This is a genomic window from Candidatus Moraniibacteriota bacterium, assembly GCA_035390125.1.
GTDB lineage: Bacteria > Patescibacteriota > Minisyncoccia > Moranbacterales > GWC2-37-73 > DAOOTD01.
The window spans coordinates 1-115,343 of sequence record DAOOTD010000001.1 but is presented as its reverse complement, the minus strand read 5'-3'; the positions used below and the strand labels follow the sequence as shown (position 1 = coordinate 115,343).

The following is a 115,343-nucleotide window of genomic DNA, read 5'->3' as shown; positions in this document are numbered from 1 at the left end:
GACGCTACTCATGCCATTGTAAAAAATCTTAAAAAAGGACAGCTTATCGTCATTGAATCTACGATTAACCCTGGCGTGTGTGAAGAAGTCATTAAGCCTATGTTTGATGAAGCTGGATATGAAATCGGCAAAGATTATGAACTCGCCCATTGCCCTGAAAGAATTAATCCTGGAGATCCTAAATGGAATGTAACCAACATTCCCCGCGTCGTCGGTTCTTTCACTAAAAAAGGATTGGGTGCTGCAGTAGATTTTTATAGTGATGTTATTGATGCCGAAATAATGCCAATGAAATCTATCCGCGAAGCCGAAGCAACAAAGATTGTTGAAAATTCTTTCCGTGACATAAATATTGCTTTCGTAAATGAACTGGCAAAGTCTTTCGATGTACTTGGCATTGATGTTGTTGATGTCATCAAAGGCGCCTCCACTAAGCCTTTTGCTTTTATGCCTCATTGGCCAAGCCGAGGGATTGGAGGACATTGCATTCCGGTTGATCCATATTACTTGATTGAACGCGCTAAAGCATCCGGATTTGATCATGAATTTTTGAAAACAGCCCGCAAAGTCAATAATTCCATGCCGGAATATACTGTAGAACTTCTGCAGGATGCTCTTAACCAAATTAGAATGCCTCTTAATGGGACAAAGATTGGGCTTATGGGTATTTCATACAAAGCTAATATTGCTGATCTCCGCGAATCACCAGCCTTAAAGATTATAAAATTCCTAAAAATACACAAAGCAGATGTTTTAATTTTTGATCCCCATACCGAAAAGCATTCAACGGTAAAATCTCTTGACGAACTATTGGAAAAGTCAGACGCACTTATCCTGGCAACAAATCATAAGGAATTTCTTGAAATCAATCCAGAAACTTTCAAAAAGAACGAAATCAAAGTCATTATTGACGGAATGAATTGTCTTAATAAAGAAGAGATCGCAAAACATGGTATAATATACAAAGGAATAGGACACTAATTTAAATTTTTATGTTTCATTTATTAAAATCAATAATTTGGATGGCAGGAATTGTTGTTGTCGGAATCTTTATTCTCAATTATTTCGGATATAAATTTAACACCCATTATTTCAATGAAAGCAAGGCGGATTGCCAAAAAAGGCTTGAGGAATGTTCGAAAGAATTGGTAGAGCAAGGAACTAAAAATGCTGAATGTAATCTTAATTGCCTTGATCCTAAATTAATAATTAAGAAAAAATAATGAGACTTATAGTAAATATCCCGGCTTATAATGAGGAAGAAAAAATAGCCGAAACTATCCATAAAATTCCGCGTGGATTTCAGGGAATTGATGAAGTTCTCATCCAGGTAATTGATGATGGATCAATTGATAAAACTGCTGAAAAAGCCCGGGAAGCCGGAGCTGATTTAATAGTTTCTTATAAGCCTAACAGACGCCTGGCTTATTCATTCAAAAGGGCTATTGAAAATTCACTGGAAAACGGCGCAGACATTATGGTGAATATAGATGCGGACGGGCAATTTGATGCCAATGAAATTCCTAAACTATTAGAGCCTATTCTTGAAGGACGAGCAGACATGGTCATTGGCAACAGGTTTGGAGAGACAAAGGCTGAAAATATTCCTTGGATTAGAAAGACTTTGAATAAGTTTGCTGCCGGTATAATCGGTTTTTTCCTGGGGCACAAAACTAATGACCTGACTTGCGGATTCAGGGCTCACAATCGTGAAACTATGCTCAGGCTCAATCTGGTCAATACTCATTTCACCTATACACAGGAAACGATCATTGATGCGATCGGAAAAGATCTCAAATTAGTTTGGGTGCCAATTAGCGTTACTTACTTCGACGACAGGAAAGCAAAAATTACAAAATCTATCTGGAAGTTTGTCGGGAATTCAGCCAAGATAATTTTAAAAGCTATCCGTGATGTCCGACCGCTCAAATTTTTTGGCTGGCCTGGATTATTTTTTATTTTTCTTGGCCTTATTGGCATAATATTTTTTGCCGTCAATTATTTCCAGGATTTTAAGATAACACCTTATAGGAATTACATTATCTTTTCATCTATAAGTATTTTCCTGGGAATCCAGCTGACTATTTTTGCCCTCATAGCTGATATGATTAAATCTAATCGCCGGATAGAAGAAGAGATTATGTATCAGCTAAAAAAGGAAAAATATAAGAAATGAACTATTCTTAAATTAAAACCGCCTTTCATTTGGCGGTTTTTTTCTTGAAAAAAAAGTTGTTTTAAGGTACAATGTTTTTATGGATAAATTGAAAATTTTGTTTATTTCCCACACTTTTCCGCCTATTGTCGGCGGAGTTGAAACGCATAATTACGAGCTTTCATCCTGGCTTTCCAAGCAAGCTGAAGTGAAAATTATAGCTAATAAAAAAAGATGGCTTATTCCGTTTTTTTTAGTGTATGCTACTATCCGCGCTGTTTTATCAGCTCGAAAATATGATGCGATTGTTTTGGGCAGCTGCCTGCTTTCTAATGTCGCTTGGAGACTAAAACTTTTCGGCAATAAGAAACCTGTGATTGCAGTCGCCCACGGGCTTGATCTAACTTTCAAAAATTTCTTTTATCAAAAATTATGGATTGGGATTTTTCTGAAAAAAATAGACAAAATTATTGCCGTTGGAAATGAAACCGCGAAAGTTGCCAAAGAAAAAGGAATCCCGGAAGAAAAAATTATTTTCATTCCAAATGGCGTAGACACTGAAAAAAATTTAGTTTCAGCCACTAAAGGTGCTTTAGAAAAAATTATCGGACAGCCAATTGCTGGTAAAAAAATCCTTTTGACTTCAGGAAGATTGGCTAAAAGAAAAGGAGTGGCTTGGTTTATTTCCAATGTAATTCCGAAACTCGGAGAAGAATTTTTATATGTTGTTGCCGGCAATGGACCCGACAAGGAAAATATAGAGGATGCGATAAAGAATACTAATTTAGAAAACCACGTAATAGTATTGGGGTATGTTTCAGACGAAAAAAGGAACATTCTTCTGAATACTGCTGACCTTTTTATACAGCCGAATATAAAGGTTCCTGGAGATATGGAAGGTTTTGGAATATCTGTTGTTGAGGCTGGCGCCTGCAGACTTCCTGTTTTAGCTTCAGAAATTGAAGGTCTTAGAGATGCTATTAAAGACGGAAAAAATGGATTCCTGACAGAATCTGCTAATGCAGACATGTTCGTACAAAAAATAAATGAACTTTTCAACCAAGGCAGCCCACGGGAAATTTACGGTGAAAAAGTGCGCGAATATGTGGTTCAAAACTACAGCTGGGAATATGTTTCAAATTTATATTTTAAAGAAATAGAAACAGTGATAAAAAAATAAATTATGTCTTCATTTATATACTCACAAATTTTATTATATGTTTCGATGGGAATAGTATTATTTATTCCTGGATATTTTTTGGTCCTCGCAACATTTCTTAATAAAAAAATGTCTCCTATTGAAACTTTTGTGGTTTCATTCGGCTCAAGCATTATAATTACAGATTTGATTATAATTCTTATTGGAAAATCTCCCCTGCCTATTACCAGTGCTTCTATCCTTGGTATGATCCTTTTTTTCAGCTTAGCGTGCCTTGCGATTTATCTTTTCAGAAAAAAAAGAAAAAATGAAATTATTGGAAATAAACAAGGCATATCTCATGACAGGTTTCCAATTAAGTCGGCTGCTATGATTTTATTGATTGTTTTTTTAACAATTTTTATAAGGACAATATACTTCAAGGATACTATATTTCCAACTACTACAGATCTCGGACATCACATGTATTGGAGCAAACAAATTGCAATTACTGGTGATCTTCCACAATATGAAAAGGCCGATATTGGGCAAGACTTTACCATCGGAGAGCCTCAACCGATAGCCGATTTTATAATCGGTGAACATCTTATTTTTGCCGCAATCTCAATTATTTCTGGAGCAGAATTTATTTCTGCCTTCCCTGGCTTAGTTCTTTTTTTAATCCAAATAATATCACTATTGGCAATATTCATTCTGACCCGTGAAATTTTTAAAAAAGCAGAACATAGGTATGGAGACACTATAGCAATAACTACCCTATTCCTTATCGGACCCCTATACGCATTCGCAACGCCTCAGGCCAAATTTGTCAGCGGAGGAGTCATAGGAAACATTATTGGCAATCTTTTTATTCCACTAGCTATCTATTTTTATGTGCGGGCTTTTTCAGAAAAAAAATCATCATTGCTTGCATGGGCTTTATTTTTCAGCTTCGGATTAGCCTATACGCATCATCTCAGCACTTTTGTATTTATTTTTATCGCTTTCTTCAGTCTTATTTCATTCGCTGCACTCAATTTTAGAACAGTATTCTCGGAAGCACGCAGATTATTAAGATTAATAATTTCTCCGAGCGTATTGACAGTCATAGCTGCAGGAATAATTTTCACTTTTTTTGTTTACACTCCGAGCTACTTTAACCAGGAAGCTATAGATACCGCTGTTGGAACACCAAGTAAGTCAACACGGACGGGGCTAACCTTAGGTCAGCTAAAAACTACTGCTGGAGAGGCTCGATTTGCCTTTGCTGTCGCAGGAATCATAATGCTATTTTTTGTGCGTAAAATAGGAAAATACAGACAAGCTTTCATGATTGGATGGATTGCAGCCCTTGCGCTTATGTCACTCAGGCCTGATTGGCTTTTTGTGGACATCCCTTCAAATAGAATTGCAAGTTACGTAGTCTTTCCTATAGCCATAATAGCTGCATGCATGCTTGTACATATTTTCATATTATTTAGGAATAAAAATGAAAATACAAACAAAAACTATATTGGTCCCGTTTTTATCTTAATAACTTTTTTTGCTTTTATGATGTTTGTTTCGGCAGATGGCTTTAATGACAATGCAAATTCTTTAAATACGGATAACAGTGCTAACAAAGCCTTGCAAACCTATGCTGCTGCTCAATATCTTGCTGAACATTCTGGTTCTGATGATATTATACTTAAAGATCACAATTATCTTTCAGGTGACACATGGATAAAACTTTTTTTCATGCGTGGATATAATTATCCTCTTTCAAGAGGTTATTTTAAAAGATATGAAGATTCTCCATCCCGGGAACAATGCACTAATTTAATGATATCTGCACCAAGCAGTCCTGAAGCTAACAAGTGTTTTATTGGAACAAAAACCAATTTCACCATGATTAATCCAAAAATTGACAGCGGCCAATTTAATAAGCTGGATAATTTCTGGCAAGTTTATTCATCGGATGAGGTGGGAATTTATTATAGAAAAGATAATTAAAAAAATATGAACAGCAAACTTATTCCAATATCAATTATGGGTATGCTACTGGCAAGTTTTATTTTCTTGTCAGCTTTCGAAACAATCCAGGGAGATATGAGCAATAAAAATATCTGGATGCTTTATTTTTCAAGTCCTAAAGACAATTCATTGGATTTTATAATAGAGAATAATTCCCAAAACAAAATTTTTCACTGGCAAATATTGCTGGATAAAATAGTAGTTACTGAAGGAGATTCCTCCGTTTCACTGGGAGATAAAAAAACCATCACAGTGCCGAATGATGATATTGATCTTTCCAATAGAAAAATAACTATCGTGGTTTCAGATGTTAATAATAATAAAAAAGAAATTTATAAGCATTTTTGACAAAGAAAAAAGGCGCCTTATTTGGATTTATTTTTTACAAGAAGATTTCAAGTAAAAGATTCGAATTATCGAAAAATAAATCCAAATTGTTAAGCGCCTTCAGTTTCAGTCTTGGAACCAGAGATTTTCTCTGAATCCCTCCTTTTGCTGTTGTTAATGAAAAAAATATTTACTACTTACAAAATAGCATAAAAAATTATTTTTGTAAACAAGTTTCCTAATTAACCTCTAAATAAAGCCTTAAAATCAATTATGAAAAAGATACTATTGATCACTCGCCCTATTACTCCCCCTTGGGATGAAGCTTCAAAAAATTTCGCTTTTTTTCTAGCCAAAAACATTTCTAATTTTACAATCGGACTTTTGACTAAAAGCCATATTTCTGAATTATCAGATAACGTAGAGCAGAAACCTGTTTACACTTCGAGTAATTTCTCTTTTTTGCAGAAAATAAGATTACTTTTCGGTTTGAAATTTTTAAAAAGCAAATTCGACATATTACATTTTTTGTTTACACCTACACGACTGAATTCATTTCTGATAAAAAAAATTCTAGGATGCGGAAATAAAAAATTCCGCACTATCCAGACCATTGCTACTTTGCGCGAAGATCTATATTCCGATGAAGAAATAAAAAAAATGATTTTTGGAAATCTTATAATTACTTACTCCGATTATGCTAAAAACAAATTGGCTTCTTTGGGTTTTAAAAATATTGAAAGAATCTATCCTGGAATCGATTTGGATCTCTACCGCAAAAAAGAAAAAAATCCTGAACATATGAAAAAATACGGTTTATCTGATTTAGATTTCATAATTAATTTTACCGGTGAATATTCAAGATTGGGAGCTATAGATGACGTAGCTTTAAGTTTTATTGAAATTTCTAAACTAATTCCCAATTCCAAATTATCATTGGCTGTCAGGATAAAAAATTGCGAAGACATTGAAAAGAAAAAGTGGGTTATTGAAATTTTTAAAAGAAACAATCTGCTTGACAGAGTTATTTTCCACGATGACGGAACATATGAAATGTCTGATATTTATAATCTCTGCGACATCAGTATTTTTCCGGTTCAGGACATGAAAGGAAAATTTGATGTGCCTTTGGCTGTTATTGAAGCTATGGCCTGTGAAAAACCGGTTATAATTTCCAACATTCCCATCTTGGAAGAATTCGCAAAGGAAGGAAATTCTGTTAAAATTGAAAAAGGGAATTTGTCTGAACTAAAACTAAAAATTCTGGATTTATATGACCATCGCGAAAAATGCTATCAGATCGGCAAAAATGCACGCCAATATGTGGAAGAAAACTTTGATATCAAAAAAATAGCACAGCAATATAAAAATATTTACAATAAGTTATAGCATATGGCATACAATTTAAAAAAGATATCTGAAAATAAACAAGAATTGATAACTGAAGAAATGAAACTTCCGGCAATTTTACATGTTTCGGAAGATTTATTGCCAAACGATGAAACTCTTGAGCAAATTGAAAACATAGCTAAAGATGAAAGACTTTTCCACCATATAGCCGAAATGAGCGATGTACATTCAAAAAAAGGACGCAAAGTTCCTACTGGCAGCGTAATTGCAACTGAAAATTTTTTTCTTCCTCAAATAAATGATACGGCTCCTAATTGTGGCATGCGGCTTGTTAAAACAGACTTGACTGATGAAAACATAACTCCAGAAATAATCGACAAACTTTTCCAGGAATTAGTCAAAAAGATTCCGACTAAGAAATATATAGGCACTCCTATCCCCTATGATCTGGCTTTTAAAATTTGCAAATCAGGTGCAGAAGTTTTGACTGACCATTTTAAAATCCGGACTAAAAACGAAATTGAAAATACTTTTTCCAGGGGAAATTTTTTCCGCAATGAAGAAGTCTCTAATCGTGACATATTGGATGCTATTCCCGAACTTTTCATAAAAATCGGGAGTTATCGTCTGGGAATTCTGGGTGCAGCCGGAAACCATTTTTTGGATCTAATGAAGATATCTGAAATTAAAAATAAGGAAATCGCAAGGAAATTTGGATTAAATAAAGGTCAATATGTCTTCTTGATTCATACTGGCAGCGGACTTCTCGGACAATACGCATCATATATGTACACCCCGAAAATAAAAGAACACCTGAGCCAACGCATCGTTTTAAAAATGGGCACGACCTTTTTTGGCAGCCAGATGAGAAAATTATATCAAAATCTTTCCAAAAAAATCGAGAGTTATAAAAACAAAAATGAATTTTTCGGGTATGAAGACGCGAGCTTAGAAGGAAAAATGTTTTTTAATGCCCATCGGGCAGCAGCTAATTTCGGTTTCGCCAATAGAATGGTCATAACCCACCATCTTGATCAAGCTTTGGAAAATATTTTCGGCAAAAAAATTGATCTTGATCTGCTTTATGATACAACTCATATTTCTATTGAAAGAGAAAATCATTTCGGGAAAGACGTCTGGGTTCACCGCAATGGCAGTGTCAGAGCTAATGGACCAAAGCGCATGCAGGATCATCCTATTTTTTCTGAGACGGGCGAGCCTGTTTTTATTCCATCCTCTATGAGCGGATCGGCCTATATTGCCGTAGGAACAAACCGAAATGAATCAACTTTTTTCTCCGCACCGCACGGAACCGGAAGACGCAAAGTTTTCAAAGAAGACGCTGCTAAAAATAAGGAGGAGCTTTTCAGAAAAATGCAACAAAACAATGTACGCCTTTACAATGCAAAGTCTGACGGGGTTGTCCTGCAGGATGGTTCGTATTATAAAGATGTAGAGGAAGTTATCAGAGGAATGGAAGATAATGGAATCGTTGAGGTTGTGGCTAAAATGGAACCCATGGCGGTGTTAATGTATTAAAAATATGAAATTAATCACGATTTCCGGCCTGGATGGCAGCGGAAAATCAACCCAAATAGAACTGCTGAAAAATTACCTTGAATCGCAAGGCAAAAAGGTTTTCTATTTCCATGCAATTCAATTCGGATTGGCCAATAAATTAAAAAATAGAGATGAAATCTCAGCTGAACAACAAAGTATAGTTAGAGCGAATTTTTTTCAGATAATTCTGCGCCGGATATTTTTGATGATTGATATATTTCGTTTCAAAAAATTAATTAAAAAATTAGAAAAAGAAGGTTTTGATTATATTGTCAGTGATAGATATTTTTATGACAGCGTGATAAACATAAAATATCTTTCTGGAAATGATAAAAAAATACCCTGCGAAAAATTCATAATCAAACCTGATTTGGGCATCTATCTGCAGTCCGATCCGGAAATAATCATGCAAAGAGAAAGAAAGCCCGACCAAGGCATTGATTATTTAAAAAATAAAAAAGGATTGTACAATAATGCCGCAACAATCTGGATTTTAAAAATTATTGATGGCAATAGGAATAAAGAAGAAATTTTTGAGGAAATAAAAAGCATACTTTAAAAACAAAAAAAGCACCTTCAGACGTGATAATCTAAAAATGCTTTAATCTTTATAGAGTTTATTTCTTTTTATTTCTTGCAGCCTGCATTTAAATAAACTAAATATATAAAAAAAACTACAAAAAAAATAAAAAAAATAAAAACAAACATTGAATAAATCAAGTGGTTTTTCCAATTAAGGAAAAAGATTACCTGTAATATATATAAAATCAATATCACAGCCACATGAGGAACAATTTCAATGAATGCCTCTCTGCCTTGCTTTTTAACTTTTTTGCATGATATTCCCCAAAAAAAACCTGCTGGAGAAATTGCTCCTAAAAATAAAAGAACTTCATTCATTCTTCTCCCCTCCTTTTTTATAAAATATATTTTTTATAACACTATATAATACAAGATAAATTAATTTATGTCAAGCAATCTCGCAAAATCAACATTCTGGCTTGTTGTTTCAGAAATAATATTCAATCTTTCCGGATATATAATCCACTCTTTTGTCGGGCGGATTTTGGGTCCCGCCGATTATGGAAGGTATGGATTAGTTGTAACCCTGACCACCATGGTTATAATCCTGATCGGCAATGGAATTCCAACTGCAATGGCCAAATATATCAGCGAGATTTTCGAAACCAATCCCCGACTGGTGCTTGTCATTAAAAAGAAAGCGATCATCCTGCAATCGATTCTGATTGGCGGAATTACAATAATATTTTTCCTTTCAGCTCCCCTGATTTCTTATGTATTAGGGGATACCACTCTGACCCCCCTCTTCAGAATTTCAACATTGATTATTCCTGCCTTTGCTATGGCTTCTTTCTATTTTTCCTACTACACAGGCCTGCATAAATTCAATATTCAATCAATTCTCAAAACATTGCGTTCTGTTCTAAAGGTTGTGGCAATTATTGGCTTAGCTTATACTTTCCGGGTTCCAGGATCAATTGTCGGATATGCTTTGGCCGCATTTTCGGTCTTTTTAATCGCCTTTACTTTAGATCAGTTCAAATACACCAAAGAGATAAAAAAGGCTGCTGAAGGCCAAAATTTGAGCTTACAGAGCACTTTTGAGACCAAAAAGCTCGTCAGTTACGCTTGGCAGGTAATCCTCTTCTTTTTGGCTTATGAACTGCTTATAAGCATTGATTTGTATCTGGTTAAGGGTATTTTGCATAATGACTATTTGACTGGAATATATAATGCTTCTTTGACTGTTGGCCGCATTCCCTACTACATTTTTTACGCTTTGACTATAATGCTGCTGCCGGTAATTTCTAAATCAACAGCAGAAGAAAATCATGAACAGACAAATTTGGTTATAAGCCAATCATTAAGACTGATGATAATCCTGCTTGTTCCCTCTGTAATTCTTATGTCAGAATTTTCACGGCCAATTATAAAAATATTTTACAGCACTAAATATATTGAAGCAGCTTATCCGATGTCTATTCTCGCTTATGGCGTCGGTTTCCTGACAATTTTTTATGTCATGAGTTTCGTGCTCAACGGCGCCGGCAAGACAAAAATTCCGATGTGGATTTCCATTTTTGGCGTTATTATCAATACCATTCTCAATTACATTCTTATCAAGCGTTTTGGAATTGTCGGATCAGCTGTTGCAACTACGATCACATCCTTCGTAGCAATGTTAGCTATTTTATATTATATCCAAAGAGATTTCGGAGTTTTAATTAAGTTTAAAAATCTCTTAAAAATTTCCCTAGCCGGAATTGCCATGTATGCCGCTTCCCTGCTTTTTGATAAGGGAGAATTCATTTTTCTTCTCTGGTCGGCAATACTATTTGCATTGTACCTGGCAATTTTATATTTCTTGGACGGAATAACGAAGAATGATATTGACTATCTGAAACAGATAATTTCCAAAAAGAAAAAGAAGACTGAAATTCAGGAAGAACTTTCAGGCAATGAGCCCCAGTCATAGAAATTATAAAAAAACAAAATTCAAAATTAACTTAAAACCATTCCGCAATAGAAATGGTTTTAAATTAATTTATAAAAAAAGAAAAAATTGATTGTTACTTAAAAAAATTTTTAGATTTTCAATTTTATTTTTCACTTATTGTTAAAATTATTATTCCGTCTATTTTTTTTATTTCGGAAATATATCCGAATTGATAAAAGTCACCGATATGATAATCTTCCCCTGAGTCATTCACGATTCCAAATAATGGGATCAACCAATCTATTTGCGAACTTCGATTTAATTCCACAATTTCAATTCCTTTTTCATCGGTGAAATAAGATATTCGATTAGAAAACCTGGCCAAATTAGATTTTGAACCATAGATTTGAATTTTTTTTGCGTTTTTGGATCCAGCTATGATGTAATCGGAAATTTTCTCAACTTGAACAGAAGATCCATCTATCATATCTCCTCCACCCCTCGACCAATCGGCAAAAGCCGTTTTGATAGCCCAAACATTAGCTACTGACAAAATTAAAGAAATAATCAAAATTACTAATCTTGAGAATTTTCCTGCTTTCAATATTAATTCGATCCAAAATCCCAAAAAAATGAAAGGTACAAAAGACAACATAATGAAATAGCGAAGTGACATTTCTTGGGCTGCCAAAAACATAATCGCCATTATTGAAACAATGTAAATTGAAATCATTAAAATAAAATTTTTCTTTTTTGTTTCCGTTTCTTTTTTGAAGTTCCAAGCTAGAAAAAAATATCCACCCAGGGAAAAAATAAAAGAAAAAACAAACAAAGCGATTTTCCCAAAAAGTTCAACTCCGCTGCTTTTTTTTAATTTTTTATATTCCCATGAATCCATAAATTGGCAGTCAGCTTTTTCGCCCATGTTCCCCACCGGTAATATTATTTTCAAATTGGATCCAAATTGGCAGTTGATTGCTGTGGCAATATTTTTGGGAAGCGAGCTTTGGTTTTTATTTTTCGTTTCTGCTCCGCTTTTGAAAGCTTCGAAATTCGCCCCCTTGGTTCTAACTTCGCTTATTATTTGAGAAACATTCAAAAGCAAAGCAATCAAAATTATAACCGACCAATATCTAAAATTTAAAAATTTTCTTTTCAGCCAAATTATTGAAGATAAGATAAAAGATAGAACAGCGCTGATCAACAGAATTGTATGCAGTTGTACCAAGATTCCCAAAGAAATGCCACAGAGAATTGACCAAAATATTTTTTTATGGTCATTGGTTTTCGCAATTTTTAACATCGAAAAAATGAACAGCATTCCAAAAAAAGAAGCTGCATTTGGATTCCAGGCAAACCTGGAATAAAAAATGGCAAAAAAACAAATCGAATATAAACCAGAGAGCAAAAGAGAAATTTTCTTTCCAAAATATTCGTTGATCAAAAAATAGATTAATAAAATGGAAAGAATTCCCCAAAGTAAATCAGGATAGGCCATTTTGTCAGGAAAAATTCCGAACAACTCAGTGCTTATGTATTGAAAATAATAAAATGCCGGTCCTAGATGAAAACTGGTCCCTCCGGCAATTGGTCCAAGCAATGGAAATATTTTTTCTTGCGCCATTAGCCTTACAACTCCAGCATCCCGAGCTTGATCGGAATTAAAGCGTAAATATTCAGAAAAATGAAATGTGCACAAGAAAATCCCAAAAGCAATAACAATTACAAAAACCCATATCTTCCATGAAACTTGTTTGATTCTGAAAATAACCTTATTTTTCATGTAGTTTTGCAATAGATAATCTTCCAAAAATTTGAGGGTCATTTGCTTGATATTTTGCCCTTGTTTTTTTATCTAATCTTCCACTATTTTCCGCATTTTCCAGAAAGAAAATAGTTGCATTCTCAGGTAATTTTTCTTTTTTGGAATACTCTTTAATCATGATTCCTTCTTTTTTTGTAAAATAGTCAATTGATCTTGCATATTTAAAAAGATACAGCTTCTTGCCTTTAAGATAGACTGCCTTTTGATCACTTGTGTGATAGGCTATATAATTAGCAATAAATTCTGTTTCACTTAGCGTGATAAATAGGCTTTCATTATTTTCAATTTTTTTATGCAAAAAAAAGTCTCTAAACATTCCACATGTTTTATATATATTGACTACTGCAAGCGCGATAAAAAACAATGTCAGAATTACGATTACAATTTTTGTTTTTCTATCTTTCGTCCATTTCAAAATCTCATCCACCCAAAAACCGAGCAGTAAAAAGGGCAAGAATTCCAAAACTAAATAAAATCTTGTTGAAATTTCATTTGCCAATAAAATTAAAAATACAGAAACTGTCAAAAAATAAATTCCCAGAAGCATAAGAAATTTATTTTTCTTGTCATCATTTTCTCTTCTGGCATTTTTAACCCATAAGATAATTCCGCCTATTGTAAATATAAGGCCAAAAAGAGTTTCCGCAACTACAAAAACCTGCCTCTCGAGTGGCCTGTGTTTTTTAAAATTTTTTGCGACATATTTAATTCCGCAATCCCCATTTGGTCCTATGGTAGAGATTATGTAATTATTGCCCTGTATTTGGCAAAGTATGTTTTCAGTAAATTTTTCAGCAATGCCGATTTCATTATCAGTTTTTTTTGCTGTTCCTTCCAAAAATGCCTGGATGTTCTGACCACCACTTTGAATTTCTCCAAATATCTGCGGAACATTTAAAAATAATGCGAACAAAAAAATAACAACAAATTCTTTGGCCATTTTTCTGCCACTCACCCTATAAACATATCCTAAAAAAAACAGCCAGCTTAACGGCATTGCAACCAAAAGTAATGTGTGGAGTTGCATGCCTATTCCCATGGCGGTTCCGGTCAAAGCTGCCCAGATAAATTTCTTTTTTGCGCCATCATCCGAAAGCATCAGCAGTGAATATAAAAAAAGAGAAACAAAAAATGGAGCCGAATTGGGATTCCAGGCAAAACGGGAATACTGGACGCAAAACATTGAAACAGACATGAGGCCAGTTAAAGCAATCGAAAGGGATTCGTTGAAATATTTTTTAAAAAGCAAATAGAGAAGCGGGATTGTTAGGATTGAAAAAAACAAATCAGGATAGGCCATTTTATCAGGATAAATTCCGAATATTTTAGCTGAAATGATCTGAAAATAATAAAAAATTGGACCAAGGGCAAAACTTGTGCCACCCGCCAAAGGTCCGGACAATGGCAGAGAAATTTGTCCTTCCAAAAAATCTCTCACAATCCCAGCATCTCTTGATTGATCGGCATTAAAGCGAAGCAAGTCATGAAAATTATAAACGCGGAAAAAAATACCTGTCACGATTATAGCAAGCAAAAACAGCAATTTTATATATTTTTTTTTAATAATTTCAGCATTATCACTCATATCAAAAAAATAAAAAATTTTTTCCTATTTTTTTCTTTATTTCAAATTCCTGAGCATGTTCTCCATGTTTTTGAATGATTATTTTTGCTTCCTTGGTGTATTTGTTGTATTTAGCATTAAAAGAAATAAAATTACCCAAATATTTACTTGTGGCTAAATTTCCAGAAATTATATAATTCAGCCCTTCTATATTGGCAAATTTATATCCAGTCTCATGACCAGAGGCAAAAAGAACAAGATTTTTATATTGTTTGAGAAAATTATGAAGTTCAATTCCTCTTGAAATATTTTTTTTATAGGAAACAAATTGTCCGTTTAATTCTGATGGGACTGAACTATGATGGGAAAACAAGATAGTGGGTTTGTCAGTGTTTAGAGCTTCTCGCAACCATTCGAATTCTGATTTGCTTACATATCCGTTTACGTATTGGTTGGGACCAAGGTCAGATCCGTCAGTTTTGAAATTTGTATCCATCAGAACAAATCTCCAATCGCCTAAATCAAAATATTTATGGTTAGCATCTATATCAAGTATTTTTCGCAATTCCTCTTTGTTTAAATCGCGTAAATCATGATTCCCGAAAACATATTCCCTTCTTGATTGCAGTTTTGAAAAAATATCGTTTATTTCTTTAAATTGTCGGATTGTTGTGTCTTTTTTGGAAGTAGAACTTTCCACCATATCCCCTCCGGAAATTACAATTTCCGGATGAAAATCATTGTTGAAATATTCAACTACTTTTTCCAAAGCTTCAGGAGCTTTGTTGGTCAGCTTATTGCCGACTTTATTTCTATATCCATACTCAAAATCAGCAACAAAGCCAAATTTTAAGCTGGTTTCAGCTGCTAAAATAACTTTGGTCCAAAGCAAATAACCTGATAAAGCCAAAATTGCAAAAAAAACTATCAATATTGTGGATAAAAAGATTACTTTGTGAAATTTTTTGTTACTTTCCATTTCTTTTTATTAAAAACCAAAAATCCGTTCATCAAAAACGACTCAGATTTTTTTGAATTATTGATTTTTGCGTGAACGAAAAAAATGTCTTAAAAAATTTTTATAGCTAAAATACCTAATAATTTTATACGATTTAAGGTTTAAAGTCAAAATTGTTGCTTAAATAGACCGCTCCTATCATTTAGTATATAATTCAGTTAGTATATCTAAAATAATTCAAGGATAATTATATGAAAATACCTATAAAAATTCTGCTGTTTTTTTTGACAACTTTGATAATTTTTTTCTCTTTTGGTTTTAATCACATCGGAAAGTTTATTACGGCCGATGAGCATCTTTGGATATATGATCGTATTCCAAAATATTGGAAAGCTATCCAGGAACAAGCGTGGGAAAAGACATATGTCCATGAAAAGCCCGGGATAACTTTATCCATAATTTCAGGGACAGGATTATTGAAATATCCCAACCCGTCAGACTACCTGAAGAAAAATAAAGCCAGTGAGGTCGGAACAACGCAGCCATTGGAAAATATGCTCGCTGCTTTCAGAATTCCGATTCTTATTTTTAATGCACTTTTCTCTTTATATTTATTTTGGATTATCAGAAAAATAACCAAGAATTATTGGATAGCCATCTGGTCAATCATTTTCACTCTTCTCTCGCCTATCATTCTTGGAACTTCACAGATAGTAAACGCCGACTCTATTCTTTGGTCATTTTCAATCGCCACATTGCTTTCTTTCATTGCATATCTGGAAAATAATGAAAAAAAATTTCTCATTTTAACGAGTTTATTTTTGGGACTTTCAATGCTGACAAAATTCACAGCAACAATTCTTATTCCTTTTCTTTTTGTTGTTCTGCTTATTTTTTATTTAGAAAAAATACATGAAAACAAAGAAAACGATCTGGCAAAAAAAATATTCCGGTTTTCTTGGGAATATTTCCTCGTAGTTGCAGGTTCCATGGCAGTATTTACAATTCTTCTTCCAGCAAGTTTTTTCAGATTAAAACGCTACCTGTATGACGGAACTATTGGCTATTCAACTATGCCTTTTGTATTGCTACCTATAACAATTCTGGTAATACTTTTAATCATTGAGTATGTTTGGGTAAAAAATAAATTCAGCCTCATATTTTTGCAAAAAATAGGACCATTCTGGGAAAAATATTCAAAAATAATCTATTTAACCCTCTTGCTTATTTTTTTGATCACGATTTTAAATTATATTTTTGGAAAAGATTTTTTGAACTTAGAAAAAATACCGTTTGATGCACGCCAGGGCGGAATATTCAAGAAAGAAAACATTTTCAAGAAAATAATTTTAGAAGCCAGACCTACTGTTTTCTCGTTGACCCCGCCTGTCATCTTATTCTGCCTGCTTTTGTGGGCTAAATCATTATTTTTAAATTTTAAGGAGAAATTTTTAATTCTTTCTCTTTCACTTTTTGTTATTGTTTATAACGCGGCATTGCTTCAGCAAAATTTGCTAAATATTATCCGCTACAATGTAATCATATACCCGATATTTTCAATTCTGGCAGCTATTGGAATTTATTACGCCATACCGGAAAATAACAAAGCTAAATATTTTCGGCCGGCCACAACAATACTTTTGATTATTTTGAGCTTAATAAGTCTTCGAAGCATCAAACCTTTCTATTTTAATTACACCAATTTTATGCTTCCAAAAAAATATTTAGTCACTGATTCATGGGGATATGGAGGATATGAGGCCGCACAATATCTGAATCCATTGCCCGACGTTGAGAATAAGTCTGCCTGGTCCGACTATTACGGCTTCTGTGATTTTTTTCGCGGAAAATGCACTTCCGATTATTCGGTTCTTCAAAATGAAATTCCCCCTTCTTTTGATTATTTTGTTTTTACTCGCCGAGGAGAAATAATATATAATCAAAAAATGAGCAAAAAATCATACGTCAAAAAACACAAAAATATGCCCCAAATAAAAACATATTACGAAAAAACATCCCCCAAATGGGAAATGAAAATTGGAGAAAGACCAGAAAACTACATTAAAATATTTGCAAAATAATTTAAATATACAGGAATTGATTTCAAATAATTCATACGCTATTCTTCCCCTGTTATATTATAAAGATTGTCATCTCGATCTTTTTTATTGAAAACATCTTTCCAGAAAAGACGGTCTGTTTTAGTTTTAGGGCGGTTGAACCTGAAATCTGCCGAAATGTTTCTATCATTTATCATAATTTTTGAAACCATAAGCTGTCCGAATTCTTTCTGTTCAATAACAGTTATGTTATCGCCGAATTTTTTTATAACCGGTTCAGTGCCGTTCTTTGTCGGAGTTATGGCAAAATACTCCGCATTTGGATCATCATTTATTTTCATAGTTTCATAAACTAAGTCTTTATCTCTTTTTTTATACAAAAGATAATCTATTGGGCGCACATGCTCCGGCTTTACATAATAATATAAGGTTTTGCCTTTTTCATGGTGTGCATACATCCAGTCTGCAACAGATTGCAAATGCCAAAGCAAGACACCATCTTTTGCTTTCAGAATAAGCGACCTTCTTATTTCAACAGTTTCTTTCTGTGAATTTGCCTGCTCCCTGAACCAAGCATAAGTCCCATAGGAGTTCCAGACAATTATCAGGGATGAAACAACTATTCCCGTCCAAACAGCCTTTTTATATCCAATTTTTTCCTCCAAATATTCATAAATCATGCCTAAAAGAATGAACGGTACTGCAAAAACAACAATAAAAAATCTCGGGCGAAGTTGAAATGAAACCGGAATCATAAGGATAAAATAAACACTTATCCAGATTAAAAGAAGAGCCAAAAAATCTTTTCTTGAATCATTTTTTTCTTTTCTTAATGCACGTAATAGAATAATGACACCTGAAATTAAAATTATTGTTGTCAAGAACATAGCAAAATTTTCCTTGTTATTCTCTTCCCCATAACACTGCGACGTTGTTATTAAACAATAATAATTCAGATTTTCAGAAATATTTTTGGAAATTTTTTCTATAAATGGCTTGCTCTCGGGTTTCGAACTCAGAGCTGTGATGAAATTTTTGGTATTTTGCCCATTTTCTTTAATGTCACTGATTATTACAGGCATATATAGCAAAATAAAAACAAAAAATGCAGCTGCGACATATTTGGAAAATTTTACAATATTTTCTTTTTTGAAATATGAAAATATTTTTTCTTTCTTCCAGAATTCCATTTTAAAAAGTACGAATAATCCAGAGATTCCGACTAATCCGAAAAATCCGAAGAAATGCAACTGCGACCCGATCACAATTCCCAAAATCCAAAGAATGAGCCAGAGATATTTTTTCTTTTCATTCTGCTCCCTAAAAAACTTAAGCAGGCCATAGAAACTCAAAAGAAGGAAAAATTGAAGCGAGTTCGGATTCCAGGCAAAACGCGAATACTGGATTATGATGAAAGAAAAGGCATACATCGCCGTTATCATCAGTGAATATTTCCTGGAAAAATAAAGTCTTGCAAAAAAGAACAGAAGTATTATGGCTGCAATTGAAAAAAACAGGTCCGGATAGGCTAAAACTGGGGGCTGAGATGAATTAAAGATGAGAGTTGAAATATATTGAAAATAGTAAAAAATAGGCCCCAAACGCAAGAAGCCCTGATCTACTTCTGTTGCTCCGGCTCTGGCTCCCAAAAGAGGCATATAGCCTGGCCCATTTTCCACGATATTATCAATGAGGAAAGCATCTCGTGCTTGATCCATTTTAAAGTATAGCCAATCATCAAATTGATAAGTCCTTAAAAGAAAAGATGCTATTATAATTATAAAAAAAAATAAAGGCACTAATTTATTTTTCATAATAATTTTCATAATATAACTATTTCAGTATACATTTTTTGCTTGCAAAGTCAAAATGTCACCAAATAGACTACTCAATTAAAATATGCTATCTTTGTGAGGTAATTTGATTATTTTTTTAAAAAATAAATGCTCAAAAAAATCATCACACCACTTGTTATTTCGCTTGTTATAGCCATAAATCTTTTTTTAGGATTATCCAGATTAGACAAATATTCTGCTGTTGACGAACCCTATTGGACATACGGACGAACTTCTAAGTTTTGGACTGCCATAGAAAATCACAACTGGAAGTCAACGAATGTAAATGACAAACCAGGTATAACTGTAGCGATCCTTTCTGGTTTTGGTCTGCTTAAATATGATCCGATGCAATATGAGTCCTTGAGAGAAAATGTAAAGACCGAGCAACAGCTCCATGATATAAGAGCGATTAATTTCTATTTCCGCCTGCCGATTTTCCTTTTCTGCACTTTAATTCTATTAGCTTTCTATTTCCTTCTTAAAAAACTTTTTGGAGACATCATTGCGCTTTTGAGTTTTATTTTTATAAGTTTTTCTCCGATTATTTTTGGCATTTCATTGATTATAAACCCTGATTCACTGCTCTGGATATTTCTACCCCTTTCAATTCTCAGTTATTTTGTCTTTAAAAAAGAGGAAAATAAAAAATATCTTGTCTTAAGCGGCTTTTTCATGGGACTTTCCCTTCTCACAAAATATGTTGCCAATATTCTGTATATTTTCTTTTTTGCACTTCCTTTTCTAGAATACATCTTCATCGAGAAAAAACCAGTTCTTTCTGAGTATCTTAAAAAATCTTTTGTTAATTATTTAACTTTAGTTGCATTTTCGATGCTAACTTTCTTCATTCTTTTTCCCGCCTCATGGACAAATTTGGAAATACTTCTAGAAGGCACTTTTCTGAGTAAAGCATTTGAAACAACCTGGCCTGTTTTTGCATCAATTTTTACTCTTGTTGCATTGGACATCATTCTTCTTAAAAGTAAGGTTATGGGATTGATTTTAGGTTTTATTTCAAAACACAAAACAATTATCGTGCAGATATTTTCCTCATTTTTTATTCTATTCACCCTGCTTGTTCTCATAAATACATATTCAGGAATGAAATTTATTGATTTTGTTTCCTTCCTTTCTTCACCCAAGGGAATAGGTGCAGATAACATTCTAGAATCATATGCTGGAGCAATTCTGTCCGACACTTACAGCCTGATTTTTGGAATGTGTCCTTTTGCCTTTCTTGCTTTTATTTTTGCGTTATTTTTAAGTGTCAGGGGAAAAACCTCTATCGATCTTGAGTTGCAGATTATTTTTTATTTTTTAATTTTTATTTTTCTCTACTATTTGGCTTCTTCAGTAAATGAAGTTACAGCCACCGTACGCTACCAAATTGTCACCTATCCGCTAGCTATGATAATAAGCGCCATAGGTATATCAAAATTCATATCCTGCAAAAAAGTAGAGAAATACATTCCAAACACATTAGCTATTGTTTTTGTTTTAGCGGTTTCTTTTCTTGCACTTTTTTCTGCCCGTCCTTTCTATTTGGCCTATGCTTCCCCGCTCCTGCCGGAAAAATACCTTTTGAACTACAAGGATATGGGTGACGGCAGTTATGAAGCAGCAGAATATCTGAATTCACTGCCTGATGCGCAAAATCTTATAATCTGGTCAGACAAAGGCTCCGTTTGCGCTGAATTTTTGGGAAAATGCGCAATTGGATATAACAAGAAAAAACTAAAGAACTTTAAATTCGATTATGTTGTCGTTTCTTCAGGAAGAGAATCAAAAAGTTCCAAAAGTTTTGGGAGTATTGATGATGTTATCGATATTGAAAAAGCTTATAAGACTGAGAACTACTTACAAAAAATTATACTTGGTCGCAATAATTCAAATTTCGTGAAAATAGTCGAGACAGATTCTTTGAAAAAGTAACTGGGATATTATATTCTAATTCATTTACAATAGCCCTTTTTTGGCTTACAATTAAAGCATAAGATAATTTTTCAAGCATTGTAAAATGAAGCAAAAAATCATTGTTTTTTTGGTATTTTTTTCCATATTCATATCTTCACTTTATTTCGGTTTTCCGCGATTGGAAAAGTTTTCCGGAGTAGATGAACCCTATTGGTCATATGACAGAGTTCCTAAGTTCTGGAATGCAATAAAAAATATGAAATGGGAGAAAACGCATCTTTGTGATAAACCTGGAATAGTTATTGCGGCAATTTCTGGAATAGGTCTTCCTTTTGACAATGAAGATTTCAATAGCATAAAAAAACTTCAAAAAATACGCTATGAAAAGAAGACTCTGGGAGATATTCAAAGAATAGAAAATCTCTACTTCCATCTACGTTTGCCTGTTTTTCTTTTCACTTTGTCCATGCTACCTATATTTTATTTCCTCATCAAAAAATTACTTGGGCAAAAAATTGCCATATTTTCAGTAATTTTCATCGGACTTTCACCGATTTTGCTCGGCATCTCACTGATAATAAATTCAGATGCGATGCTCTGGATTTTGGCAGGACTTTCAATTTTAAGTTTTTTCAATTTTCTAAAAGACGGACAAAAAAAATTCCTCATCCTTTCCGGTTTTCTTCTCGGACTTTCTGTCATAAACAAATTTGTCGCCAATATTCTTTTTGTATACTTTTTCTCAATATTCCTTATGGAATATTTTCTATACACCTATCAAAAAACAGAGATTGATGAATATCTGAAAAAATCTTCCGTCAATTATCTTATTCTTTTTGGAGTTGCAATAGTTTCGGCTTTCCTATTTTTTCCAGCCACTTGGGAAAAAATCTATATACTGTTCAAATATACTGTCGGTCATCCTGTATTCTCTTCTACTTGGCCAATTTATGTCGGAATCATAGCCATTCTAGCTTTAGATCTAATTATATTCAAAGCAAAATTTTCTAAAATAATTTTTGGCTTTCTGGCAAAACATCGCAAAATTTTGATAAAAACAATTGCTGGAATTTTCCTCATACTGATAGCCATTGTTTTTCTCCATGTCTATGCCAAATTTAATTTTTTCAACATTCAAGAAATCATCGCTTCGCCAAAAGGAATAGGCACTGGCAATTTAGCGCAAAAATACATTGGGGCAATATTAGCCGACACATATAGCTTGATTTTCAGCATTTCGCCTCTTGTTCTTTTCTTTTTAATTTTCTCGGTCTTTTTTTCTCTGCGCAAAAAAAACGAGCTTGATCGAAAATCCATAACTAAATTTTATATACTCATTTTCATCCTGATTTTCTATATGGGTGCAGCTGTAAATGAAGTCATTGCTACCGTACGCTACCAGATTATGGTTTATCCGCTGGTTTTCGTTTTGGCTGCCATTGGTGTTTCGGAATTTTTAGAAATAAAAAAGATTGAAAAATATGTTACTTCTTTTTTTGCAATTATAGCAATCTTTGCTATTCTTGAAGGAAGCTTATTTTTCATAAAACCAAACTTTTTAGCCTATGCATCGGAAATTTTGCCAAAAAATTTCATTGTCAACCTAAAAGGCATGGGTGAAGGAAGTTATGAGGCTACTCAATATCTCAATCAGCTTCCAAATGCCGGCAATATGGTAATTTGGTCAGACAAGGGAGCTGTTTGCGAAAGATTTGTCGGCAAATGTTTTGTTGATTTTAAAATAGAAACTTTCTTAGACAATAAACTTGATTATTTTATTATTTCTACAGATAGAAGGTCGCGCACAGTTAAGTTATCAAAAGAACCTAAAGTTATTAACGGCATAGAAACTACAGAAAATGTCGCATCTTATGTAAATTTCGAGGAAATGTATCAAAAGAAAAATGTTGAATTTGAAACAATCATTAGCAACAATCCGAATAATTTTGTTAAAGTCATAAAAAATAATAATATACTATAAAAGATTTATGTTAATAGCTGATTTCATTGATAAAATTGTCAACACTATCGCTGAAAAAATACTCAGGAGAAAAATAAACAAGGGCTTGCTTCAGTTTTTCCGTTATTTAATTTGCGGCGGAACTTCCACTCTTGTTGATCTTGTCATGCTTTATTCTTTGACCCATTTTATTGATGTGCATTATTTGATCGCAGCACCAATAGCCTATGTCACCGGAACTGCAACAAATTATACTATGAATATTCTTTTAGTTTTTAAAAGTTCAGGCAACATCAAGAAGGAATTCCCTCTCTTTGCTATTATCGGTATTGGCGGCCTTCTTTGGACTGAAATTATTATCTGGTTCTTTGTCGACCTGCTGGATGTTTATGTGATGATAGCCAAAATTATAGCGATTGTTTTGGTTCTGAATTGGAATTTCTTTATGCGCAAGAAATTCGTCTTTTCTTCCGGATCGGCTTCAAAAGAGCCATAAAAAAGCAATCCAAAAAATCACTTACTTTCAAAATGATTTCAGGAGCAGCTAATAAAATAAAAACACTCATATTAATTATGAGTGGTTTTTAAAAATATTTATAAAGTATGTTTATTTTTTAATTTCTTTATTTTTTAAATAAATCGGTAGCGCTATTATATTTATAAGACCTTGAAAAAAACGATTTAGGAGTGCAACAATGACTGCAGCAGAAATATTTATACCCATCATCCCAAAAAAGAAAATATAGGCCCATTCTTTTAGCCCGACACCTGCAGGAATCGATGAAAGAATGCTGATTATGAAAACAACAGAAAAATAATCAAGAGGATTCATCTGAACTCCTATGCTCCAAAATAAAATAATATTTGCCAAACCAACGCCGATAACATTAAAAATTACAGAGTATATCATTGTTTTTGCAAAAAGTTTTCTGTCTTTACCAAAGCTTCCGATCTCCTTGATATAAACAAGCATTTTTTGTGGAATAAATTTTATCTCTTTTCCAGTAAAAAAATATTTTAATAGCTTAGGTAGAAAAGGAATCAGCACCAAGACAAAAATAAAAAAAATGTTTATAAGCACCAAGGTTGGTATTTCAGAAATAACCCTGAGATTAATAAGCGAAAAAAAGGGAGTCATTAAAAAAAGTGCCAATAGTCCAGTCAATCTATCGTCAACAACAGTTGCAGTAGCTTCAGGATATCTTTTGTCTTTCTTGCCTATTTGATAGGATCGAAAGATGTCTCCTCCTATAGTTGAGGGCACAAAATTATTTATAAAAGCACCAGTTATATAAAGCTTTAAAAAAGTAGATAATTTTTCCTTAAAACCTTTGCTTTCAGCTAGGCACTTCCACTTGATTGAAGAAATTATCAGCCCGAAAAAAACAACTACCAGATAAAAAATTATATACAAAGCTGATATGTCTTTGAGATAAGAAAGGGACTCTTGCCAGTCTATTTTCAAGATTATCCAGATTATAAAGACAAGGCTGATAAGAATTTTCAGAAAATTTATTAGAATTTTTTTATTACTTATCATTTTTAAAAAATATCTTTTTTATTTCTTAACTATTATTATTTTTACTTTTAATATTTTTCAATTCAATCGCATTACGGTATAAATCAATATATTCTCCAGCAACAACCGACCAATCAAACTTCTCAGATAATTTTCTGCTTTCATTGCCCATTTGAATTTCCAAATTTTTATTGATCATAATTTTTTCAATTTTTTCAGCTAAGTCATCTGGATCTTTCATTTTGACGATAAAACCATTTTTTTCATTTTGCACTAATTCCTTAGTTCCACCTGTATCGGTTGCAATTATTGGCAAACCGCAAGACAAGGCTTCTAGCATAGTATTGCTCATTCCTTCATTAAGCGATGGTAATACAAAAATATTCGATTTTTGGTAATATTCTAAAATATTTTCATGCAAAATAGGCCCAGTGAAAGTAACTTCCGATCCAATTCCTATTGTTTGTACTAAATTTTTGAGAGAATCGCATTCATCCCCATCCCCTACAATAAATAACTTTATGTTCTTGTATTTTTTTAGAAGATTTCCAACCGCCTGAATCAAAAATTTGATTCCTTTTCTTCTGGTAATACGGGAGATACACACTATAGTGAATTTATTTTCGTCTTTTTTATTTGCATCCGGAAAAAAATCACCTGTGTCTATGCCGTTATAAATAATTCCTATTTCTTTTTCTGTTTTTGATTTAAGTGCAAGCTCCCGCAGTCCACAGCTATTTGCAATAACAAAGCAGGCACTTTTCCATATTTTTTTTATGATCGGAGTGATGAATTTGTATAAAATAGTGAATCTTTCACTATATCCCGGAACATCAGATCCGCGCAGTGAAATTATATAAGGAATTTTGAATTTATTCTTTAAAATAAAAGATGCTATGCCGCATGGAACAGTAAAAAATGAATGAGTAAGATCATACTTATTCTCCCTTACCAGCTTTTTTGCGAATTTATAGGAAACCCAGGCATACTTTAAAAGCTCCTTTTTTGATTGATAGTGAATATTTTCAGCATTTTTACCTATTGGAAGCTTATGAACAGTAATATTTTCACTTAATTTCAAAATCTGGTGTTTTTCGTTGATTGAAGAAGTGATAAAATCAACTTTAATTTCCGAATTTTTAGCGTATTCCTTTAGCAAATAAAATGAAGCATTCCCTGCACCCCCACCTAAAGGAGGATATTCATAGTTGAAAAATAGGATTCTCATTTCTAAATAAGATTAATTTTATTCTTAATTGCGTCCGACGCCATAATATTCGAACCCCAATTTCTTTATATGCTCAGGCTCATATACGTTTCTAAGGTCTACAAAGATACTTCCTTTCATGAGCTGTTTTATTTTTTCAAAATCTAATGAACGATATTCATTCCATTCAGTCATAAGAACAAGGCAATCAGCATCTTCAACTGCTTTATATGGATCAGAAACATAGTTTATTTCTGGCATATTTTTTTTGGCTTCTTCCATTCCATGTGGATCAGTAGCTACAATTTCTGCACCTTTTTCTTTAAGTGCTGGCAATATCATAAGTGCTGGAGCGTCGCGCATATCATCTGTTTCTGGTTTGAAGGTTAAACCTAAAACAGCAATTTTTTTGCCCGCTTCGCTTCCACCCAAAGCCTTTCTTATTTTCCCAACCATTCTGGCTTTCTGTGCAGCATTAACTTCAATAACAGTTTCAATGATGCGTATCGGGCTTCCGTGTTCCTGTGCAATTCTGCAAAGTGCTAAAGTATCCTTAGGAAAACATGAACCGCCATATCCCGGGCCAGCATGCAAGAATTTTTTTCCGATACGGTTGTCCAACCCTATGCCTTTAGCCAGATCAATAACATTGGCCCCAATAGTTTCGCATAGGTTGGCAATTTCATTAATAAAACTTATTTTAGTCGCTAAAAATCCATTGGCGGCATACTTGATAAGCTCGGCTGTTTGCAGGTTAGTGAAAACAATCGGAGTTTCAATCAAGTATAAAGGCTTATAAATTTCTCTCATAATTTCTTGCGCTTTTTCACTTTCAACTCCTACTACTACTCTATCTGGCTTCATGAAATCACTGATAGCCGCACCTTCACGAAGAAACTCAGGGTTAGAAGCTACATCAAAATCAGCTTTTGGATTATTTTCTCTGATTATTCTTTTTACTTCCTTGGCCGTACCAACCGGTACGGTACTCTTATCTACGATTACAGTATAATCTTTAAGTAAAGGCGCTAATTCTTTAGCTACAGCATAAACGTAAGTAAGATCTGCATAGCCATCTCCCCTCCTGGATGTTGGAGTTCCAACTGCAATAAAAATTGCATCAGCATCACCTGCACATTCTTCGAGCTTTGTACTGAATTTTAATCTTCCAGATTCAACATTCTCCAAAACCATGTCATCTAAACCTGGTTCATAAATCGGAATTATGCCTTTTTTTAAGTTTTCAATTTTTTGTTCATCTTTATCAACACAAAATACTTCGTGGCCAAAAGATGCAAAGCAAGTTCCAGAAACAAGGCCGACATAACCACTTCCAATAACTGTAATTTTCATAAAAAATTTAATTTTAATTATTAATTATCTCTTTTATTGAATAATTCATGGATTTTCTACTTTTGTAATATACTTTAAGTAAAATGTCAGCCAAAAGTCCGAAAATAAATAGTTGAATACCAATCATAATCAGGAATACTCCAACAAGAGGCCATATTTTTTCCGATAGAGAAGCGCCGAGAAACATTTTTTCTATTAACATCCAGGCTAAAATTGCAAAGCCGGCAAATATGCAAAACATTCCTCCGCCTCCGAATAAATGTACCGGGCGATTGGAATATTTTCTCCAAAACCAAATAGAAACCATATCTACAATGCCTTTTATCCCCCTTCTCCAGTTATATTTTGTTTTCCCGTGAATTCTGGGAAAATGATTAACCTTTACTTCTCCTACTTTATATCCGTCAAATTGCAGTATGGCCGGCATAAAACGGTGCATTTCACCGAAAAGATCAACCTCTGAAAAACATTCCCGTTTGTAAGCTTTTAGGCTACAACCGCTATCATGAATATTATCTTCAACCAAAACCTTGCGCAAAATATTTGCCATACGGGAAGAAAGCTTTTTCATGAAATCATCTTTTCTTTGCCATCGCCATCCCGAAACAACGTCATAACCCTCGCTCATTTTTTCAAGCAATATTTTTATATCTTTAGGATCATTCTGCAGATCGCCATCCATCGTGATTATTATTTCTCCCCTTGCATTTTTTATCCCAGCATCAAAACCGGCAGTTTGGCCATAATTTTTCCTAAAGCGGATTAATTTTAGCGGTTTTAGCCCCTCACAATCAATGAACGTTTTGTCTGTTGATCCATCATCAATAAAAATAATTTCATAAGGTTTGCTAAGTGATTCGCAAGCTTCAACAATACGCTTATGAAGCTCACGCACATTTCCTTCTTCATTGTAAAGAGGAACAACAACTGAAATATAGGGTTTTTCTTCCATATATTTAAAATTTAAGCCTTAATTTAAAAAACTCAATTACTGTCTAATTATACAGGAAATAATGCCTGTGGGCAACCCCTATTGAGAAAAAAATAAAAAGAATCTTATCAATCCTTTTTATCATACCTAATTTCATATTTAAACTAGATAAACTAATTTCTTTTAAAGGCAATCTTTGCTTCTGCGAGGCTTACCTGTGGAATTTCCTGTTGGCATATTTCAGCATATCCTTTTACTGCGATAACTACGGGATTTTTTTCGGAGGAAAGATTCAGATTGTTTTTAACCTGCGGAGTGGGATCTATAAGTCTCACTGCAAAGTTTTCAGATTTTTTAGCATTTCTTATAGGCAACTTTTCAATATCCTCATCTTTTACGCGTATAACAATGCTTTCTTCTTCATTTTGGTCAGATGGGTTCTTCCATCCACGAATCATGCCTTCGCCTTCATAATAGTGAGACTCACAAAAATTTTCGTTTTCATCACTTTGCGTGGCGGATATTTGTTTTTCTGAAACTACTGGCACTTGATAATTATTCGGAACATTCTTTTTGCTGTAAATCCAATAAAAACCGCCTATTACCATTAAAGCTAACAAAATAATTATTATAACTAATTCACTTATATTTTTTTTATACATTTTTATATTATTTTTTAATTTTGAATATAAAGGTTGAAAGGCGAACCATATAAAATCTTATTTATATTATACCATTTATTTATAATAAAGTAAAATAATATTTCAAATATTGCTAAATTTTTTTGCTTCTAGTTATATACATAGGCCTTTTTATAACCTCACTATGTATATTGGCTATATAAAAAGCCAGGAGACCTATAGATATCAGTATTATACCCACCAGAAAGAGAATGAGAATTGCAAGGTTTTCTGAGTCAGAAAATGTTGATGCAAAAGGCGTGTGAAAAAAATATTTTCCAAGCATAATATAAAGTCCCGCTACTCCCGAAATTAGGGTGATTGCCATACCCAAAAATCCTGCCAATTTTAGCGGCAATAAACTGAGCGATACAAAACTGTTTAATGCTAATTTAAAAAGTTTCCAGAAACTATAGCTGGCATCTCCGTTTATTCTTTTGTTTGCGTCAAAATAAATATATCCCCTTTTAAAACCAAGCCAGTCAATCAGGGCTCTGGTCATTCTTTTGCTTTCGGTAAAACGGTTAAACTGTCTTATCACTTCTTTATCGATTAGTCTGAAATCTGTTGCGTTTGGAGTTATCTCAACTTCAGATATCTTATTTATAATAATATAAAAAATCTTAGACCCGAATCTTTTTAAGAATCCGGCGTTCTTGTTTGTTTTTCTGACTCCAACAACAACCTCAAACCCGCTCTCCCATTTATTTATAAATTCAGGTATCATCTCGACTGGATGTTGCAAATCGGCATCAACCATTATGCCAGCATCTCCTTGGCAATTATTAAGAGCGGCTGTTGTTGCTATTTCCTTGCCAAAATTCCTGGAAAAATCTATATATTTTACCTGAGCGTCAGAATCAGCTAATTTTTCGATTTCTTGCATGGTCTTATCGGTACTTCCGTCATTGATAAAAATAATCTCAAAAACATAATTATTTTTCAGATTTATGAATATATCTTTCAATCTTGCATATATAAGCGGGATATTTTTTTCTTCATTATATGCCGGAACAATTATTGATATCAATTTCATAGCTTTTATATTTTATCCCTAAAAAATATTTGAAAATATTTTTAAAAAATTTTCAACTAAGATTTCTGCGTTAGATTTATTTATAGTTTCTTCTATATCTGTATCTTCAACGCTTGAATTTTCTGAATAAACTAAGGTTGAAGCAGCTTGATCGTCAATCATCGGATCTAGCTTAAAAACCGAAGCGGCTTGATTATCAATCATTGGGCATAATTTAAAAATTGGAGCAATTTTATTTATATTATTAGAATCTATGCAAGAATCTGGAACATTTTCGATTTTACTTGCAACAGCCGGCTTTGGAGGTGGAGTTTTTTTTGCGACACGCCTGACATAATTTGTAGTCATTCTGGCAGTTTCATTCTTATAATTAAATTTAATATTAATTGTTTCTCCTGGATGCGCTGTAACCGTAATTGAAGCAAAAAGCTTTCCTCCCTTGTGAGTTTCATGATCTTTTATGCCTTTATAAGCTTTTATGGTATAAACTCCATTTTTAGCATCATCAAAAACTCCCTTTTGGCCATATTCGACTTCCACATATTTTCCCTTACTGTCAAACATAACAGCTTTCCAGTTATCCGCTTCTTTGGAAATATCTTCTATCTGCCACCTTATTATTGTTCCTCCATTTTTTAATATCCAATCAAATGATTTGGAGCCATGACCCCACCATGCATCGGCCCATGCCAAACTTGATGGCATCAGAATAAGCCCAATAAAAAGTATTATTTTGGAAGTAATATTTAGCATTTATTTTGGATATTGTGCTTTTTTCTTTTAATTTCTGTTTTTTATTTTTAAATAAATTTTCTTGCCTACCCTGTAGATCCCCCAGATAATCAGTACCCAGACAAGCAGGAATGGAACAACAACTATAATCAACCTAATGACAAAATCAACCAGACCCTGCATTACTTTTATCAGGGAATTGAAAGATTCTTTGACAACCTGCCATGGCCTCCATGAATCAGCAATTGTTATATTTTCATCCTCGGTAAGATTAGCCGAGATTGTGGACATATCAGTCTGCGAGTCAAGATATTTGATTTTACCCTGAATCTGCTCTATGGTTCCTCTGACTCTGGATAACTGTTGCGTGACAGCCAAAACATCGTCTATTTTTTGAGCCTGACCAAGAATCTTTATATAAGACTGTTCTTCAGCCTGGCGGTTCGTAAGCTGTGCCTTAAGATCGACATATTGTTCCGTAACATCTTGGCCTGAAATCGACTCGCGTATAACCAAAGAGGATACTTTTTTAATCTCAGAAAAAGTTTTTTCAAAATTAGCTACCGGCACCTTGATTGTTATCGTTCCGCTCTTTATGCTCTTCGCACTTTGATAAAAATTAGAAGAGAATATTTCTCCGCCATTGTCTTTGGCAATTTCTGAAATTTTTTCTGCAGTTTCTTCAGCACTTTTGACTTTTAATTCAAGGTCGCCATTTTTTATAATCTTTTTATCTGCCTGCAAAAAATCTCCGGATTCTACAGCATCATAAGAAGATTCGGATGGAATGGAGTAAGAAGATGGCGAACTGCTATTTTTCATACTTGCTGCTGGCGATTGATTGGAAAAACCTAATTTTGCACTAGGAAGACCTAACGCCGAGCTCCTGCTTGTTTCATTTGAGAAAGAACTGGATCCAGAAAGAATGCTTTTTGAAGCCCTTAAAACAATGGCGGCTACAAAAAGAACTATCAATATACCCAGCAAAATTCCTCCGATTTTTAAAAATTTGTTCATATTTTATGTTTTAATATTTACTTATTAGATTATACTATAAAAAAACAGGGCTTTATAATTTTCGTATTTTTTTATTAACAACATTATAATTTTACTATATTTAACTACTTTAGACAATAAAAAAACCTTTTTTCAAGATTTATATAAACTTACAAATCCTTTATTTTTTTCCTTCTAAAAACCACCTCATCTCTGAAACAATTATTTTGTGTCTGCTTTATCTAGCGACCATCGCTTTCGCTGATAATTTCCCCCTCTTCGAAAAATTACCAGCTTGGGCATTTTAAGCTTTTGCTTGTCTCCCCAGAGGTGGTTTCACTATATAATACAATGCTTACCTTAAGAATATATCTATGATATAATTGTAATATAAGCATTAATAAATAGAAAATTTATATGATATTAAAATTATTTTATACATTTTTTTTAGGCTTGCTTGTCGCCCTATTCGTAGGCTTAGGCATTGACGCTTTTTATGAAGGACCGCAGGCCCCTGATTATCCATCTGAGTTAAATCTGCAAAAAACTGATTGCGGAGAATATGCTGATTTAAAAGCAGAACAGGAGAAATTCGATCAGGATATGAAGAGTTTCAACGAAAAATCAAAGGCTTATAATCGCAATGTTTCTATAGCTTCATTAGTTTTTGCCATTTTGATTATGATTGTCAGCTTGACATTTTTTGCCAAAATCAAAATGATTGCTGACGGGATTCTTTTGGGAGGAGTTTTCACCACCGCTTACAGCATAATCAGGGGTCTAATGAGTGAAAATTCCAAATTCAGATTTATAATCGTGACCATAGGATTGATTATCGCCCTTATTCTCGGATATATAAAATTTATCCGTCCAAAAGAAAATAAAGAATAAAAAATCTTCATTAAAAAATAATAAAAATAGCCTCTTGAGGCTATTTTTATTTAAGATTGTCAAAAATATCACAGAAAAACTACTCGCTTGTCTGACCGTCAAATTCAGCCTCATTAGCTTCAGCTTCTTCCTTGGTTGACCTGAGGATACCATCTTTGTGATGGGCAGGAGAATAAATTGTGTAAAGCTTCAATTCTTCAACCTCAGAGGTATTTATAATATTGTGCTGTGCACCGGCAGGCACAACAATCGCGACACCATCTTTCAAGTCATATTCATTGCCATCAATGATGCATTTCCCTTCTCCTTTTTCAAATCGGAAAAATTGGTCATTTTCTTCATGGACTTCCATGCCGATTTCCTCTTTTGGCTTAAGGTTCATAAGAACCAGCTGGCTGTGTTTGCCAGTATAAAGCACTTTGCGAAAATTTTCGTTTTCCAAAGTGTCTTTTTCAATGTTGGCGCAAAATCCTTTCATATTTTTTATTAATTATTTAATTATTATTTACTTATATTTTTATCCAATTCCGCTTTTGATTTTAAGAAAAAATAGCCCACTACAATAAAAGTAAGTGCAGGGGCAAGCCAGCTTGGAATATGGAAACCGAAACTATCTAAAAGCATAATAATCCCTAAGCACAAAACGGAATACATAGCTCCATTTTTAAGATAAACATATTTTTTAATTCTATCTATATTTCCAACCGTAATTTGTCTTAGCACTAAAGCACCCAGACCGTTTCCTAAAACAATAAGCGGAACTGAAAGGGTAAAAGCAAAGGCTCCTAATACTCCATCAATAGAAAAAGTGGTATCAATCACCTCCAAATATAAAATCTTGCTTATATCCGACAATCCTTGCTTGCCACTATTCCCCAATAACTCTTTCTCCTGTTGTTCGGCATTTTGTTTAAATCCATGCGTGATAAAAAATGCAGTTGAACCCATAACAACTCCAAAAGCCATCATAGGATTGACCTTTAGGGCTAGCCAGACAAGAATGGCAAGTAAAATTGAAACGACTGCATAAAACCAAACTCCTTTTGAATGAAAAAATCTTTCTCCTTTAAGTCCATAATTCTTCGGTTCTATAAAAAGCCAGTGAAAAAATAAAAAAACTAAAAATGTTCCGCCACCAGATAAAAGTATCGGCGCAGACGTTTCGATAGCCTCAAGAACTCTAGGATCATTGCTAAAGGTAGCAGTCAGAGAACCGAACATGCCTAATGATGGATTAGTTGCCCAAACTATTGCCCACGGCAGAAGACCGCGCACAACTACAACTGCGAATAGTAGCCCCCACAATAAAAACCACTTTCGCGCCTTTTTGCTCATTGTGGACAAGACTTCAGCATTAATTACAGCATTATCGATACTGCATATTATTTCAAACAAGCATAGCCCTCCGACTATTAATATTATTGAAAATATGCTCATGTTTATTTTTGTTATTTGTTAATATTTTATTATAGTTTCATGTTGTTAATTACTGGACTTCTTTTTTTCTTCATCAATTTTTTTAAATAAATCTCTAGTCATCCATATGCTAGCAAGCATAACTAAGAAAAAAAGAGAATTAAATATCTGACCCACAAAGGAAAATATTTCATTTTTTACAAATAGCTCCATTCCCTGCGATATAAATAAAAACACAAGAGCCACAAAAAATATTTTGTATACCGTGTCCAGTTTCATTTCCGCTCTCCAAATAATTCCTAAAGTAAAAATTATTGAAAAAACCAGCATGCCCAAGGATAAAATTTTAAGAACGAATTCTGCGTATTGCATATTTTTTATTTTAATTTTTAACTAATAAATCCTTTTTTGTAGAGAACTTCTTCTGTGACGTGATTTCTTGATCTCTTATATATAATATATTCTCTCCTGATTAAAAAAATGATAATCGACAAAAATACTAAAAAGTACAGCCCGATCCATCCTAAATTATTTATTATATCATCGTAAGTAATAATATTCCCCGTTCCTATTTCCATTATAGGCCTATCTTTCAAGAAAAAAGATCTTTCCTGACTGATAATATTGTCTTTGACAGTCAAATTGGCCTGGAGTTTATATTTTCCGAGCTTCAAGTCATTTGGAAGATATATTTTTCTTGTTACCTTTTCGTTGTTTTTGAGATAAATTACATAAGGGTATTCTTTTATAACTTTATTATCAGGTGAAATAAGGACGAACGAAATAGTAACTTCGCCAAAATCATCTTTAACATTTAGGAAGGTAACTTCTATTTCCAGATTGTCGCCTCTAAAGACTTCTTTGCCTTTGTTGATTAGCAAACTAAAATCCACAGGCCTTTCGGCTAGTGCGGCATTTCCTTTTTGAGGCTCATTTATTGTATAAGAAGAAGGTGGTAAAATTGCTGTTTCATCTTTATCTTCATCGTCATCCTCATCTTCTCCATTACTTTTTTTCTGAATTTCAAATAAGAATGAAAATGTAGCTACAAAAGCAGGTTCTGCAGGATCGCTAGTCTCTATGTATAAAGTATTGGTTCCTTCTGATAGATCTTCTGATGGAAGCCATTCCCAATTACCACTGCCATCGGCTATGGTTGTTGCATAGATTGTTTTGTTCTTTTCTTGTATTTCTAATTCTATAATAGCATTTGAAATACTTGATGTTCCAGTAAATATTGGTCTCTTTTGTTTTGTCGAAGGGGTGCCACTGAAATCTTCAATATTTTTTCCGTCAAATGTGGTTACTTTTACAAAAGGACTTACGAAAACTGAAATCATTGTTCCAGCTATACGTCCTTCATTTTTAATCTCCGAAAAAGACATTTTTTGACTACCTATAAATCCGAAAATCAGGTAAGCAAAAACAAAAATGCCAGCTACCAACAGGTTATATTTTAATATTTTTTTAGTATTCTTTATTTTTTTCATCACTTGTAAAATTATATCATAAACTGGAAAAAAATCATATTGCTAGTTTATTTGGGCAAATTTTCAGCTAACTTTTTCAGATCCTTTGATAAGGGATTGTCCTTCCAGCGTTTAAGCAATGCTGCGATAACCTTCTGATAATTTGCAAGAACATCATTCCTTCCTGCATTAAACCTGTCAAAAACAGCCTCGCCCTCTCTATGATAGTCATCTATCAATTCACGCCCGTTAGCTAAAATATCAGCTGATTTTATTAAAACCGATGAATGGGAAAATTGCTCTATATGCTTCAAGGCTTTTTCCTTTCTTTTCGCCCAGGACAATCTTTTTTCTGTTTCTGTTACACTTAAAACATCACGAGCGACTTTTTTCCCAAACCTTTGCTCCAGCATTTTATAGTCAACTTTTTTTTCTTCTATTGAGTCCTCTATTGTATCGTGCAAAATTCCAGCTGATATTATATCCTCATTTTTTCCGATTATCGCCAAAATTATTCCTACGGTTAGTGGATGAGTGATATAGGAAATATCTTTGCCTTTCCTTTTTTGTTTTTGGTAAACATCATGCGTTTTAGTAGCAAACTTTATTGCCTTTTGAATTTTTTCTGTGTATTTCATATGTTTATATTATAATTTAATAATGAAATTTTTGCCATAAACAATAATAGATTTATCCAGTGCAAAAAATAAAATTTATTCATATTATATTTCATAAATTTATTTTACCGCCTTTTTAATTTTATATTATTTTTTTGGCAATAAATCTTTACTATTGAAGAAAATCATGTTAAAGTAAAAAAGCTTAATTCAAATAAATCAGGGAAAAACCATGAAAAATAAAGGAGAAAAAGAATCATACATACCTCAGAATAGAGAGTCTTATTGGCAAAATTTTTGGGAAAATGAGAAAATAAACAGATTTGATCCTGATTCAATAAAACCACTTTTTACTATTGACACCCCTCCTCCTACCATATCAGGATCACTTCATTTGGGCCATGTATTCTCATATACTCAGGCAGAGGTTATTGCACGATTTCGCCGTTTAGCAGGCTTTAATGTCCGCTATCCAATGGGATATGACAATAATGGTCTTCCTACTGAAAGGCTTGTCGAAAAAGAACACAATATTCAGGGAAGCACTATGCCTCTTGCAGAATTCGTAAAAATTTGTTTGGAAGTTACTGAAGTATATAAGAAAAAATATACTAATCTTTGGAAATCTCTTGGGCTTAGCATTGATTGGGATTTGTCATACTCTTCAATATCAACTGAATCTCAAAAGCTGGCACAAACGGTATTCAAGGAATTATACGAAAAGGATGCAATATACCAAAAGGAGGCTGTTGCACTTTATTGCCATAATTGCCATACATCTGTAGCACAGGCTGAAGTTGAAGATAAAGAAATTGATGCTATGTTTTATGATATTGTGTTTACTTGTGAAAATGGAGAAGAGCTTATAATTTCAACTACCCGCCCCGAGCTTCTGCCTGCTATCGTAGCTGTTTTTGTCCACCCAGAAGATGAAAGATATTTACCCCAGATTGGAAAGTTTGCAATTTCCCCACTTGGAAAAAAAGTAACCATTATTGCTGATGATAAAGTATCAGTAGAAAAAGGAACAGGCGCAGTTATGTGCTGCACATATGGAGATGAGACTGATGTTTTTTGGAAACGTAAGCATAATCTTCCAGAAAAAATTATTTTTACTCCGGAAGGAAAAATATCATATTTGGAAGACTTTCCAGAAATAGCAGGAAAAACAATAGGAGAGACAAGAAAAATTATTATCTCTAAGCTTCGAGAACTTAATGCAATCCGCAAGGAACAGCCCATAAAACATGATGTGGGAGTTCATGAACGTTGCGGTGTTCCAATCGAACTCATACCGACCAAACAATGGTTTGTAAAAGTTCTTGATAAAAAAGAAGATCTGTTGGACGCTGGACGCAAAATAATCTGGCACCCTGAATATATGCGAAAACGCTACGAAGAGTGGGTGTCTGGACTTAAATGGGACTGGTGTATATCTCGAGAAAGGTTTTTCGGCGTTCCTATTCCTGCTTATGTATGTGACTCCTGTGGCCATGTTTTCATTCCCGAAACAGAATCTTTACCAGTTAATCCAAAAATAGATACTGAAATTCATACTTGTGATTATTGCGGCAAAGGAAAAATGATTCCTGAAAAGAACGTCCTTGATACTTGGTTTACTTCAGCACTTACCCCTGATATAAACAACTACTTCCCTGGAAACGGAAAATTAACTGGAAAAATGTATCCTATGTCAATGAGGCCTCAGGGTCACGACATAATACGTACTTGGGTAATGTATTCTGTTCTTATGGCTTTCTACCGCCATCAAAACATTCCCTGGCGTGAACTTATGATTTCTGGCCACCTATTGCTTAGAAAGGGCGAAAAAATAAGTAAAAAAACTGGCGGAGGAAAACACAAGCCTGAAGAACTAATCGCTGAACATTCTGCTGACGCAATTCGTTATACTATGTATGGAGCTACCCTTGGACGAGATGCTTTTTATGATGAATTAGAGGTAAAAAAGGGAAAAAAACTTATAACCAAGATTTACAACGCAGGAAAATTAATTTTGGATAATCTTCGCGATTATAAAGGAGAAAAAATTTCAGAATTGGAGGCAATTGACAGATGGATAATAAATCGTGCTCATGCTACTGCAGCAACTATGGCTAAAGAATTTGAACGCTATGAATACAGCCACGCTAGACAAACTTTTGAAGAATGGTTCTGGAATGATTTATGCGATAATTATCTTGAAATTGTTAAAGGCAGATTATGGACTACTGAAGATTCTTCTCAAACAAAAAGACTATCGGCTCAATACGCGCTTTATCATGTATATCTTATTGCATTAAAAATGATTTCTCCGCTTCTTCCCCATATTACGGAAGAAATGTTTCATGCGGAGTTATCTCCTGAGGGTAAATTTACAAGTGACATAGATTCCGGATTCTTTGCCCATCATGAAGGTATAAATAGCATTCACCTTACTGATTGGCCAACTGGAGAAACAAATCTTCTCAATAAAGACGAATCTATTGGAATGGAGTTGATGCTTAAAGCCATTAGTGCGGTTCGAAAATATAAAACTTCCATTAAATTATCCGCTAACGCTCAACTTCCACCCATTATTCTTAAAGGAACCAAAGAAGAAAAGTATCTCTTGTTGCCTTTCTGGAATGATCTTGTTTTTGTAGCCAGAGCAGAATCTATTACATTTCAGGAAAATGATTCAGAAAATGAAATAACAAATAATCCCGTCATCATGCTTTCATAGAAAGGGACTGCGTATATTTAAAATACAGAAAGCTTAGCTGTGAATTATGAATTGCAATCTATTAAAATCGGGCTTAGTCAAAATATTTAAGTCCTGATTTTTTCAATTCTTTTTTTGCATTTTTTAAAAATTTTCCAAAACTTCGATTTTTTTCTTTTTTCTCTATTTCTGACATTTCATAATGCTCAGCCTCTCTTTTGAGACTGATATAATTGGCATATTTGCTTTCATCCAACTTACCCGCCTGAAGTTCCACTAAAACTGCGCAACCAGGTTCTTGTGTATGCGTGCAATCAACAAATTTGCAATTTTTTGACAATGCATTTATTTCATCAAACAAATCATTCACACCGGCGCCCGTGTCCGTCATTCCCACTTCCCGAACTCCGGGATTGTCAATCACAATTCCACCATTGGTCAAAAAATACATTTCTCGTCCGGTAGTTACGTGTTTGCCTCTGCCCGAACGCACTCCAATGTTTTCGGTTTTTATAATATCCTCTCCGATCAATTTATTAATTAGGGAAGATTTTCCGACGCCTGACGAACCGAGAAAACAATAAGTTTTTCCTGGGGCTATATATTTTTTTAATTCTGCCAATCCTTCATTGGTCAAAGTGCTAGTGGCAATAACATTAGCATCCACCAGCCGATTTTTTATTTCACTGATTTTTATTTCCAATTCTTCCCTCGAAATTAAATCTGTTTTATTCAAAATAACAACCGACTTTATGCCGCCATCGCTTGCAATAGCAAAATATCTTTCAATGCGATTCAGATTGAAGTCTCGGTCAATTGACTCAATGACAAACGCCACGTCAATGTTAGCCGCGATGATTTGAGTTTCATTTTTTTCACCAATTTTATTCTTGTCGCCATATTTTCTTTTCATCACGGTTCTTCTCGGCAATACTTTTTGGATTGTCGCCTGTTCTTTATCAGCCTCAGTAATGGCCACCCAATCTCCGACGGCCGGAAAATCTTCCCGCGATTTTGCTTTAAACATCTGCTTCCCTGTTATTTTAGCCAGATATTCTCCACTGGCATTTTTAATTTTGTATGCTCCCCTATGTTCAGCAATCACGCGCGCAACCTGAAAATTATCCAACTCAAATTTTTTTCGATTAGATTCAAAAAATTCATCCCAGCCTAAATCTTCAATTTTAATTTCTTTATTCATAGATAAATAATAACACAAAAACAGGGTTAAGCTCTATTTATTTTCTTCCACTAATCGCTGATTTCCTTTAGCATATTTTTACCTTTTTTACTTTAATTTTCCTGCTAAAAATTTTACTGCCTAATTTTTCAAATCTATCTGTTAGATCTGTGGAACAAAAAACATATTTTGAATTTTTTGCCAATTTTCTATTTAATTCAGGATGCCTTTGCAAATATTCTTTTAATTTTTTTGCAACAATTTTTGGCTCAGAAATTATTTTTATTTTTCCCCCAATTATTTTTTTAATTTTGTTTTTAAAAACTCCGTAATGAGTGCAGCCCAAAATCAATATGTCTATTTTTTTGATAAGTAATGGCTTTAGATACTTTTGCAAAATAATATCAACTGTTTTTGAATTTTGTTCGCCAGCTTCCACAATCGGTACCAACAGTGGACAAGGATTCTGAAAAACCTTCACCTTACTATCAACTTTCAAAAATTCCCTCTTAAAAGCATCAGACATTACTGTGCCTTTAGTCGCAATTACTCCAATCCTTTTGTTTTTAGTTTTTAAAATAGCATATTCAACCGTTGGAATAATCACGCCTAAAACTTGTTTCCGTGGATATTTTTTTGGCAAATATTCTTGCTGTATTTTTCTAAGAGCATCACTGGATACTGTGTTACAAGCAAAAATTATGATTTCGCATCCGCTGTTAAAAAGAAAATCTACTGCTTGTTTAGTAAATTCATAGATAATATTTTCCGATCGGTTTCCATAAGGCACCCGCGCTGTATCCCCTAAATATATGTAATTGTATTCCGGCAATTCTTTGATGAGTCCTTTCATGACATTTAGCCCTCCAAGACCGGAATCGAATATGCCAATTGCCCCGTTTTTTTTATTATTCATATTTCTTTCCTCTATTCTACCCCTGTTAGATAAGAAGACAAGACCAAATAAAAAAGGGTACAGCAATTGCCGAACCCTTTATTTTTTTCTCTTGAGATAAAATTATGACTGAAACATTTTGCAGAACTCTGCCGCTGACTGACTTGCGCGAAGCGATACTTCTTCAAGATTGGCAGGTCGCCAAAGTTCTCCCCTAGTGCTTCCTTGGACAAAGTTTCTTTTGGGCAATGGGCACCATAAAGCTTTAATTTTTTGCATCAAACCGATAAGTGCGGCTCTTACAAATTGTCCATAAACAATAATTTTCATTTAACCCTCCTTTATAAAAGTACTTTTAATAAATTTTAACATGAGGAAATAAAATAACAAGGACGCAAAAAACACCCTCCAGGGTGTTTTTTAAAGTCACAAGCTATTGTGGCTAGTCCTCAAGTTGTGTTATCCGAATTTGAACATTGACCGAAGTCAATGAAAGACCAATAGATTATACCCTGAATAAATTCAGAGCTTCACCTTAACTCCCTAGAAAGGAGGTGATTGTCGGCAAATTTTGGAAATGCTTAAATTGTTTTTATTTGTTTTGTTTTTCCGAAGATATTTTTTTCAATTCTTCAAAGGCTTTTTGGTCGTTGAATTTATGATTCCACTCCTCGGGATTTCCGTAATCGGCAAAATCCTTGTACCAATTATGATAAACTTTCGGTTTATGGGCAGCTTTAATCGGACACCAATATCTTTCTGTCCGGGCCGCAATCTCCAAAGAATAAGCAAAGAAACCGTTTGCATAACTGCAATACAGACAATTCACTTTTTGGATAACATTAAGATAATCAAGAAACTTTCTGTCGTAAACTATATATTCCCTTCTTTTGACTTTCGGAATACCATACAGAGGAAAAGCGGCCCAATGATAAACAGTGATGAATATGTCCAGGATCACTACAGGGAAAATCATCATATAAATAAAGGGCATGGAAAGAAAGTGACGGATACTTTTTGGAATAGCGTATTTCCAAGCAGGTATGCGAAGTTTTTTGTTTCTTTCCCTGATTTTTTCTAAAAATATAACCTTCCGCTGTTTTATCAGAAATCCGTATTTTTTCCCAAGCTGCGAATATTCTTTTCTTAACGCTTCATTTAGCAAATCTATTCTTTCAAGAATTTTCTTTATTTTCGATTCCATATCTATATTTTTTTACTTGTCAAAGTTTATTGTTCAATTATAACTTCCTCAAAAGCATTGACATAATTTCTCGTCATTTTTTCCGAAGAAAAATTTCCTAACATGTTTAAAATAATTTTTTCTGTCAATTCCATCAACTCTTTTTATTTTTTGGCTTCATCGTTAACTTTCCTATTTCAATAACCAAAACCAGCAATACTGCTTTTGCCACCAGCAAACTCCATTGGAATAAATTCAAGGGAATCAGATTTAGAAGTTTTTGGGTCGGAGGAAAATACGTGATAATAGTAGCTAAAAATAAACTAAAAATCACAACCGCAAAAAGCCATTTATTGGACCAAAAATTTTCATATTTCCAAAACGGTTTGCGAAGCGTCCGGCAGGAAAAAATATAAACAACAGAGCTGAAAGCCAGCGACATAAAAGCCATTGTCTGACCAAGAGCTACATTCCCTTGATATAAACCGAAGTACCAGAAAAAGCCGAGAGAGATAAGGCCGGAGAGAAGAGATATTGCTACAGTCAAAAAAATACTGAGCTTTCCAAAAATCGGTTCGTCCATTCTTTTGGGTCCATCAAGCATTGTTTCTTTTTCTTTTGGTTCGAAACCCAGAATAAAATCCTCCGGCCCGTCGCACAGAAGATGGAGCCACAGGATTTGAACGATTGTAAGAGGAAACGGCCAGTCTAAAATCAAAGCACCCATAATAACCACTACTTCCGCAAAAGAATTGGAAAGGATGAACAAGATTATCTTTTTGATATTTTCAAAGACCAACCTTCCGGCTTCAATTGCGGAAATAATCGTTTTGAAATTATTGTCCAGAAGTATAAGATCGGCGGTTTCCTTAGCTACCTCCGAAGCATCTCCCACTACTATTCCAATGTTGGATTTTTTGAGCGCTGGCGCATCATTTACGCCATCTCCGGTCATAGCCACAATTTCTCCCAGTTCCTGAAGAGCGGTAACTATCCTCAGTTTTTGCTCCGGAGTTACCCTGGCAAATAACAAAATGTTGGTAATTTTATTTTTTAATTCTTCATCGCTTAATTCTTCCAATTCGCTTCCTTTTAAAATCTCGCCGGACGAAACCTTCATTCCCAAGGATTCCATAATTTTTACTGCCGTGCGGTGGTAATCACCAGTCACCACCTTTATCTTTAGCCCCGATTCCCTGGCGATCGCCAGCGTTTCTTTCACTTCTTTTCGCGGCGGATCCCAAAGACCAACTATTCCACTCCACTCAAATCCGGATATTTTTTTGTTTTTTATTTCCTCTATCTCCTCCTGCGATATTTTTTTGTGAGCCAATGCCAGCACCTTTAGTCCTTTTTCTGCCCATCTGTGAATTTTGGATGTTATTATTTTCTTATCTTCCTCGCTCAAATTAGACATTTTCAAAATAACTTCCGGCGCTCCTTTGATGGCTATAAAATGATTGCCGCTGCCATCTGAAAGATGATTGGCTGTAAGCATAAATTTATGCTCACTGCCGAAAGGAATTTCAAAAACTCTGTTATATTTATCAAAATTTTCTTGCTGGTCAAAATCTTTTAACCCATCCAGATAATCCCAAAGCGCAATTTCCACAGTATCACTCCTGTCATTGCAAAGACACATTGCCAAAAAACTATTCTCTTGGTCGGAAAAATCAGTTTCAACAATCTTCATTTTTCCTTCTGTGAGCGTGCCGGTTTTATCCGTGCAAATTGTCGTAACCGATCCCAAAGTTTCCACCGCTAAAATTTTCCTGATAAGCGCTTTTCTTTTCAGGCTGTCACGCATTGCCAGCACCAATACCAAAGTAATAACAATAAGCAAGGCTTCGGGAATAATCGCCACCAAAAGAATGGCGGAAAGTTCGGCCATCTGCCAAAAATCCCGGCCGGTTGCAAAACCAAAAATAAATACCAAGACCGCCAAGAAAATTGAAATGTAAATTAAATTTTGGGTCAATTTTTTCAAACGGATTTGGAGAGTGGTTATCGGCTGCTGCGTATCTTTCAGGGTTTCGGCAATTTCTCCGATTTTTGTCGCGATGCCAATATTCGTCACTTGCATTACCGCCCGGCCGGAAGAAACAATCGTTCCCATATAAGCTTCTTCCCCTTCTTTTTTTTCCACCGCCTCACTTTCACCGGTTAAGATAGCTTCATTAATCAGAAAAGAGATTGATTCTAAAATTTTTCCATCAGCCGGAATCTTATCTCCGACAGCGAGAAAAACAACATCCCCCGGAACCAATTCTGACGCTTCAATATCCTGTCTTTGATTGTCGCGCAAAACTTTAGCGTTCGGTTTTACCAATTTTTTGAGAGCCGCCAAAGTTTTTTGCGTCTTATTCTCTTGAAAAAATCCCATAATAGCATTAACAACAACAACAGAGAGAATGAGTGCTATATCAAAATATTTATGAAGAAAGAGAGATATTAGAGCGGCAAAACAAAGAATATAAACTAAAGGGTTGGCAAACTGCGCCAGAAAAAGCCTGATTGCCGGAACGGTTTTTTCTTCCGGCAAAACATTTTTTCCAAACTTGATTTGATTTCTTTCAACTTCTTCCGATGTAAGATTTTTATATTTCATTTTTGTTTAATAGAAAATTAGTTTTATGCTTTATTATAATTAATTTTACAATTGCTCAGTGAACAGTAAAAAATCAAAATGGAAACACTCCCGATTATAGCTCCAAACAAAAACGTCGCTTCCGGACTTATTTTTGTCCAAAGTTCTCCGGCAATATATCCGGCAGGGAGAGCCGCTAAACCGGTAAACGTATGGAAAGTTCCCAGAGCCGTTCCCTTGAGACGAGCCGGTGACAAATCAGAAACGAATGCCCGCTGAGTGCCATCAATCAAGGAAAAAAATATTCCGAAAAGTATGAACGAAATTATTGTAAATGTAACACCGCCAAATAAATAAAGCCCGATAGATAAGAGAGTAAACATTCCGTATCCGGCCAAAATTATCGGTTTTCTGCCAAATTTGTCGGACAATGATCCGGCTTTCATAGACAAAAGGGTGTAGACTAAATAAAAAAGAGCGTAAAGCATGATAGTTTTTTCATCTCCCAGTCCGTCCGCCTTCGCCCGAAGCATCAAAAAAGCATAGCTGTAATTTCCCAGTGTAAAAATTGTCGCAACCAGAATAAATATTTTTAACTCGCGCGTCAATTCGCCAAATCCTACTTTCAAGGAAATTTTTTTCTCAACTTTTTTAATTCTTTCCGGTTCTTTTACCAAAGAAATCACCCCCACCGAAACTAAACCGGGAATAATGGCTAGCTTAAATAAGTTTACAAAACCAAAAACCGGAAGCAGCAAAAATGCCAATACTGATCCGCCAACTGAACCCAGCCCATCCAACGCCCGGTTGAATCCGTAAGCCTTGCCTAATGTTGCCTGATTATTAGATTCGGCAATAATAGCGTCGCGTGGCGCGTCACGCAAACCTTTTCCTACTCGGTCTAATATTCGGATGAGTAGCACGGAAAACCAACTGCCGGAAAAAGCCAGGACCGGCTTCATTATAGCCGAAAGGGTATAGCCAAAAAAAACAAACGGTTTCCTGCTTTTTATTTTATCCGACCAATAGCCGGAAACGACTTTTAAAAGCGAGGCGGCCGCTTCGGCCGCTCCTTCAACCAGGCCAACAGCTACCGCTCCGCCACCCAAAACTGAGGTAATATAAAGAGGGAGCAATGGAAAAACCATCTGCCCAGAAAGATCCGTCAGCAAACTGACAACTCCAAGAATAACCACATTTCGGCTTATGCCTGAATATCTTTTTTTGAAGTTAAACATAAAGTAGCTTGCTTATAGGCGTTATTTTTTCATTACCTTTTCGTAAGCCTTAATGTAATCTTTCGTCATTTTTTCCGAAGAAAAATTTTTCTTAACATGTTCGAAGCAATCCTTTCTGTCAATTTCATCAACTCTTTTTATTTTCTCCGCCATCTCATCCACACTGTCACAGATAAATCCTGTTTTTTTATCTATTACGATTTCCGGAACGGATCCGCGTCTCATTGCAAACACAGGCGCCCCACAAGCCATTGCTTCGGTAAAAAACAAACCAAAAGGTTCTTCCCACTGAATCGGAGCGATTAAAGCCTTAGCATTTCCAAGAAGCTCCACTTTTTCTTCATGATCAACTTCTCCGATAAATTTAATCTGATCGTCATCAATTAATGGTTCTACTTCTTTCTTGAAATATTCCTCATCAACCAGATCAACTTTGGCTGCCATAATCAATTTCACCCCCGCTTTTTTTGCCACCGCTATGGCTTGAACCGGTCCCTTCTCCGGAGACATTCTGCCAAGAAATGCGAAATAATCTTTTGGCTGGTAATTTTGTCTAAATTTTTCCATATCCAGACCATTATAAGCGTTTGCCACAAAATTAAGTTCTGGCATCGGTTTTCGTTGATTCATGCTGATGCTTATGTAATTTGACTCGCTAAACTCGCCATAAACTCTCTGCTGATAAGGAACATCGAGAGGTCCGTGAAGAGTTGTGACTACCGGACAAGCGATAATTTTTTCAAAAGGAAGCAATCTCCAGCCAATATGATTATGAACAACATTAAAATCATTTTCATTTAAATATGTTACCACTTTTCCTATCCCAATAAATTTATAAGCTTCCCGTAACTTCATGTCCGTAAGATCAGGAATACTTCTGAGCGATCTTTTGAAAATGACTTCCAGCTTGGCGCTTGTTTGGGAATCTCCAGTTGCTATGAGCGTAACATCATGACCCATCTTTACTAACTGCTGAGTCAAGTTATAAACAACAAGTTCCGTTCCGCCATATTTATGTGGGGGAACTTTTTCCTCAAATGGAGCTACTATTGCAATTTTCATTTTTTTGTTTTGTTTATTAATTGATTAAAAAAATTGTCATATTGATCAGCTATTTCTTCCCATTGAAAATCATCGTTGATTCTTTTTAAACAGTTTCCCGTATAAAAATCTTTTCCGTTTTTCAAAACGATGTTTATTTTTTCGGCTAAATCAGAATAATTTTTGGGTTCAAACAGGCATCCTGTTATTTTGTCTTTTACGGTATATCGCAACCCTCCAGTGCGCGAAGCGATTACAGGGGTTCCGCAAGCCATTGATTCCAGAGGAACTATTCCAAACGGTTCATAATATGAGGAAACAACACATACATCGGCAGCTGAATAATATTTATATAGTTCTTTTTGCTTTTTTGGACCAAGGAATTTTACTCTCTTTTCTATTCCTAATTCTTGAGAGATTTTTTTTAGTCGCTCACATTCAGCCTCTTCCAGCTTTCTTGCCGATTTGCTTTTGCCCCCGCCGATAACAAATAATCTTGCATTGGGATATTTTTTAATAACTTCTTTGAAGGCGTAAAGCAGTGTTCCGATTCCTTTTCTCCATTCGATTCTGCCGACATAAAGAATGATTTTTCCGTTAGTTTCGACTTTTGCCAGTTTTCTGGCTCTTTCGGTTTTTATCGGCCTAAATATTTTCGTATCCACCCCGATAGTTATGGTTTGTATTTTTTCACCGCTGATTCTAAAAAGATTTTTGATAATTTCTTTTTCCACCGGACTGGTCGTAATTATCTTGTCCGCTTTTTGGGCTATTTCTTTTTCAAAAATCGTTCTTTGTTCAAAAAAAGCATTGTTGGTTTCCTGAAATTTGTATTTTTTCAAACTCTCAAATCTCACTTGACCGATAGAATGATAAATATGAACAAGCGGTTTCTTGATTTTTTTAGCAACTTTTAAACCAATAAGCCCCGAAAACCAGTAGTTTGTATGAATTATATCATAATTTATTTTTTCCTTTTTTACTCTTTTCAATATATTTTCCGTAAATTCATCCACAACACCTAAAAAATTATCTCTAGGTATATACCTTTTCGGACCCGCTTTAACCCTTATAACCCTTAAATGATTGTTGAATTTAACAATTTCTTTTTTGTTTTTTCTGTCCCAACGAGTATACACATCAACTAAAATTCCAAGTCGGCACAAAAATTTTGCTAGGTAGAAAACATAGATATTTTGCCCTCCGGCTTCTTTGGACCCGATTTCCGCCAATGGATCGGCGTGATCTGAGATTAGAAGAATACGCATAAAGTAAATTTAATCACAGAAAATACTTTTTGAGTCATGCTTTTAATACGCTTAAGAAACTATTTTAGCTGCGATAATTTTTTATTATTTCTCCGTCGCTATCTGCTCGCCTTCTTTCAGACCGGAAACAATCTCCACTATTCCATTATCTCCTTCCAGTCCGGTTTGTATTTCTCTTTTTTCAACTGTTTGTTTCTTGATATCAGTCAGAACGGTAACGAATTTTTTATCTCCTTCTTTTTCTATTACTCCTTTGGGAATCATAAGTACATTATCTTTTTGGGCTACCTTATCATAAATTGTGCAGTTCATACCATATCGCAGTCCTGCATCGGGATTTTCAACCTGCATTTTGACCACGTAGTAAACAACGTTCTGAACGGTAACTGGAGTTGGATCTATTTCCGTTACCTCCGCTTCAAATATTTGATTTTCCGGATAAGCATCAAATTTGACACTTATTTTCTGACCGACTCTGACTCCGGCAATATCCACTTCTGGAACCCTAGCTTCAATTCTCATTTCGTCTTCCCGAACAATCTTAATCACTGGGCTTCCGGCCTGAACTATTTCTCCAATGTTTGCATTTTTTTCAGCTACTGTTCCGCCTATCGGTGCATTAATGTTGGCATATTGGAATTGTTTGGAAATTTCATCAACGGCGGCCTCTGCTTGCTGGATCGCCGCCTTTTGAGCACTGCGTTGGTCCTTGGTATATAAATCATCCTTATCTTTTTGATAAGCCAAAGTCTTTTTCTGGATCGTAACCGCTTTTTTTGCTTGTTCCAATTTTTCCGTTAAAGTGCCCGTATCAACACTGGCTAAAAATTGTCCCTGTTTCACTTTGTCCCCAACATCCACTTTAACGTTGATGAGCGGTCCGGATATTCGAAAACTGACATTAGCTTCGTCTTTAGATAAATATTCTCCGTTGGCTGAAATGGTCCGGGTTAGCGTCCCCTTGCTAACCGGAGTAAGTGTATAATCCGCTTTCTTGTTCTTATTTCCCCAAATTATGGATCCTATCGTTATCACAATAGCGACAACAATGATCCAATAAATTGCTTTCTTAACTTTTGGCATATTTTTTAATTTATAAATTTAAAAATTATTTATTGTAAAATCCCGTCTTTCATATGGATTACCCTATCAACATATTCCTCGTCTTCCGGTTCATGAGTTACCAAAATCACGGTTTGATTAAGTTCTTTGTTGAGTTTTCTAAAAAGTTCCAATATTACGGTTGACGTTTCCGAATCCAAGTTGGCACAAGGTTCGTCGGCAAAAAGAATTTTCGGATTATTGACCAAGGCCCTGGCAACCGCCACTCTTTGTTGTTCGCCTCCTGACATTTCGGACGGAAAATGTTTTATCCGATCACCAAGTTGAACCATCTCAAGTATTTCTCTGGCACGTTTTTTGCTTTCCCGTATGGAGCAACCTTGCAAAATAAGGGGCAAACTGACGGCTTCTTCGGCACTGAATCCCGACAGGAGAGCGTATTCCTGAAAAACATAACCGAAGTGTTGAAGACGAAATTTTGTTTTTTCGCTGTCTGAAAGGGCAGTCAGTTCTTGCCCTTCAACAATTATTTCTCCTTCGTCCGCGTTATCCAAAAGGCTAAGTTGATGAAGCAAGGTGGATTTTCCACTGCCGCTTCTGCCCATAATCGCCACAAATTCCCCTTCCTTTACAGAAAAACTCACGCCCTTAAGAACATGCAGCGGAACTTCCCCTGAATAAGTTTTGTGCAAATTTTTTACGGTTATAATATCTTTCTCCATTGTTTTATTTGAATATTGAATCTAAAATATTTTTTCTGGCAATTTGAACGGATGGGATGAATCCGGCAATAAGCGATACGACTACCATGCTTATTTCCGTGCGCATAAGATCAAGGCTTTCAATATTAAGGCTGATATATCCGATAGGAAGCTCCAGCGGGTGCTTGAGAAAATATGGAGAGATTGCGTATTCAAGCAGGAATCTTCCCAAAATCACCCCCATAAGTCCATAAAAAAATGCTTGCAATACATAGGAAATAACAATAGTTTTGCTTTCCATTCCGATCGCTTTCAAGATTCCGATTTGTTTTTTCTGATTAAGCAAGTCGATATAGATGATTATGAAAATGCTGGCGCCGGAAACAGCCAGTCCGATAGCGTAAAAAATTAATTTTACAAAATCAAAGCTGTTTGTAACGGTTGACAGGGCGCCCAAAAAATCGCTCCAGATATAAAGTTTCAGTTTTTGCTCCAATACATTTTCTATTTTTGAAATATACTTATTCTCATCTCCCATAGTTGCAGTTTTTACAATTATCTCGTCGGCCAGGTCATGCTGTCCCAAAACATCTTCCATTTCATCTTTTGTTACATAAGCCTGCGCATCAGCCAGGAAACTCTTGGTAGCAAAAATTCCAGCTACCGTATATTTTCGGCTTATTCCATTGGGATAATAAACATAAACTTCATCTCCAACTCGGACCCCTCCCAAAGATGCTCTTTCAAGAGTAGCTTCGAAGCCTCCGCTGATTTCCCGTCCGAGAAGTATCTTGCCTCGATCTCCATCTTCCAGATATCTTCCGGAAACAATTTTTGAATTTATTTTAAGAACATTTGATTCCTCTGAAGGGATTACGGAATATAAGTATCCGCTGAAGTCTTTAACGTTAGTTCCTTCTTTCTTCTGATCATATGTGATTTTGACGCCTTCTTTATAGTGCTCTACCGCCCCAATAACACCTGGTATGCTTCTGATGTCATTTAATGTTTGATTCGCTTGTTTAATATAGTTGTCACTTTCACTTTCCTTGGTCGGTTCGATTACAATGTTTCCGTATTGATAATCTATAACCTGATTGTTTATAGTTTTTATAAGTCCGGACATCATGGACGCGATAAAAAGAATATTGATGAAAAGTAAACTTACCACCACTATGGTCATCACGACACTTTTCTTGTTGCTGCGTGTTAGCTGTTTAAAGCTGAACCAGCAGGCGATGAAAAAATTTCTAAGCATTTTGATTATAATTTAAGAAAATCTAAAAACTTACTCAGAACGTCCTTGTTTTCCCGATGTATCGATTCTTTCAATTGTGATAATTTTATTTTTGTCGCTTTTTCTCCAGCTGAAATTATATCTTTTCCGTCCAGAAATTTTCCCCAATGCGCATTTCCAACCTGCGGACTGATAACAATGTCGGCATTTTCGACATTTCGATAGGCCAGGTGATGCCGCAGGAGATTGATTGAATTTTCAGCCATTTTATAAAAACCGAATTTATTGTTTTCGCTGTTGTTGTCGGCAAAGTAATCGGCATCCAAATTAACCGCTATTACCAAATCCGCTCCCATTTTTCTCACCACTTCGACTGGAACGGGCAAAGATAATCCTCCGTCGACCAATAATTTTCCTTCCCTTTCCACGGGCCTAAAAACCAATGGCAAAGAAATACTGGCTCTGATTGCCGAGGCAACGTCGCCTTTGTTTATAACAACCGCGTCGCCGTTCTTAAAATTTGTCGCTACTACCGAAAGGGGAACTTTTAAATCCTTAAAATCCATTTTGTCGATATGATCTTCGATAAAATTGTTTACCTTTTTACCTCCCAGCAATCCCTGGCGAAAAGAAGGATCTATCAATGCTAAAATCATTTTCCAGTTAGTTCCCAACGCTATCTTTTCCACTTGTCCTATATCTTTGGTAGCGGCATAAAATCCGCCGACCATAGCGCCGATACTTGAACCGGCGATAAAATCGATCGGAATATTATTTTCTTTCAGAACTTTGATTACGCCGATATGCGCCAGCCCCCTGGGACCGCCGCTTCCCAACGCCAAACCGATTTTAGGTCGTTTTAGTTTTGCCATAATTTTAATCTGATTCTGCGGGATTATTTTTTACGTTGCCTACCAAAGCCGAAGCCTTATTCTTCATAGACGAAATAACCCGGCTCGCTGTTTTTCCTATTTCATCTCTGATATATTTTGCATTGTTATATTGCGATGGATAACCGACTAGTTCCATAAAACCAACACCGTTTACTTTTTTATCTTCGAATAATCCGCTGACCGTAAGCGGTCCCTCCCAATAATTGATTGAACCGAACAGCATTTCCTGATTTTCAATTTTTGCCGACAGAAGCAGATGTATATTTTTTGCCGGTATTTTGATTTCCCATAACATCGGATAAATAGCCTTGCTTTTAGGGCTTGTCCAATGTCCTTTCAGGGGAATAATTTTAATATTGTCATAATGCTCTTGCGTATTATCCGGATAAGAGATACTGGCCAAATAAGTTTTTTTCTGGCCGTCATCATACATAAAGCAAACCATTTCCGTATTATTGTCCAATTGCACCGAGAACCAATCCCACCTGTCTTTGGAATAACTGGCATCCGCCCACTGATGATCCACCCATGACTTGCCGGTAATATTCACCCATTTATCTTTAATTTTTATTCTGCCTTCTGTTTTCAGGTTGGTTAAGGAATAATAATAGGTTGCTTTAGAATGAAGATCAAGAAAACCCTTCCCGCCTTCCAGCAAGGGCTTTTTAATTGAAGTTAATATCAAATCCATATCTTCATTTTTTAAGCGGTATTTTGATTCGTCTGTTTTTTCAATAGCGCAGTTAGTATAACCGTTCTTAATTTCCGGATTGATGTAATTTATATGAAGCAGGGATTTGGAAAAACTGTCATCAGAAACAACAGAAAAGGGAGATATCCTATGCTGAAAACTTTTATTATTTATGTCTGAAACGAGTGAATGTGAGAAGTAGGATGTTTTAAGCGGAATCTTACTTAAAAAAGGTATTTTTACTTTTTTGACATCCACTTTGAACAGGCAATCCATATATGAATATTCGTTGCCATATTTGTCTTTAAGATGGCCGTTAAAATACCACCATTCAACAATGGCGTCATGAGCCGATTCGTCTTCTGGGAACTTTATAGGTTCATATTCTTTATACATAAATTGCTTTCAAATTATTAAAATCATTAAAAGACGCTCCATTTATTAGTTTAGATAGCTACGAAAATGAAGCGCCCAAAATGCTTTACATATTATCAAATGGCGGCTTTTTTTCTTGCCAAGCCCACACTAGATATCCGGCAATAGCAATAACCGCGACGACTCCAATTCCGATTCCAATTGTCATGGGACTTGACCAATCAATGTTTGCTAGAAAATTTGTTGGCATATTTTTATTTTTATTAACTCATTTATTAAGTCCTTGAGGCGGACTGGTCCTCGACCTTTAAAATAAAGCGGCAATAATTTGATCTGATATTTTTGCCGAATTTATTTTTTTATTAAGAAACGAATATTCCAAAAGCAATCCGTCCATCATGCCGGTAAGCATGGAAGTTAGAAGTTGGCTATCAACTTTACCGGTTAGTTTCTTACTTGCGAAAGCTTCTTCAATTATTGGTTGAATCAGATCAGCAACCCGTTCTCTTAATTGAGTAATGTGTTTTGTTATCTGTCTATCGGCCGGCGATAATTTTAACACTATAGATTTGATAAGATTTTTTTCTCTAAATCCAAACTCTAAGTAATTCTTAATCAGTTTGTGTAATTTTTTATCAATCGTGGTTTCGTTCATCGCTTCGGTAATAGCCAAACTCAAATCATCAAAAACTTCATCCAGTACTTTTTCATAAATTTCGGCTTTACCAGTGAAATGATAGTAAAGCGCAGCTTTGGTTATATCCAGTTTTTTGGCGATATCGCTCATAGAAACACCCAAATAACTATATTCGGAAAAAAACTGGCGGGCTGTGTCAACAATATATTTCTTGGTGTCTTGAATAACGTCTTCTGGTTGTTTTGCGATTGTTTTCATGCTTTCTTGGTTACTTCTTATTTACTTACCGATAGGTAAGCTATTTTCAGTATGCCGTAATATCAATTATTTGTCAAATCGACCTGTCCACTAAATCGTCAAATATAGCTTAAAACAGGCTTATTTATCCATAAAAAAACTGACTTTTTTGCTTGCTGGGGAAGTAATTCCCTTTTCTACAAAGCCGGTTCAAAATGACGCGTTTTTTATCTTATTGAGACTATTTCAATTTCAAAAGCGGTTCTTCCCACCCGAAACAAGTCTCTGTTTTTTCCAGAACAACGAGAGCCTTCTTGCATTCCGGATCAAGCTTCGCATATTCCTGAAGCACAACCACAACTTCTTCTATAAATCCGCCAACAGTACCGTCCGAATCATCCACACCTCCAGTGCACAGTTTTTTATCCAGACGCAAAAGGAGGCTGACCAATAATTCTGCGGTTTGTTCGCCAGCTGGCAATTCGGAAACAATTTTAGCCAAACGATTGCATCCTTCTGAAAGCGAAGCCTGATAAGCAAACCATGTTCGTGATGGGCCGCTATATGCCTTGATATATTTTAGAGCTGAAGTAATTTCTTGTTTAATTTTCTTTAATTCTTCCTCACTTAATTTTCCAAGTTTTCCACTGCATACCGAACTACTGAATACCTTCGCGTCTTCCGGCTTTATTTTCTTGCCTCGCATAACCGCATAAATTGATACGGCCACCATATGTTTGCAAAGCGTGTCATTCTGCCCAAGATAACAAGTGCAAGTAGCCAATCCAAATCGCCGAGCTTCAACAGATACTCGATAAGGTTTCGTTCCTGCGACTATGGCAGAATACGCACCAATGCCCTCCTTAAATTCCGTCACTTTACCGCTTTCATACAAAGCCACCGCCTTTTCAAAAGTAGGCGGATCTGTGGCGAATTTGATTTTGTCTAAATTGTAGGCTGGTTGCATAGTTTTTCTTATTCAATAACCTTGTGCAGTTCTATGCTTCCAATATTCTGACGACCACGCCCAGAATAATACTCGCCCTCTAATTTATCACCAGAACAGGATAAATAAGTTGTTCCATAATGGATTTGCATGCTATCAACAGAACTTGATTTGGGATTATTCTGATACTGATAATGAAGCGAGGCATTATTTGAAACCCCTACCATTATTGAAGCAACCGTACTATTTGAACAAGAATTATCGGTCTTTAGTAAAATTTCAATTTCTGTCCAGGTTTGAGATATTTTAACATCAGTATTTACGAAATCTTGAGAATTGAAAGATGATTGTAGCTTCCCCCTCCATTTTCCTGAAATATCCGGGGTTTTAATTATCCCCAATTTTTTCAAAAAGGGTTTTCGCCAAATAAATTTGTCAAATACGCTATATAGTAGACCGTATATTCCCATAACTGATGGCGCGCTTGCCCACCAAGGAAAAGAAATTTGCAGTTTTGCAAGAATTGCGCTCATTCCCCAGGTTAAAACAATAGCTATACAAGCAAGATAGAAAGGGATTATTTTTCTTTCATTGGTATTCGTTGAATAGGGGTGCATCATATCGTTTCCCAGTTATCCCAAAGATAAACAAGATTAGCAATAAACTTTTCCGCATCATCTTTTTTCCATTGCTCCTGTGTATCTCCGAAAAGCAGCGTCTGTTCATTCTGACAAATAAATTCATCCAGAGAATTTTCATAAAGATGTTTGAGAACATTGAAGTAGGTATCGTGATTGCTGTTGCAAAAACAACTGTCCGGAACATTATAAATAAGGCTCTGCAAAAAATAGGACGGAGCAATGTCGCCAGTGATTAATCTCTTGTCAATGAGATATTCTCGTGCATTTTTGAAAACCCTGACAGATGGCTTGAATAATCCAGCTGTTCTGTTTTTATCATTTTTCTCAACGCCATTATCATAATGATGTTTTGGATAATTCACGATAGCATGTCCAGATTTCAGGTGATAAAATTTTATGCCTTCTTCCGCCAGATAATCATTCGACCCACTGAATGACCAATATTTTCTAAAGTGAATAACTGGAACAATATCGGCTTTAATTCTGCCGGATGTCGGCAACAATTTTATTGATTTATTACCGCTAGAATCAACAAGAAGTTTTCCGTAATAACTTTCCAGCGCTTTGATTACGTCCAAACGAAAATCTTTCCAAGTATAAGTAGCCGGGCTATGGGATAATTCATGATGGATCGCCTCTTCTTTGGAAAGACTGGATAAATCGTGTCCGAAAGTTTTTTTCAATTCAACGATAATATCCACGTCGCTGTCGCCACGGATATTAGTTCCGTTTCTGTATGAACCCTGAAGATAAACAATTACTTTTTTATTTGCAATAAGTTCCTTTATGGGAGATTTTTCGTGTTCAAGAGCTGCTTTTACCGAAGTATAAGTAGCGGCAGCACTTACTGTCGCTCCTTGATTTGCCCAGGTATTAATTTGCGATTCATAGATTGCCATTGAATTCGAAGATTATTTCCTCTTTCTTTCCCTGCTGTCCAAATATCTTTTCAGTGCATCTTTGGAGGTAAGCCAATTGCGTCCTTCCTTGTGCGCCTCCAGTTTTCCACTGCGAGCCAGTTGATTCAGATATTTTTCCGTAAATTTTGTATCCTTGGCTAATTCTGCCAACGGGATAAATTCCTCTTTGCCTTTCTTGCTTGGCATTAGTATTTTCAGATAAATATCCAATGTTCTCTCCACCGCCCGAGCAATGAAGTTCACAAACGGAACATAGTCGCCCTTATCTGCCAGAGACAGCGACCGATAATATCTTTTGCGATCATTCTTTAAGACAATTACCAGGGGAAATCCTGACTGCATCAGAACAATATTCATCGTCAAGCGTGAAGTCCGGCCGTTGCCGTCAAAAAAGGGATGGATATAGACCAACTTGTGGTGCAAAATACTGGCTAATTCCACTGGGTGCATTTTTTTCTTACTGTTATCCCCGACCCAACTGATAAGATTTTGCATCAGTCTCGGAATCTCTAAAGCTTCCGGCGGTTTGTGATCCGCTCCACCAATAATCACCCCGCTGTTTCGGTATTTTCCCGCCCATTCTTTATCAATATCTTGCATCACGATTTGATTCAGCGATCTAATAAACCTTTCCGACACGGTATTGTTCTTTCCGCTTTCCACCAGTGAATACAAATAGTCCAAAGCCTCCTTGTGGCTTTTAGCCTCAAGATGATCCTTTAGTGGCTTGCCTTTGATGGTTATGCCCTCATTGATGACCAGATAGGTTTCTTTGAGAGTCAAACTGTTACCCTCAATCGCATTGGAATTATAGGTCATTTCCACTTCAAATTGTTCCCTGAGTTTTTTAACTGCAGAGGATGGCAGTGGACGAAAAGAATTCAGCAACTTCAATTTGTCATCAATTCTTTTTTGGATTTTTTTGTCTAAATATTGCATATATTCTTAAGTTGGTTTAGATGATTATTTACAGTATACCATATTAAGGAAACTAGTCAATAATACTGTCTTAAGCCCAAATGCTTGAAAAAGCCACCGACTCTAAATCTTTGAAACCTTCTTCACAAACTCCTTCTGCTTCGTCCTCTTATTAAACCAGCTTAAGCTTGATACTTCCACCACACTGGCTTCAGATAACTCCTGAAGTGTTTTGTCCAGTTCGCAAATTTCAGGATTAACTTCTAGCGCGGTTTCATTGATTCCCAAAAGCTTTATACCATCCAAAGTTCGCAGGCGCGACAACGCCACATATCCCATTCCGTATTCGAATGATTTGCTCAAATCCATTTCCACCGCGTCCAGTGTCATTCCCTGACTTTTGTGAACCGTAATTGCCCAAGCCAAACGAAGTGGAATTTGAGTGATAGATGCGATCACTATATCATCTTCTTCAATCGCCCATTTTTCTGGAGTCGCTACAATTTCCTTTCCTGAAAAAGTTTCCACTATCGGCAATTTGTTTTCGTCAAAGCCAATGATTTTTCCTAAGGTGCCGTTAACATAACCGCGATCAAAATTGTTTTTGACAAACATCACCATCGCTCCAATTTTCAGCACTAGCCGTTCCGGAGCAAGGCATCCTTTTTTGATGATGTTCACCAATTTTTCATTGCCGTCCGAGTGCATCTTGTAGGCTAAAGGTTTTTCTTTGATTCTGTCCAGCTCTAAATTATTGATAGCATCCACATTGGCGTTGTGAGTAAAAAGCCTAGTCGGATAAATATCGCTTCTGATCGGCTTATTTTCTCTCGTCAAAACTAAACCCAAAATCTTATCATCCACCTGCTGGTTTCTGATGGCATTAAGAATTTTAGTCATCTTTTCATCCTCTTGGCGGTATTGTTCTTCCAGATAACAGATTTGCGGATTCATTTCCTGCCAAGCCAAAGACTCAATTACAAACTTGGATTTTTGGTTTTCTTTGGCAACTGGCGGAAGCTGAAAAAAATCTCCGCATAAAATTACCTGCAATCCGCCAAATGGCAAGAATGGGTCTTTGAAAAGTTTGCAAACTTTGTTGACCATATCCAACTGATGAGCATGAAGCATGGATATTTCGTCTATGATAAGGACGCCAGTTTTGGCAAAGCGTTTGCGATAATAGAATTTGCCTTTGAGTTTATGCAAATCCCCTTGAGTCAGATCATCCTTGATGCCCATTCCTGACCAGCTGTGGATGGTTTGCCCGTTCATGTGAGTCGCGGCAATTCCAGTGGAGGCTGTCACCGCCACTCCGATATTTTTGCTTTTGAGATAATCGATATATTGGTTCAATAAAAAAGTTTTCCCGCTTCCGGCGGGGCCTGTCAGGAACACATTGTGTCCCAATTTCAAAATGTCCAGAGCGGTTTTCTGCTTCATCGTTTTTACCTCATTTATTCTTCAATTTTAGCAGAAAACAGACCTCTGGTAAAGGGTTTTAGAGCCTAAATTTCGCCAAATTCTGCGATTTGTGCGACTTTTATCTGAAGTTGGGTAAATGATGCCACCGCATAACAAAACCGAGGCATTTCGCCCCGGTTTTCTTAGCCTATAACCCCACTATTTCAATTCCCAGCGGACTGGACAGCTTCCACTTCATCATTCCACTGCTGATGTCGAGCATCTCGTTGATCATGGCAATCTCGTGTTTGTCACTCCATGCCTCTGGAAAGGGATAGGCATATTTTTGTTGTTGGACAAGCGATTGGCAATAATTCATATCTGAACATTGATCTATCGTTTTTACTTTTCCGTCTTTATCCCTCACCTTCCCATAATTTATATCCCAATCCATATATTCCTGAAATTTGGCATCATCGTCAAAAATGTGAAAATAGCTCTTGGCATCTTTTTTGTGCAGATCTTTAGCCAATGCGATCAAATCTGCCTGAGAAGTTTTGGGAGGGATGACTATGCTTTTCCAGGTCTTGCCAGATTTTTCATAGCTCTTCAATTCCCGATAGCTCACGATTTTTTCCTGGGCAGTTTCAATCGGTGCTGTTTCCTGCTTTGGAGTTTCCGCTGGCTGGACAACAGCCTCGTTCTTTTTCTTTTCAACCTCGTCCATTGAATTGCCGATCACAACCAGCAGTATTGAGAAAGCACCCACCGCGATTATCACTGCCAGCAGTATTTTCTTGAAAGAACTTTCTTTCTTGTTTTCATTATTATTTGAACCATTGATATATTTGCTCGCAAATTTTTCATCACTGCTGGCGATGTATCCGATGCCTTCAAAGAAAGCGACAAACGATGGAATCAGCGTCCAACAAAATATCAAATACAGAAAACCTTGTCCTGTTTTTCCCAGATAAAACTTGTGCGCTCCCAGTCCTCCCAAAAGCCAAGCCAATAAAAAGGCGACTACTTTACTCTTGGAATTTTTAACTGGCTCGTGTCCTGTCTCCAGCCATTCTCCGCAGTGTTTGCATTTTTTAGCTTCTGCAAGAATTTCTTCTCCGCAAAATTGGCACTTCTTGTTTTGTGTTTCCATTTTTTTAGTCGGTTTTTTTAATGAATTAAAAAACTGCCAGTTTTCGCTGGCAGAAAAACACAAAGCTCCCCACCAGCGATGTCCTTGCGGACACCCATATCCCTTTCGAGACATGACCGACTAAAGTGCTCTGGATGGAGAGCTTAATACACTTTAGTCGGTTTTCATACCATACCTTGCGATTTTACTCACAAGGGTTAGGCATTTAATTGTTGATTTTATTATTACATTTATATCGGCGAAAATCAACCCGTCCATCCTGTCTCTCCATCCATTAACTTATCGGTTTTCTTTTTTTAGTTTTCAAAGAACTCCGGTCAATCTATCTGGGACAGCTTCACTTCCTTCGCCAGCTGATTTTTAGTGAGATGCATATATCTTTCCGTCGTAGCAATAGATTTATGTCCGAGCAAAATCTGAGTCGCCCGGAGACTCGCCCCTTTTTCCAAAAGCCTCACACAATAGCTGTGACGAAGGCTATGGACTGATATTCCTTTTCTTGCTACTCCGGCTTTTTCCAAATACTTCTGAAGCATCAAAGAAACCCTCCTCGCAGTCATTCTTTTCCCCAGACTGCTTTTGATCAGCGGTTCATTTGGTTTTTTGCCCTTCATAAATACTTTCAATAATTTGGCTAGTCTTTTGTTAATCGGCACAACCTGTTCCACATTGCCTTTCCGCCTAATACGGATGGTTTTGTTTTCCAAATTGATGTCGTTGAGGCTTATATTGGTCAATTCACTGAGTCGAAAGCCTGTCTCGGCTAAAATCCTAACTGCCACCTCGTTTCTTGGTTGAAACTTGGACTCATCCTTTTCCACCGCGCCAATCAATTTCCTGACTTCTAATTCTGAAAGATAACTTGGCTCACGGCTGATTACTTTGGGCATCGGCAGATTTTTCATCGGATTATCTCTGATGATATTTTCGTCTTCCAAGAATCTGAAGAAATTTCGCAGGGTCGTTTGTTTCAATCTTTTGGTAATCGGCTGATTGGCTAACGAAAAGAGGAAGGCTCGGATGTCTTTCCTCTTTGTCGCCCTAATTGAACCGCTCTTTCCTAAATAATCACGAAACTCATGCAGATTGTTTTTGTAGACCCTGACCGTGTGCTCGCTTAAGCACCGCTCCAGTTTCAGGTAATCCAAATAGTCTTTGATATGATCCATTTTGTTTTACTCTTAACTTATGGACACACCATAGCTCTTTGGGGAATACTATCAAGGCCTACTTATCCACTCCTTGGCTTTTGGCTTTTTCCAAGAGATTCTTCAGCTTTTCCTGCCAATCTTCCCTTTTCACTTCTATCGGCAGGCGGTAATGCTCAATGGGAATTAGCTTTTCATCATCATTGCCGATTAAATAATACTTATCACCGTCAATCAGGAAATGATTGGTGGCATCGAAGTAATATCCCAGACCGTTGCTGTCGGCAATGAAAGCTCGTTCATCAATATATCTGGGAAGAGTAAAAACAATCAGTTTTTTTAGCGACTCTTGGTCGCCTTTTAGATTATAGAATCGCGCTTCGCAAAGCATTTCCAAATCAGAAATATCAAAACGACACTCTGCCACTATTTTCTCATCGTCTTTAATAAGATACTTATCCTCACCAACTTCTGAAATATACCGCTTAAAAACTGGATGAATTTTCTTCACATCTTTCAAATTATGGAAGAATCTTCCCGCGCTCACTTCTCGTAAAAATTGAATGATTATCATTTTGGTTAAAATTACAAATTAAAAGGGACTGACAACAGCTATTATCTGACTGTTTGGCAATAGCGCTCATACATTGTCCAAATGAATGTTGCGAATAATGCCGATATAAACAGGGACGATAACAGCGACTGGGTTTTGGTCTTCATAGAATGTATTTCCTTGCCCGAAACTCTTCCAACTCTTTGAGTGTGGGAAAGGATTGTTTAGGTTTAATATGTTCTGGCTTCTTTACTCCTGCTTCAATGACCTTGCCTCGTAACTGTTCCTCTTTTTTGAGCTGGGCTTCGAACTCTTCAAAAGTTGGACTTTCGGAAATGAGCACTCCAGCACTCGCCCGTTCATCTTGGATGGCGAACATACTGCTCATCCCAAGACTTATGACATGGTCAGAAAATCCTCCCGACTTATGATCCAATCTCCAACCATACGATTTTTCTTCGGCGTTCAGACTCAGTAGTTCATCTTCCAGCAATTTGCAAGGGAAAATTCTGATGAGAGAATTATGAAACAAGTAGAAGAGGTTCTGGGATAATTTCTGAATAGTGCTTGATGTGAATGTAAATTCTTCTATTCTCACTCCCATCCTTTTTAATTTCTGGGCGCTGTTTTTCATCTGCCAGATATCCAAAATGGCTTTTCTGATGTTGAAATTTTGATTCGCCCAAAGGATATCCGACTCAATGTCGCTGATGAGCACCGGGTTCTTTTTGGTGCCTTGATAAGTTTTGATGAAGTCGAGATAAATAAGGTTATCATTTTTATCTTTGTGGCAAATCGTCAAAACTGTTCTGTCGCGGATTAATCCCAAATCCACTGCCAGATAATACTTTATATTTTCCCTGCCGTTAAGCTGGGGCTTCAAAGCATAATCTTTACAGGCTTCCACTTCCGATTTTTGAATGAACGCATTTTCACCCTGCACCCACTTGTTCTCATGGAGTCGTTGATACACTCCAGCTGGCAGACGCATCCGTTGCTGTTCCAGATATTCCTCATTCACCCAGCTCGCCAAATTATTTTCACTCCAGAAAAAATACATTTTGGAGTCTCGCTTTTGCATTCCTGTCTGATAGATGTCATAGAGCAAACTGGTCTGGTCTGTTCCGGCGTAAGTTACCACAAAAGTCAGCGGTTCTTTTCGGACTGGACTTTGCGTTAGCGCGTCATACAGGTCACGATTGGGTTGATTCCAAAGTTCATCGAAAATCACGCAGGAGGGATTCAAACCATGGGCAGTTGGGGCGTCAGCGGAGAGAACGCGATAGACACTGTTTGTGCTGGGAACCACAATTTCATCTTTGTAGATTCTCACTGAATCAAGCAAAATGGGATTTCTTTCAATGGCTCGCTTGGTCATCTGGAAAATAATTTTGGCCTGATCCTTGTCGCCTGCCGCTCCGTAAACTTCGCCGTTCATTTCAGTAAACAAGGAATACAAAGCCACTGCCGATGCCATCGTGGATTTTCCATTCTTTTTTGGCACGCCAATCAAAACCAGGTTGTATTTCCTGAAACCATTTGTATTTTTGGTCTGGAAAATATCTCTGAGGATTTTCTTTTGAAATTCCTCCAGTTTAATCGGCTTACCATCTTCTAGGATGTATTGTTCCTGAAGAAAGACAACAATGTCTTTTTTGTATTCAATCAGTTTTTCTCTGGTGATGGGTTTAATCTTCGTCATATTCCAGTTCGCTTAATTCTTTAGCCAAACTATATGTCTGTGCCACATTCAGTCCGATTCTGCTTCTAGCTTCCGGAGTTAATCCTAAAGCACTGCAGAAGTGGATTATGAGGCGCTCATAAACTGTCCTGGTTTTCAGGATTGGCTGAAAATCAAACTGCTTGTTTTCCAATAGGAACGGAGAGGCTTTGGCTAACCACTTATCCGTGATATATAGGAAGCCATAGTTTCTCACGAGCCTTTTGACCAAAATGCGGTCTATTTCCTGAATCTGGGGCAAAGCCATAATTTGGTCCTCCAATTGGCTCTCAAATTCCAGCACTGCTCGGCAAAATTTGGCTTCAGGCGCGTAATGCTCGCACTCGTGGCTAAAGATACAGCTTTGGCAGTTTGGGGCTAAACCGGACTTCAAAAAGGCGAATCCGCCCGACTTTAAGACCGATTCTCTTTTGAGATTCTGGGTAACCTTTTTTATCCCCTCTTCTGTTTTCGGTCCCATCAATACTGGTTTTTTACTTTCAGCCATAAATTTTTACTGTTTTTCCCTTTATATTTCTCCTGCCTATTCCTTGGCGAAGCCAAGATACATCGCACACGCCTTCGCTAACGCTTCTCCTCTGGTCTTTTGTTTAGCCCATTCCAATGCTTCTTCCACCAGTTCAGCGTCCTTTTTACTCAGTGAAAATGTCATTAAGACTGGCAATGCTTCCTCTTGTTCTTTGGCATCACTTTCCAGTTTTTTAATCAAATTCTCGTCAATTTTTATCGCTTCCAATTTTTCTTGAATTTCTGAATAGTTGAAGCCCAATCTCACAGCCAATTCTTCCAGACCATATACTCCTGAATCGTGGATGCTTTTGATAGTGTTGTGTAGTATCTGTTCGTTGAATGTGCCGCGTTTCCTGTTCCAAGCGATGGAAAGAATTTTGTGTTCAATCCCATCCTTGGGTTCGTAAAATACCACTGGCACTTCCGTGTATCCAAGCTCCTGCATCACCTTGAGCCGGTGGTGTCCGTCAATCAGCGTATTGTCCTTGGAATTTACCACCAAGGCTTGTCCGACTAATCCATATTCGTCAATATCTGTTTTCAGTGCCTCGTAAAGTTCTTCGGAAAACTCATTGGCATTTTCAAAAGGGCTGGGCTTAATTTCCCCAATGGGAACTAGTTTTACTTCTGAATAGATTTTTTGGTTTGTCATTTTGGCATTTGGTTAATTGATTACTTTTTTGCGATTACGATAAATTCTTCGCATTCCCTGGGACTCTTGCCTGATAAATTGTTAATGCTCCAGCTGAAATTTTCCAGCATCAGCAGTTTCGCATTTGGTCGGTGTTTTTTGACCATCTCCAGAAACTTATCCGAATGAAGCGCGCCCGGCTCGTCCACCTTGGCTCCATAGGTCAAGAGCCATAGATCAATGTGCTGGCAGGCTTCAAAGAATTTATCAAACCACTCTTCTACCTCTTTGCTGTTGAACGCACTATTGCTTTTAGGGATTTTCTTGCCCAGCAGAATTTCTGAAAAAGCATCATACATTGAATAACTCGTCGATTCGAAATATGGCGCGTCCGCCATCATTACAGCCTCATTTTCAAATTCCCTTGTCTTGGGCAGGAATTCAAGCACATCTTCGTTGTATGCCACATTGACCTTGTTATTATTTTTCACCCCGGCATTTATTCCCCTCACCAATTTCTTGAGAATGATCAGCGGATGTTGGACACTTTTCAGCAGTTTATTGGCTCTCGAATCTGATGTCTTCACCGCTTCTGCCACCGCCAATTCCATCCCCACAGCCTTAACATTCCTGATATCCGCGGTGCATCCGAATTTGCCGTAAGGCAGGGTATGGAGAATATAATAGATTATTAAGTGGGAAAGTAGATATTTTCGGTAGCTGTCCGGAAGCTGTCGAATATTCTCCGTAGCTCTGTCTAGAAATTCACAAATTTCATCAGTAAAAAACTTGTTGTAATTTTTTCTGACGAAACCATCGTTTGTATTTTCTCTGAAGAGATAATAAATATCATTCAGCGATATTTTCGCGGTGTTATTTTCCAATAATGCTTTCTGGGCAACATATGAAACCAGAGACCAATCATTAGAGATTATTTTCAATCCCAGCCTATGTTTAGCGAATAGCTCAAAAGAACAACCGCCGGCAAACGGACTGATTAGCACTTTGTGCTTTTCTGGCTTTACAAAACTCGCCAAGGTGGAACTTTGCCTAATTTTGCTTCCCAGATAGGGAAAGTTTGCCGACTGAAACTTATACTTTTTCATCTTTTTCTATTTCCTTGATTAGATAGCTTACTGCCAGAGCTATAATTTTGGACTTTCCCGCGATGCCATATTTTTCAGAAAGCAGGACTTCCAGCTTATATAACTTTTCCTGATAGAATTGCGGAAACAGATAGAACACTTGCCGACTTCCCCTCATATCGGAGTGATCGGAAAGAACCTGATTCAGCTCTTCAATTTTCTTTTTAGTGTTGGTCATATTTTTGATGATTATTGATTACTTTTCCCCTTATTAAAGCCTTTTTTGTCCAGCTGCTGGACATTGCAAGACATTGTTTAACTCCTACCTAAAAATCTATTTCCTCAGCAATGTCATATTCATCGCTGTATTTTTCCGCTTCAACTACACCTCCTTCCTTTTCAAGCAAGCTTTTTTGCTCCGACAAGCTTGCGTTTTCATCGTTTTTACCGTTGCTATCGTTATTTAAAACGCCATCTTGCAACGATGCATCGATAGAAACGACTGATTTGCCAACTCGTTGGAAGCGTATTATCCTTTGCCTGTTTTCTTCCTTGCGGTAAACTTTTATCCCAGCTTCTTCCAAGTTAGTTTTCAGACGGTTGATTCTTTTACTAAGATTATTGGCACTTTTAGGAAATCCTTTTTCTTTGATGTCAATTTGCAGCTTTCCAGCTATAATTTTCAATTCTTCCAGTAGTTCCGACGCGGTTCCTTCCCATTCATCCCTGTATTCCATAAAAGTGAGGATGGTTATAGCTTCGAAATTCTCCAAAAGCACTTCGTTATTCTGGTTGGCTATATTATTGCGGTAAGCTTCCAGAAATTCTGTCTCCTTGTGCCCTAAAGCTCTGGCAATAGCCGAACCCCAATGGGCAAAATCAGCCATCCTGGTCAAATTTTGAGCACTCATCCCTGGTTTAACTTTCATTGTTTCAGAGACTATGTCAAAAATGCTTCCTAATAGTTCCGGCAACATTTGCTCAAAATTATCAATAATATCCTGCTCCAATTTTCGGTCTTCTGGCGGAATTCTGTCCAGTTCAAACAACAAACTCCTTTCCAATAAATCCGGCTTGGATGTAACCAAATTTATTCCATTTATTCCCAAGCACCTCCGGAAAGTATGTATGACATCGTTGTCATCGCTGTAAAGTTCTCTTTTGGAAAAGGCCGCGCCTGTCACTGCCTTGCAAAGCAAATCTGAAGTCTGATCGGACAAAAAGGAAACATTATCGAAGAGAATACACCAATGATGAGACAGCTTTAAAACAAAACTGTCTTCGCCTTGGGGAAAACTAGATACCTCGATAAGCGATGGATCGACTAACTTTTTAATCAATTTGAATAGGGTGCTCTTAGCTGAACCTTGGGCACCATAAATATTGATAACCGGATGTGGAAAGCCGGGAATGAAACAGCTGATTATATAAACCAGAAGCAAAAGCTGTTGTCCATTATCCCTAATGTTTATGAATGGCAATAATAATTCAATGGCCACTCCCCTTACTGGCAAGGGATGCGCTTTCTGGTGGGAATATCGGCGAAACATTATCGGAGAATTATCCACAATTTCCCATCCGTCTTTGGTAATCTTTACTGCCTGCCATTTTTTATTGGAAAGATCATACCAAATAGCATCGTCTCTAATCGCCACCCGACATTCCAGCTTATATTCCGATCCGTTAAATATTGCCTCACCTTTAATAATATTAAGGGCATTGTTAATGGAATCGGAATTGGGAGCCTTTTTGTATTTATCCCAAAACTTCTTTCCCAGCCAATATTTGAAATTCTGATCCTTCAGATTTAATATCTCGTTATGTCCGGAAACCGGCAGACTGATATACGGACTTCTAGCGTCATCATGGAAAAGAACAATCCTCTTGTTTTCCTTCACTAATTCAACAATAAGGTCGCTTTGGTTTTTTCTTTCATCCGTGTCGTCATCCTCAGCTTCTTCGGTTTCCATTTCAAACGGTTCAGCCAATCTGGTTAACTCTTTTTTCGTGCCGTTCAGCTTTACAAAATAATCGGTAATATCTCCTTTTTCACCCACTGCTTCAGGAAGACGAATTATTTTAACCTCCAGTCCGTCAATGGCCGATAGTTTTTTAGCCACCATTTCCGATCCGGCTCTCCCCTCGTCATCGTTGTCAAAAACTATATATGCTTCCTTAAGATGCTCAAATTCCTTTATCCATTCCTTTTTGAAAGTTCCCGCACCGGCCGTGGAAGTTACTGCTATCAATCCTTTCGACTGAAGCAGGATGCAATCCAACTCACCTTCGCAAATAAATACCCTACCTTTTTCTTTTCGCAGTAGTTCTATGCCAAATAAGCTGGAACTGGCATTGGGATAGAAAATATACTTATTTCCCTTACTCGAATCACTCGGGTCTTTCCTCAGTTTCAAATATATGTATTCGCCTGATTCGTTTTTAACCGGAATACTTATTCTGTTTCCATTTCGAGAAACCCACCAACCCAGTTTATATTCGTTAATCAGTTCGTTATTCAAACCGCGGTTATTCAAATATTTTCTAATCTCATCCGGCAGTCTGTCATGGCAAAAATCCACTAGGCTTGGATCAAACACCTTTTTAAGTTTTTGAATTTTCGGCTGCTTAACAACATCAACTATCCTATCGCCAAGATGTTTAGCAAGCGTTAGGAGGTTTCCCTCTGCCTGGCATTTCTTGCATTGGTATTGCCCAGTCTCGGCATTCATCCAAAGATGCGCTTCGTTTTCCGTACTGTCGCTATCGCAATCTCCAAAAATGCACTTCATTACCAGTTCACCGTTTACTTCCCTGAATTCAATGTTTTTTTCTCGCAGATACTCTCGCGGCGAGATATTACCGTAGTTCATATAATTCCGTCGTGACTCCAGTTGACCTCGGATGGACGGAATAGTTCGCATCCAAGGCCAGCAGGAGCCACCGAACAAGTTAGTTAAAATTTAATAAACAAAAAGCCCGCAAACGCCTACCACTAAAAGTGATAATTGTTTGCGGACTTTTTCTCAGACCTAATATTGAGAAAGACTTCCTACTTCGACCATCTGAATACAGCGAAACTCCAGACGAAGTAAGTCCAAATATTTTATTTTCTAATTGTATTTTATCAGTTCTCATAGCCTTGTCAATCCCTTTCTTAAAATTTTTTATCTGTTAAAATTAACTTATGGCTAAGCAGAAAAATTCTGCCCAGCACACAAACTAACCTTAGAAAGCGTTGTCTTCCACAACCGCGCATTCTTCACTCATATGAGCGTTAACCACTCCTACTGATCCGGATTTCTCAAATCCGTTTTCACCCATTTCATAGCCTTCTGGTGCGACATAGTAAACCTGTATAAATTTACCAGCCACATTTTGCTTAAATGAATGAACTTTTACCTTCTTGCCTACCCAGTTCGCAGTTTCTTCTCCGAAAGCATCCACCAAGGCATTGATGCTGGTCTGGTTGATACCCAAAACCAATTCCACGCCATTAGCAGTTTTGATTTCAAAAATGTTCTGTGAGCCGAATTGAGTTTCCACAATCTTCCCTTCACTACCTATGGTGATTATGTCTCCTTCTTTGACATCTGTTCCTTTCTTGGCGAAAGGCATCCCCATAGTTTCCTTTTTCTGCAACTTCATGTAGTTCTCACCCCCTCTCCAGATGAATCTGTCTTATCTCTAAAATCCAGATTATTCATAACTCTGTCGTGATTCCTTCTTAGCTCTTCAAAATTCGAATTGCCTAAATAGTAAGTCAGCGTGGTTCTGGCGGAGGAATGGTTTAAAAAATTTTGCACGACTCCGAGCGAAACGTTGTTTTTATACATGTGCGTCGCGGCTGATTTGCGTAAAATATGTGGTCTGAGATTCTTACTAAGCTTCAGTTTTCGTCCGATCATTCGAAGACTCCTTTCAACATCGTTGGTTTGCCATGGTTTGGGATTGGGAGTTGCAGTCACGAATAAATTTGGATGATTATCTTTCCTCATAGCCAAATATTTGTTAATCGCTTCAATTGAGGAATCGGAAAACAAAATGGTGTGAGGTTTGTTATTTTTCGTCCGAATGTGAGCAATCCTGTCTTTGAAATTAATATCCGATATCTTCAAGCCCAAAACTTCTTTCACGCGACAGCCGGTTGAAAATGAAACTTCAAAATATGCCTTCAGTCGACACCCAGTAATTGTTTTCTCATTTGGGTAGTCAAGCACCGTGGACAACTCCGACTCATTCAATGTCTCAACCTCCTTAATTGGAACTCGGAACTTGGAAATCTGAGCATAATCCATCACCTTTGCGCCTTCTTTTTCCTTCACAAATTTCAGAAGCAAACGGAGTAATGTCAGGTGCTGATTTTTATAACTGGGACTGAGGTTGTCTTTCTTCTGACTTGATTGATTCAAATACTGCTTATATTTAGTAATCATCCGAGCATCAATCTTCTTTATGCTTATATTGCCAAAGAATTTAATTATCCGGGGACGGATTTCCTTGTATTTTTCGATTGAACTTTTGGACAGCGAACAATTCGCCTCAATATCCTCAAAGAAGCGGTCAAAACTGTCAGAAAGGTTTAAGTTGTCGGAAAATATGGAAATCATTTATTGGTTTTATATCTTATGCTCTTATTATCTCAACTTCATGCACCAAATAAATAACCTTTGCTCGTAAATCAAACGCAAAAAAACCGCTCTGATAAGCGATTCTTTTCTCGTAAATATTATTTTCAGACAGAAACTACTCGGAAATCATCCCTTTGGAAAAAACTTAGCCTGCTCTTCCTTAAGCATTCCTTTTGGCACAATATTAATATCAATTTCCTGATTTATCCCAAAATTATCTCCATCTTTTTCCACAATTGTCTTTTGCCTATACACCCCCGCGACTCCCACTCTTTTAAATATCTTTGAGTTTATTGTGGTTGCTATCTGATGATCATGTAGAACCTTCGCGCCATATTTACTTTTATCGACAATCTCATGTAGCTTCTTGATATAATTATCGCCTGCTTGTTTTTTCTTGGCTAAAAATTTAACTTTATTGCGAAAGTCGTTATTAAAAACCAACCACAATGACTCGTCCCTAAGTCCCGGGTTTCTTGTGACGATTATGATGGAACTGATGTCTTTCAGTCCATCCTTTTCCAAAATTGAATCATTATTGCTTTTCTTAAAATCCATAACCGAATAACTGCCAGTTGATTCTGCTTTATCATCCAGTTTTCCCAAGAGATAATTATGAATTCTATTCGCGTAAGGCACGTAGCGCGCTATATCCAGATTGTCGCTCAATGTTGAATTTGAATATCCGGAATAAACCGAACTTATTTTATCCCAAGCTCCCCAAATTGAAGTTTCCGTTTCCTCTTTTATTTTTTTATCCAGCTCGGCCAACTTCGGATGAGACTGAGAATAGAGCACTTTATCCGCGAGAGAAATATCATCAACCGTCTCTGATGATCCCGTCATGTCAAGGTATTCTTTTTTGGCAATCCTTGTTTCACTGTCAACTGTTTTCTCCAGACTATCTTTTTCGGCCAAAAGTGCCTCCTTGGATTTTTGTATTTCTGAAATAATTTCCTTAGATTTTTCATCAGCTAAAATGAATCTGATATAATCGGCCAACCCAATTAAAAAGGATTGGTTATCTTTTTGGGCTATGAAGCTATCGTAGTATTTTTGGAGTATATTTACTTTCATATAATCCAATTCTACCACAAAATCTCCCTAGAATCACAGGCTTAATACACCAGAAATGTCTGGTGCGCTTGTTTCACCTTTTGCTTGTCAGCCAGTGAAATATAGTAATCAATCGAAGTTTGAAGCCGACTATGGCCGAGGATTTCCTTGATAAAGATAGCTGAGCAGTTATTCATCGCCATTGTTGTTGCGGCCGTGTGCCGGCAAATGTGTGGGGTGACCTTTTTAGAAATACCAGCCAGAAGCCGTTGCCTTTTGAAATATCGACTTAAATCTTGATTCGCCAGTCTTCGCGGTTTTTCGCCGGTGGTTATAAAAAGAGCCGGAAACTTATCGTTCCGGCTCTTCAGATATTTGTCTATCCAGTAAAGCGATTCGTCATTAAAATACAGAACTCGTTGCTTTCCACCTTTGCCAATTATTCGCGCTTCTTTTTCAATCAGTGAAATAGAGTCTCTGTTGAGATTTAAACACTCTGAGATGCGACAGGCCGTCCCCAGAAGCACCTCAAGCAGCGTCCTGAAGCGAAGACCACAGATCGTGTTAATATTGATACTGTTTCTAAATCGGTTGATTTCATCGACTGTCAGATAAACCACTTCTTTCTTTTTGCGTTTTGGGATGGTTATCGTGCTGGGATCAATCTGAAGAGGAATTTTCAGCAGGTCTCTGGAGTAGAGCAATAATCCCTTGATGGATGCCATTACCACGCCAGTGAACACCTCAGAATTTTCTCGTTCATAAAGGATGGATTTTAATCTGAAAATGTGTTCAGCGGTAATATTTCCTATTTCAATATCCCCAATATCTCGCACAATGCATTTCAGTCGTGACCTGTATGAAATTATTGAACTCTGTGCGAATCGTCTTTCAACCTGCAACCAGCTCAGAAATTCTTCAGTGGTATTTTTTATTGTTTTTTCCATATTGATTTATCTTCTAAATATTTTCGGCGGTATTTGTCGTAGTTGAGCATGCAGTCGAAGCAATCTTTATTGGTAAGCATCTGACCGTATTTGATAGCGATCAGCCGGACAGCATTGATGTCATACATATTTGTTAGCCTACTGCGTCTGACTTTTTCGAATGCGATAAATTTAGCTTTTGTCATATATTTTTATTAAGGCAATGACACATTAGCTTCGTGGCACACGAAGTCAAGGAAAAGTTATCCACTGTTCTGAAAACAAAAATAAGGCCATTTATAGCCTTACTTTGTGAATGACAAGGATAATTTTACCACCAAATCCACCTCTTCTTTTTGTGATATTTTTTCTTACTTTGATTATCCATTTCTCTGCAACTCTCAATCTGTTTTTTTGTCCATTTATCAGCTTGCCTTATCTCATTATTAATTATCCAATAATGAGATTGGCACGGAAAACTCCAGTTACCTATCGACGGGTGCAACGAAACAGTTTTACCATCAAAAGTTAATTTCCAGTCTGTCGGAGAAAACGGCGTCACTACCTCACTTCCACAACCACAATAACACCTATGAATTGCCGTAGCATATTCCATGGATATATAAATAACGCCATCCTCGATGTTTTCTGGGATGTTTTTTACAAACTTAGGAGTTAGTCTCATCGTTGATTATTTTATTAATGCTAATTTCATAACTTGAATTATATTCCTTTTCTTGGTCATAGTAAAATCCGAAATGCTTTTTCATCTTAATTACAGCCAACGAAGCGTTAAGCGCGTTAAGTTCGGCGATTTGGATATTTTGTGTGTAAGCATCATGTCCTCCGTCAGAGAAATCAATCCTTCGTCCAAGGTGATCATTTTTTTCAGGAGTAGCCATGGTAGTGCGGATACAGCCAATTAAAGCGCCGTCGATTGATTGAATTCCAATCCCTGTATCCACAAATGGTATTTTTTTCTCTATCAATCTCTCAGCTATTTGCTTTTTAATTTTTCCTTCGTCAATGCAAATGAATACGAAATCCATTCCCGATATTTCTTCTAAATTAGAATCTGTCAGGTGGTATTCTCTAGAAAAAATTTTCTTGTGCATTTTGGAATACACCCCATGAAAATAATCAACCTTTTTGAGTCTTTCATCCAGCTTTTCCTTGGAAGCAGCACCCGGAGACCTAAATGCGTTATGCTGAAGAAAATCGTCGGCATCAAATAAATGGATTTCTCTTACTTCAGTCTTCGAAATAAAATCCAAGACGTAAGAACCAGTTCCGCCCAAACCGACAATCGCCACCCTTACGTCTTTGAGTTTCGCTGATATTAAACCAATGTCGGCACGTGTAGAATTTGTATCGATGTAGTGATGTACGGATTCTTCATCGTCTGGCTCAATAGTTTTGAAAGTTATTGCGGTTACCGAAGTGTCAATATGCTTCGCCTGTGATGACAAAATTCTTTCGTAGGTGATTATTTTTTGATAATAATCAGGATACTGTCCGGATGGAGGTTTACTGGAAAAGCTATGATTTGTAGTCAACCCATCAACAATAGGTTCGTTGTTACTTGCGTGTTGTATAGCGGTAATAACAGTTCCGTCATGGTTACATGGATGCTCGCCAATAAACCTCATAACATGGTCGCCCACAGGGTTGACCGTTTTATCTGAAGCCAGCTCTAACTTGGACACCAGCGTGCCGTAAGCAATCTCCTTTTGGGAATTCACATACGGCACATGATGTACCAGCAAATAACCACTCTTGACTTCAATTTCGTAGCCCTCGTCCTGAAGTTTTTTTAAGTCTGGGCTAAGACTTATTTGTTTGCGTAGCATTGAATATCATCTCATCCTTAACCTTTACGCTCTCTCCCTTTACCAAGGAGCCTTCCTTATTCTCATCTTTACCTCGAGAGTAAATAACCGTATACGCGATTGCAGCGTCTTCCGAGAAACTTCCGAAAGCAAGCGTAACCACCTCCTCGAACGAAATTTCTTCTTTTTTATCCCATTCGTGTGGACGTGTGTTCACGATTATAGTCACCTTTTTATCCTTCTTTTCGTTTTCCATAATTTTGTGCTAAAATTAAGTTAATTAGGAAGGGCGACCGAGACCACTTCACAGGCAATCTCAGTCGCTCCTTTTTTATTTCTTGCTCCGATTATACGGAGACTGATTTGTTGGTCTCAAACTGACATTCTCCTGACTGGCTCTAGATGCCACAGCGTCAGGCGTTCTGCCAAGCTTTAGTCCGATTACCCTTGTAGGGGTGTTTTGCTTTGCCAGCGATCTTAACTGAGAAACATCTTTCGATGTCCAAGCCTTCCCGCTGTTTTGATTGTACTTCGCCATTTGTTTGCGTATTAATATTGATTATTAAAAAAACGGAAAGCCCGACTAAGCCTCCGTTAATTTCCACTTTTGAATACATCGATAACTTTTCCATTTATGATGAAGGTATCATCAGGCGTTAAATAAATCGGCCGATGCTCGTTGTTGGTCGATTCCGGAAGCAATGCCATCATTTCATCATTAATTTTTTTGAATTTCTTAACCGTAGCCAGCCCATCAATCACAACCAATAACTTGTCCCCATTCTTATAATCTTTATACTCTGAGTCTACAATGATAAAATCACCATCATCTATTTTTTTACTGTCTATCTGTGATAAATTCATACTCGTACCATGAACCTGAATAGCAAAGACATTTTTATTGCCAACTATCTTTTTCGAGACTTTTAGATGCCCCTGCACATATTCCTCGGCAAAAATAGTAGGCGCGCCAGCTGATGCTGAGCCAAGCACGGGAACATCCACGAAAAATTCATTCATTCGATCAATGAAATCTAACCCTCTCTTTTCGGAAGATTTTGTCAGATATCCTTTTTCCTCAAGCGATTTCAAATATGTGAAAATCGAGCCCTTGCTTTTTATCGCAAGACCAATCTTGTTGCATTCATCCAGCATTTCCTGAAATGTAGGCATGTAGCCATTTCTGGCTTTGAATTTTTTGATTACAGAAAGCACAACGCTTTCTTTTGATGAAAGTAGTTCCATAATAATTTGTTCAGTTTTTCCAACTCCTACTGAAAGTATAGAATAACCAGCAGAAATGTCAAGAGCGGAGTAGACTGACCAACGCAAAAAACACCATTTAAGGTGTTCTTGCTTGCAAAAAGTATATGTATCACAACCTATTGCGATTAGTCCTATAAGAGTTTACCGATGTGTGTACAAACACATCTACAGATTCTGTTAGCTCTGCTAGGCATTGCTGTTCTCTAATAAATTAGAGTCGACCAGCGGATGATAACCATACTCCACAACCGTTGATGATGACACCAACAGTCTTCACGTGTAGTATTCTCGATTACCATCAAAATCTCCCTAGAAAGGAGGTGATCCATCCACAGCTTCCGCTACGGATGCCTTGTTACGACTTCACCCTTATCATCGATCCCACCGTTGTCCCCATTTTAAAGCGGGGCCTTTGGGTGTTACCGACTCTCTTGGTGTGACGGGCGGTGAGTACAAGATCCGAGAACGTATTCACCGGGGCGTTCTGATCCCCGATTACTAGTAAATCCGGCTTCAAGGAGTCGAGTTGCAGACTCCTATCCGAACTGGGACCGGTTTTTTGGGATTGGCTCCGTCTCGCGACTTGGCAACCCTCTGTACCGGCCATTGTACCACGTGTGTTGCCCAAGGTGTCAAAGGGCCATGCTGATCTGACGTCATCCCCTCCTTCCTCCCAGACTTTTATACATTAACAAAATTAATGAACAAAAGTCTGGGCAGTATCGTGTGACATATAAAACACACGACAGGGGTTGCGCTCGTTTCCCGACTTAACGGAACATCTTACGACACGAGCTGACGACGACCATGCAGCACCTGCTAGGCACCCTCGAAGGCGGACTTATTTCTAAGTCTTGCAGCCTAGTTTCAAACCTTGGTGAGGTTTCTCGCTTACCATCGAATTAAACCACATGATCCTCTACTTGTGCGGATCCCCGTCTATTCCTTTGAGTTTTAGCCTTGCGGCCGTACTTCCCAGGCGGCATATTTAACGCGTTAGCTACGACACTGAAAGGGTCGATACTCTCAATGCCTAATATGCATCGTTTAGGGCGTGGACTACTGGGGTATCTAATCCCATTCGCTACCCACGCTTTCGCTGCTCAGTGTCAGGAGTGTGCCAATCTAATGCCTTCGCCTTTGGTGTTCCTCATGATATCAACGCATTTCACTGCTACACCATGAGTTCCATAGATCTCTCACATCCTCTAGTTATACCGTTTCAAATGCAGTTTCAGAGTTAAGCTCCGAGATTTGACATCTGACTAATATAACAACCTACCAGCTCTTTACGCCCAATAAATCCGGATAACGCTTGAGGTCTCTGTATTACCGCTACTGCTGGCACAGAGTTAGTAACCTCTTATTCGTAAGGTACCGTCATCGAAATTCTTCCCTTACAAAAGCAGTTTACAACCCAAAGGCCTTCATCCTGCACGCGGCGTCGCTCCATCAGACTTTCGTCCATTGTGGAATATTCTCGACTGCAGCCTCCCGTAGGAGTTTGGACAGTTCTCAGTTCCAATGTTGGGGGCCGTGCTCTCACACCCCCTACCCGTCAAAAGCCTTGGTAGTCCATTACACTACCAACTAGCTGATAGGACATAGGCCTCTCTTGAAGCGATAAATCTTTACTCCGTAGAGCACATCGTGTATTATTCCGGATTTCTCCGAATTATTCACGACTTCAAGGAAAGTTCCTATGCATTACTAACCCGTTTGCCGTGGGCCTAAACCCACTCGACTTGCATGCCTTATCCACGCCGCCAGCGTTCATCCTGAGCTAGGATCAAACTCTCAATAAGAATAAAACCTTCCACCGAAGTGGAAAAAATTTTAAACGGTTTGCATCTTTATCTAAAGAAAAGATGCGAAAACTTATAGCTCAGATAAACAACCAGACCTGCCGCGCGTAAGCGACAGGTTTTAAAGGACTAACCGCAATAAATTGCGATTAATCTCTCATTAAGTTTTCAAAATACTATCCATAACTGCAAATTTTTATAGAGAAATAAAATTATTTCTCTATAATGATTTGGGGTTATAAAATTTGGAGGCCGGGAGGGAGCGGTTTCGAGATTAAAACCGATTACCCTTATTTTTTTTGAAAGGAAGCTTCAAATAAACAGAAATCTCGAATATGCCCGACCACCAAATTATCTTAATCAAAGCTGAGCGGGGCAAGTTTTTAAAAAACAAAAACTTGTCAGACTCCCCTAACTTAAAAACGTAATCAATTGAAACGAAAGGGGGTTTTCCTTCGATTCACTGGGACGCGCCTGATTTATCAGCCTTGAAAAAAATTTAAAATGAACAAAAAACACATCCTCACGCACATCTTGTTGATATGCATCGGGATGTATTTTTTCCACCCGAATTTTTAAAATATTTTTACTGTTTTGCGGCGATGTTTTTTTAATAAATTAATTAAACACCTGCTTTTTTTATTGCTTGTCCATTGTAACAACTCACTTAAATATTGTCAAGGGTTATTATTTATGCTTTTTCATAACAATTTTTTGCCTAAAATAAGCCAGTTTTTACTCTATTTCCACCTCATTGCTTTTGCATATTTTCGCATATTCATAGAAACTTTTTCGCGGTTTTCTTTCTTGTGTTTCAAAGTTAACCTCAATCAAACCGAACTTCATATTATACGCCTCATTCCATTCAAAATTGTCAATTAGCGACCAGTGAAAATAGCCTCGCACATCCGCGCCTTCTGAAATGGCTTCGTGAAGTTTTTGAAGATGACTTTTAATATAGGCGCTGCGATGATCATCCCCTGCATTTGCAATTCCGTTTTCAAAAATATATATAGGCTTTTTATATCGTCTCCAGGCATCCATGACAATTTCATATAATCCTTCAGGAAAAACTCCCCATCCCATTTCAGTTATTTGCTTGTCTGTGGTTTGCATACGTATAGAGGGCGGAAATAATTTTATTTCAATTGCAAAATAATAATTGATTCCTACAAAATCATAATACCCCCTGATCTGCTCATAAAAATACCAATTATAAAAATCTTCCACTTTTTCCGTAATAAAACTCGCTGGTTTTAAACCATAATAATTAAAATCATTACAAAATTGCGTTATGCCAACTTTAAGATTTGGCTTTTCTTTTTTTACGACTTCGTAACAAAGTTTATGGGCAGCGACCATATTTTTTCTAGCTAATAAAAATAGGATAGGATTTCTCTTTCCTGGGGGAAAATCTCCTACAAAATATCCCCTGTTTAAAGGAAGTCTCGGTTCATTTATAGTCAAAAATATGTCTATTTCTTCACCAAGCTCTTTTATAACTTTTTCGCAATATTTTACAAAATAATCAATTGTTTCTTTTTTATGCCATCCTCCTTTTTTTGAAAGCCAAAGAGGCAAAGCCCAGTGCCAAAGAGTAACGGATCGCATCATGCCTTTGGATTTAATATCTTGCAAAACTTGCCTATAGTGTTCAATGGCTTCCTGAGAAAATTTTCCCTCTTCCGGTTCAATCTTTGACCATTCTAAAGACAATCTGAAAGCATTGCATCCAAGTTCTTGCGCTAAACTATGATCCTCTGCAAATCTATTCCAGCTATCGCAGGCTTTCCCTGCCATGCCTTTTGTTTTTCCTTTTTTCTCCCATTCATACCAATCATTATTCGTACAACCACCTTCAACCTGATAGGCTGAAGTCGCCACTCCCCATAAAAAACCATTTGGAAATTTTAGTTTTTTAATCATAACAAAATCAAGTCTTTATATTTTTCATTATCAACTTTGGTATATTCCACAACTTCCAACATGACTTTTTTCCTGATATCGTCCGGAATGATAAAAACTTTGAAATCTTTCGGCCCAATTCGCACTGCAAATTTCAAATCAGTTTCCAGCTCTTGCGGCAGATATTTTATTTTTTTCCTGGTTGCAAAGGCAATATGAAATTTAGTCTTTTTTGGCGCCATCACATGCAACACAACAACATTTTCCCAAGACGAAAATACTGCCTGGTTATATTCTTCATCTTTTTCTGAATTAAGCGATAATGCTTTCTTATCGCCTTTTAGGAGAACAGAGGCAATTTTTTCCCAACTTTCCTCATGGGCCAAATTGTTTTCTGGTTCCAAATTTTTCATATTTTGTATTTATAACAAAATATATCGACAAATTATTTTTTCTTTATACTTTCCATGTTCGCCGGCATGTATTTGCGCAGAACTTCTGGAACAACCACAGAGCCATCTGCCTGTTGGTAATTTTCCAAAACAGCGATTAGCGCCCGCGTCGTAGCCACAGCCGTACCATTGAGCATATGCAGATATTCTTTTTTACCGTCATCTTTTTTGTATTTTATGTTCAGCCCTCTGGATTGATAGTCGGTACAATTGGAAGTTGATGTTACTTCCGCCCAGTCTCCCATTGTTCCCTCTTTATTGGGTTTGCCAGGCATCCAGGCTTCCAAATCAAAGGTTCTTATAGATGGACCGCCCAAATCAGCCGTGCAATGATCAATGACCCTGAAAGGAACACCCAAGCCCTTGAAAATTTCTTTTTCAATTTCTAAGATTTCCCTATGAGCTTCTTCGCTTTTTTCCGGCATCACATATTGGAACATTTCCACTTTTGTGAACTGATGGACTCTGAAGATGCCTTTGGAAAATTTAGAATAAGCTCCAGCTTCTGTGCGATAGCAATGAGAAAGCGCGATATATTTTTTAGGCAGATTTTTTTCATCGATTATTTCGTTCATGTGGTAGCCTCCCATAGTTATTTCGGCTGTGCCGATAAGGCTTATGTCAGAATTTTCAATATTGTATATTTGTGTTTCCTGACCACGCGGATTAAAGCCCAGCCCTTCCAAAACATCTTTCTTGGCCAGATCAGGAGTAGAAAAAGGAGTAAACCCATGTTTAGTTGCAACTTCCAAAGCATAATTTATAAGCGCCTGTTCCAAAAAAACCAATTCATTTTTCAGATAATAAAATTTCGCACCGCTTACTTTAGTCGCCCTTTCGAAATCAATGAGATCCAGATTTTCTGCAATTTGTACATGATCCAATGGTTTAAAATCTAATTTTGCAGGTTCTTCCACAACTTCCAAAACAGGATTGTCGTCTTCATTATCACTGACTTTAACTTCCGGATGAGTCATGTTAGGAATAGTCATCAGAATTTCCTGAAATTCATTTTTCATTTTTTCAAGCTTCGGCTCTTCCGTTGCCAGTTTTTCTTTCACGGCTTTCCCCTGTTCAAGCAAAGCTGCTTTTTCTTCTCCTGAGGTTTTAGGCAACAATTCATTTAATTTATTTTTTTCAGCCTGAAGTTCTTCAACATATTGCAATTGGCTGAGACGAATTTTATCTAATTCCAAAAGCTCATCTATATCGCATTTTACACTGCGGTTTTTGCAATTTTTCTTAACTTCTTCAGCATGTTCCCTGATAAATTTTATGTCTAGCATATTGATAAAAAATAAGTAAATATATGTTTAATTTTACTATTAAACAGCTTTATTTGCAAGAAAAAATCTTTTATTTTAGCTTATTTAAAACTAAAAAAAACACACCCCAGTGCGTTCTTTTTGACCGTCCGGTTGGATTCGAACCAACATGCCATTCTATCTATATGAGAAATACTGGCTGATCACAAAACTATATCAATATAACCAGTCAAATACTCCCCATATATACCCTGATAGATGCTTTCCCAATTAAGCTACGGACTGCATATATAGTACAACCTGAAATAATCATATCTTTCACCCTATCTTGGCATGATTTTGTTGGATTTATTTCCAAAACCTATTTATTCTTATTTGCTGTTATTTTAAAAATTGAAATGATTGCAATATTTCTTGAAAAGAAAATTCTCCATTGGAAAATGTACTTGGATTATCAACCAGCTGAAAATTATATATATTTCCATTGTGCATGACATGCGCATTAATTATTTCTCCTTTTTTTACATTATTATCTTTAATAATATTATATTTCGATTTATAACTCCCTACATTTATATTTCCTGTCTTGACAACCATCTGATCATTGGGACTGTCAGATAAATTTGTGTTTTTGTTTTCACCCCTAACAACTTGAATGACTAATTGCGCTCCATCATCATAATAAATTTGGTTATCTTCGTTGTGCTGTAAAAAACGCGAATTTTCAATAACTATCTTGGAAATTTGTTTTTTATCCGGACCTTCTTCATTGATAACATTCCAGCTCTTCGGTATTTTTAGAGAAAAAAGTCCTGACTTTTCTTTGATTAATTTTACTTCTTCAAATAATTCCATGGCTCTTTGCGACCTTCCTTCGCTTATTCTTTGAATTTTTTTCATATTCTTCCATAATCCTTCCAGATAAAATAATGCTCCATTTTCCCTGCTATTTTTAATAATGGACAGATTATTTATTTCCTCATATTTATTCTGAAAAACATACAAAGTCGCAATTAAAATCAGAACAATAATTATCGTTTTCACGCTTATATATCCACGAATAGATAAAATCCGCTTCTTTAACATATTTATTTTTCCTTAACTGGGGGAAAAGTTACACATTCACGAACCGACTTATTCATAATAAATGCAAAAAGTCTTTCACTTATACCAAAACCGAAAGCCGGAGGCATTCCATATTCCAAAGCTTCTACAAAATCCTCATCTATCATCTGCGCCTCAGCATCACCCGCTTCCCTTAGTTTCATTTGTTCTTCAAAACGCCTTCTTTGCTCTATTGGATCATTAAGCTCCGCAAAAGCATTACAAAGCTCGGCCTTGCCAGCAATAATTTGAAAACGTAAAACTTTTTTCGGTTTTTTGGGGTCAGTCTTGGCTAATGGGGAAACTTCCAGCGGATGACCGACTAAAAAACATGGTTGGATTAATTTTTGCCTGACTGTCTTTTTATAAATTGTATCAATCATTCTCCCCTTGCCGTATTCTTTTTCATATTTTATTCCAAGTTCATCAGCTTTCTTTTTGAGTTCATCAACTGTAATATTTTTATTCAGATCAATTCCAGTCTCTTTCTTGAAGGTATCAAAATAATCAACAACTGTAAATTTCTTGCTCCAATCAATTTTTTCATTTTCATACTCTGTAATTGCTCCACCCGTGACTTTTTCAATAATTTTTTTGAACATTTTTTCTGAAAATTTCATACCCTTTTTTAGATCCCAATAAGCCGCATAAAATTCCATACTGTCATATTCCTGCAAGTGCTCCCTGTCAATTCCTTCATTGCGGAATACCCGCCCAATTTCAAAAACTTTTTCATAACCACCGACTAAAAGACGCTTAAGCGTAAGCTCAAGCGAAATGCGCATATAGAAATCGTAATCAAGAGCATTATGATGGGTAATGAAAGGCTGCGCTTCAGCCCCTCCTGGAATACGCTCAAAAACTGGATTATGCACTTCCAAAAAACCATCCTTGACTAAAAAATTTCTGATTGCTTGCCAAAAAATATCCTTCTTTCTGAAAAGCTTCCTGGTATTTTCATTTGTCATAAAATCAAGATAACGTCTGCGCAAAAGTTCTTCTTCATCCTTAATCCCAAAATGTTCAGTTGGAATCGGACGGATATTTTTTGACAATATTTTCCAATCAGCGACTTTCAAAGATTTTTCTTCGGTTTTTGTTTTAAAAAGTTTTCCTGAAACCTCAATAAAATCTCCAAGATCAACACTTTTTATAAAAAGGTGGAAAAGCTCTTCTGGCATATTTGCCTTATTAAGAAAAACTTGCATTTTACCGCTTTCGTCTTCAATATGTGCAAATGCACTGCCACCCATAGGTCGAAATGACCTAACTCTTCCCACTAAAGTAATTTCTTTATCAGCCAATTCATCAAATTGTTCTGTTGCTTCTTTATTTGTAAAATCACGTTTGGATTTCTCTGGATATGGGTCCATTCCAAAACTTTTAACTTGTTGTAATTTATCAATTTTTGTTTGTAAAATATCGTCTCTCATAAATAGTTTTGAATAATTAAAATATGCTTAAATAATAGCCCAAAAAAGATTTCGTGGCAATTTTTATATTATCAATAAAAGAGCCCCATTCAATGGGGCTCTTTCTTGTATAGAAAAAATTATTTCACACTAACAATCTTGTATTCAATAACTCCTTTGGGAGTTGATACTTTTACGGTATCACCAGCATCATGACCCATAAAGGCTTTCCCCAGGGGCGATTCATTGGAAATCTTGAAATTTGCAGGGTCAGCTTCGTTAGAACCAACAATATAAAAATCCATTTCATTTTTATTGAAATTAACTTTTACAACAGAACCTATCTGTGCCCCTTTTTGGGTATCATCTTTTTCTACAACCTGTGAATTCTTTATAATCATTTCCAATTCTGCAATTCTTGACTCATTTTCATTTTGCTGGGATTTTGCTTCTGCGTATTCAGCATTCTCACTTAAATCACCCTGCTCCTTGGCTTCTTTAATTGCTTGTGCAATTTCCTGCCTAAGCTTATTCCTTCTCTCATCAAATTCGTCTTTAAGTTTTTTTAACCCCTCCTTAGTAATAAATCTAACCATAATTAATATTTTAGTGTTTAAAAAATACCGCTCAAAAACGGCAGCCCAATTTAAAAATGAATAATGCAATGCAGACAGTATAAATCAAAGCAAGAACACTGTCAAGTCTCTACTGCACAACAACACCTTTTATTTTATCAATAAACTCAGGAGTAAAAATTTCCCGTAAGGTTATAAAAACCATAAGTACAATAAGAAGCATCATGCCTATATTATGGAAAACTTGTTCTATTTTTTGGCTAATCGGTTTTCCCTTTATTTTTTCAATTAAAATGAAAAGGATACGCCCACCATCAAGTGCAGGGAATGGAAGCGCATTTATAATACCAAGATTAACGCTGAATATTGCAATAAATCTAAGAATAAAAACCAAACCAAGCGGAATAATTTGACCAGTAAATATTGCCAGACCCACAGGACCCATTACTTCAATGCCTGTATTTTCACCACGAAAAAGATTAACGAATATACCACCGACTATCAAAAACATATTTCCTATTTCTTTGAGACCCATCCAGATTGATTCAAAAAAAGAATATTTTACTTTTACAACTTCACCGAAACCAGAGATGCCTAATGCTCCCTGACCAATTTCTGTTTCAAGCCTAGGTATGCCAGCAAGAGTTAATTGTTTTTTTCCTCTTTGAATAACTAGCTCTATTTCTTTTCCCTTATTGGAATTTATATATTGCTGGACTTGTTCAACTTTAGAAAAAAACAAACCTTCACCATTTTGAATAATAAAATCTCCGGCAACCATACCCATTTTTTCTGCAGGAGAGTTTTTTTCAATGCTTTCAACTAATATTTTTGAGCCACTGATATTTTTCCCAGTAACGTCCTGATATGATCCGAGCATGAATGTAACAGAAAGCAAAATCCACGCCAGAATAAAATTCATAATAACTCCGGCCGAAAGGACTTTAATTCTCACCCACGCAGATTTTGAAGCAAAACTGTCTTCATCATTTTTGCCTTCGCCATCTTCTCCTTTAATTCGTACAAAACCGCCTATAGGAAGCCAGTTTAAGGAATATATTGTTCCACCTGCAAATCTTTTTTTGTGGGCTTCCTGCAAATCACGTTGTTCATTCTCATTATCACCATCTTTACCGCCCCAGATGATTCTCCACTTTTTTATAGGCATCATTTTCTCATAGTTATGTATCTTTTCAGTTATAACTTCCTGTATTATTTCATCTTTCCCAGACTTAATATCCGTAGTTTTTATTTCAACGCTTTCGATTTTCGAAAATTTATGTTTATCCTTGCCCTCTAAAAATTGAATGCCAAATATTCTGGGCGGAAAACCAAAGCCAAATTCTTCAGCCTTAATCCCGTTTCTGCGAGCCACTACAAAGTGCCCGAGTTCATGTACAAATACAAGGATACCGAGGATAATTATGAATACAACAATTGTCATTAACATAAGTTAGCAAAATAAAAATAGTACACAATATGCACGATTTTTAATTTAAATTTTAAATTTTAAATTTTTTATATTTTTAAACTGTCAATATTTCTGTTTCTTTTTTTGCACGTATTTCTTCAATTTTCTTATTGTATTCATCTACTATTTCCTGCATTTTGTCTTTACTCTTAAATTTATCATCTTCTGATATTTCTCCTTTGCGCTCCATTTCTTGAACTTTTTTCCACATTTCCTCACGAATTGAACGTATAGCAATACGCCCTTCTTCAGATTTTTGATTTAATATTTTAACCATATCTTTTCGCCTTTCTTCTGTCAGCATTGGTATATTAATGCGAATAAGTGTTCCATCATTATTGGGATTCAAATTTAAATCTGATTCTCTGATTGCTGCTTCTATAGAAACCAAAGCGCCACGATCCCAAGGCTGGATCACAATTTGGCGTGGCTCAGGAGTACTAATACTAGCAATTTGTTTCAGAGGAGATTTTGTTCCATAATAGTCAACTTGTATATCTTCAACTAAAGCTGAGCTTGCTCTTCCAGTTCTTATTTTTCCTAATTCTTTTTTAAAATATTCTATAGCTTTCTCTAGATCATTTTTATGCTCATCAATAATTTTATTGTACATAAATTAATAAATTAATTTTTATATATAATATAATTTAAAAACTCCTTAAACCTGCATAAATTTTTGAGGTATTTGTATGATCATAACGCAATACGCTAATTTCTTTGGATGTTTCTAATTTAAATATAGACCACTTCAATCCTCCATCAACAGATTTATAAATTGCTTTTGCTGAAGAATAAATTATTTCTTTTGAATTTTTTGGATTTATTGCAATTGCTCTTATAGGAAAATTTTTAGAACTTTCAATTATGTTTAAAGCATTCCACGTTCCATCTATTTCCCTACGAAAAATTCCTTTATCTGTTCCCGCATAAACAACTCCTGGTAAATTAGGATCAGATACTAGTGTATTTATTTTTGAATTATTGCTTACAGCATTAATGCTTTTTGTTATATTATCAATATTTACCCCTCCATTTTTAGTCTCAAGTATTCCTTTTTGAAAAACGCCAAAAAATATATGCGAACTGTCCCCTGCATCAAACACAATATTAACTACCGGCCCATCCGCTTTTTCCAAATTTATCCATGTCTGGCCACTATCTGTTGATTTTATAATAACCCCGGAGCTTGTTCCGGCATACATGATTTGTGGATTATTTTTATCTACAGCAAATGAATAGATTATTGTTTCGCCTGCAGGTTCAGAATATATCTCTTTCCAGTCCTGCCCTTCCTGTAATCGCTTGTATATCTGCGCTCTTCCATTTGCAATTCCACTGCCATAGAGGATATTGGGATTATGCGGATCAAAATTTAAGTTATAAACTTTGTCAGCAAAATTAACTTGAGTCCAAGTCTCTCCTCCATCTTCTGTAACAAATAAACCATTGGATTCAGTTCCAATATAAACAACCTCTGGATCAATTTGGTTGACTGTCATTGATAAAACATTTATCCCAGAAATGGTTTTTTTATCGTCGATTCTTGTTTTAGGATTCCAAGTATTACCTCCGTCTTCCGATTTAATCACAGTAGCGTTATTCATTGTAAGTTTAACCGGTTCAGCAGTGTTTTTTGTGCTGCAACCAGACAAAAATATTGCTGCCAGTAAAATAAATAATGGGATAAAAGTTTTTTTCCCGCTAAATAATTCCTTGCATAGATTCAACATTTTACTAATATTCATAAAAATATTTTTCCTTTTTATGCTTAAAGTATAACAAATAATCATGAAATGAGCCAACTTTTATATTTTTAAAAAACTCCCAAAAAAGGAGTTTTAAAATTCTAGTGGACTACTCACTCAGCAATTGGAACCAAATTGTTACGGAATTAAAGCGCTGGCAAGATTTAAAAGAGTCTTTTTGCCTTATTTCATAGGGAAATTTTATATATCTCTTTTCATAAAAATTTATAACATAATATGTTTGTTATTATCCCTTAATTTTACCCATACCCAATAATCAATTAAGTGAAGAAAACTAGGCAATATTGACAATAATATCAATAGGTTATATTATTTATTGTCAGATTTTAGACAGTAAACTTAACAATAAAAAACATAAAATAAAAAGGAGGGGGTATGAAAAAATTAGATTCTTCGATATACGAACTACTCGGAAATGAGTCAGTAAGTCTTTTAGAAAACAACCTAGCAAAGTCTATAGAATTAGGAAACAAGGGAAACCTTTTTTTTCAACTTTTATCTCGTGAATCTCCTTGCGAACGCAAATTTTCATATTTACCAAGATATGAAGATGAAAACGCTTTTTTATCTTATATCGTTAATATGTGCGATTTTCTTATTGCAATTAAAGATTCATCAGTTGAAAAAATAGGAATAGATCGTTTTAACTCTGAAGCAAACAATCTTCTAAATGGCACGGCATCTAATTATAGTTTCCCCACCAGAGATAGCATTGAAAATGGCATATTAAGACAAAGCAGGGTATTTAATTTTAGTCGCGGGAAAGACAATCATGCATTAATGGAAATAGTTTGTATTGATTCATTTGAAAACATTAATGTCCCTTATTCTTATTTATTTATTAAAAACCTTAAAAATGGAATAACAATTGATTTGTCCCAACTTTTGCCAAAAAAAGAAATGTGTTTCTTTCCATCAGTTATTAGTCCGTTCGAAAAAGCAGAAACGTCGAATGAGAAAAGGTTCATAAAAATCAGAGAAAAGCAATTTAATCTAAATGATTACAATGGGGCATGGAGCATGGGAAATGATGATGGCTTTACCTTTCATTGTTTTAATGCGAATGCTTTAAGAGCTGAAGCCATTTCATATGGCAACATTGTTGAAAAAGGAGGATTGTTAAGTCTCTTGCACGAAATTGCTCACAGTTGGAATCCGGGGAAAGATTATAATAAATTGATTGATAGATTAGTTTTCTGTTTAGACAAAAGAATCAAACAAAATAAATCAATCGAAAGAATTCTTAAAATGCTTGACCCATTCCAAATGGCTGACTATTTAATGGAGATTGAAAAGAAAGCCTGGATAGATGCCTTTCACATGCTGCTATTCTTTAGACACCGTGATATGGATCTGGAACCAGAAATGAATAATGATGATGTAGATAAGCATGCTAACAGCCGACTCGCCACATACAAAAACTTTATTGATTCATTTCTTCGATGTTTCATGCACTAAAATTGTTCAACACAAATTAAACGTAAATAGTCAAGGACTATGACAGCCAGGTACGATAACCCTGGCTTTTTTATTGATTTAAAACATTATGTAGCAATATTAACATTATAGTATCTTAATATATATACTGATTGATTTTTGGAACCTCTCGTTTTGTGGCTTATTTAAAATATAAAATTAAAATTCAGCATTAAAAGTCCCCCCAGAAATATTCTCTTTGAGATGCAATAATTGGAACCATTCATTTGAAGCTTATATAAAAAACAAAAAGGACTTGCGATAACGCAAAATCCCTTAGGGTGGACTACTCGTTCATCCATTGGAACCAGCTTTTGGCTGAATTACGTGAATGGGAGAAAATAAAACAAGAGTTTAGTCTTGTTTTATAGGAAAAATCCACAAATCAAGAACTGTTTTATTATATACTGACAAAATCAAATCGGCAAGAGCAAGAGTCTTTAGTATTTAATATAACAGATAACAGATAAGAAATAAGGCAAGGTTTGTGCCTTGCCTTATAATGAATTAAATTATGTGTCCAGAAACTTCTTCTTCCTTAATGTATTTTTTTGGTGAATTTATTATTTTATTTTTATCGTACTTAACAAATAATTGATTGGAAAATCATATTCTGCAATTCCAAACTTTGGAGCAATAATTTCGATATGATAACCATTCTTTTGAAAAAAGAATTCTTGGTAGCCTTCTATACCACTTATATTGTCAACTGATGCAACATCCAACTTAATACCATCGGAACCTAATGTAATATTACTTTGCAATACCGTTTTATTTTTTTTCTCATCATTTATTCTGTCCTCCATTGTGACTGAATTTTTTTCTATTTTTGAAATATTTATAGAATTTTCAGAGTCAATAAAGATGCTAATATCATCTAAGTTATTCTTATATATTTTCCAGTTTTGTGGGTAATTAAAAGAAATTATTTTATCAGAACTTTCATATTTTCTCCACTCTTTTAGATATTTTTCATATTCTTTGGCATCAACCAAAGCACTTGCGATATTTGGCTTTATCCAAACACCTTTTCTTGGATTAACTTCCTTTCCACTAGCATCCTTACTGTCATAGAAATAGCATTGTAACCCGTCAGGATTAGGATTATTCTTATTGCTATTATCACAAGAATTACCAACTGCTAATTCTACTGAAGATTTTGCAACTGGTTGAGTTGCTACTGGTTGAGCAACTGGCGCTTGAGTTTTTTTCGCAAACAAATAACCAACAATTCCTGCTGTAATTACCACAATCACGATGATAATCGCAATCACAGCAACATTACCTTTTTTGTTTTTCATTTTTTTGTATTAAAGAAGTTAAATAAAATACATCAATATTTTACCATATATTCCAGATGTCACAAAACTCCTCCAAACTCACTAAAATGAAAATAGGGGTTGAATAATAATTAATCAAAGAATCCATGCTAACCCTGGAACAAATGAAAAAATTACTGGAAGATCCGTCCATTCCTGACAATCAGGTTTTGGAAATCCGAGACCAGCTTTACTCGCTGGCCGAGATCATATTTGAGCAATGGCAAATAGACATGGCAAAAGAAAAGAAGCGTAGGCTTGAAGAAAAGGCTCAAAAAGAGAACATGCCTGCTAATAACCCAGAATAATCCCTTTTTTGAGAGATTAAATTAGAATAGTGTTATAAATCAAAAAAGAAGTCTTGTGACAAGACTCCTCTGTTTTGCTGTGGGCGCAGAGGGATTCGAACCCCCGACCATTGGCTTAAAAGGCCACTGCTCTACCAACTGAGCTATGCGCCCAAATATTTTTTGTGTCTTTCAAAAAATAAACAGCATTTCCAGTATAGTAAAAAAAATACCTTGCGTCAATACTAAAATATTAGGTATTTTTCAAATTTAACAATAAATTATTCCTTGATTATTTCTGTCTTCTTGCAAAAATTAAAAATAACAATGGCATAATCATCCAAAAAAGCTTCCACCAGGGATCGATTAAATAAACAAGATACTTTTCTGAAATATACTGCAAAGCTTCAGTGTTCGCCAGGAAAGAAAAAGTAATACTGAGTAAAAGCATAATTTCTAAAAAACTCATTACAAAAACCTTCCAGGTAACTAATTTGTTATTATATTGATGAATGCAAAAAATATATTTATTAAGTAATGTTAATAAAATCACAAAAATAAAAAATATAAACAAATAAGAATACTTAGAAAAAATAATCATGTCTTTAGGAATGACCTGCAAAAAGGCAAGTGAAACATAGATGTTTACAAGAAAGTCATAAATATGAAATCTTCCAATAAAAAACCAAAATACTCCGCTAACCAAAAGAACTATCAGAATTAATATTATTGATTCCGCCAAATTTTTGTCTACTCCAAAATTTTGAAAAATTAAATTTAAGTACATTTATTTTTAAAAAAGTTAAATCTTTTTAAAGTATACACGATTTTAAAAAATATAAAAGCATCGTTATAGACAAAAAATCATTGTAGACATATAATAAGCCTTATTATGAACGAATTTCAGATATCTAAAAGAATCTTTTTTTGGACGCTGTTTGTCCTTTTTTGGCTTATTTCAGCCATAGTTATCGGATATACTTTCGGTTATAGGTTTAGTTTTCAAAAAGGTATCTTCATTTATGGAGGGTCATTGACATTGAAAACAATTCCAAAAACAGTTGATGTATATTTAGATGGAAAATTAATGCCTCCAAACATGCTCAGTATTATAAATAAATCCTATCATATTAATGGAATCACGCCTGGAGAACATTTTCTTGAACTCAGGGCTTCCGGATATCAATCATGGTCAAAAAAAATATCCGTCCACAGTGGAATTTCTACTGAATTCTGGAATATTATTTTAGCCCAAGATTCTTATGTGCGTGAAAATTACAAAAATGAAAAAGCTGAAAAATTATTCATATCGCCGTATAAGAATATAGCAGCATTTACTCAACAAACGGAAAATGATTTTTTTGTAAAGGTTCTCGATACAGAAACAAAAGAAATACTAGAGGTTTTTCATTCAAATGATTGTATTTTTACTCAGGATGATAAGGAAAATATTGAATGGTCTCCTCAGGCTCATAAGATTATTATACCCGTTATAAAAAATGGGGAAAAAAATTATTTCATAGTTACAATAGACACTAAAGAAGCTCTTAATCTTAAAGATATATCTGGAATAAACAATCTTTCCAGCGTTCGCTGGGACTCAAGAAATAAGGATGTTCTGTTTTTTATGTCTGACGATAAACTATATAATTTAGATACAAATAATATCCAAGACAAAAAAATCATATCAGAGCATATTGCCAGTTATGATATGAACTCTGATTATTTGTTTTATTTTCAACTTCCCGAGGGTATTGTATATAAAAAAAGCTTGGATAACACAGATAACCCTAAACAAATTACTACATCAAGTCCTGAAAATATGAGTGATAATTCATATCAAATAATCATATATGACGAATACAGAATTGTTTTTTTGAATAAAAGCCGTAATTTATATATTTATAATAAAGGTGAAACAGCCACCTATTTTAAGAAACTTTCAGATAATGTCTATGGATCTCAATTTTCTGACGATGGGAAAAAACTCCTTTTTTGGACAGACAAAGAAATTTCAGTCTATTTTATGCGCAAATGGGAAGAACAACCAACAAGAAATGAAGATGAACTTACATCTTTAACTTATTCATCTGATCATATCCAAAAAGCACAATGGACTGCTGATTACGAACATGTTTTATTCACAAATAACAATAGAATAAAATTAATCGAAATTGATAATCGCGACAATCGAAATATAATGGATGTGCTAAATCTTAACGGAAATAGTTCTATTATGGTAAACGATTTTACAGACGAAAAACTTTATTTTACTGAAAAGAATGACCAGGGACACAATATTCTTTACTCAATTTATTTTCCAGAACTTCAGGCAATCTTACAAAAAATGTTGCCTAATAATTCACAAGAAAGCATTAAAAATGAATAGATCTTTTGCTTGGAAATTAAAAAACACCCTGTTGGGTGTTTTTTAAAATTTTTAACGTTTCGCCCATTGCGGACTCTTTCTGGCTTTCTTGAGCCCAGCTTTTTTTCTTTCTACTCTTCTTGAGTCACGTGTCAAAAGCTTAAGATCTTTTAATGTCTTCTTGAGTTTATCATCATATTTAACTAAAGCTCTAGCAATTCCTAGCCTGACAGCCTCAACTTGTCCATTAAAACCTCCTCCTCTTACAATAGCCATAATGCGAACCTTATCTTCCATTCCAACTGCTTTAAGCGGGGTTAATAAATTGACTTGAAGAGAAGAGGCAGGAAAATATTCACTAAAAATTTTACCATTTATAATTATATCATTTTCGGTTGACTTATTATTTTCAAAAAGACGAATTTGTGCAACAGCTGCTTTTCGGCGTCCTAAAGCGTAAAAATATTTTTCATTATTTTTTTTAGTAGTCTTTTCAACACTTTCTTTTCTTACTTCTCTTACTGCTTTCTCCTTAATTACTTCTCCCCCATTTACATCGCTATATGAATTATTGCTGGAAGTTTTTTTTATTTCTTTTGGAATCCCAACAATTTTACCAGCTTTTGGCCTGGTTTTTTTGTTCTTTTTAACAGTTTCAGCTGTTTTCTTGGTTTTATCTACTTTTTTTACTGCCATATTTTTAATGTGTTACTTCAATATTTTTATGATTATGTTCAATACCAGAATATACATAAAGCCTGGCCATCATCTTTTCTCTTAATTTATTTTTGGGAAGCATTCCGTATACTGCATTTTGTATAACTTTTTTTGGGTCTTTTTTGAGCAAATTTTTCAAAGAAATAGATGATATTCCACCAGGATAACCACTAAAATGATGGTACATTTTTTTTTCTAATTTTTTACCAGTAGTAAGCACCTTGTCTGCATTGATAACAACAACAAAATCTCCACCATCGATATTCGGAATATAATCAGTTTTATTCCTACCGTCAAGAATCTTAGCAATTTCAGTCGCTAAGCGTCCCAGTACTTTTCCTTGTGCATCAAAAAGATGTTTTTGTCTTTTCATAGTATTCCTGCTAATTTTTAATTATTCTACACAAATTCAATAACAGCCATCTTGGCTCCATCACTTTTTCGCTGCATTATTTTAACAATTCGAGTATATCCACTGTTACGTCCTGAAAATTTATTAGAGAAATCTCCAGACAACTTCTTTATAGCTACAACAGGCAATTCTTTTCTTAAATCTCTTATAATCGCTACTTTCTTTATTTTACTGACAGACATTTTCTTGACTTTAGTTATAATCTTATCCATTATTGGTTTTATTTCCTTAGCCTTTGCCTCTGTTGTAGTTATTTTTTCTTTCATAATTAAGCTACCCAACAATGTTCTGATAAGTGCTGTTCTCTGTTTTTTTATCCTGCTGAATTTTCTACCCCTGACTAAATGTTTCATATTATTGCTTTAAAGTTAGCCCAAATTCTCCAATAGCTTTTTTTATTTCTTTAATTCCTTTATCTCCCATACCTTCCAGCATACGAAGCTCTTCCTCGCTATTTTTTATAATATCTTTTACTTTTATAATTTTTCCAGCCTCAAGAACATTTAATGTTCTGGTTGAAAGATTTTTCAGATCAATAACTTTTATTTTTAAAGGGTCAATGTTTTCTTCAATTTCTTGTTTTTCCTCCGATAATTCAGTTTCGCTAACTTCATCTTTTTTTGTTTCTTCAGCAACTTCAATTCCTCCAAGAACTGAGAATTGCTCAACTAATATAGAAACAGCTTTTTTAAAGGCTTCTTCGGGAGTTATACTTCCGTCAGTTACAATTTCAAGAGTAATTTTATTATAATCTGTTCTTTTTCCAACACGCATATTCTCCACTTCATAATTCACTCTTTGTATGGGGGTATATACTGCATCAATAGCAATAACTCCAATCTCTTTTTCTGGTCTATGCTGTTGATCAATTGGCACATATCCCAAGCCAGTTGAAACTTCGAATTCCATTTCGAGTTCTGTTTTTTTATCGGTTACTGTAGCAATAACCTGATCTTTATTAACGACTTCCACGCTTGATGGACATTTAATTTCTTTTGCTGTTACCCTTCCCTCTCCTTTAAATTTAAGACTAACTTTTACTGGTTCGTCATCATACATTTTAAATCTTATTTTTTTAAGATTTAAAATTATCTGCACTGCATCTTCCATTACCCCATCAATTGTGGAAAACTCATGCGAAATCCCTTTTATTTTTACCGACGTGATTGCCGCACCTTTTAAAGATGCCAAAAGAACTCGCCTTATAGCATTTCCAATAGTCATACCATAACCCGGATAACATCCTAGAATTTCAAATTTACCGCTTTTATCATTAATAGGAGTAAATTTTGGATTTTGAGGAAGTGACACTGTATTCATATCCTCTTTTTAACGGATAATCCATGGGATATTCCACGAAAAATTCGTTATTAATTAAAAAAGTTAATAAAAACAAAAAATATAATCATTAGCGCGAATATGACTCCACAACCATCTGAGGATCTACATGTATTCCTATGTCCTCACGAGTTATTGATGCAATAATTTTACCTTCCATTTTCGATATATCAAACTGTATCCAGCGAGGAAAATTTTTCTTAGCTTGTATTAATTGAATTTGGTTCTTAAAATAAGGTTTTTCTTTTTTTGATTCTTTTATGCCAATAACATCACCTACCTTAACTCGATAAGAAGGAATAGTATTTTTTTTGCCATTAATAGTAAACAATCCATGAGTAACAAGCTGCCTAGCTTGGATAGGAGAATTTGCAAATCCTATTTTGCGAACTATATTATCCAGCCGCATTTCTAAACGTTCCATGAGAAGATCTCCAGTAACTCCCGGCTTATTTTCAATTTCTTTGTAATGTTTCCTGAATTGTTTTTCAAGTACACCATACATGCGCTTTATTCTTTGCTTCATAGCAAGTTGTTTTCCATATTCACTTAAACCCCTAGACATGTTTTTTCCATGAACTCCTGGAGCGTATGGACGACGAGCAATAGCACACTTTGCACTGTCACATCTGTCACCTTTAAGAAAGAGCTTTTCTGATGCTCTGCGACATTTTTTGCATTTTGATCCTAATAAACCTCTAGCCATATCTTATATATTGAAATTTTTTAAAATTTTAAGACCTATAAACTTACACTCTTCTCGGTTTTTTTGGACGACATCCGTTATGAGGAATCGGTGTTTCATCTTTGATGGAAACAAGATCGAATCCTCGATTCACCAAAGATCTTATAGCTGATTCTCGGCCACTACCCACCCCTTTAACAAAGACTTCTAATTCTTGTACTCCATATTTTTTCACTTTTTCGGTAACATCCTGTACTACCTGTGTCGCTGCATAAGGAGTAGCTTTTTTGGCACCCTTAAATCCTAATAATCCAGAACTCGACCACCCTATCATCGCTCCGTTCATGTCTGAAATCATCACCATTGTATTATTATAGGTGCATTTTATATGCGCTTGTCCCTTGCTAATTTGTCGCTTAATCTTCTTTTTTTTCTTTTTTATTTCAGTTTCTGAATTTTCCTCAATTTTATCATTTTCATTTTCAACAACTCCCCTGATTTCAGGAACCGCTTCTTTGGTTTCTTCGTTTTTTTTAATTTCGTCTGCCATATATTCTATAAAGATTGAAAATTTATTTTTAAGTCTTAGATTCTGTCCTTCGTCCGCTTCCCATTGTTCTTCGAACATTTCCCCTGACTGTTCTGCTATTAGTTTTCGTTCTTTGCCCTCTCACTGGCAAACCACGCACATGTCTAATACCGCGATAACTTCCAACTTCTTTTAGTCTTTTAATATTAGTTTTTACTTCATGTTTCAATTCTCCTTCAACTTTATATTTTTTTTCTATTTCATCACGTAATTTATTTGCGTCTGCACCTGATAACAAATTTGTCCTAGTTTTAGGATCTATATCCAGAAGTTTTAAAATTTTTTTACTCGTTGAAGGTCCTATGCCATAAACATAAGTTAGAGCCACCTCTATTATCTTTTCATCGGGAAGATTTATTCCAGCAATACGTACCATAAACTAAAAAAATTAATAAATAAAAAAAATACTTGTTATCCTTGTCTTTGTTTGTGCTTTGGAGTGCTACAAATAACATAAACCTTTCCTTTACGCTTTACAATTTTGCACTTAGCACATATTTTTTTAACCGATGCTCTTACTTTCATAAATTTATTATATTCTCTGTGTTATTCTACCTTTAGTTAAATCATAAGGACTCATTTCCATTAATACCCTGTCTCCCGGCAGCAATCTTATATAATTAACCCTCATTCTTCCAGAAATATGCGCAAGGACTTCATGCCCATTATCTAAACGCACCTTAAACGTAGTACTTGGCAGTGTTTCTATAACAACACCTTCTATTTTTATTATTTCCTTCTCTTGTTTTAACGGCATATTTTGGTTTACTTTACAACATAAAAATAGAGGGGGTTACTTCCAGAAAACTATCCTCATTCGTGAAAAATCAAATAGTAAAAACCTCTATCTGGATAGACTATTAAACTATTTTAAAAACGTACAGCAATCTTAACAAAATACCATTTTTTTGTCAACTGTAAATATAAGTGTTGTATTTTTAATACAATTTTTACTTTTATAAAGCCACTTTTTAAAAATAAAAACTATTAATCTAGTTTACTGGCTGCTTGCATCAATCTGCACCTCAATCCTACTTTTATACTGTGAAATGTGAGAAATAAATGATGGCCAAAATTCAATATTTATATTTTTTATATATGGGTATTTTTTAAAGACATCTTTAAGTTGATCTGATTTTTTACCAAGCATTTCTTTTTTAATTTTTTCAATATCTATATTCGGAATATTTTTTATTTCTCCAAGGACCTTTAAATTAAGCAAGGAATTATCAAAATCTGCCTCAACATTAGCGTATTCTATTTTTGATATTTCCTGAGCAAAATCTTGGGATTGGCCACTTAGTGATTGTTTTATTATTTTTTTAACATCATTTTCTGAAAAAACAAGAACATGAACAGACGCCTGGACATTATAATTAAATGAATTGACTATATCACCAATTTTTGTTCCTGATATGGATTTAGTTATGGTTATTTTTTCTGCCTGAGGTAATGCAATTTCGCCCTCTTGAAGTTCGCTTGAAATAATTTCGCTGATTTTTTCTTTTATAGCAGCTTCAGTTTTCGTCTTCGCATTATCAATATCCTGCTGACTTAGGGCAAAGGGCTCATCGCCACCACTTGAAGCACCATTTGTCATTGGCACAGATGATTTTGCATAAAATTTGTCAAATTTCGGTCCGCCAGAAAATCCAGGTATTGTAAATCTAGTTTCTTCTATGTTATATTCAGCTCCTGATTGATCAGCTATAACTTCAGCTTCTATGGCACCTGGCTGTAATGATCCTCCTATTGTAGTAGTACCAGGAACAACTACATTTTTTGTAAGACGAAATATCTTTCCGTCTGGTGATTCTAACCTAGTGGTAGCAATTAAAGTTTGAGGAGATGAACTATATTCATTGTATATAACAACGCTTCCTTTCGCTTTTTTACCGGAAGTAGAACTTTTTCCCATAACATCATATGGCAAACTGATTTCATGCGTTTTATCTATTATGCGAATAGGGATATTTTTATCATCTGCCTGTACTGAATTTGAAGCATGAATATTTGTTTCAATTTTATTTTTTCTGATATCTGGTATTATGTTTATTTTAGCACTGGGCAAAAAAAGATAAGCTGCAACACTTAATGGTATTATCAAGCAAAGCAACATAAAAATAACAAATATTTTTTTAGATTTTTTACCAATTTTTTTAGTTTTATGAACAACGGGTTCAACTTTTTCATGCGACAAAGAAGAAAATATCTTTTCCAAAGTTTTTTCTTTATAAGAATCCAGCTTTTCAGTATTATGATGTTTTTTTTGAAAAATATCATAATTAATGCCCTTGGAAGACTTGTCCAAAAAAAATATTGGTTGATTTTTTTTATAAGACTTATCTTGGGGGACTTTCTGATGCACTAAATTATCAACAGTTACTTTTTTTGCATTTTTTTCAGGCCTATGAATGTGATTAGCTGGATTTATAATCACTTTTCTTGATTGAGATTTTGCAGTTATATTTTTATTTTCTTTATTTTCAAAATCAGAAGATAAATCATAAAAATCGCTAGAGCCTATACTACTAAGACGTACTTGTTTGCTTTTATTTTCTTTAGTGATCATATTATTTTCATCCAGATTTGATTCATTATATTCAAAATAGTCTTCTTCTGTATTTTCTAAATAAACAGGCTCAAGACCTTCTAATGTTGGCCTAACCTCTATACTTGCTCTTTGTGCCATTGAAGAACCAAGCTCATCTTGCGTGACAATAATAACTTTTTTACCGCATTTATCAGCTTCGCGCTTTAATAATTTTAAATTAACAATACTCTGCATAAAGAGAGCCCTTGGGGGTACAACAAAATAATTATTCTTCGCCATTGATTTTTTCAATCTATCTATCACAGATGAAATTTCGTCATCAATATCTATATAAAATGTATGATGCATAAAATAATATTAATTTTAAACTTAATAAAATTGACAATTCACTTAGCTATCTATCTTGCATTGAATACAGAATTCTTCTTAATATTCCTGCCATTATTTTTTCTTCACCTTTTATGTCTAAGACTAAATTTGACAACGCCATAGGCGTAACATCTTGAGGATTTTTTAGCTCATTTGTATTATCCCTAACATTAGTTATATCCCTTGGTTGCAAATAATTAACCACTGGAATTTTAGCAAATGGCAAATTTTTTAACCAATCAGGAGAAGCTAATGCTTTTTTAATGCCAGGAAGACCCGACCCTCCTCCACATAGTAGTATTTTTGAGGGTAAAACATCACTATCTGAAAATTCAGAAAGTGAAAGCTCTACACCACTAAGCCAAACCGAACAGTCATTTTGCAGGATTTGCTCTATTTTAAAACTTACATCACTGCCAAGTTTCCCTTCGGCATATTTTATCTTAAGCTCCTCAGCTTCATCAAAATCTATTCTTAGTTCTTGGGCTAATTTTTTTGTAAATGCTCTTCCCCCAAATGCAAACATTTTCGTACCCTCCAAACCTCCATTTCGAACAACTGCAATATCAGTTGTGCCTCCTCCGACATCTATAAATATAGCATTAAAATCCAAAACATCTTCATAATCAATGCTATGCGCAACTGCATAAGGCTCAGCGGAAATACTTAAAAGATCTATCCTTAATTCATCAGCTATAGTTTGTAACGCCCCTAGATGAATCATCGGGGCATAAGCATTGAAAATACTAACAGAAACATCCCTACCTTGAAATCCAATTGGATTATTTACTTGATATCCATCTATGCGTACATCTACAATTGCTGCATTAATAAGTTTCACATCTATATCTTGTCCCGTTTCCCAAGAAATTTGCTCTTGAATCCGTTCGTAAGCTTTCATTTGAACTTTTTGGATTATATTTTTTAATTCTGAAAAATCAATACGGGAATCGGGTTTTCTTCGTTCATAATGAACAGTAGTGGTTGTGCCCTTCACTAATTCTCCGGCAATACCTACAACTGCTTTTTTTATTTTTTTAATTTTTGCATCCTTAAGCGCTTTATTTATTGTGCTTTGGCATGTTTCTATAACACCTGAAATATCAGAAACAGCTCCGCTTTGCATATTGCCTCTTTTTTGTCTTTCTTTTCCAACACCAATAATTGTAACTTTTTTCTCTTGAACATCAATCTCAAAAACAAGCGCTTTGGCAACTTCAGTGCCTATATCAAGCGCTAAATAATAACCTGCACTATTTTTAGAAAATAATTTAGAAAAAAGACCCATAAGACAAACAATATATTATAACAATTTTTCTATATTAACTTGTGAAATTAATTCTTCAATTTTTTCTTGCGATAGCAATCCTTTTTGTCCGCCATATTCAGTCACAGAATTGCTACTATTTATAATCCCCCATTTTAAAGCTTCTTCAAGGCTTTTATCTTTCAAATGAGCCGCTAGAAATGCTCCTGTAAATGCATCTCCTGCTCCAGTTGTATCAACAGCCTTTCTTACAAGTGCGTCTACATGTAAAATCTGATCTCCATCAAATCCCCATGCTCCTCTAATACCATCAGTAATAACAACTACTTTCATCCCTAATTCTTTTATTTTTTTAACCAAAAAAATTTCGTCATTAAGCTCATTATCCAATGATTTTGTTATTGATGATATAATTTCAATTGCTTCATCTTTATTGACAATAAGGATCTGGGATTGTCCAGCTGCTGCAACAACTTTTTGCGGATCTTTTTTAATATTTTTCTGTCCCGGATTAAAAGCTAGCTTCAGATCATTTTCTTTAGCTATTTTCAATATCTTATCAATTTTATTTTCCCAACTTTCTTCTTGATTTCCATTAAGTGAACTAATAAAAATCCATTTAGTATCTACTCTTTCTATTTCTTCCGTGAGTATTTCAAGTTTTTCATTAGAATCACGATCAGAAAATATAATTTTATCTCCACTAGGAAGATGATCTAAGATAAATGAAAGATCGCTTTGACACTTTTCATCTGTCTGGATTAAGTCTGTTTCAACACCTTCCTTTTTTAACTCATCCTTAATCCATTTTCCTGATTGATCATTACCCACACGAGTACAGCAAAAAGATTTAATGCTTAGGCGTGCTAAACCACAAGCTACATTTGCAGCACAACCGCCAACGGCTTCATGGCGAACATTAGCCAATTGATATTTGGCTCCTAATTCAAAAGCGATTTTTCTTTGGGCCTCTAAATCTTCCGGCGTTTCCATTATCAATCCCCCATCTATTGGAAAAAATACGTCTTTAGTAGACGAACCGATACAAATAATTTTCATAACCCAATAAATTTAAAAAAATTACTTTATTTCTTCTTCTATTTTCATCAATCTATTATATTTACAAAGTCTTTCACCACGCGAAAGTGATCCTGACTTTATAAATTCAGCTGCAGTTCCGACTGCCAAATCAGCAATAAAATCATCCGTTGTTTCTCCGCTACGATGAGAAATCATAACCTTCATTTTGTTTTTCTTGGCTAATTTTATACAGTCTAGAGTTTCACTAAGTGTTCCAATTTGATTAACTTTAATAAGAACAGCATTGCAGGCTTTTTCTTTGATAGCGCGTTCGACTCTTTTCACATTCGTCACTAATAAATCGTCTCCGATAAGCAAATTTTGTTTTAAAATATTTTTTGCAATACCTTCTAGGATTGGTTTTTTTGCAATCTTATCGGTCATCATCGCCCACCCCTGCCAATCATCTTCTGCTAGGCCGTCCTCTATGGAAACCACATGATATTTGTCTATCCACTCGCGGTACATTGCAACCAGACGTTCTTTTTCCAAATGAGCGCCTTCTGGTTTCAGTGTATAATTCCCCTCCTCTTCATCATAAAAATTACTCGCTGCAGCATCTATTCCAAGATTGATTTGGGCGCCTAGTTTATAATCGCTCTTAATTATGGCCTGGTTTATCATTTCAAGCGCCTGGGTATTGCTTTCCAGCTTGGGAGAAAAACCTCCTTCGTCCCCGACACCGCTGCTTTGATGCGTAGCTTCAATAATTTTTTTTAGTGTATGGAAAATTTCACTTCCAGCACGAAGCTGCTCTGAAAACTTTTTGATGCCTGTCGGAATAATTTTAAATTCCTGTATGCTTAACCCGCTATCACTGTGCTTTCCCCCATTGAGAACATTGAACATAGGAACCGGGATTTTCATTTTCTCACTGCTTTTTGAAATTTTATTAATATATTTATAAAGAGGTAAACCCTCGCTTTTAGCCGCAGCTTTACATACTGCAAGTGAAACTCCCAAAATAGCGTTAGCCCCCAGATTTGATTTATTTTCTGTTCCATCAAAATCCAGCATTATCTTATCAATTTTAAATTGATCAAAAACATCTTTACCAATAAGCTTGTTCTGAATTTTTTTATTAACATTTTCTACAGCCTTAAGAACTCCTAGACCTCCATACCTCTTTTCATCTCCATCCCGCAGTTCAAGAGCTTCGAATTTGCCGGTTGAGGCACCAGAAGGAACTGCTGCAACAGCGCTGATTCCATTATCCAATGAAACTTCTACTTCAACAGTTGGATTTCCTCTAGAATCCAATATTTCTCTTGCATAAACTTTAGAAATTTTTGGCATTTTTTTATTTTTCTAAAAATTAAATCTGATTTTTATTATTATAGCATAAATATTATTTTAGAGCCTCAATTCCAGGCATTTTATTCCCTCCAAGATAATCAAGCATAGCTCCTCCGCCAGTTGAAACAAAATTTACTTTATTTAAAGCATTTTTTTTCTCAAGAATTTCAAGGGTTTCCCCACCTCCAATAACAACATAAGCCTTACTTTCTAAAATAGTTTGGAGTATTTTATCGGAACTTACGGAATATTTTTTTTCTTCAAATTTTCCAGTTGGCCCATTCCAAACAATTGTTTTGGATGATTTTATAAATTCTTCGAATATTTCTAATGTTTTTGGACCTATGTCCAATCTGTCATCTACAAAATCGATTGGCAAAATAACTTTGTCGCTAAATTCAATTTTCTTATCTAAAGCTTCATTGGCGATTTTTCCACCTACCAGAATATGGTCATATTTATTTTCAAAAAAATTTATAACGGGCAATTTTGTTTCTATTTTAGCGCCGCCTATTATGGCTATGGCAGGTTTTTCAAAATTATTCTTTATCTTTTCCATTTCTTCAATTTCTTTTTGCAACCTCAAGCCCGAAAAGCTGGGCAAAAAATTAGTGATTCCAGTAACCGAGGCTTGATCCCTATGACTAACACTGAAAGCGTCATTAATAAAAACATCAAAATTGTTAGCCAATTTTCGTGCGAAATCTTTTTCATTACTTTCTTCCCCTTCATAAAAACGCACGTTTTCTAAAAGCAAAATTTCATTTGCACTCAAATCATTAAGTTTGTTTTTTATTTCTTCCGAAAGACAGTCTCCAATGAAAAAAATTTTAGTTTCTAATATATTTTCTATATCATTTTTTATTTGCCGCAAGGATAATTCTGGATTAATTTTACCTTCTGGTCGTCCGAAATGTGAAACCATAGCTACTTTACATTTTTTTTCGAGAAGATAATTAAGTGTTTCCTTGGCGGCTTCTATTTTGAATCCCTCCTTAACCTTTCCGTCTTTAACAGCCACGTTAAAATCAACCCTGAGTATAACTTTTTTGTTAAATAGATTAGCTTCTTGTATTTTTTTCATTTCAGTTAAGTTTATTAATTTAAGGTTAGTGAATTTTACCCATTCCAAAAATTGCAATCAAGACTCCCAAAAGCGCCGTAATCATAGTAAAAATCCAAGCGCGCATTGTAATTTTAGCTTCCGGCCAGCCTTTGGCTTCAAAATGATGATGGATTGGGGCGGCTAAAAAAACTTTCTTATGAAAAAATTTCTTACTCAATAATTGTATAGTTACGCTTCCTGACTCCAAAATGTAAAAAAATGCAATAACAAAAAGAACCAGGACTGAATTGGTCAGCATCGCCACAACACCCAATGTTGCTCCAAGCGAAACCGCTCCTGTGTCTCCCATGAAGAAACGGGCAGGATAAATATTAAACCAAAGAAACGCAAGTATAGAACCCGCTAAAGCTGCACAAAATGAGGCTAAGTTAACTTTATTCTGCATAAAAGCTATTATGGCAAAGGAAAAGAATGCCATAAGCAGAACTCCCCCATTAAGGCCATCTAATCCATCGGTTTCATTTGAAGAAATAGCAGAAAATAGAATCACAAAAATGAAAAGAGGAATATACCAAAAACCTATAGAAAAATCTCCCACTGCTGGAATATGAATAGTGTCCCATCCTAACTTATAGAAAAACCACCATGATCCGTATGCCGCAATAACTAATAGCCATCCAAAACGCATTATAAAACGCATGCCTCCGCCCTTATTTTTCCCCCACCCACGTACGCTCATAATGTCGTCAAAAAATCCCAATACGCCGGCGGCAGTAAGGGCAAAAAGAGGAAGCCAGACCTGCGAGCGGCTTAGAAAATCAAGCCGGGCTATAAAATTTATATTCAAATATTTTGCAATCCAAGGAAAGATATAATGCGAAGAAAAGACTAAAATTAAAATTGCAATCCAAATCACAGCTCCACCCATTGTTGGAGTTCCTGCCTTTTCAGCGTGTAATTTATTTATAAAATTCAATTTTTCCCCATTTACATCGGTACTTTTTATTTTGATGCCTATTTTATATTTATAAAGTATATGGGTCCAAAGTGGAGTAATTAAAAATGTTAAAATGCAGGCAATTAAGCCCGTAGCAAAAATTTTCAATACATTTATTGCTTCAGGAATTGTTTGAATTTGAGCAAATTCCATATATTTTATGCAGGATTGTGAAAAATTAAAGTTTGCTTACTTCAGATTTATTAATATGGTTCCATACATATGAATCGAATGCCCAACTCGTCATATTTTTTACATCTTGCCAGCGCGTGTTATCGTCTAAGACAACTGCTACAACACGATGCTTTTTAGTTGAATCTGAAACGACTGCAAGAAGCGAGCGGCCAGCCAACGGAGTAAACCCAGTTTTACAACCCAAAGCATTCGGTATTTGTACAATATTTAAAACAGTATTTAGAATATCATGTTCGGTTTTTCCGTCTGTTGAACAGATTGATATTGGATTGTCCTGCGAAAAATTAAATATTTTCCATATTTCATTATACCTGAGAGAATAAGCAGTTATTTTAGCAATATCATAGGCGGAAGAATAACACTCTGACTCACGTCCATCAGGTTCCAACCCAGAAGGAGTGCAAAAATGACTATCAACAAGGCCGAGTTCTTTAGCTCTTTTATTCATGAGTTCAGCAAATGCATCCTGTGAACCAGAAATATGTTTTCCGAGTGCTATGGCTGCATCATTTGCACTATTTAATAATGCTGCCTCTAAAAGATTTTTAACAGATATTTTTTCTCCAACCATTAATCTTTGTCCATTACAAAATCCGCTACGAGGACAACCTATTTTTGTTCCATCAGCATAAATTGCTTCTTCATCAATTACGACTTCTTCATCTAGGTTTTTTACTTTCTCCACTACCAATAATGCTGTCATAATTTTTGTTAGCGATGCTATTTGTCTCTGCTGTTTGCCATTATTATCATGCAAAACTATTCCAGTATCAGCATCAATAACCACTGAAGCATGTGCTCCAGGAACCACGAGATCTTTTATTCCATCTTTCCTTGTAGGTTGATATTCCGGATAATCAACAGCTTGAGCTTTGGTTTTTTTAGGCTCTTTAGATTTAGAAGATTCCACACCCCTTACTTCAGACTGAATACTGTGGCTACCCGATTTAAAATTAGTCTGTTCTCCAACAGAAAAAATTTCCTGCATGACCAAGAAAGAATTCAATGGAAAAATTACAATCATCAAAATTGTAGCCCACATTGCCATAGTCTTTTTATTACTCGTTATTAATGATAGAATTAATCCTTTCGTCTACTGAAAGTGTATCATATTCCGGGAGTTTTTTCACGCCATCAACGCCTAATTTTTTAAGGAAATCAAAGGAAACCGAATATACATAGCTTCTGCCATCCCTAGGATCACTATTTCTTTCAATCAAGCCACGTAAAAGCAAATTTCGCAAGGTATAAGAACAATTAACACCACGAATAGCCTCAATTTCTGCCTTTGAAATAGGAGAACGGTATGCAATTATCGAAACAACCTCCAGCGCCGCACTGGAAAGAGAATCCTGCAGTTCGCTTTTAACCAAGCTTTCGATGTATTGGGCGTTTTCTGGATTTGAAACTAGCTGAATTTCATTATCTTTTTTTATTAAAGTCAAACCACTTTCTGCTTTTGAATATTTTTCCGAAATATTTTCTATGCATTTCTCTATATCTTCAATCTGAACTTTCTCTGATAAAATTTTGAATAATTTTGCTTTTTTAATCGGTTCACCATTAACAAATAAAATGCTTTCTATTATCGACTGTAATTTTTCTTGTTCCATATTTTTTTATTTATAATTTTTATTCTATGTTTTTCATGTGTATCTCGGAAAACAATTCGTTCTGTTCGACATGGATTAGTTTTTGTTTAATCAATTCCAGCATCGCCAAAAATGAAACTATAATTTCTACCTTGTCCTTAGCATTAGACACGAGTTCCGAAAAAGAAGTTTCAACCTTTTCCTGCAGAGTGTTCTGCAAATGAATAATTTTATCTTCCAATGTCAGAATTTCCTTTACCATTTCCTCTTCAAGTTTATCTGCTATTGGTATTTCTCCTAGTATTCTAGAAAATGTTTTTGCTAAATCATCTACGTTAATGTTTTCTGGAGGGAAAAAAAACACGCCTCTTCCGGAAAATCCTTCCCTAGAAAAACTTTCCTTTGGACAACTATATAGCAAGCCCATTTTTTTTGAAGCTTCTTTGAATTTTTTGTATTCTGCCAATTGATATTCCAGATCCTTGATTTCTGCTTCTTCCTCTTCTGTAAATTCAAGCAAAGGAAGCAAAGCTTTTGATTTTATCAGAATAAGCTTAGAAGCTATAGACAAAAAATCAGCCAGATGTCCAAGTGTTATATTTTGGGCATTGGCAACATATTCCAAATACTGGTCAGCGATTTTTGCTAAGCTAACTCTGGTTATATCAAGCTTTTGGTCTTCTGTCATCTGTAGCAAAAGATCTAGTGGGCCTTCAAAGTTTTCAGTTTTAATTTGGTAATTATGCATACTAAATTTCTTTTTCGGCCTTATTGTCAACCAATTTGACCGCGACAAAAAGCGCCAAAAAGGCAGAAAATGAGACTATTAAAAAAACTGATTTCAATGGGAAAAATATTAATATTATAGCTGAAATAGCCGTGGCTAAAATGTAAGCCACTGAAGGGGTAGTCCTGAAAAAACTTATAATATCAACATCTCTGCCGTCTATTTTTTTATAAAAATAAGAATCACGCAAAGTTTCTATGATTGTCGCCCCTATACGGGTTATAAACAAAATGATACCCCATACCCAAACAGAAGTTGATGAAATAAAAAAAATGCTGCCTGAAGAAAACATAATTATGACCAGCCCTAAAATTATCATTTCTTTTTCTCCAAAATTTTTATCAGCCAAAAAACCGACTAAATATCCAAAGAAAACAAAAGGTAAAAGCATTATTGTAAAAATAACACCAATTTTAGACCAAGACATGCCTAGCTCAAGCAGATGCAAAGAAGTATAAACCACCATAAGCGCAAAGAAAAACTCTAAAGCCAGGGAAATTGAATATATTTTCATGACATCTGAATTCACGAATATTTTTTTGAATAAGTCACGAATCGTCAGATCTTGAGAAAATCTTTGATTGATATTACGCAAACCAAGCAGCGCAACCATGAACATAAACATGCTTATTATCATGGAAAGAAAAAATAAACCATTAAATCCAAATTTTTCCAGAATTTGAGTAGAAATAAGCGGACCCACTAAAAACCCTGCATTAAGAATGGTTAGATGTATTCCGCGGATACGCCCAGATTTTTTATCTTCAGAATAGCTTTCTATCATAATATCAAGAACCACCCAGGCTAAATAGCTGGAAACTATGAAAGACATTAAAAGAAAAACTCCTAAAAGTGAAGGCTGGGTGAAGATAAGAAAAGTCACACTGCAAACCTGAAAAAATAAAAAAATAAACATGGTCGTTGCTTTTCCGAACTGTTTGATTATTTTATGCATATTTAAAACGCCAACTAGAGCCACCGCATAACTTATGAAATAAAAAATGCTGACATTGCTTGAACCGAAAGATTCTCTGAAGTAATCAGCAATTACATAAACCAAAACAGCCTGGGAAAACCCAAATAAAAAAGAAATAAAACCCAAAAGTTTTAATTTCTTTTTGTCCACATGTTCAATGTGTTTTTCAAAAACTTTTACCATTATTTATGTTTTGTTTTTAACTTATTTTAAAAAGCAATTAAATAGTCTTCTTTTGCTTTGCAATTTTAATTCCAGCCTCGGAAAGTTGTTTTTCATCTAATTCACTTGGGGATCCCATCATTAAGTCCTTAGCTTCACCATCCTTAGGAAAAGCAATGACTTCCCTGATATTCGGTTCGTTTTGCAATATCATAACCAAGCGATCAAGCCCGGCTGCCATTCCACCATGTGGCGGAGCACCAAAAGTAAAGGCCTCTAGCATATGCCCGAAACGTAATTGTATATCTTCTTCTTTTAATCCTAAAATTTCAAAAATCTTGTGCTGTAATTCTTTGGAATGAATTCTGACACTGCCACCACCAATTTCATATCCATTTAGGACAATATCGTAAGCTTTAGCACGAGCTTCGAGTGGTTTCTTTTCAAGCAATTCAATATCTTCATCAAGTGGCGCCGTGAAAGGGTGATGTGAAGATCCGATTTCTCCTTCATCATTTTTTTCAAACATAGGGAAATCAACCACCCAACAAAAGGCTAGCTCATTAGGATCATTTTTATCATTTCGCATATCTGGCTTATCATTCCCATATCTTTCTATAGATTCTTTATAGGTAATAACAGGAAAAGGAATCCGCTTGATTTTTTTCTCTGGATAAATTTCTTTTACCAGCGCAATCATGCATTCTTCATAAATATGCATGATTTCCTGCTGGGTAGAAAAACTTATTTCAACATCAAGCTGTGTAAATTCCGGCTGACGATCGCCACGCTGATCTTCATCACGGAAACATTTTGCTATTTGAAAATACTTTTCAATTCCAGAAATCATCAATAGCTGCTTGAACTGCTGTGGTGATTGCGGAAGCACATAAAAATTGCCCTTATGAATACGCGATGGAACAATATATTCACGCGAACCTTCAGGCGTTCCCTTGGTCAAAATAGGAGTTTCAACTTCTATAAATCCTGTTTGGGAATAAAAGTTCCTGATAAAATTAATGATCTTGCTCCGCATTAAAATATTGTTCCTCATTCTTTCTGTGCGCAAATCAAGATAGCGATATTTTAACCTTATATCTTCATGTACTTCAGCAGTGCTTTTTGTCAGTTCAAAAGATGGAGTTTTCGATTCATTAAGAATATTTATAGCAGTTACTTCTAATTCAACTCCTCCTGTTGGAGATTTTTCATTCCTGGCACTCATTGGCCTTTCTTTTACAACGCCCTTCATCTCAATCACAAATTCACTGCGAAGTTTTTTGGCTGTATCACAAACTTTAACATAATCCGGAATCACAACTGTCTGGAGAATTCCGCTGGAATCGCGCAGATCTATGAAAATAATTTTTCCATGATCGCGACGCACATGAACCCAGCCGGCAAGTTTAACTTCTTGTCCGATAAATTTTGGCGTTTCAATTATATTAATTCTTTGCATAAAATTATTTTTTATTTCAATAATTCAGCCACTCTTCTTGAAATATCACTGGGAACAATTTTCGTTTTCTCATAAAAATCTGTAATACCCATGTCTTCTACCATTTTTTTGTTTTCATCAGATACAGATGCAGAAAGCACGATAAGCGGAATATCTTTTGTTTTGTCATCCATTTTTATGCGATGAATTATTTCGTCTCCGCCCATGGCCGGCATTACCATATCAGTTATGATCAAATCATATTCATTTTCGGCTGCCATCCGGCTTCCCCATGCTCCATTTTGAGCATATTCAACTGTATACCCATCATCTTCCAGTTTTTTCCCGAACATCTCGAGAAAAATTTTTTCATCCTCTATGAATAATATCCTTTTGTTTTTACTGGCACTGTTTTTTCCTTTCCCGTTGATGCGTTCTTTATTTTTTTTTTGCTCTCCGTATTTATTTAAAATCTTGAGAATTTCTTGGGCTAATTGTGACGGGGTAAATTCAGTTTTGCCAATAAAGCCTTCTGCGCCATTATTTTTTGTTTCTTCTTCATATTCAGACTTGTCGAGATTGCTAAAAATGAAAACTTTCAGGTCAGGATTGTAGTTACCGCTCATCTTAAGCTCTTTTAAAACGTCCATGCCGCTCATTTCAGGAAGCACCATATCCAAAAGTACAAGGTCATAATCGCTTTCTGCCGCAAATTTCAAGACCTCTTTACCAGTGGTTGCATTGACAACTTCCAGTCCGACCGATTCGAACTTTTTTTTGTATATTTCAACAATCATCGGATCATCTTCAACAAGGAGTATTTTTGACATATTTTTGTTTGAAAATAAAAAATTTAAGACATTCTTATTGTACCTAAAATAAGACAAAATAGCAACCTTATGGTTGCTATTTTGAAGTCTTGATATTTTATATATATTTAACTGTTTATCGGTATTTCAATCATAAATCTGCTTCCCATTCCTGGCCCATCCGATTCTACCCAAACTGCCCCATGGTGGGCTTCGGCAATAGCCTTGCCGACATAAAGACCCAGTCCAGTACCACTGACATGTAAACGCGACACATCTTTGCCTCGTGAGAATTTCCTGAAAAGAAAATGTATTTCTTCCTTAGGTATTCCTATCCCCGTGTCAGAAACTGTGATCCTGACAACTTTTCCATACGACGATTTTTCTTCGGTTTTGACAAACCCCCTGTCATCTATGATCACGCCTTCATCTCTAATTTCTGCGCTTATGGTTACTCCCCCTTTTTCTGTATATTTCAAGGCATTGTCAATAAAATTAGAAACTAATTCACGCACCTTATTAAAATCCATTTTAAATTCAGGTATCGGATCCTTTGGCAGTTTTAAATCAAGATAAAACTTCTTTGATTTGGCAAGAATCAGGAAGTTTTCATAAAGGTCACTCAACATTTTACCTATATTGGCATTTTCAAATGAAAATGTCATTCTGCCTGATTCAATACGTGAAACATTCAACAGGTCTTCAATGAGATTGGCAAGGTTTTCACTGGAAACATATATTTTTTCAATGGCCCCGCGTATCGTATTGCTCATTTCACCATATGATCCCTCCATAAGAAGCGATGAAAATCCCTTGATGGCTGTAACAGGAGTCCTAAGCTGATGAGAAGCAATAGAAATAAATTCAGTCTTGGCATTGTCCAAAACTCTTAATTGATCGTTTGCTTCAGCTAAACTATCGGCCATTTTTTGCAACATTTCTTTACGCTCCACTTCAAGTTTTACTGAACGAATAAGTGCTATGCCAATTCCGCCTACCAATACAAGTGTTATTCCTGTTAAAACTATGCTTGCTGTGTTTTTTATAAATAAAAATTGCGAACCAATAAGAATAATCAATCCTATAACTAGAGCTTGTGCACCAATAAGTTTAATATTAAATGCTTTATATTTAACGATAATATAAGCAAGAAAACCCATAAATATTGGCATACCGAAATATCCATATTGAGAAGATACCCAATCAGAAGTAAAACTACCAATGATATTACCAGAAGAAAAAGTTAAAAGAAAAATGGAAATACCAATTGCAAAATATATAATTTTATTTTTTTCTTTATAATCATTTGATGTTCTGTATCTTATTATTGATAATATTATTATCCAGAAAGAAGAAATTATTTCCAAAAAATAAGTATAATAGAGTGCAAGTGGACCTTCAATAGCATCACAAGTAGCTACATTGACTCCCAATAAATTAAATTTTGTTGGAACAAGCACTATAAGCGGCAATAGCAATAAAAATAATATACCCTTTTTTAAAAAAGAAATATCTTTTTTGTATATAAAAACATAAGTTAAATATAAACTAAGGATATAAATGAGTGGCTCTATTAATATTGTCAGAGACCAAAAAAATATAACACTTCTACTTTCTACTGTCGCGAATAACACTAAAGCAAAAAATCCCCAAATAAAAAACGCTATTGAAACTAAAAAGAGTAGTTTAGAATCCAATTCATTTTTTCTTTTATATAAAACAAAAAAACCTAAAAGCAAAGAAATCAGCATCCCAGGTATTAATGCATAATACAAAATAAACGGCACATCACTAGATAATATTAAAAAATTTGGATATTCGCCTGGACACAAAATGTTGCTCATTTTTGTTTTTTATTTATTTTTTTAATTTCTTCCTCAATGAAAGGAACAAAATATCCTTTATACTTATTCTGCAACCTAGGTATTTTCCAATCATCCTCTGTCACGATTTTCCTACAAGTACTTTTTCCACATTCACATTTTATTTTCCACGGCTTTGTTCCTTTCACGTGATAATGCGCTTGTGCATAATCGAACGTAATTTCTTCATCTTTTTTTATTTTTCTCATCGAAACCAATGTTAACTGACCTTTATTACCAGCATTCGGTTCACAACTATGATTAAATTTATAATTATCTTCTAATAGATCAAAGTTTTTTGGTCCAATATAAAAAAATTTTTCAACTTGATAAAAATAGTCCTGTAATTTTATAGGTAACCTTTCACATTCTTCTGAAGTAAGAATAAAACCACCCGAAATAGCAATTATTTCTCCTTTTTTTATGTCTTCTCTCGCAAAAATTCCATCTCCTTTATTTGCAGTTTTTCTTGTCTCTACTTTTGGACTAATCCAAGAAAAAGTTCTTCTATTTTTTTTCATTTTCTGACTTTAAAAATAAATTTGATAATTTTTTATCTTCTCTTCCTTTCCAATTGCCTTTATGATAAGCATAACTAGCAATCAATGGAAAAGCTAATGTTGCTTCGGCGTAAACCATTTGTTCATTGTCCAATTCGACTTTTCCCCATGTTCGAGCTTCTTTGAATGTAGAACTTGAACATCCTCCATCTCTAACATCAGCTACGGTAATTTGAATAGCATACTTGTGCCTTGGCATAAACTTTCCTGAATATTCAGTACAAACAACAACATCTTGTAAGAAATTTTTAGGAGTACCTCCACCTATAATAACTACTCCCGTTTCTTTAGTATTCATTTTAAGTTTAGCTAATTCCCTAAAATCTCTCACTGAATCTATAGTAAGATGATTTTTTAAATTTTCTGTCTGATGTTTCACTAATCCAAATCCGGCAGCACAATCAGAGAAGGCTGGGCAAAATATAGGAATATTTTTCTTGAAGGCCCACTGAATTAATGAGTCTTTTTTCTTAGCTATATTTGGGTTATTTTCTAAGAATCTACCCATTTCCCAAATAAATTCCCTTGAAGAATAAGGTCTTTTTTCTAAATTATCTGCTATCTCTGCTATAACAAAACCGCATTTTTCGAGTTCTTTATCATCTGTATATGTATCATATATTCTATCAATACCTAGTTCTCCCAGTTCAGCATTGTCAACATCTACATCTCCTTTGTAATGTTTGTATCCTAGTGCCTCAAAAAAATCCATATCAACAACACTTGCTCCGGTAGCTACTATTGCATCAACCATATTATTTTTAACCATATCAACGTAAACTTGCATACAACCTGCTGCGCTAGTGCTCCCAGATAAAGCTAAAATAACCGTACAATCTTTATCATAAAGCATTTTGTCATATAATTCAGCTGATCTAGCAAGGTCTCTAGCAGAAAAAGACATGCTTTTCATTGCTTCAACAATTTTTGTTGTATCTATTTCCTTTATATCGATATGTTTTATTGTCTCTTTCAAAAAATCTTTTCTATTCTTCATTTGCTTATTTGATTTAAAAAAATTTTACTTTTTGATTTAATGTTTCAATTAATTCAATATTTATAATTATATAAAAATAATATTAATTTAGCAACCAAATAAAAAAGGGTTCGAGATAAGATTATCAAGAACCCTCATTTTAAAACATCATAGCCAAGATTAAAAATCTTGACTAATAATAATATTCTAATTGCAGAAAAGAACATTACAGCTAATACTTTTTTCATAGTAGTGTTCAATTCGCGATTGAAGAACATAGTTGCAACCTCCGAGCCATCCCAGAGGCTGAATTTTATTAAGCTGTAGCCTAAAAAAATTCCTCCAGCTTGTTTATTAATTTCATATAAAGCATCAAAAGATCTTCTATATGCTGCCATCAGAATGAAATCATCAACAATATTTTGGCTAATAAAAATAAAAGTTAAAGCCACTAAAACATCAAGTGCCCACGCAACTAAAAACATTGTATTCCATGAGCAATTATAATACTTTAGTGCCCCTATTGTTGAAACTATAATAATTTCAACACCCCAATCTGACAAAAAATAAGCTACCCATTTAGTTGCAGTCTTTGTTGTTTTAGCCGCAATTTGTCTTTTACTTTCTTTTTCTTTTATTTCCAGGTAGGCAAATACGACAACTTTCAGTACTGACCATGCGCCATAAATTGTTGCCTGCCCATATTCCAGCCAAAAACCCCAACCATTTGAAAATATCGCTGTTATTAAACAACCAGCAAAAAGTTTCAAATAATGACCCGCTTCGGTTTCTGGATGAAAAATCCAGATAACAAGTAAAATCTGAAAAACAACAAATGCCGCGAGAGTCGCGGCCAATCTTGCTAACCGCTTCATCACGACACCTCCTATGATTTTTTAAATTACTGTTCTATTGGCCATTATTGACCAATGTTTAAGTATACACCTAAAAACATGTTTTGTCAACTATGTATATAATACATTGGCTTAAATAAGCCATTTTATAAAAATTTCTACATCTCCCAGAAGGTGACCGTTAAAATTAAATAAAATAAAGCAAGCATCGCCACATTACCTACTAGCATTTACGTGCAATTATCTCCACTATACCATGAATATGTTTTTCTTCTTTGCCTGGATGACCTTTGTCTACAACTATACCTT

The 115,343-nt window shown here is 35.4% G+C and carries 110 protein-coding genes, 1 tRNA gene, 1 rRNA gene and 1 pseudogene (1 of these 113 running past the window's edge); 19 read left to right on the top strand and 94 right to left on the bottom strand.

The genetic code is table 11. From position 1 onward, the window contains the following. The 10 genes from PLR68_00565 to PLR68_00520 form a co-directional block, all read left to right on the top strand. Positions 1-981, top strand: partial view of a nucleotide sugar dehydrogenase gene (locus tag PLR68_00565; protein HOW60235.1) — the 3' portion only. It extends 300 nt beyond the left edge of the window; 981 of the gene's 1,281 nt are visible here — the last part of the coding sequence; its start codon lies beyond the left edge, outside the window; the stop codon is at positions 979-981. Between the two features lie 11 nt (positions 982-992). Next, positions 993-1,223, top strand: coding sequence for a hypothetical protein (locus PLR68_00560; protein HOW60234.1), 231 nt, complete (start codon positions 993-995; stop codon positions 1,221-1,223). Beyond that, positions 1,223-2,176, top strand: coding sequence for a glycosyltransferase family 2 protein (locus PLR68_00555; GenBank protein ID HOW60233.1), 954 nt, complete (start codon positions 1,223-1,225; stop codon positions 2,174-2,176). Before PLR68_00560 ends, PLR68_00555 begins: the two co-directional genes overlap by 1 nt. Before the next feature lie 79 nt (positions 2,177-2,255). Next, positions 2,256-3,335 (top strand): glycosyltransferase family 4 protein, encoded by a 1,080-nt coding sequence (locus PLR68_00550; protein ID HOW60232.1) that lies wholly within the window; start codon positions 2,256-2,258, stop codon positions 3,333-3,335. A 45-nt stretch (positions 3,336-3,380) separates the two neighbouring features. Further along, complete coding sequence (locus PLR68_00545) at positions 3,381-5,285, top strand: DUF1616 domain-containing protein (protein HOW60231.1); 1,905 nt, start codon at positions 3,381-3,383, stop codon at positions 5,283-5,285. Positions 5,286-5,291: 6 nt separating this feature from the next. Beyond that, entirely contained in the window at positions 5,292-5,654 is a 363-nt protein-coding gene (locus tag PLR68_00540; GenBank protein HOW60230.1) for a hypothetical protein, read from the top strand. Between the two features lie 252 nt (positions 5,655-5,906). Continuing rightward, positions 5,907-7,022: a glycosyltransferase family 4 protein gene (locus PLR68_00535; protein ID HOW60229.1), complete on the top strand. Its 1,116-nt coding sequence runs from the start codon at positions 5,907-5,909 to the stop codon at positions 7,020-7,022. Between the two features lie 3 nt (positions 7,023-7,025). Beyond that, the gene (locus PLR68_00530) at positions 7,026-8,522 is read left to right on the top strand and encodes an RtcB family protein (protein HOW60228.1); all 1,497 of its coding nucleotides are present in this window, start codon (positions 7,026-7,028) and stop codon (positions 8,520-8,522) included. A 4-nt stretch (positions 8,523-8,526) separates the two neighbouring features. Beyond that, positions 8,527-9,102 carry a hypothetical protein gene (locus PLR68_00525; GenBank protein HOW60227.1) on the top strand — a complete coding sequence of 192 codons (576 nt, stop codon included), beginning with the start codon at positions 8,527-8,529 and terminating at the stop codon, positions 9,100-9,102. A gap of 408 nt (positions 9,103-9,510) precedes the next feature. Next, positions 9,511-11,040, top strand: a complete 1,530-nt coding sequence (locus PLR68_00520; GenBank protein HOW60226.1) for a flippase — start codon at positions 9,511-9,513, stop codon at positions 11,038-11,040. A 124-nt stretch (positions 11,041-11,164) separates the two neighbouring features. On the opposite strand, the gene PLR68_00515 is transcribed toward PLR68_00520, so the two are convergent. Genes PLR68_00515 through PLR68_00505 form a run of 3 tightly spaced genes read right to left on the bottom strand, consistent with a single transcriptional unit; the run spans position 11,165 to position 15,369 of the window. Further along, positions 11,165-12,826, bottom strand: coding sequence for a glycosyltransferase family 39 protein (locus tag PLR68_00515; protein HOW60225.1), 1,662 nt, complete (start codon positions 12,824-12,826; stop codon positions 11,165-11,167). Beyond that, on the bottom strand, positions 12,774-14,411 hold the full coding sequence (locus tag PLR68_00510; protein HOW60224.1) for a glycosyltransferase family 39 protein: 1,638 nt from the start codon (positions 14,409-14,411) through the stop codon (positions 12,774-12,776). Before PLR68_00510 ends, PLR68_00515 begins: the two co-directional genes overlap by 53 nt. Position 14,412: 1 nt before the next feature. Beyond that, the gene (locus PLR68_00505) at positions 14,413-15,369 is read right to left on the bottom strand and encodes a metallophosphoesterase (protein HOW60223.1); all 957 of its coding nucleotides are present in this window, start codon (positions 15,367-15,369) and stop codon (positions 14,413-14,415) included. 230 nt (positions 15,370-15,599) lie between these two features. On the opposite strand from PLR68_00505, the gene PLR68_00500 reads away from it, so the two are divergent. Further along, complete coding sequence (locus PLR68_00500; GenBank protein ID HOW60222.1) at positions 15,600-17,429, top strand: glycosyltransferase family 39 protein; 1,830 nt, start codon at positions 15,600-15,602, stop codon at positions 17,427-17,429. 38 nt (positions 17,430-17,467) lie between these two features. On the opposite strand, the gene PLR68_00495 is transcribed toward PLR68_00500, so the two are convergent. Continuing rightward, positions 17,468-19,222 (bottom strand): phospholipid carrier-dependent glycosyltransferase, encoded by a 1,755-nt coding sequence (locus tag PLR68_00495; GenBank protein ID HOW60221.1) that lies wholly within the window; start codon positions 19,220-19,222, stop codon positions 17,468-17,470. Positions 19,223-19,351: 129 nt separating this feature from the next. Here PLR68_00495 and PLR68_00490 point away from each other — a divergent pair, with 129 nt between their 5' ends. The 3 genes from PLR68_00490 to PLR68_00480 all read left to right on the top strand — a co-directional run bounded on the left by PLR68_00490 (position 19,352) and on the right by PLR68_00480 (position 23,616). Further along, positions 19,352-21,178, top strand: coding sequence for a glycosyltransferase family 39 protein (locus PLR68_00490; protein HOW60220.1), 1,827 nt, complete (start codon positions 19,352-19,354; stop codon positions 21,176-21,178). Positions 21,179-21,263: 85 nt separating this feature from the next. After that, positions 21,264-23,141 (top strand): glycosyltransferase family 39 protein, encoded by a 1,878-nt coding sequence (locus tag PLR68_00485; GenBank protein HOW60219.1) that lies wholly within the window; start codon positions 21,264-21,266, stop codon positions 23,139-23,141. A gap of 7 nt (positions 23,142-23,148) precedes the next feature. Then, complete coding sequence (locus tag PLR68_00480) at positions 23,149-23,616, top strand: GtrA family protein (GenBank protein HOW60218.1); 468 nt, start codon at positions 23,149-23,151, stop codon at positions 23,614-23,616. Between the two features lie 111 nt (positions 23,617-23,727). On the opposite strand, the gene PLR68_00475 is transcribed toward PLR68_00480, so the two are convergent. The 8 genes from PLR68_00475 to PLR68_00440 all read right to left on the bottom strand — a co-directional run bounded on the left by PLR68_00475 (position 23,728) and on the right by PLR68_00440 (position 31,595). Beyond that, a complete protein-coding gene (locus PLR68_00475; protein ID HOW60217.1) occupies positions 23,728-24,660 on the bottom strand; it encodes a lysylphosphatidylglycerol synthase transmembrane domain-containing protein in 933 nt (310 codons plus the stop codon). Positions 24,661-24,685: 25 nt separating this feature from the next. Then, positions 24,686-25,867 (bottom strand): glycosyltransferase family 4 protein, encoded by a 1,182-nt coding sequence (locus tag PLR68_00470; GenBank protein HOW60216.1) that lies wholly within the window; start codon positions 25,865-25,867, stop codon positions 24,686-24,688. 24 nt (positions 25,868-25,891) lie between these two features. Further along, complete coding sequence (locus PLR68_00465) at positions 25,892-27,199, bottom strand: UDP-glucose/GDP-mannose dehydrogenase family protein (protein ID HOW60215.1); 1,308 nt, start codon at positions 27,197-27,199, stop codon at positions 25,892-25,894. 13 nt (positions 27,200-27,212) lie between these two features. Next, the gene (locus tag PLR68_00460) at positions 27,213-28,151 is read right to left on the bottom strand and encodes a glycosyltransferase family 2 protein (protein HOW60214.1); all 939 of its coding nucleotides are present in this window, start codon (positions 28,149-28,151) and stop codon (positions 27,213-27,215) included. 152 nt (positions 28,152-28,303) lie between these two features. Continuing rightward, positions 28,304-28,792, bottom strand: coding sequence for a hypothetical protein (locus PLR68_00455; GenBank protein HOW60213.1), 489 nt, complete (start codon positions 28,790-28,792; stop codon positions 28,304-28,306). 112 nt (positions 28,793-28,904) lie between these two features. Further along, the gene (locus tag PLR68_00450) at positions 28,905-29,846 is read right to left on the bottom strand and encodes a glycosyltransferase family 2 protein (protein HOW60212.1); all 942 of its coding nucleotides are present in this window, start codon (positions 29,844-29,846) and stop codon (positions 28,905-28,907) included. Positions 29,847-29,864: 18 nt separating this feature from the next. Further along, positions 29,865-30,599, bottom strand: coding sequence for a hypothetical protein (locus PLR68_00445; GenBank protein HOW60211.1), 735 nt, complete (start codon positions 30,597-30,599; stop codon positions 29,865-29,867). A 27-nt stretch (positions 30,600-30,626) separates the two neighbouring features. Further along, positions 30,627-31,595 (bottom strand): DUF4349 domain-containing protein, encoded by a 969-nt coding sequence (locus PLR68_00440; GenBank protein ID HOW60210.1) that lies wholly within the window; start codon positions 31,593-31,595, stop codon positions 30,627-30,629. Positions 31,596-31,991: 396 nt separating this feature from the next. Here PLR68_00440 and PLR68_00435 point away from each other — a divergent pair, with 396 nt between their 5' ends. Then, complete coding sequence (locus PLR68_00435; protein HOW60209.1) at positions 31,992-32,465, top strand: hypothetical protein; 474 nt, start codon at positions 31,992-31,994, stop codon at positions 32,463-32,465. Positions 32,466-32,544: 79 nt separating this feature from the next. Here PLR68_00435 and PLR68_00430 read toward each other — a convergent pair whose 3' ends face one another. From PLR68_00430 to PLR68_00410, 5 genes are read right to left on the bottom strand one after another with little or no spacing between them, the layout of a single operon-like run. Then, complete coding sequence (locus PLR68_00430; protein ID HOW60208.1) at positions 32,545-32,943, bottom strand: cupin domain-containing protein; 399 nt, start codon at positions 32,941-32,943, stop codon at positions 32,545-32,547. Positions 32,944-32,966: 23 nt separating this feature from the next. After that, positions 32,967-33,902, bottom strand: coding sequence for a DUF475 domain-containing protein (locus PLR68_00425; protein ID HOW60207.1), 936 nt, complete (start codon positions 33,900-33,902; stop codon positions 32,967-32,969). Positions 33,903-33,947: 45 nt separating this feature from the next. Next, positions 33,948-34,253, bottom strand: a complete 306-nt coding sequence (locus tag PLR68_00420; protein HOW60206.1) for a hypothetical protein — start codon at positions 34,251-34,253, stop codon at positions 33,948-33,950. 17 nt (positions 34,254-34,270) lie between these two features. Continuing rightward, positions 34,271-35,371, bottom strand: a complete 1,101-nt coding sequence (locus tag PLR68_00415) for an Ig-like domain-containing protein (protein ID HOW60205.1) — start codon at positions 35,369-35,371, stop codon at positions 34,271-34,273. Between the two features lie 47 nt (positions 35,372-35,418). Continuing rightward, a complete protein-coding gene (locus tag PLR68_00410) occupies positions 35,419-35,988 on the bottom strand; it encodes an HD domain-containing protein (GenBank protein ID HOW60204.1) in 570 nt (189 codons plus the stop codon). Positions 35,989-36,199: 211 nt separating this feature from the next. On the opposite strand from PLR68_00410, the gene PLR68_00405 reads away from it, so the two are divergent. Beyond that, on the top strand, positions 36,200-38,689 hold the full coding sequence (locus PLR68_00405) for a valine--tRNA ligase (protein HOW60203.1): 2,490 nt from the start codon (positions 36,200-36,202) through the stop codon (positions 38,687-38,689). 73 nt (positions 38,690-38,762) lie between these two features. On the opposite strand, the gene rsgA is transcribed toward PLR68_00405, so the two are convergent. From rsgA to PLR68_00160, 49 genes and pseudogenes are all read right to left on the bottom strand, one after another. Beyond that, positions 38,763-39,869, bottom strand: a complete 1,107-nt coding sequence (gene rsgA / locus PLR68_00400; protein HOW60202.1) for a ribosome small subunit-dependent GTPase A — start codon at positions 39,867-39,869, stop codon at positions 38,763-38,765. 67 nt (positions 39,870-39,936) lie between these two features. Continuing rightward, positions 39,937-40,764: a glutamate racemase gene (murI, locus tag PLR68_00395; GenBank protein HOW60201.1), complete on the bottom strand. Its 828-nt coding sequence runs from the start codon at positions 40,762-40,764 to the stop codon at positions 39,937-39,939. Positions 40,765-40,866: 102 nt separating this feature from the next. Next, positions 40,867-41,073 carry a hypothetical protein gene (locus PLR68_00390; GenBank protein ID HOW60200.1) on the bottom strand — a complete coding sequence of 69 codons (207 nt, stop codon included), beginning with the start codon at positions 41,071-41,073 and terminating at the stop codon, positions 40,867-40,869. Positions 41,074-41,335: 262 nt separating this feature from the next. Then, positions 41,336-41,947 carry a hypothetical protein gene (locus PLR68_00385; protein HOW60199.1) on the bottom strand — a complete coding sequence of 204 codons (612 nt, stop codon included), beginning with the start codon at positions 41,945-41,947 and terminating at the stop codon, positions 41,336-41,338. 133 nt (positions 41,948-42,080) lie between these two features. After that, positions 42,081-44,534 (bottom strand): HAD-IC family P-type ATPase, encoded by a 2,454-nt coding sequence (locus PLR68_00380; protein ID HOW60198.1) that lies wholly within the window; start codon positions 44,532-44,534, stop codon positions 42,081-42,083. Between the two features lie 23 nt (positions 44,535-44,557). Next, positions 44,558-45,751, bottom strand: coding sequence for an MFS transporter (locus PLR68_00375; GenBank protein ID HOW60197.1), 1,194 nt, complete (start codon positions 45,749-45,751; stop codon positions 44,558-44,560). 21 nt (positions 45,752-45,772) lie between these two features. Beyond that, positions 45,773-46,813, bottom strand: coding sequence for a glycosyltransferase family 4 protein (locus tag PLR68_00370; GenBank protein HOW60196.1), 1,041 nt, complete (start codon positions 46,811-46,813; stop codon positions 45,773-45,775). Continuing rightward, positions 46,810-48,060 (bottom strand): glycosyltransferase, encoded by a 1,251-nt coding sequence (locus PLR68_00365; protein ID HOW60195.1) that lies wholly within the window; start codon positions 48,058-48,060, stop codon positions 46,810-46,812. Before PLR68_00365 ends, PLR68_00370 begins: the two co-directional genes overlap by 4 nt. A gap of 84 nt (positions 48,061-48,144) precedes the next feature. Continuing rightward, entirely contained in the window at positions 48,145-49,143 is a 999-nt protein-coding gene (locus tag PLR68_00360) for an efflux RND transporter periplasmic adaptor subunit (protein HOW60194.1), read from the bottom strand. Positions 49,144-49,172: 29 nt separating this feature from the next. Next, positions 49,173-49,844 carry an ABC transporter ATP-binding protein gene (locus PLR68_00355; protein ID HOW60193.1) on the bottom strand — a complete coding sequence of 224 codons (672 nt, stop codon included), beginning with the start codon at positions 49,842-49,844 and terminating at the stop codon, positions 49,173-49,175. 4 nt (positions 49,845-49,848) lie between these two features. Then, positions 49,849-51,006, bottom strand: a complete 1,158-nt coding sequence (locus tag PLR68_00350; protein ID HOW60192.1) for an FtsX-like permease family protein — start codon at positions 51,004-51,006, stop codon at positions 49,849-49,851. 80 nt (positions 51,007-51,086) lie between these two features. Then, positions 51,087-51,932 carry a patatin-like phospholipase family protein gene (locus PLR68_00345; GenBank protein HOW60191.1) on the bottom strand — a complete coding sequence of 282 codons (846 nt, stop codon included), beginning with the start codon at positions 51,930-51,932 and terminating at the stop codon, positions 51,087-51,089. Positions 51,933-51,936: 4 nt separating this feature from the next. Continuing rightward, positions 51,937-53,040, bottom strand: a complete 1,104-nt coding sequence (locus PLR68_00340; protein ID HOW60190.1) for a lipocalin family protein — start codon at positions 53,038-53,040, stop codon at positions 51,937-51,939. Between the two features lie 85 nt (positions 53,041-53,125). Beyond that, complete coding sequence (locus PLR68_00335; protein ID HOW60189.1) at positions 53,126-53,269, bottom strand: hypothetical protein; 144 nt, start codon at positions 53,267-53,269, stop codon at positions 53,126-53,128. A gap of 57 nt (positions 53,270-53,326) precedes the next feature. Then, complete coding sequence (locus PLR68_00330; protein HOW60188.1) at positions 53,327-53,914, bottom strand: TetR/AcrR family transcriptional regulator; 588 nt, start codon at positions 53,912-53,914, stop codon at positions 53,327-53,329. Between the two features lie 220 nt (positions 53,915-54,134). Beyond that, on the bottom strand, positions 54,135-54,860 hold the full coding sequence (locus PLR68_00325; protein HOW60187.1) for an SWIM zinc finger family protein: 726 nt from the start codon (positions 54,858-54,860) through the stop codon (positions 54,135-54,137). A gap of 8 nt (positions 54,861-54,868) precedes the next feature. After that, positions 54,869-55,459 (bottom strand): hypothetical protein, encoded by a 591-nt coding sequence (locus PLR68_00320; GenBank protein ID HOW60186.1) that lies wholly within the window; start codon positions 55,457-55,459, stop codon positions 54,869-54,871. Continuing rightward, entirely contained in the window at positions 55,456-56,379 is a 924-nt protein-coding gene (locus PLR68_00315; GenBank protein HOW60185.1) for a nucleotidyltransferase, read from the bottom strand. Before PLR68_00315 ends, PLR68_00320 begins: the two co-directional genes overlap by 4 nt. A gap of 12 nt (positions 56,380-56,391) precedes the next feature. Next, on the bottom strand, positions 56,392-57,339 hold the full coding sequence (locus tag PLR68_00310; GenBank protein HOW60184.1) for a Fic family protein: 948 nt from the start codon (positions 57,337-57,339) through the stop codon (positions 56,392-56,394). 102 nt (positions 57,340-57,441) lie between these two features. Further along, positions 57,442-58,761 (bottom strand): PIF1 family DEAD/DEAH box helicase, encoded by a 1,320-nt coding sequence (locus PLR68_00305; protein HOW60183.1) that lies wholly within the window; start codon positions 58,759-58,761, stop codon positions 57,442-57,444. Positions 58,762-59,566: 805 nt separating this feature from the next. Further along, a pseudogene (locus PLR68_00300) lies at positions 59,567-59,875 on the bottom strand (TM2 domain-containing protein). A gap of 317 nt (positions 59,876-60,192) precedes the next feature. Then, on the bottom strand, positions 60,193-61,044 hold the full coding sequence (locus PLR68_00295) for a tyrosine-type recombinase/integrase (GenBank protein HOW60182.1): 852 nt from the start codon (positions 61,042-61,044) through the stop codon (positions 60,193-60,195). Positions 61,045-61,102: 58 nt separating this feature from the next. Next, positions 61,103-61,597, bottom strand: a complete 495-nt coding sequence (locus PLR68_00290; GenBank protein HOW60181.1) for a hypothetical protein — start codon at positions 61,595-61,597, stop codon at positions 61,103-61,105. Positions 61,598-61,739: 142 nt separating this feature from the next. Next, positions 61,740-63,278 (bottom strand): terminase large subunit, encoded by a 1,539-nt coding sequence (locus tag PLR68_00285; GenBank protein HOW60180.1) that lies wholly within the window; start codon positions 63,276-63,278, stop codon positions 61,740-61,742. Next, on the bottom strand, positions 63,265-63,804 hold the full coding sequence (locus PLR68_00280) for a hypothetical protein (GenBank protein ID HOW60179.1): 540 nt from the start codon (positions 63,802-63,804) through the stop codon (positions 63,265-63,267). Before PLR68_00280 ends, PLR68_00285 begins: the two co-directional genes overlap by 14 nt. A gap of 36 nt (positions 63,805-63,840) precedes the next feature. Further along, positions 63,841-64,479, bottom strand: coding sequence for a ParB/RepB/Spo0J family partition protein (locus PLR68_00275; protein ID HOW60178.1), 639 nt, complete (start codon positions 64,477-64,479; stop codon positions 63,841-63,843). A gap of 20 nt (positions 64,480-64,499) precedes the next feature. Next, complete coding sequence (locus tag PLR68_00270) at positions 64,500-65,564, bottom strand: DNA adenine methylase (protein HOW60177.1); 1,065 nt, start codon at positions 65,562-65,564, stop codon at positions 64,500-64,502. Beyond that, the gene (locus tag PLR68_00265) at positions 65,551-65,781 is read right to left on the bottom strand and encodes a hypothetical protein (protein HOW60176.1); all 231 of its coding nucleotides are present in this window, start codon (positions 65,779-65,781) and stop codon (positions 65,551-65,553) included. The genes PLR68_00270 and PLR68_00265 overlap by 14 nt, the downstream gene beginning before the upstream one ends. Positions 65,782-65,869: 88 nt before the next feature. Next, positions 65,870-68,413, bottom strand: coding sequence for a toprim domain-containing protein (locus PLR68_00260; protein HOW60175.1), 2,544 nt, complete (start codon positions 68,411-68,413; stop codon positions 65,870-65,872). 355 nt (positions 68,414-68,768) lie between these two features. Beyond that, entirely contained in the window at positions 68,769-69,188 is a 420-nt protein-coding gene (locus tag PLR68_00255) for a hypothetical protein (protein HOW60174.1), read from the bottom strand. Further along, complete coding sequence (locus PLR68_00250) at positions 69,185-70,150, bottom strand: tyrosine-type recombinase/integrase (GenBank protein ID HOW60173.1); 966 nt, start codon at positions 70,148-70,150, stop codon at positions 69,185-69,187. Before PLR68_00250 ends, PLR68_00255 begins: the two co-directional genes overlap by 4 nt. Positions 70,151-70,297: 147 nt before the next feature. Next, a complete protein-coding gene (locus PLR68_00245; protein HOW60172.1) occupies positions 70,298-71,248 on the bottom strand; it encodes a hypothetical protein in 951 nt (316 codons plus the stop codon). A gap of 41 nt (positions 71,249-71,289) precedes the next feature. Beyond that, the gene (locus PLR68_00240) at positions 71,290-72,174 is read right to left on the bottom strand and encodes a tyrosine-type recombinase/integrase (GenBank protein ID HOW60171.1); all 885 of its coding nucleotides are present in this window, start codon (positions 72,172-72,174) and stop codon (positions 71,290-71,292) included. Continuing rightward, the gene (locus PLR68_00235; protein ID HOW60170.1) at positions 72,159-72,359 is read right to left on the bottom strand and encodes a hypothetical protein; all 201 of its coding nucleotides are present in this window, start codon (positions 72,357-72,359) and stop codon (positions 72,159-72,161) included. Before PLR68_00235 ends, PLR68_00240 begins: the two co-directional genes overlap by 16 nt. 125 nt (positions 72,360-72,484) lie before the next feature. Then, entirely contained in the window at positions 72,485-72,838 is a 354-nt protein-coding gene (locus PLR68_00230) for a DUF6527 family protein (GenBank protein ID HOW60169.1), read from the bottom strand. Next, entirely contained in the window at positions 72,822-74,003 is a 1,182-nt protein-coding gene (locus tag PLR68_00225; protein ID HOW60168.1) for a ThiF family adenylyltransferase, read from the bottom strand. The genes PLR68_00230 and PLR68_00225 overlap by 17 nt, the downstream gene beginning before the upstream one ends. Beyond that, positions 73,978-74,238 carry a multiubiquitin domain-containing protein gene (locus PLR68_00220; protein ID HOW60167.1) on the bottom strand — a complete coding sequence of 87 codons (261 nt, stop codon included), beginning with the start codon at positions 74,236-74,238 and terminating at the stop codon, positions 73,978-73,980. Before PLR68_00220 ends, PLR68_00225 begins: the two co-directional genes overlap by 26 nt. A gap of 75 nt (positions 74,239-74,313) precedes the next feature. Beyond that, a complete protein-coding gene (locus PLR68_00215) occupies positions 74,314-74,520 on the bottom strand; it encodes a hypothetical protein (GenBank protein ID HOW60166.1) in 207 nt (68 codons plus the stop codon). Positions 74,521-74,576: 56 nt separating this feature from the next. Beyond that, entirely contained in the window at positions 74,577-75,314 is a 738-nt protein-coding gene (locus tag PLR68_00210) for a S24 family peptidase (GenBank protein ID HOW60165.1), read from the bottom strand. 247 nt (positions 75,315-75,561) lie between these two features. Beyond that, positions 75,562-77,053, bottom strand: a 16S ribosomal RNA gene (locus PLR68_00205). A 735-nt stretch (positions 77,054-77,788) separates the two neighbouring features. Next, entirely contained in the window at positions 77,789-78,979 is a 1,191-nt protein-coding gene (locus tag PLR68_00200; protein ID HOW60164.1) for a glycoside hydrolase family 1 protein, read from the bottom strand. Further along, positions 78,976-79,371, bottom strand: coding sequence for a hypothetical protein (locus PLR68_00195; protein ID HOW60163.1), 396 nt, complete (start codon positions 79,369-79,371; stop codon positions 78,976-78,978). The genes PLR68_00200 and PLR68_00195 overlap by 4 nt, the downstream gene beginning before the upstream one ends. 32 nt (positions 79,372-79,403) lie before the next feature. Then, on the bottom strand, positions 79,404-80,696 hold the full coding sequence (serS, locus tag PLR68_00190; protein ID HOW60162.1) for a serine--tRNA ligase: 1,293 nt from the start codon (positions 80,694-80,696) through the stop codon (positions 79,404-79,406). 360 nt (positions 80,697-81,056) lie between these two features. Next, the gene (locus PLR68_00185; GenBank protein HOW60161.1) at positions 81,057-81,761 is read right to left on the bottom strand and encodes a hypothetical protein; all 705 of its coding nucleotides are present in this window, start codon (positions 81,759-81,761) and stop codon (positions 81,057-81,059) included. Between the two features lie 2 nt (positions 81,762-81,763). Then, a complete protein-coding gene (lysS, locus tag PLR68_00180) occupies positions 81,764-83,212 on the bottom strand; it encodes a lysine--tRNA ligase (protein HOW60160.1) in 1,449 nt (482 codons plus the stop codon). 119 nt (positions 83,213-83,331) lie between these two features. Beyond that, positions 83,332-83,787, bottom strand: a complete 456-nt coding sequence (greA, locus tag PLR68_00175; protein HOW60159.1) for a transcription elongation factor GreA — start codon at positions 83,785-83,787, stop codon at positions 83,332-83,334. A 109-nt stretch (positions 83,788-83,896) separates the two neighbouring features. Then, positions 83,897-85,216: a site-2 protease family protein gene (locus PLR68_00170; GenBank protein ID HOW60158.1), complete on the bottom strand. Its 1,320-nt coding sequence runs from the start codon at positions 85,214-85,216 to the stop codon at positions 83,897-83,899. A 76-nt stretch (positions 85,217-85,292) separates the two neighbouring features. Beyond that, on the bottom strand, positions 85,293-85,850 hold the full coding sequence (gene frr, locus PLR68_00165; protein ID HOW60157.1) for a ribosome recycling factor: 558 nt from the start codon (positions 85,848-85,850) through the stop codon (positions 85,293-85,295). Between the two features lie 34 nt (positions 85,851-85,884). After that, on the bottom strand, positions 85,885-86,982 hold the full coding sequence (locus PLR68_00160; GenBank protein HOW60156.1) for a YCF48-related protein: 1,098 nt from the start codon (positions 86,980-86,982) through the stop codon (positions 85,885-85,887). A 396-nt stretch (positions 86,983-87,378) separates the two neighbouring features. On the opposite strand from PLR68_00160, the gene PLR68_00155 reads away from it, so the two are divergent. After that, positions 87,379-88,461, top strand: a complete 1,083-nt coding sequence (locus tag PLR68_00155) for a hypothetical protein (GenBank protein HOW60155.1) — start codon at positions 87,379-87,381, stop codon at positions 88,459-88,461. 581 nt (positions 88,462-89,042) lie between these two features. Here the strand turns inward: PLR68_00155 and PLR68_00150 are convergent. Next, complete coding sequence (locus PLR68_00150) at positions 89,043-89,780, bottom strand: hypothetical protein (protein ID HOW60154.1); 738 nt, start codon at positions 89,778-89,780, stop codon at positions 89,043-89,045. 125 nt (positions 89,781-89,905) lie between these two features. On the opposite strand from PLR68_00150, the gene PLR68_00145 reads away from it, so the two are divergent. Beyond that, positions 89,906-90,106: a hypothetical protein gene (locus PLR68_00145; protein ID HOW60153.1), complete on the top strand. Its 201-nt coding sequence runs from the start codon at positions 89,906-89,908 to the stop codon at positions 90,104-90,106. A gap of 80 nt (positions 90,107-90,186) precedes the next feature. Here PLR68_00145 and PLR68_00140 read toward each other — a convergent pair. Both PLR68_00140 and PLR68_00135 read right to left on the bottom strand, forming a co-directional pair. Continuing rightward, positions 90,187-90,259: transfer RNA gene (locus tag PLR68_00140), tRNA-Lys, on the bottom strand. Positions 90,260-90,377: 118 nt separating this feature from the next. Next, a complete protein-coding gene (locus tag PLR68_00135; GenBank protein HOW60152.1) occupies positions 90,378-90,872 on the bottom strand; it encodes a hypothetical protein in 495 nt (164 codons plus the stop codon). A gap of 105 nt (positions 90,873-90,977) precedes the next feature. Here PLR68_00135 and PLR68_00130 point away from each other — a divergent pair, with 105 nt between their 5' ends. Further along, complete coding sequence (locus tag PLR68_00130) at positions 90,978-92,474, top strand: hypothetical protein (protein ID HOW60151.1); 1,497 nt, start codon at positions 90,978-90,980, stop codon at positions 92,472-92,474. A gap of 51 nt (positions 92,475-92,525) precedes the next feature. Here the strand turns inward: PLR68_00130 and rpsI are convergent, their stop codons facing one another. From rpsI to PLR68_00005, 25 genes are all read right to left on the bottom strand, one after another. After that, entirely contained in the window at positions 92,526-93,149 is a 624-nt protein-coding gene (gene rpsI, locus PLR68_00125) for a 30S ribosomal protein S9 (GenBank protein ID HOW60150.1), read from the bottom strand. A gap of 4 nt (positions 93,150-93,153) precedes the next feature. Next, positions 93,154-93,543, bottom strand: a complete 390-nt coding sequence (gene rplM / locus PLR68_00120; GenBank protein HOW60149.1) for a 50S ribosomal protein L13 — start codon at positions 93,541-93,543, stop codon at positions 93,154-93,156. A 26-nt stretch (positions 93,544-93,569) separates the two neighbouring features. Next, the gene (gene rplQ, locus PLR68_00115) at positions 93,570-93,935 is read right to left on the bottom strand and encodes a 50S ribosomal protein L17 (GenBank protein ID HOW60148.1); all 366 of its coding nucleotides are present in this window, start codon (positions 93,933-93,935) and stop codon (positions 93,570-93,572) included. Between the two features lies 1 nt (position 93,936). Then, positions 93,937-94,902, bottom strand: coding sequence for a DNA-directed RNA polymerase subunit alpha (locus PLR68_00110; protein HOW60147.1), 966 nt, complete (start codon positions 94,900-94,902; stop codon positions 93,937-93,939). 88 nt (positions 94,903-94,990) lie between these two features. Further along, a complete protein-coding gene (gene rpsD / locus PLR68_00105) occupies positions 94,991-95,626 on the bottom strand; it encodes a 30S ribosomal protein S4 (GenBank protein ID HOW60146.1) in 636 nt (211 codons plus the stop codon). A 43-nt stretch (positions 95,627-95,669) separates the two neighbouring features. Continuing rightward, positions 95,670-96,071, bottom strand: a complete 402-nt coding sequence (rpsK, locus tag PLR68_00100; GenBank protein ID HOW60145.1) for a 30S ribosomal protein S11 — start codon at positions 96,069-96,071, stop codon at positions 95,670-95,672. A gap of 112 nt (positions 96,072-96,183) precedes the next feature. Continuing rightward, positions 96,184-96,570 (bottom strand): 30S ribosomal protein S13, encoded by a 387-nt coding sequence (rpsM, locus tag PLR68_00095; protein HOW60144.1) that lies wholly within the window; start codon positions 96,568-96,570, stop codon positions 96,184-96,186. A gap of 35 nt (positions 96,571-96,605) precedes the next feature. Next, positions 96,606-96,719, bottom strand: coding sequence for a 50S ribosomal protein L36 (gene rpmJ, locus PLR68_00090; GenBank protein ID HOW60143.1), 114 nt, complete (start codon positions 96,717-96,719; stop codon positions 96,606-96,608). A gap of 7 nt (positions 96,720-96,726) precedes the next feature. Next, positions 96,727-96,951 (bottom strand): translation initiation factor IF-1, encoded by a 225-nt coding sequence (infA, locus tag PLR68_00085; protein HOW60142.1) that lies wholly within the window; start codon positions 96,949-96,951, stop codon positions 96,727-96,729. Positions 96,952-97,191: 240 nt separating this feature from the next. Next, positions 97,192-99,096: a hypothetical protein gene (locus PLR68_00080; GenBank protein ID HOW60141.1), complete on the bottom strand. Its 1,905-nt coding sequence runs from the start codon at positions 99,094-99,096 to the stop codon at positions 97,192-97,194. 46 nt (positions 99,097-99,142) lie between these two features. Then, complete coding sequence (locus PLR68_00075) at positions 99,143-100,405, bottom strand: cell division FtsA domain-containing protein (GenBank protein ID HOW60140.1); 1,263 nt, start codon at positions 100,403-100,405, stop codon at positions 99,143-99,145. Positions 100,406-100,420: 15 nt separating this feature from the next. Next, positions 100,421-101,443, bottom strand: a complete 1,023-nt coding sequence (locus PLR68_00070; protein ID HOW60139.1) for a carbohydrate kinase family protein — start codon at positions 101,441-101,443, stop codon at positions 100,421-100,423. Between the two features lie 21 nt (positions 101,444-101,464). Then, positions 101,465-102,760 carry a phosphopyruvate hydratase gene (gene eno, locus PLR68_00065; protein ID HOW60138.1) on the bottom strand — a complete coding sequence of 432 codons (1,296 nt, stop codon included), beginning with the start codon at positions 102,758-102,760 and terminating at the stop codon, positions 101,465-101,467. A gap of 52 nt (positions 102,761-102,812) precedes the next feature. Then, positions 102,813-103,844 (bottom strand): phosphoglycerate kinase, encoded by a 1,032-nt coding sequence (gene pgk, locus PLR68_00060; protein ID HOW60137.1) that lies wholly within the window; start codon positions 103,842-103,844, stop codon positions 102,813-102,815. A gap of 25 nt (positions 103,845-103,869) precedes the next feature. Continuing rightward, positions 103,870-104,976, bottom strand: a complete 1,107-nt coding sequence (locus tag PLR68_00055; protein HOW60136.1) for a phospho-N-acetylmuramoyl-pentapeptide-transferase — start codon at positions 104,974-104,976, stop codon at positions 103,870-103,872. 25 nt (positions 104,977-105,001) lie between these two features. After that, complete coding sequence (locus PLR68_00050) at positions 105,002-106,066, bottom strand: hypothetical protein (protein ID HOW60135.1); 1,065 nt, start codon at positions 106,064-106,066, stop codon at positions 105,002-105,004. A 10-nt stretch (positions 106,067-106,076) separates the two neighbouring features. Beyond that, the gene (scpB, locus tag PLR68_00045) at positions 106,077-106,631 is read right to left on the bottom strand and encodes an SMC-Scp complex subunit ScpB (protein ID HOW60134.1); all 555 of its coding nucleotides are present in this window, start codon (positions 106,629-106,631) and stop codon (positions 106,077-106,079) included. Between the two features lie 19 nt (positions 106,632-106,650). Further along, entirely contained in the window at positions 106,651-107,358 is a 708-nt protein-coding gene (locus tag PLR68_00040; protein ID HOW60133.1) for a segregation/condensation protein A, read from the bottom strand. Position 107,359: 1 nt separating this feature from the next. Then, positions 107,360-108,556, bottom strand: a complete 1,197-nt coding sequence (locus PLR68_00035; GenBank protein ID HOW60132.1) for an MFS transporter — start codon at positions 108,554-108,556, stop codon at positions 107,360-107,362. 37 nt (positions 108,557-108,593) lie between these two features. After that, positions 108,594-109,994 (bottom strand): aspartate--tRNA ligase, encoded by a 1,401-nt coding sequence (gene aspS / locus PLR68_00030; GenBank protein ID HOW60131.1) that lies wholly within the window; start codon positions 109,992-109,994, stop codon positions 108,594-108,596. Positions 109,995-110,005: 11 nt separating this feature from the next. Beyond that, entirely contained in the window at positions 110,006-110,803 is a 798-nt protein-coding gene (locus PLR68_00025) for a response regulator (protein HOW60130.1), read from the bottom strand. Between the two features lie 107 nt (positions 110,804-110,910). After that, entirely contained in the window at positions 110,911-112,626 is a 1,716-nt protein-coding gene (locus PLR68_00020) for a HAMP domain-containing sensor histidine kinase (protein ID HOW60129.1), read from the bottom strand. Beyond that, positions 112,623-113,165 (bottom strand): SET domain-containing protein, encoded by a 543-nt coding sequence (locus PLR68_00015; protein HOW60128.1) that lies wholly within the window; start codon positions 113,163-113,165, stop codon positions 112,623-112,625. Before PLR68_00015 ends, PLR68_00020 begins: the two co-directional genes overlap by 4 nt. Then, positions 113,152-114,201 (bottom strand): deoxyhypusine synthase, encoded by a 1,050-nt coding sequence (locus tag PLR68_00010; GenBank protein ID HOW60127.1) that lies wholly within the window; start codon positions 114,199-114,201, stop codon positions 113,152-113,154. Before PLR68_00010 ends, PLR68_00015 begins: the two co-directional genes overlap by 14 nt. Before the next feature lie 134 nt (positions 114,202-114,335). Further along, on the bottom strand, positions 114,336-115,055 hold the full coding sequence (locus tag PLR68_00005) for a hypothetical protein (protein ID HOW60126.1): 720 nt from the start codon (positions 115,053-115,055) through the stop codon (positions 114,336-114,338). Positions 115,056-115,343: the final 288 nt, after the last annotated feature.

Bases quoted from the DNA above. Each gene is read 5' to 3' on its own strand.
- PLR68_00560 (HOW60234.1), top strand. From the start codon at position 993: ATGTTTCATTTATTAAAATCAATAATTTGGATGGCAGGAATTGTTGTT.
- PLR68_00555 (HOW60233.1), top strand. From the start codon at position 1,223: ATGAGACTTATAGTAAATATCCCGGCTTATAATGAGGAAGAAAAAATA.
- PLR68_00550 (HOW60232.1), top strand. From the start codon at position 2,256: ATGGATAAATTGAAAATTTTGTTTATTTCCCACACTTTTCCGCCTATT.
- PLR68_00545 (HOW60231.1), top strand. From the start codon at position 3,381: ATGGGAATAGTATTATTTATTCCTGGATATTTTTTGGTCCTCGCAACA.
- PLR68_00540 (HOW60230.1), top strand. From the start codon at position 5,292: ATGAACAGCAAACTTATTCCAATATCAATTATGGGTATGCTACTGGCA.
- PLR68_00535 (HOW60229.1), top strand. From the start codon at position 5,907: ATGAAAAAGATACTATTGATCACTCGCCCTATTACTCCCCCTTGGGAT.
- PLR68_00530 (HOW60228.1), top strand. From the start codon at position 7,026: ATGGCATACAATTTAAAAAAGATATCTGAAAATAAACAAGAATTGATA.
- PLR68_00525 (HOW60227.1), top strand. From the start codon at position 8,527: ATGAAATTAATCACGATTTCCGGCCTGGATGGCAGCGGAAAATCAACC.
- PLR68_00520 (HOW60226.1), top strand. From the start codon at position 9,511: ATGTCAAGCAATCTCGCAAAATCAACATTCTGGCTTGTTGTTTCAGAA.
- PLR68_00515 (HOW60225.1), bottom strand. From the start codon at position 12,826: ATGACCCTCAAATTTTTGGAAGATTATCTATTGCAAAACTACATGAAA.
- PLR68_00510 (HOW60224.1), bottom strand. From the start codon at position 14,411: ATGAGTGATAATGCTGAAATTATTAAAAAAAAATATATAAAATTGCTG.
- PLR68_00505 (HOW60223.1), bottom strand. From the start codon at position 15,369: ATGGAAAGTAACAAAAAATTTCACAAAGTAATCTTTTTATCCACAATA.
- PLR68_00500 (HOW60222.1), top strand. From the start codon at position 15,600: ATGAAAATACCTATAAAAATTCTGCTGTTTTTTTTGACAACTTTGATA.
- PLR68_00495 (HOW60221.1), bottom strand. From the start codon at position 19,222: ATGAAAAATAAATTAGTGCCTTTATTTTTTTTTATAATTATAATAGCA.
- PLR68_00490 (HOW60220.1), top strand. From the start codon at position 19,352: ATGCTCAAAAAAATCATCACACCACTTGTTATTTCGCTTGTTATAGCC.
- PLR68_00485 (HOW60219.1), top strand. From the start codon at position 21,264: ATGAAGCAAAAAATCATTGTTTTTTTGGTATTTTTTTCCATATTCATA.
- PLR68_00480 (HOW60218.1), top strand. From the start codon at position 23,149: ATGTTAATAGCTGATTTCATTGATAAAATTGTCAACACTATCGCTGAA.
- PLR68_00475 (HOW60217.1), bottom strand. From the start codon at position 24,660: ATGATAAGTAATAAAAAAATTCTAATAAATTTTCTGAAAATTCTTATC.
- PLR68_00470 (HOW60216.1), bottom strand. From the start codon at position 25,867: ATGAGAATCCTATTTTTCAACTATGAATATCCTCCTTTAGGTGGGGGT.
- PLR68_00465 (HOW60215.1), bottom strand. From the start codon at position 27,199: ATGAAAATTACAGTTATTGGAAGTGGTTATGTCGGCCTTGTTTCTGGA.
- PLR68_00460 (HOW60214.1), bottom strand. From the start codon at position 28,151: ATGGAAGAAAAACCCTATATTTCAGTTGTTGTTCCTCTTTACAATGAA.
- PLR68_00455 (HOW60213.1), bottom strand. From the start codon at position 28,792: ATGTATAAAAAAAATATAAGTGAATTAGTTATAATAATTATTTTGTTA.
- PLR68_00450 (HOW60212.1), bottom strand. From the start codon at position 29,846: ATGAAATTGATATCAATAATTGTTCCGGCATATAATGAAGAAAAAAAT.
- PLR68_00445 (HOW60211.1), bottom strand. From the start codon at position 30,599: ATGCTAAATATTACTTCCAAAATAATACTTTTTATTGGGCTTATTCTG.
- PLR68_00440 (HOW60210.1), bottom strand. From the start codon at position 31,595: ATGAACAAATTTTTAAAAATCGGAGGAATTTTGCTGGGTATATTGATA.
- PLR68_00435 (HOW60209.1), top strand. From the start codon at position 31,992: ATGATATTAAAATTATTTTATACATTTTTTTTAGGCTTGCTTGTCGCC.
- PLR68_00430 (HOW60208.1), bottom strand. From the start codon at position 32,943: ATGAAAGGATTTTGCGCCAACATTGAAAAAGACACTTTGGAAAACGAA.
- PLR68_00425 (HOW60207.1), bottom strand. From the start codon at position 33,902: ATGAGCATATTTTCAATAATATTAATAGTCGGAGGGCTATGCTTGTTT.
- PLR68_00420 (HOW60206.1), bottom strand. From the start codon at position 34,253: ATGCAATACGCAGAATTCGTTCTTAAAATTTTATCCTTGGGCATGCTG.
- PLR68_00415 (HOW60205.1), bottom strand. From the start codon at position 35,371: ATGAAAAAAATAAAGAATACTAAAAAAATATTAAAATATAACCTGTTG.
- PLR68_00410 (HOW60204.1), bottom strand. From the start codon at position 35,988: ATGAAATACACAGAAAAAATTCAAAAGGCAATAAAGTTTGCTACTAAA.
- PLR68_00405 (HOW60203.1), top strand. From the start codon at position 36,200: ATGAAAAATAAAGGAGAAAAAGAATCATACATACCTCAGAATAGAGAG.
- rsgA (HOW60202.1), bottom strand. From the start codon at position 39,869: ATGAATAAAGAAATTAAAATTGAAGATTTAGGCTGGGATGAATTTTTT.
- murI (HOW60201.1), bottom strand. From the start codon at position 40,764: ATGAATAATAAAAAAAACGGGGCAATTGGCATATTCGATTCCGGTCTT.
- PLR68_00390 (HOW60200.1), bottom strand. From the start codon at position 41,073: ATGAAAATTATTGTTTATGGACAATTTGTAAGAGCCGCACTTATCGGT.
- PLR68_00385 (HOW60199.1), bottom strand. From the start codon at position 41,947: ATGGAATCGAAAATAAAGAAAATTCTTGAAAGAATAGATTTGCTAAAT.
- PLR68_00380 (HOW60198.1), bottom strand. From the start codon at position 44,534: ATGAAATATAAAAATCTTACATCGGAAGAAGTTGAAAGAAATCAAATC.
- PLR68_00375 (HOW60197.1), bottom strand. From the start codon at position 45,751: ATGTTTAACTTCAAAAAAAGATATTCAGGCATAAGCCGAAATGTGGTT.
- PLR68_00370 (HOW60196.1), bottom strand. From the start codon at position 46,813: ATGAAAATTGCAATAGTAGCTCCATTTGAGGAAAAAGTTCCCCCACAT.
- PLR68_00365 (HOW60195.1), bottom strand. From the start codon at position 48,060: ATGCGTATTCTTCTAATCTCAGATCACGCCGATCCATTGGCGGAAATC.
- PLR68_00360 (HOW60194.1), bottom strand. From the start codon at position 49,143: ATGCCAAAAGTTAAGAAAGCAATTTATTGGATCATTGTTGTCGCTATT.
- PLR68_00355 (HOW60193.1), bottom strand. From the start codon at position 49,844: ATGGAGAAAGATATTATAACCGTAAAAAATTTGCACAAAACTTATTCA.
- PLR68_00350 (HOW60192.1), bottom strand. From the start codon at position 51,006: ATGACCATAGTGGTGGTAAGTTTACTTTTCATCAATATTCTTTTTATC.
- PLR68_00345 (HOW60191.1), bottom strand. From the start codon at position 51,932: ATGGCAAAACTAAAACGACCTAAAATCGGTTTGGCGTTGGGAAGCGGC.
- PLR68_00340 (HOW60190.1), bottom strand. From the start codon at position 53,040: ATGTATAAAGAATATGAACCTATAAAGTTCCCAGAAGACGAATCGGCT.
- PLR68_00335 (HOW60189.1), bottom strand. From the start codon at position 53,269: ATGCCAACAAATTTTCTAGCAAACATTGATTGGTCAAGTCCCATGACA.
- PLR68_00330 (HOW60188.1), bottom strand. From the start codon at position 53,914: ATGAAAACAATCGCAAAACAACCAGAAGACGTTATTCAAGACACCAAG.
- PLR68_00325 (HOW60187.1), bottom strand. From the start codon at position 54,860: ATGCAACCAGCCTACAATTTAGACAAAATCAAATTCGCCACAGATCCG.
- PLR68_00320 (HOW60186.1), bottom strand. From the start codon at position 55,459: ATGATGCACCCCTATTCAACGAATACCAATGAAAGAAAAATAATCCCT.
- PLR68_00315 (HOW60185.1), bottom strand. From the start codon at position 56,379: ATGGCAATCTATGAATCGCAAATTAATACCTGGGCAAATCAAGGAGCG.
- PLR68_00310 (HOW60184.1), bottom strand. From the start codon at position 57,339: ATGCAATATTTAGACAAAAAAATCCAAAAAAGAATTGATGACAAATTG.
- PLR68_00305 (HOW60183.1), bottom strand. From the start codon at position 58,761: ATGAAGCAGAAAACCGCTCTGGACATTTTGAAATTGGGACACAATGTG.
- PLR68_00295 (HOW60182.1), bottom strand. From the start codon at position 61,044: ATGGATCATATCAAAGACTATTTGGATTACCTGAAACTGGAGCGGTGC.
- PLR68_00290 (HOW60181.1), bottom strand. From the start codon at position 61,597: ATGATAATCATTCAATTTTTACGAGAAGTGAGCGCGGGAAGATTCTTC.
- PLR68_00285 (HOW60180.1), bottom strand. From the start codon at position 63,278: ATGACGAAGATTAAACCCATCACCAGAGAAAAACTGATTGAATACAAA.
- PLR68_00280 (HOW60179.1), bottom strand. From the start codon at position 63,804: ATGGCTGAAAGTAAAAAACCAGTATTGATGGGACCGAAAACAGAAGAG.
- PLR68_00275 (HOW60178.1), bottom strand. From the start codon at position 64,479: ATGACAAACCAAAAAATCTATTCAGAAGTAAAACTAGTTCCCATTGGG.
- PLR68_00270 (HOW60177.1), bottom strand. From the start codon at position 65,564: ATGAAAAAGTATAAGTTTCAGTCGGCAAACTTTCCCTATCTGGGAAGC.
- PLR68_00265 (HOW60176.1), bottom strand. From the start codon at position 65,781: ATGACCAACACTAAAAAGAAAATTGAAGAGCTGAATCAGGTTCTTTCC.
- PLR68_00260 (HOW60175.1), bottom strand. From the start codon at position 68,413: ATGAACTACGGTAATATCTCGCCGCGAGAGTATCTGCGAGAAAAAAAC.
- PLR68_00255 (HOW60174.1), bottom strand. From the start codon at position 69,188: ATGAAGTTGCAGAAAAAGGAAACTATGGGGATGCCTTTCGCCAAGAAA.
- PLR68_00250 (HOW60173.1), bottom strand. From the start codon at position 70,150: ATGATTTCCATATTTTCCGACAACTTAAACCTTTCTGACAGTTTTGAC.
- PLR68_00245 (HOW60172.1), bottom strand. From the start codon at position 71,248: ATGAAAGTAAATATACTCCAAAAATACTACGATAGCTTCATAGCCCAA.
- PLR68_00240 (HOW60171.1), bottom strand. From the start codon at position 72,174: ATGGAAAAAACAATAAAAAATACCACTGAAGAATTTCTGAGCTGGTTG.
- PLR68_00235 (HOW60170.1), bottom strand. From the start codon at position 72,359: ATGACAAAAGCTAAATTTATCGCATTCGAAAAAGTCAGACGCAGTAGG.
- PLR68_00230 (HOW60169.1), bottom strand. From the start codon at position 72,838: ATGAGACTAACTCCTAAGTTTGTAAAAAACATCCCAGAAAACATCGAG.
- PLR68_00225 (HOW60168.1), bottom strand. From the start codon at position 74,003: ATGCTACGCAAACAAATAAGTCTTAGCCCAGACTTAAAAAAACTTCAG.
- PLR68_00220 (HOW60167.1), bottom strand. From the start codon at position 74,238: ATGGAAAACGAAAAGAAGGATAAAAAGGTGACTATAATCGTGAACACA.
- PLR68_00215 (HOW60166.1), bottom strand. From the start codon at position 74,520: ATGGCGAAGTACAATCAAAACAGCGGGAAGGCTTGGACATCGAAAGAT.
- PLR68_00200 (HOW60164.1), bottom strand. From the start codon at position 78,979: ATGATTAAAAAACTAAAATTTCCAAATGGTTTTTTATGGGGAGTGGCG.
- PLR68_00195 (HOW60163.1), bottom strand. From the start codon at position 79,371: ATGAAAAATTTGGAACCAGAAAACAATTTGGCCCATGAGGAAAGTTGG.
- serS (HOW60162.1), bottom strand. From the start codon at position 80,696: ATGCTAGACATAAAATTTATCAGGGAACATGCTGAAGAAGTTAAGAAA.
- PLR68_00185 (HOW60161.1), bottom strand. From the start codon at position 81,761: ATGTTAAAGAAGCGGATTTTATCTATTCGTGGATATATAAGCGTGAAA.
- lysS (HOW60160.1), bottom strand. From the start codon at position 83,212: ATGAGAGACGATATTTTACAAACAAAAATTGATAAATTACAACAAGTT.
- greA (HOW60159.1), bottom strand. From the start codon at position 83,787: ATGGTTAGATTTATTACTAAGGAGGGGTTAAAAAAACTTAAAGACGAA.
- PLR68_00170 (HOW60158.1), bottom strand. From the start codon at position 85,216: ATGTTAATGACAATTGTTGTATTCATAATTATCCTCGGTATCCTTGTA.
- frr (HOW60157.1), bottom strand. From the start codon at position 85,850: ATGTACAATAAAATTATTGATGAGCATAAAAATGATCTAGAGAAAGCT.
- PLR68_00160 (HOW60156.1), bottom strand. From the start codon at position 86,982: ATGAATATTAGTAAAATGTTGAATCTATGCAAGGAATTATTTAGCGGG.
- PLR68_00155 (HOW60155.1), top strand. From the start codon at position 87,379: ATGAAAAAATTAGATTCTTCGATATACGAACTACTCGGAAATGAGTCA.
- PLR68_00150 (HOW60154.1), bottom strand. From the start codon at position 89,780: ATGAAAAACAAAAAAGGTAATGTTGCTGTGATTGCGATTATCATCGTG.
- PLR68_00145 (HOW60153.1), top strand. From the start codon at position 89,906: ATGCTAACCCTGGAACAAATGAAAAAATTACTGGAAGATCCGTCCATT.
- PLR68_00135 (HOW60152.1), bottom strand. From the start codon at position 90,872: ATGTACTTAAATTTAATTTTTCAAAATTTTGGAGTAGACAAAAATTTG.
- PLR68_00130 (HOW60151.1), top strand. From the start codon at position 90,978: ATGAACGAATTTCAGATATCTAAAAGAATCTTTTTTTGGACGCTGTTT.
- rpsI (HOW60150.1), bottom strand. From the start codon at position 93,149: ATGGCAGTAAAAAAAGTAGATAAAACCAAGAAAACAGCTGAAACTGTT.
- rplM (HOW60149.1), bottom strand. From the start codon at position 93,543: ATGAAAAGACAAAAACATCTTTTTGATGCACAAGGAAAAGTACTGGGA.
- rplQ (HOW60148.1), bottom strand. From the start codon at position 93,935: ATGAAACATTTAGTCAGGGGTAGAAAATTCAGCAGGATAAAAAAACAG.
- PLR68_00110 (HOW60147.1), bottom strand. From the start codon at position 94,902: ATGAATACAGTGTCACTTCCTCAAAATCCAAAATTTACTCCTATTAAT.
- rpsD (HOW60146.1), bottom strand. From the start codon at position 95,626: ATGGCTAGAGGTTTATTAGGATCAAAATGCAAAAAATGTCGCAGAGCA.
- rpsM (HOW60144.1), bottom strand. From the start codon at position 96,570: ATGGTACGTATTGCTGGAATAAATCTTCCCGATGAAAAGATAATAGAG.
- rpmJ (HOW60143.1), bottom strand. From the start codon at position 96,719: ATGAAAGTAAGAGCATCGGTTAAAAAAATATGTGCTAAGTGCAAAATT.
- infA (HOW60142.1), bottom strand. From the start codon at position 96,951: ATGCCGTTAAAACAAGAGAAGGAAATAATAAAAATAGAAGGTGTTGTT.
- PLR68_00080 (HOW60141.1), bottom strand. From the start codon at position 99,096: ATGCATCATACATTTTATATAGATATTGATGACGAAATTTCATCTGTG.
- PLR68_00075 (HOW60140.1), bottom strand. From the start codon at position 100,405: ATGGGTCTTTTTTCTAAATTATTTTCTAAAAATAGTGCAGGTTATTAT.
- PLR68_00070 (HOW60139.1), bottom strand. From the start codon at position 101,443: ATGAAAATTATTTGTATCGGTTCGTCTACTAAAGACGTATTTTTTCCA.
- eno (HOW60138.1), bottom strand. From the start codon at position 102,760: ATGCCAAAAATTTCTAAAGTTTATGCAAGAGAAATATTGGATTCTAGA.
- pgk (HOW60137.1), bottom strand. From the start codon at position 103,844: ATGAAAAAAATACAAGAAGCTAATCTATTTAACAAAAAAGTTATACTC.
- PLR68_00055 (HOW60136.1), bottom strand. From the start codon at position 104,976: ATGGAATTTGCTCAAATTCAAACAATTCCTGAAGCAATAAATGTATTG.
- PLR68_00050 (HOW60135.1), bottom strand. From the start codon at position 106,066: ATGGCAATGTGGGCTACAATTTTGATGATTGTAATTTTTCCATTGAAT.
- scpB (HOW60134.1), bottom strand. From the start codon at position 106,631: ATGGAACAAGAAAAATTACAGTCGATAATAGAAAGCATTTTATTTGTT.
- PLR68_00040 (HOW60133.1), bottom strand. From the start codon at position 107,358: ATGCATAATTACCAAATTAAAACTGAAAACTTTGAAGGCCCACTAGAT.
- PLR68_00035 (HOW60132.1), bottom strand. From the start codon at position 108,556: ATGGTAAAAGTTTTTGAAAAACACATTGAACATGTGGACAAAAAGAAA.
- aspS (HOW60131.1), bottom strand. From the start codon at position 109,994: ATGCAAAGAATTAATATAATTGAAACGCCAAAATTTATCGGACAAGAA.
- PLR68_00025 (HOW60130.1), bottom strand. From the start codon at position 110,803: ATGTCAAAAATACTCCTTGTTGAAGATGATCCGATGATTGTTGAAATA.
- PLR68_00020 (HOW60129.1), bottom strand. From the start codon at position 112,626: ATGAGCAACATTTTGTGTCCAGGCGAATATCCAAATTTTTTAATATTA.
- PLR68_00015 (HOW60128.1), bottom strand. From the start codon at position 113,165: ATGAAAAAAAATAGAAGAACTTTTTCTTGGATTAGTCCAAAAGTAGAG.
- PLR68_00010 (HOW60127.1), bottom strand. From the start codon at position 114,201: ATGAAGAATAGAAAAGATTTTTTGAAAGAGACAATAAAACATATCGAT.
- PLR68_00005 (HOW60126.1), bottom strand. From the start codon at position 115,055: ATGAAGCGGTTAGCAAGATTGGCCGCGACTCTCGCGGCATTTGTTGTT.